The sequence below is a fragment of the Sporacetigenium sp. TC11 genome (genome assembly GCF_058146105.1).
Window position 1 is genome coordinate 230,686 of the sequence record NZ_JBYVNY010000002.1, and the last position, 115,343, is coordinate 346,028.

General features: G+C 29.2%; 116 protein-coding genes, 2 pseudogenes and 2 riboswitches (1 of these 120 running past the window's edge). Of the genes and pseudogenes, 94 read left to right on the plus strand and 24 right to left on the minus strand.

Features of this window, described 5'->3' with window-relative positions; genetic code table 11:
• The first annotated feature begins 237 nt into the window (after positions 1-237).
• The 4 genes from ACUSRV_RS04060 to ACUSRV_RS04075 all read left to right on the plus strand — a co-directional run bounded on the left by ACUSRV_RS04060 (position 238) and on the right by ACUSRV_RS04075 (position 3,812).
• Complete coding sequence (locus tag ACUSRV_RS04060; RefSeq protein WP_490140641.1) at positions 238-1,110, plus strand: methyltransferase domain-containing protein; 873 nt, start codon at positions 238-240, stop codon at positions 1,108-1,110.
• Between the two features lie 175 nt (positions 1,111-1,285).
• Positions 1,286-2,533, plus strand: a complete 1,248-nt coding sequence (gene hflX, locus ACUSRV_RS04065) for a GTPase HflX (RefSeq protein WP_490140642.1) — start codon at positions 1,286-1,288, stop codon at positions 2,531-2,533.
• Positions 2,534-2,599: 66 nt separating this feature from the next.
• Positions 2,600-3,277, plus strand: a complete 678-nt coding sequence (locus tag ACUSRV_RS04070; protein ID WP_490140643.1) for a DUF4397 domain-containing protein — start codon at positions 2,600-2,602, stop codon at positions 3,275-3,277.
• A gap of 244 nt (positions 3,278-3,521) precedes the next feature.
• Positions 3,522-3,812, plus strand: coding sequence for a GNAT family N-acetyltransferase (locus tag ACUSRV_RS04075; RefSeq protein WP_490140644.1), 291 nt, complete (start codon positions 3,522-3,524; stop codon positions 3,810-3,812).
• Between the two features lie 135 nt (positions 3,813-3,947).
• On the opposite strand, the gene ACUSRV_RS04080 is transcribed toward ACUSRV_RS04075, so the two are convergent.
• On the minus strand, positions 3,948-5,885 hold the full coding sequence (locus ACUSRV_RS04080; protein WP_490140645.1) for a Cache 3/Cache 2 fusion domain-containing protein: 1,938 nt from the start codon (positions 5,883-5,885) through the stop codon (positions 3,948-3,950).
• 740 nt (positions 5,886-6,625) lie between these two features.
• Here ACUSRV_RS04080 and ACUSRV_RS04085 point away from each other — a divergent pair.
• Entirely contained in the window at positions 6,626-8,188 is a 1,563-nt protein-coding gene (locus ACUSRV_RS04085) for a HutD family protein (protein ID WP_490140646.1), read from the plus strand.
• 174 nt (positions 8,189-8,362) lie between these two features.
• The gene (locus tag ACUSRV_RS04090; protein WP_490140647.1) at positions 8,363-9,802 is read left to right on the plus strand and encodes an MFS transporter; all 1,440 of its coding nucleotides are present in this window, start codon (positions 8,363-8,365) and stop codon (positions 9,800-9,802) included.
• 40 nt (positions 9,803-9,842) lie between these two features.
• Here the strand turns inward: ACUSRV_RS04090 and ACUSRV_RS04095 are convergent, their stop codons facing one another.
• A complete protein-coding gene (locus tag ACUSRV_RS04095) occupies positions 9,843-10,415 on the minus strand; it encodes a TetR/AcrR family transcriptional regulator (RefSeq protein ID WP_490140648.1) in 573 nt (190 codons plus the stop codon).
• A 125-nt stretch (positions 10,416-10,540) separates the two neighbouring features.
• Here ACUSRV_RS04095 and ACUSRV_RS04100 point away from each other — a divergent pair, with 125 nt between their 5' ends.
• The 24 genes from ACUSRV_RS04100 to eutM all read left to right on the plus strand — a co-directional run bounded on the left by ACUSRV_RS04100 (position 10,541) and on the right by eutM (position 32,680).
• On the plus strand, positions 10,541-11,248 hold the full coding sequence (locus ACUSRV_RS04100) for an ABC transporter ATP-binding protein (protein WP_490140649.1): 708 nt from the start codon (positions 10,541-10,543) through the stop codon (positions 11,246-11,248).
• A 1-nt stretch (position 11,249) separates the two neighbouring features.
• Positions 11,250-14,501, plus strand: a complete 3,252-nt coding sequence (locus tag ACUSRV_RS04105) for an ABC transporter permease (RefSeq protein ID WP_490140650.1) — start codon at positions 11,250-11,252, stop codon at positions 14,499-14,501.
• 127 nt (positions 14,502-14,628) lie between these two features.
• Complete coding sequence (locus ACUSRV_RS04110) at positions 14,629-15,807, plus strand: Card1-like endonuclease domain-containing protein (protein WP_490140651.1); 1,179 nt, start codon at positions 14,629-14,631, stop codon at positions 15,805-15,807.
• Positions 15,808-15,986: 179 nt separating this feature from the next.
• Positions 15,987-16,448 (plus strand): YbaK/EbsC family protein, encoded by a 462-nt coding sequence (locus ACUSRV_RS04115; protein ID WP_490140652.1) that lies wholly within the window; start codon positions 15,987-15,989, stop codon positions 16,446-16,448.
• Between the two features lie 399 nt (positions 16,449-16,847).
• Positions 16,848-17,927, plus strand: coding sequence for a hypothetical protein (locus tag ACUSRV_RS04120; protein WP_490140993.1), 1,080 nt, complete (start codon positions 16,848-16,850; stop codon positions 17,925-17,927).
• A gap of 1 nt (position 17,928) precedes the next feature.
• Positions 17,929-18,195, plus strand: a complete 267-nt coding sequence (locus ACUSRV_RS04125) for a hypothetical protein (RefSeq protein WP_490140653.1) — start codon at positions 17,929-17,931, stop codon at positions 18,193-18,195.
• Between the two features lie 29 nt (positions 18,196-18,224).
• On the plus strand, positions 18,225-18,521 hold the full coding sequence (locus ACUSRV_RS04130) for a BMC domain-containing protein (RefSeq protein ID WP_490140654.1): 297 nt from the start codon (positions 18,225-18,227) through the stop codon (positions 18,519-18,521).
• Positions 18,522-18,547: 26 nt separating this feature from the next.
• On the plus strand, positions 18,548-18,850 hold the full coding sequence (locus ACUSRV_RS04135) for a BMC domain-containing protein (RefSeq protein ID WP_490140655.1): 303 nt from the start codon (positions 18,548-18,550) through the stop codon (positions 18,848-18,850).
• Positions 18,851-18,896: 46 nt separating this feature from the next.
• Complete coding sequence (locus ACUSRV_RS04140; protein ID WP_490140656.1) at positions 18,897-20,387, plus strand: aldehyde dehydrogenase family protein; 1,491 nt, start codon at positions 18,897-18,899, stop codon at positions 20,385-20,387.
• A 44-nt stretch (positions 20,388-20,431) separates the two neighbouring features.
• Complete coding sequence (gene cutC / locus ACUSRV_RS04145) at positions 20,432-22,978, plus strand: choline trimethylamine-lyase (RefSeq protein ID WP_490140657.1); 2,547 nt, start codon at positions 20,432-20,434, stop codon at positions 22,976-22,978.
• Positions 22,979-23,090: 112 nt separating this feature from the next.
• Positions 23,091-24,041, plus strand: coding sequence for a choline TMA-lyase-activating enzyme (cutD, locus tag ACUSRV_RS04150; RefSeq protein ID WP_490140658.1), 951 nt, complete (start codon positions 23,091-23,093; stop codon positions 24,039-24,041).
• 41 nt (positions 24,042-24,082) lie between these two features.
• Positions 24,083-24,436 carry an ethanolamine utilization microcompartment protein EutS gene (gene eutS / locus ACUSRV_RS04155; protein WP_490140659.1) on the plus strand — a complete coding sequence of 118 codons (354 nt, stop codon included), beginning with the start codon at positions 24,083-24,085 and terminating at the stop codon, positions 24,434-24,436.
• The gene (locus ACUSRV_RS04160) at positions 24,433-24,879 is read left to right on the plus strand and encodes a EutP/PduV family microcompartment system protein (protein ID WP_490140660.1); all 447 of its coding nucleotides are present in this window, start codon (positions 24,433-24,435) and stop codon (positions 24,877-24,879) included. The genes eutS and ACUSRV_RS04160 overlap by 4 nt, the downstream gene beginning before the upstream one ends.
• A 12-nt stretch (positions 24,880-24,891) precedes the next feature.
• On the plus strand, positions 24,892-25,539 hold the full coding sequence (locus ACUSRV_RS04165; RefSeq protein WP_490140661.1) for a hypothetical protein: 648 nt from the start codon (positions 24,892-24,894) through the stop codon (positions 25,537-25,539).
• On the plus strand, positions 25,521-26,366 hold the full coding sequence (eutJ, locus tag ACUSRV_RS04170; RefSeq protein WP_490140662.1) for an ethanolamine utilization protein EutJ: 846 nt from the start codon (positions 25,521-25,523) through the stop codon (positions 26,364-26,366). Before ACUSRV_RS04165 ends, eutJ begins: the two co-directional genes overlap by 19 nt.
• Positions 26,367-26,379: 13 nt before the next feature.
• Entirely contained in the window at positions 26,380-26,685 is a 306-nt protein-coding gene (locus ACUSRV_RS04175) for a BMC domain-containing protein (RefSeq protein WP_490140663.1), read from the plus strand.
• Entirely contained in the window at positions 26,679-26,942 is a 264-nt protein-coding gene (locus tag ACUSRV_RS04180; RefSeq protein WP_490140664.1) for a EutN/CcmL family microcompartment protein, read from the plus strand. The genes ACUSRV_RS04175 and ACUSRV_RS04180 overlap by 7 nt, the downstream gene beginning before the upstream one ends.
• A gap of 17 nt (positions 26,943-26,959) precedes the next feature.
• Positions 26,960-28,288: a 4Fe-4S dicluster domain-containing protein gene (locus ACUSRV_RS04185; protein ID WP_490140665.1), complete on the plus strand. Its 1,329-nt coding sequence runs from the start codon at positions 26,960-26,962 to the stop codon at positions 28,286-28,288.
• Position 28,289: 1 nt separating this feature from the next.
• Complete coding sequence (locus ACUSRV_RS04190; RefSeq protein ID WP_490140666.1) at positions 28,290-28,838, plus strand: BMC domain-containing protein; 549 nt, start codon at positions 28,290-28,292, stop codon at positions 28,836-28,838.
• 60 nt (positions 28,839-28,898) lie between these two features.
• Positions 28,899-29,558, plus strand: a complete 660-nt coding sequence (locus ACUSRV_RS04195; protein WP_490140667.1) for a cupin domain-containing protein — start codon at positions 28,899-28,901, stop codon at positions 29,556-29,558.
• Between the two features lie 19 nt (positions 29,559-29,577).
• Positions 29,578-30,120: a BMC domain-containing protein gene (locus tag ACUSRV_RS04200; protein WP_490140668.1), complete on the plus strand. Its 543-nt coding sequence runs from the start codon at positions 29,578-29,580 to the stop codon at positions 30,118-30,120.
• A gap of 55 nt (positions 30,121-30,175) precedes the next feature.
• Complete coding sequence (locus ACUSRV_RS04205) at positions 30,176-31,702, plus strand: acetaldehyde dehydrogenase (acetylating) (protein WP_490140669.1); 1,527 nt, start codon at positions 30,176-30,178, stop codon at positions 31,700-31,702.
• A 1-nt stretch (position 31,703) separates the two neighbouring features.
• A complete protein-coding gene (locus ACUSRV_RS04210; protein WP_490140670.1) occupies positions 31,704-32,354 on the plus strand; it encodes a phosphate propanoyltransferase in 651 nt (216 codons plus the stop codon).
• 38 nt (positions 32,355-32,392) lie between these two features.
• Positions 32,393-32,680 (plus strand): ethanolamine utilization microcompartment protein EutM, encoded by a 288-nt coding sequence (gene eutM / locus ACUSRV_RS04215; RefSeq protein WP_490140671.1) that lies wholly within the window; start codon positions 32,393-32,395, stop codon positions 32,678-32,680.
• 41 nt (positions 32,681-32,721) lie between these two features.
• Here the strand turns inward: eutM and ACUSRV_RS04220 are convergent, their stop codons facing one another.
• Positions 32,722-33,501 carry a response regulator transcription factor gene (locus tag ACUSRV_RS04220; RefSeq protein WP_490140672.1) on the minus strand — a complete coding sequence of 260 codons (780 nt, stop codon included), beginning with the start codon at positions 33,499-33,501 and terminating at the stop codon, positions 32,722-32,724.
• Positions 33,502-33,506: 5 nt separating this feature from the next.
• Positions 33,507-34,697 (minus strand): histidine kinase, encoded by a 1,191-nt coding sequence (locus tag ACUSRV_RS04225; protein WP_490140673.1) that lies wholly within the window; start codon positions 34,695-34,697, stop codon positions 33,507-33,509.
• Between the two features lie 361 nt (positions 34,698-35,058).
• Between ACUSRV_RS04225 and ACUSRV_RS04230 the strand changes: the two genes are divergently transcribed.
• Positions 35,059-35,973 (plus strand): choline/ethanolamine kinase family protein, encoded by a 915-nt coding sequence (locus tag ACUSRV_RS04230; RefSeq protein WP_490140674.1) that lies wholly within the window; start codon positions 35,059-35,061, stop codon positions 35,971-35,973.
• A 129-nt stretch (positions 35,974-36,102) separates the two neighbouring features.
• Positions 36,103-36,957: a YitT family protein gene (locus tag ACUSRV_RS04235; RefSeq protein ID WP_490140675.1), complete on the plus strand. Its 855-nt coding sequence runs from the start codon at positions 36,103-36,105 to the stop codon at positions 36,955-36,957.
• Between the two features lie 53 nt (positions 36,958-37,010).
• On the opposite strand, the gene ACUSRV_RS04240 is transcribed toward ACUSRV_RS04235, so the two are convergent.
• On the minus strand, positions 37,011-37,430 hold the full coding sequence (locus tag ACUSRV_RS04240) for a protein-tyrosine phosphatase family protein (protein WP_490140676.1): 420 nt from the start codon (positions 37,428-37,430) through the stop codon (positions 37,011-37,013).
• Positions 37,431-37,566: 136 nt separating this feature from the next.
• Between ACUSRV_RS04240 and ACUSRV_RS04245 the strand changes: the two genes are divergently transcribed.
• Positions 37,567-38,298: a hypothetical protein gene (locus ACUSRV_RS04245; RefSeq protein WP_490140677.1), complete on the plus strand. Its 732-nt coding sequence runs from the start codon at positions 37,567-37,569 to the stop codon at positions 38,296-38,298.
• Positions 38,299-38,337: 39 nt separating this feature from the next.
• Here the strand turns inward: ACUSRV_RS04245 and rpsD are convergent, their stop codons facing one another.
• Positions 38,338-38,937: a 30S ribosomal protein S4 gene (gene rpsD, locus ACUSRV_RS04250; RefSeq protein ID WP_490140678.1), complete on the minus strand. Its 600-nt coding sequence runs from the start codon at positions 38,935-38,937 to the stop codon at positions 38,338-38,340.
• A gap of 190 nt (positions 38,938-39,127) precedes the next feature.
• The gene (locus ACUSRV_RS04255; RefSeq protein WP_490140679.1) at positions 39,128-40,726 is read right to left on the minus strand and encodes a peptide chain release factor 3; all 1,599 of its coding nucleotides are present in this window, start codon (positions 40,724-40,726) and stop codon (positions 39,128-39,130) included.
• 199 nt (positions 40,727-40,925) lie between these two features.
• Here ACUSRV_RS04255 and ACUSRV_RS04260 point away from each other — a divergent pair, with 199 nt between their 5' ends.
• From ACUSRV_RS04260 to ACUSRV_RS04290, 7 genes are all read left to right on the plus strand, one after another.
• Complete coding sequence (locus tag ACUSRV_RS04260) at positions 40,926-41,804, plus strand: FAD binding domain-containing protein (protein ID WP_490140680.1); 879 nt, start codon at positions 40,926-40,928, stop codon at positions 41,802-41,804.
• Positions 41,805-41,848: 44 nt separating this feature from the next.
• Positions 41,849-42,307, plus strand: coding sequence for a (2Fe-2S)-binding protein (locus tag ACUSRV_RS04265; RefSeq protein ID WP_490140681.1), 459 nt, complete (start codon positions 41,849-41,851; stop codon positions 42,305-42,307).
• Positions 42,307-44,451: a xanthine dehydrogenase family protein molybdopterin-binding subunit gene (locus ACUSRV_RS04270; RefSeq protein ID WP_490140682.1), complete on the plus strand. Its 2,145-nt coding sequence runs from the start codon at positions 42,307-42,309 to the stop codon at positions 44,449-44,451. Before ACUSRV_RS04265 ends, ACUSRV_RS04270 begins: the two co-directional genes overlap by 1 nt.
• Before the next feature lie 15 nt (positions 44,452-44,466).
• Positions 44,467-46,179: an adenine deaminase gene (gene ade, locus ACUSRV_RS04275; RefSeq protein ID WP_490140683.1), complete on the plus strand. Its 1,713-nt coding sequence runs from the start codon at positions 44,467-44,469 to the stop codon at positions 46,177-46,179.
• A gap of 123 nt (positions 46,180-46,302) precedes the next feature.
• Entirely contained in the window at positions 46,303-47,607 is a 1,305-nt protein-coding gene (locus ACUSRV_RS04280) for an NCS2 family permease (protein ID WP_490140684.1), read from the plus strand.
• A gap of 184 nt (positions 47,608-47,791) precedes the next feature.
• A complete protein-coding gene (locus ACUSRV_RS04285) occupies positions 47,792-48,361 on the plus strand; it encodes an LURP-one-related family protein (protein ID WP_490140685.1) in 570 nt (189 codons plus the stop codon).
• Positions 48,362-48,519: 158 nt separating this feature from the next.
• Entirely contained in the window at positions 48,520-48,957 is a 438-nt protein-coding gene (locus ACUSRV_RS04290; protein WP_490140686.1) for a hypothetical protein, read from the plus strand.
• Positions 48,958-49,005: 48 nt separating this feature from the next.
• Here the strand turns inward: ACUSRV_RS04290 and ACUSRV_RS04295 are convergent, their stop codons facing one another.
• Positions 49,006-49,647, minus strand: a complete 642-nt coding sequence (locus tag ACUSRV_RS04295) for a CAP domain-containing protein (protein ID WP_490140687.1) — start codon at positions 49,645-49,647, stop codon at positions 49,006-49,008.
• Positions 49,648-50,057: 410 nt separating this feature from the next.
• Here ACUSRV_RS04295 and ACUSRV_RS04300 point away from each other — a divergent pair, with 410 nt between their 5' ends.
• From ACUSRV_RS04300 to ACUSRV_RS04320, 5 genes are all read left to right on the plus strand, one after another.
• Positions 50,058-50,489, plus strand: coding sequence for a MarR family winged helix-turn-helix transcriptional regulator (locus tag ACUSRV_RS04300; RefSeq protein ID WP_490140688.1), 432 nt, complete (start codon positions 50,058-50,060; stop codon positions 50,487-50,489).
• A 129-nt stretch (positions 50,490-50,618) separates the two neighbouring features.
• Positions 50,619-50,972 carry a carboxymuconolactone decarboxylase family protein gene (locus ACUSRV_RS04305; RefSeq protein ID WP_490140689.1) on the plus strand — a complete coding sequence of 118 codons (354 nt, stop codon included), beginning with the start codon at positions 50,619-50,621 and terminating at the stop codon, positions 50,970-50,972.
• 75 nt (positions 50,973-51,047) lie between these two features.
• On the plus strand, positions 51,048-52,751 hold the full coding sequence (gene lpdA / locus ACUSRV_RS04310) for a dihydrolipoyl dehydrogenase (RefSeq protein WP_490140690.1): 1,704 nt from the start codon (positions 51,048-51,050) through the stop codon (positions 52,749-52,751).
• Positions 52,744-53,745 carry a lipoate--protein ligase gene (gene lplA / locus ACUSRV_RS04315; RefSeq protein WP_490140691.1) on the plus strand — a complete coding sequence of 334 codons (1,002 nt, stop codon included), beginning with the start codon at positions 52,744-52,746 and terminating at the stop codon, positions 53,743-53,745. Before lpdA ends, lplA begins: the two co-directional genes overlap by 8 nt.
• A 195-nt stretch (positions 53,746-53,940) precedes the next feature.
• Positions 53,941-54,888: an arginine deiminase family protein gene (locus ACUSRV_RS04320; RefSeq protein ID WP_490140692.1), complete on the plus strand. Its 948-nt coding sequence runs from the start codon at positions 53,941-53,943 to the stop codon at positions 54,886-54,888.
• Between the two features lie 40 nt (positions 54,889-54,928).
• Here the strand turns inward: ACUSRV_RS04320 and msrA are convergent.
• Positions 54,929-56,024: pseudogene (msrA, locus tag ACUSRV_RS04325) on the minus strand (peptide-methionine (S)-S-oxide reductase MsrA).
• Positions 56,025-56,174: 150 nt separating this feature from the next.
• Here msrA and ACUSRV_RS04330 point away from each other — a divergent pair.
• The 3 genes from ACUSRV_RS04330 (at position 56,175) to ACUSRV_RS04340 (ending at position 59,804) form a co-directional block, all read left to right on the plus strand.
• Positions 56,175-56,912, plus strand: a complete 738-nt coding sequence (locus tag ACUSRV_RS04330; RefSeq protein ID WP_490140693.1) for a hypothetical protein — start codon at positions 56,175-56,177, stop codon at positions 56,910-56,912.
• A 154-nt stretch (positions 56,913-57,066) separates the two neighbouring features.
• The gene (locus ACUSRV_RS04335) at positions 57,067-58,248 is read left to right on the plus strand and encodes a M20 metallopeptidase family protein (protein ID WP_490140694.1); all 1,182 of its coding nucleotides are present in this window, start codon (positions 57,067-57,069) and stop codon (positions 58,246-58,248) included.
• Between the two features lie 17 nt (positions 58,249-58,265).
• The gene (locus tag ACUSRV_RS04340; RefSeq protein ID WP_490140695.1) at positions 58,266-59,804 is read left to right on the plus strand and encodes an AbgT family transporter; all 1,539 of its coding nucleotides are present in this window, start codon (positions 58,266-58,268) and stop codon (positions 59,802-59,804) included.
• Between the two features lie 29 nt (positions 59,805-59,833).
• On the opposite strand, the pseudogene ACUSRV_RS04345 reads toward ACUSRV_RS04340, so the two are convergent.
• The 3 genes and pseudogenes from ACUSRV_RS04345 to ACUSRV_RS04355 all read right to left on the minus strand — a co-directional run.
• A pseudogene (locus ACUSRV_RS04345) lies at positions 59,834-61,129 on the minus strand (phytoene desaturase family protein); the annotation flags it as partial.
• A gap of 12 nt (positions 61,130-61,141) precedes the next feature.
• A complete protein-coding gene (locus tag ACUSRV_RS04350) occupies positions 61,142-61,321 on the minus strand; it encodes an FAD-dependent oxidoreductase (protein WP_490140696.1) in 180 nt (59 codons plus the stop codon).
• Positions 61,322-61,510: 189 nt separating this feature from the next.
• Positions 61,511-62,191: a YjjG family noncanonical pyrimidine nucleotidase gene (locus tag ACUSRV_RS04355; RefSeq protein WP_490140697.1), complete on the minus strand. Its 681-nt coding sequence runs from the start codon at positions 62,189-62,191 to the stop codon at positions 61,511-61,513.
• 225 nt (positions 62,192-62,416) lie between these two features.
• Between ACUSRV_RS04355 and ACUSRV_RS04360 the strand changes: the two genes are divergently transcribed.
• The 13 genes from ACUSRV_RS04360 (at position 62,417) to ACUSRV_RS04420 (ending at position 78,153) form a co-directional block, all read left to right on the plus strand.
• The gene (locus tag ACUSRV_RS04360; protein ID WP_490140698.1) at positions 62,417-63,838 is read left to right on the plus strand and encodes an amino acid permease; all 1,422 of its coding nucleotides are present in this window, start codon (positions 62,417-62,419) and stop codon (positions 63,836-63,838) included.
• Positions 63,839-63,956: 118 nt separating this feature from the next.
• Entirely contained in the window at positions 63,957-64,673 is a 717-nt protein-coding gene (locus ACUSRV_RS04365) for a DUF805 domain-containing protein (protein WP_490140699.1), read from the plus strand.
• Positions 64,674-64,737: 64 nt separating this feature from the next.
• The gene (locus tag ACUSRV_RS04370) at positions 64,738-66,651 is read left to right on the plus strand and encodes an ABC-F family ATP-binding cassette domain-containing protein (RefSeq protein WP_490140700.1); all 1,914 of its coding nucleotides are present in this window, start codon (positions 64,738-64,740) and stop codon (positions 66,649-66,651) included.
• Between the two features lie 124 nt (positions 66,652-66,775).
• On the plus strand, positions 66,776-67,819 hold the full coding sequence (cax, locus tag ACUSRV_RS04375) for a calcium/proton exchanger (protein WP_490140701.1): 1,044 nt from the start codon (positions 66,776-66,778) through the stop codon (positions 67,817-67,819).
• Positions 67,820-67,866: 47 nt separating this feature from the next.
• Positions 67,867-68,253, plus strand: a complete 387-nt coding sequence (locus tag ACUSRV_RS04380; protein ID WP_490140702.1) for a hypothetical protein — start codon at positions 67,867-67,869, stop codon at positions 68,251-68,253.
• A 356-nt stretch (positions 68,254-68,609) separates the two neighbouring features.
• On the plus strand, positions 68,610-68,828 hold the full coding sequence (locus ACUSRV_RS04385; protein ID WP_490140703.1) for a hypothetical protein: 219 nt from the start codon (positions 68,610-68,612) through the stop codon (positions 68,826-68,828).
• 225 nt (positions 68,829-69,053) lie between these two features.
• Complete coding sequence (locus ACUSRV_RS04390) at positions 69,054-69,848, plus strand: EAL domain-containing protein (RefSeq protein WP_490140704.1); 795 nt, start codon at positions 69,054-69,056, stop codon at positions 69,846-69,848.
• Positions 69,849-69,914: 66 nt separating this feature from the next.
• A riboswitch (cobalamin riboswitch) is annotated at positions 69,915-70,091 on the plus strand.
• A gap of 167 nt (positions 70,092-70,258) precedes the next feature.
• Entirely contained in the window at positions 70,259-71,122 is an 864-nt protein-coding gene (locus ACUSRV_RS04395) for an energy-coupling factor transporter transmembrane component T (protein ID WP_490140705.1), read from the plus strand.
• 1 nt (position 71,123) lies between these two features.
• Entirely contained in the window at positions 71,124-72,794 is a 1,671-nt protein-coding gene (locus ACUSRV_RS04400) for an ABC transporter ATP-binding protein (RefSeq protein ID WP_490140706.1), read from the plus strand.
• 11 nt (positions 72,795-72,805) lie between these two features.
• Positions 72,806-73,507, plus strand: a complete 702-nt coding sequence (locus ACUSRV_RS04405) for an ECF transporter S component (RefSeq protein ID WP_490140707.1) — start codon at positions 72,806-72,808, stop codon at positions 73,505-73,507.
• An 18-nt stretch (positions 73,508-73,525) separates the two neighbouring features.
• Complete coding sequence (locus ACUSRV_RS04410) at positions 73,526-76,363, plus strand: DUF4430 domain-containing protein (RefSeq protein ID WP_490140708.1); 2,838 nt, start codon at positions 73,526-73,528, stop codon at positions 76,361-76,363.
• 14 nt (positions 76,364-76,377) lie between these two features.
• Positions 76,378-77,049, plus strand: coding sequence for a DUF4430 domain-containing protein (locus ACUSRV_RS04415; protein WP_490140709.1), 672 nt, complete (start codon positions 76,378-76,380; stop codon positions 77,047-77,049).
• A gap of 138 nt (positions 77,050-77,187) precedes the next feature.
• Positions 77,188-78,153, plus strand: coding sequence for a D-aminoacyl-tRNA deacylase (locus tag ACUSRV_RS04420; protein WP_490140710.1), 966 nt, complete (start codon positions 77,188-77,190; stop codon positions 78,151-78,153).
• 56 nt (positions 78,154-78,209) lie between these two features.
• Here the strand turns inward: ACUSRV_RS04420 and ACUSRV_RS04425 are convergent, their stop codons facing one another.
• Both ACUSRV_RS04425 and ACUSRV_RS04430 read right to left on the minus strand, forming a co-directional pair.
• A complete protein-coding gene (locus ACUSRV_RS04425; protein WP_490140711.1) occupies positions 78,210-78,770 on the minus strand; it encodes a beta-class carbonic anhydrase in 561 nt (186 codons plus the stop codon).
• A 166-nt stretch (positions 78,771-78,936) separates the two neighbouring features.
• Positions 78,937-80,319: a peptide MFS transporter gene (locus tag ACUSRV_RS04430; protein ID WP_490140712.1), complete on the minus strand. Its 1,383-nt coding sequence runs from the start codon at positions 80,317-80,319 to the stop codon at positions 78,937-78,939.
• Between the two features lie 253 nt (positions 80,320-80,572).
• Here ACUSRV_RS04430 and ACUSRV_RS04435 point away from each other — a divergent pair, with 253 nt between their 5' ends.
• Positions 80,573-81,490 carry a S66 peptidase family protein gene (locus ACUSRV_RS04435; protein WP_490140713.1) on the plus strand — a complete coding sequence of 306 codons (918 nt, stop codon included), beginning with the start codon at positions 80,573-80,575 and terminating at the stop codon, positions 81,488-81,490.
• A 60-nt stretch (positions 81,491-81,550) separates the two neighbouring features.
• Here the strand turns inward: ACUSRV_RS04435 and ACUSRV_RS04440 are convergent, their stop codons facing one another.
• On the minus strand, positions 81,551-82,735 hold the full coding sequence (locus ACUSRV_RS04440; protein ID WP_490140714.1) for a M20 metallopeptidase family protein: 1,185 nt from the start codon (positions 82,733-82,735) through the stop codon (positions 81,551-81,553).
• A 146-nt stretch (positions 82,736-82,881) separates the two neighbouring features.
• On the opposite strand from ACUSRV_RS04440, the gene alr reads away from it, so the two are divergent.
• Positions 82,882-84,021: an alanine racemase gene (alr, locus tag ACUSRV_RS04445; protein ID WP_490140715.1), complete on the plus strand. Its 1,140-nt coding sequence runs from the start codon at positions 82,882-82,884 to the stop codon at positions 84,019-84,021.
• A gap of 61 nt (positions 84,022-84,082) precedes the next feature.
• Here the strand turns inward: alr and ACUSRV_RS04450 are convergent, their stop codons facing one another.
• Together ACUSRV_RS04450 and ACUSRV_RS04455 are read right to left on the minus strand one after the other, a co-directional pair.
• Positions 84,083-84,184 (minus strand): YvrJ family protein, encoded by a 102-nt coding sequence (locus ACUSRV_RS04450; RefSeq protein ID WP_490140994.1) that lies wholly within the window; start codon positions 84,182-84,184, stop codon positions 84,083-84,085.
• Positions 84,185-84,573: 389 nt separating this feature from the next.
• The gene (locus ACUSRV_RS04455) at positions 84,574-84,837 is read right to left on the minus strand and encodes a hypothetical protein (protein WP_490140716.1); all 264 of its coding nucleotides are present in this window, start codon (positions 84,835-84,837) and stop codon (positions 84,574-84,576) included.
• A 282-nt stretch (positions 84,838-85,119) separates the two neighbouring features.
• Here ACUSRV_RS04455 and ACUSRV_RS04460 point away from each other — a divergent pair, with 282 nt between their 5' ends.
• The 16 genes from ACUSRV_RS04460 to ACUSRV_RS04535 all read left to right on the plus strand — a co-directional run bounded on the left by ACUSRV_RS04460 (position 85,120) and on the right by ACUSRV_RS04535 (position 94,855).
• Complete coding sequence (locus tag ACUSRV_RS04460) at positions 85,120-85,491, plus strand: DnaD domain protein (protein ID WP_490140717.1); 372 nt, start codon at positions 85,120-85,122, stop codon at positions 85,489-85,491.
• The gene (locus ACUSRV_RS04465) at positions 85,415-86,161 is read left to right on the plus strand and encodes a DnaA ATPase domain-containing protein (protein WP_490140718.1); all 747 of its coding nucleotides are present in this window, start codon (positions 85,415-85,417) and stop codon (positions 86,159-86,161) included. Before ACUSRV_RS04460 ends, ACUSRV_RS04465 begins: the two co-directional genes overlap by 77 nt.
• 10 nt (positions 86,162-86,171) lie before the next feature.
• On the plus strand, positions 86,172-86,432 hold the full coding sequence (locus ACUSRV_RS04470) for a Mor transcription activator family protein (RefSeq protein WP_490140719.1): 261 nt from the start codon (positions 86,172-86,174) through the stop codon (positions 86,430-86,432).
• A gap of 135 nt (positions 86,433-86,567) precedes the next feature.
• Complete coding sequence (locus ACUSRV_RS04475; protein WP_490140720.1) at positions 86,568-87,146, plus strand: hypothetical protein; 579 nt, start codon at positions 86,568-86,570, stop codon at positions 87,144-87,146.
• Between the two features lie 176 nt (positions 87,147-87,322).
• Positions 87,323-88,099, plus strand: a complete 777-nt coding sequence (locus tag ACUSRV_RS04480; protein ID WP_490140721.1) for a hypothetical protein — start codon at positions 87,323-87,325, stop codon at positions 88,097-88,099.
• 77 nt (positions 88,100-88,176) lie between these two features.
• Entirely contained in the window at positions 88,177-89,235 is a 1,059-nt protein-coding gene (locus ACUSRV_RS04485) for an IS1595 family transposase (protein WP_490140722.1), read from the plus strand.
• A gap of 94 nt (positions 89,236-89,329) precedes the next feature.
• Positions 89,330-89,881 carry a hypothetical protein gene (locus ACUSRV_RS04490; RefSeq protein ID WP_490140723.1) on the plus strand — a complete coding sequence of 184 codons (552 nt, stop codon included), beginning with the start codon at positions 89,330-89,332 and terminating at the stop codon, positions 89,879-89,881.
• A 271-nt stretch (positions 89,882-90,152) separates the two neighbouring features.
• A complete protein-coding gene (locus ACUSRV_RS04495) occupies positions 90,153-90,566 on the plus strand; it encodes a hypothetical protein (protein ID WP_490140724.1) in 414 nt (137 codons plus the stop codon).
• Between the two features lie 521 nt (positions 90,567-91,087).
• The gene (locus ACUSRV_RS04500) at positions 91,088-91,345 is read left to right on the plus strand and encodes a hypothetical protein (RefSeq protein WP_490140725.1); all 258 of its coding nucleotides are present in this window, start codon (positions 91,088-91,090) and stop codon (positions 91,343-91,345) included.
• Between the two features lie 225 nt (positions 91,346-91,570).
• Complete coding sequence (locus ACUSRV_RS04505) at positions 91,571-92,002, plus strand: hypothetical protein (protein WP_490140726.1); 432 nt, start codon at positions 91,571-91,573, stop codon at positions 92,000-92,002.
• A 30-nt stretch (positions 92,003-92,032) separates the two neighbouring features.
• Entirely contained in the window at positions 92,033-92,173 is a 141-nt protein-coding gene (locus ACUSRV_RS04510) for a hypothetical protein (protein WP_490140727.1), read from the plus strand.
• 123 nt (positions 92,174-92,296) lie between these two features.
• Positions 92,297-92,590: a hypothetical protein gene (locus ACUSRV_RS04515; protein WP_490140728.1), complete on the plus strand. Its 294-nt coding sequence runs from the start codon at positions 92,297-92,299 to the stop codon at positions 92,588-92,590.
• A gap of 142 nt (positions 92,591-92,732) precedes the next feature.
• A complete protein-coding gene (locus tag ACUSRV_RS04520) occupies positions 92,733-92,966 on the plus strand; it encodes a PF20097 family protein (RefSeq protein ID WP_490140729.1) in 234 nt (77 codons plus the stop codon).
• An 81-nt stretch (positions 92,967-93,047) separates the two neighbouring features.
• Positions 93,048-93,200, plus strand: a complete 153-nt coding sequence (locus ACUSRV_RS04525) for a hypothetical protein (protein ID WP_490140730.1) — start codon at positions 93,048-93,050, stop codon at positions 93,198-93,200.
• A gap of 102 nt (positions 93,201-93,302) precedes the next feature.
• Positions 93,303-93,524, plus strand: coding sequence for a hypothetical protein (locus ACUSRV_RS04530; protein ID WP_490140731.1), 222 nt, complete (start codon positions 93,303-93,305; stop codon positions 93,522-93,524).
• Positions 93,525-93,667: 143 nt separating this feature from the next.
• The gene (locus tag ACUSRV_RS04535) at positions 93,668-94,855 is read left to right on the plus strand and encodes a DUF2812 domain-containing protein (protein ID WP_490140732.1); all 1,188 of its coding nucleotides are present in this window, start codon (positions 93,668-93,670) and stop codon (positions 94,853-94,855) included.
• A gap of 40 nt (positions 94,856-94,895) precedes the next feature.
• Here the strand turns inward: ACUSRV_RS04535 and ACUSRV_RS04540 are convergent, their stop codons facing one another.
• Genes ACUSRV_RS04540 through ACUSRV_RS04555 form a run of 4 tightly spaced genes read right to left on the minus strand, consistent with a single transcriptional unit; the run spans position 94,896 to position 98,202 of the window.
• Positions 94,896-95,756: a PhnE/PtxC family ABC transporter permease gene (locus ACUSRV_RS04540; RefSeq protein ID WP_490140733.1), complete on the minus strand. Its 861-nt coding sequence runs from the start codon at positions 95,754-95,756 to the stop codon at positions 94,896-94,898.
• Positions 95,753-96,553, minus strand: coding sequence for a PhnE/PtxC family ABC transporter permease (locus tag ACUSRV_RS04545; protein ID WP_490140734.1), 801 nt, complete (start codon positions 96,551-96,553; stop codon positions 95,753-95,755). The genes ACUSRV_RS04540 and ACUSRV_RS04545 overlap by 4 nt, the downstream gene beginning before the upstream one ends.
• Entirely contained in the window at positions 96,519-97,304 is a 786-nt protein-coding gene (locus ACUSRV_RS04550; RefSeq protein ID WP_490140735.1) for a phosphonate ABC transporter ATP-binding protein, read from the minus strand. The genes ACUSRV_RS04545 and ACUSRV_RS04550 overlap by 35 nt, the downstream gene beginning before the upstream one ends.
• A gap of 13 nt (positions 97,305-97,317) precedes the next feature.
• Positions 97,318-98,202 (minus strand): putative selenate ABC transporter substrate-binding protein, encoded by an 885-nt coding sequence (locus ACUSRV_RS04555; protein ID WP_490140736.1) that lies wholly within the window; start codon positions 98,200-98,202, stop codon positions 97,318-97,320.
• Between the two features lie 478 nt (positions 98,203-98,680).
• Between ACUSRV_RS04555 and ACUSRV_RS04560 the strand changes: the two genes are divergently transcribed.
• The 8 genes from ACUSRV_RS04560 (at position 98,681) to queC (ending at position 106,437) form a co-directional block, all read left to right on the plus strand.
• Complete coding sequence (locus tag ACUSRV_RS04560; RefSeq protein WP_490140737.1) at positions 98,681-99,820, plus strand: tetratricopeptide repeat protein; 1,140 nt, start codon at positions 98,681-98,683, stop codon at positions 99,818-99,820.
• Positions 99,821-99,970: 150 nt separating this feature from the next.
• A complete protein-coding gene (locus tag ACUSRV_RS04565) occupies positions 99,971-100,393 on the plus strand; it encodes an acyl-CoA thioesterase (RefSeq protein WP_490140738.1) in 423 nt (140 codons plus the stop codon).
• Positions 100,394-100,688: 295 nt separating this feature from the next.
• A riboswitch (cyclic di-GMP riboswitch) is annotated at positions 100,689-100,783 on the plus strand.
• A 48-nt stretch (positions 100,784-100,831) separates the two neighbouring features.
• Complete coding sequence (locus ACUSRV_RS04570; RefSeq protein ID WP_490140739.1) at positions 100,832-102,670, plus strand: SH3 domain-containing protein; 1,839 nt, start codon at positions 100,832-100,834, stop codon at positions 102,668-102,670.
• Positions 102,671-102,887: 217 nt separating this feature from the next.
• Positions 102,888-103,901, plus strand: a complete 1,014-nt coding sequence (locus ACUSRV_RS04575) for a 2-hydroxyacyl-CoA dehydratase family protein (protein WP_490140740.1) — start codon at positions 102,888-102,890, stop codon at positions 103,899-103,901.
• Entirely contained in the window at positions 103,889-104,653 is a 765-nt protein-coding gene (locus ACUSRV_RS04580; RefSeq protein ID WP_490140741.1) for an acyl-CoA dehydratase activase, read from the plus strand. The genes ACUSRV_RS04575 and ACUSRV_RS04580 overlap by 13 nt, the downstream gene beginning before the upstream one ends.
• Before the next feature lie 3 nt (positions 104,654-104,656).
• Positions 104,657-105,085 carry a 6-carboxytetrahydropterin synthase QueD gene (gene queD, locus ACUSRV_RS04585; RefSeq protein ID WP_490140742.1) on the plus strand — a complete coding sequence of 143 codons (429 nt, stop codon included), beginning with the start codon at positions 104,657-104,659 and terminating at the stop codon, positions 105,083-105,085.
• Position 105,086: 1 nt separating this feature from the next.
• A complete protein-coding gene (gene queE / locus ACUSRV_RS04590; protein ID WP_490140743.1) occupies positions 105,087-105,758 on the plus strand; it encodes a putative 7-carboxy-7-deazaguanine synthase QueE in 672 nt (223 codons plus the stop codon).
• Between the two features lies 1 nt (position 105,759).
• Complete coding sequence (gene queC, locus ACUSRV_RS04595; protein WP_490140744.1) at positions 105,760-106,437, plus strand: 7-cyano-7-deazaguanine synthase QueC; 678 nt, start codon at positions 105,760-105,762, stop codon at positions 106,435-106,437.
• A gap of 23 nt (positions 106,438-106,460) precedes the next feature.
• On the opposite strand, the gene ACUSRV_RS04600 is transcribed toward queC, so the two are convergent.
• Positions 106,461-107,441, minus strand: a complete 981-nt coding sequence (locus ACUSRV_RS04600) for a zinc dependent phospholipase C family protein (RefSeq protein WP_490140745.1) — start codon at positions 107,439-107,441, stop codon at positions 106,461-106,463.
• Between the two features lie 127 nt (positions 107,442-107,568).
• Here ACUSRV_RS04600 and ACUSRV_RS04605 point away from each other — a divergent pair, with 127 nt between their 5' ends.
• Positions 107,569-108,060: a hypothetical protein gene (locus ACUSRV_RS04605; protein ID WP_490140746.1), complete on the plus strand. Its 492-nt coding sequence runs from the start codon at positions 107,569-107,571 to the stop codon at positions 108,058-108,060.
• Positions 108,061-108,171: 111 nt separating this feature from the next.
• Here the strand turns inward: ACUSRV_RS04605 and pdaA are convergent, their stop codons facing one another.
• Together pdaA and ACUSRV_RS04615 are read right to left on the minus strand one after the other, a co-directional pair.
• Positions 108,172-109,044 carry a delta-lactam-biosynthetic de-N-acetylase gene (pdaA, locus tag ACUSRV_RS04610; protein ID WP_490140747.1) on the minus strand — a complete coding sequence of 291 codons (873 nt, stop codon included), beginning with the start codon at positions 109,042-109,044 and terminating at the stop codon, positions 108,172-108,174.
• Positions 109,045-109,153: 109 nt separating this feature from the next.
• Complete coding sequence (locus ACUSRV_RS04615; protein WP_490140748.1) at positions 109,154-109,462, minus strand: hypothetical protein; 309 nt, start codon at positions 109,460-109,462, stop codon at positions 109,154-109,156.
• 194 nt (positions 109,463-109,656) lie between these two features.
• On the opposite strand from ACUSRV_RS04615, the gene ACUSRV_RS04620 reads away from it, so the two are divergent.
• The 6 genes from ACUSRV_RS04620 to ACUSRV_RS04645 form a co-directional block, all read left to right on the plus strand.
• A complete protein-coding gene (locus ACUSRV_RS04620) occupies positions 109,657-110,448 on the plus strand; it encodes a DUF5677 domain-containing protein (RefSeq protein WP_490140749.1) in 792 nt (263 codons plus the stop codon).
• 195 nt (positions 110,449-110,643) lie between these two features.
• Entirely contained in the window at positions 110,644-111,540 is an 897-nt protein-coding gene (locus tag ACUSRV_RS04625) for a Rossmann-like and DUF2520 domain-containing protein (RefSeq protein WP_490140750.1), read from the plus strand.
• Positions 111,541-111,552: 12 nt separating this feature from the next.
• A complete protein-coding gene (gene panB, locus ACUSRV_RS04630; RefSeq protein WP_490140751.1) occupies positions 111,553-112,401 on the plus strand; it encodes a 3-methyl-2-oxobutanoate hydroxymethyltransferase in 849 nt (282 codons plus the stop codon).
• Positions 112,395-113,243: a pantoate--beta-alanine ligase gene (panC, locus tag ACUSRV_RS04635; RefSeq protein ID WP_490140752.1), complete on the plus strand. Its 849-nt coding sequence runs from the start codon at positions 112,395-112,397 to the stop codon at positions 113,241-113,243. Before panB ends, panC begins: the two co-directional genes overlap by 7 nt.
• Before the next feature lie 94 nt (positions 113,244-113,337).
• On the plus strand, positions 113,338-113,997 hold the full coding sequence (locus tag ACUSRV_RS04640) for a response regulator transcription factor (RefSeq protein ID WP_490140753.1): 660 nt from the start codon (positions 113,338-113,340) through the stop codon (positions 113,995-113,997).
• Positions 113,987-115,343, plus strand: partial view of a sensor histidine kinase gene (locus tag ACUSRV_RS04645; RefSeq protein WP_490140754.1) — the 5' portion only. It continues 68 nt past the right edge of the window; 1,357 of the gene's 1,425 nt are visible here — the first part of the coding sequence; the start codon lies at positions 113,987-113,989; its stop codon lies off the right edge, out of view. Before ACUSRV_RS04640 ends, ACUSRV_RS04645 begins: the two co-directional genes overlap by 11 nt.

Here is a 115,343-nt window from a genome sequence, read left to right on the forward strand (position 1 = left end):
AATGGATTTATATTATTTTCAATAATGTCAGCATTGTATGTAAGTGTAATTCTCATGTAAGTAAAATAGAAGGATAATATACTAACATGAATATTAATATGGAGGTAAAGCAAATGAATAGAGGTCCTGTTTATTTCATTAGATTAAGAGGATAGCGCACGGATTGTGGCTGTCCTAAATAAGATATAGTCATAATCCCGTGCTATTTGAACTTAAATAGTGAAAGGTGATTATGATATGAAAAAAATAGAAAAAGCAAAATTATTATTAGATAAAAATATAGAAGTATTTAAATGTCCTATTTGCAAAGGTGATATGAAAACAAATGATAAAAATAGTTTAGTATGTAATAATAATCACTGTTTTGATATTTCAAAAAAGGGCTATATAAATTTACTAAACAACAGTAATAACAAAATTTATGATAAAGGCTTATTTGAATCTAGAAACAAAATATATAACTTAAATCTTTATGATACACTGACTAGAGAAATAGGATATGTGACTAACGAATATACAATAAACAAAAGCAAAAATTATATATTAGATGCTGGTTGTGGAGAAGGTTACTATTTAAATCAAATATTCAAGAATAAAAATCTTAAAGACAACTGTGAGTTTGTTGGAATAGATATATCAAAAGAAGGGATAAACATTGCAACAAGAGAAGGAAATGATATAATTTGGTGTATTTCAGATTTATCAAACTTGCCATTTAAAGATGAAAAGTTTGATGTAATATTAAATATACTATCTCCAGCAAATTACAAGGAGTTTAACAGAGTTTTAAATAAAGATGGTGTAGTAATTAAAGTTATTCCAGAATCAGAATATCTAAAAGAAATAAGATGTGCAATAAAAGACGAAATAAAAAACAATAATTACTCTAATCAAAATGTTATTGATGTTTTCAAAGAACACTTAGAGATAGTATCTCAAAGAAAAGTTAGCTATAAATGGAGTATTGATAAGGCTAATTTAAAAGATTTAATAAAAATGACTCCATTGACATCAAGTTTAAGTGAAGAACAAATAGAACAATTAATAAAACATGATATATCTAATATAACTATAGATTTAAGAATTTTAGTAGGTAGATGTAAAAAATAGATACTATAAATAAAAATTGGAGGTGTTTGCTGTGAATATGAGAGGACCAGTTTATTACATTAGAATCAGAGAATAGCACACGGATTGTGGCTGTCTTAAGTATTTAATCAATAAAAAATAGTCATAATCCCGTGCTATTTAAATTTTAAATAGTAAATTAAAGGAGATTATGAACATGAAAAAAAGAGGAATTTTAGTAGGCATTAATATAAACAATAAAAGTGGTTTTGAAGAATCCATGGTTGAACTAGAAAACTTATGCTCGGCTTGTGAAATTACATCTGTAGGGGTAATAGTGCAAAATGCTAAAGAAGTTAATTCAAGACATTATATCGGAAGTGGAAAAATAGAAGAATTAATAAATTTGGTATCTGAACAAAATGCAGATATATTAGTTTTCAATAATGAATTATCTGGATCACAGTTAAAAAATATTGAAGAAAAAACAAATTGTACTGTTATAGATAGAACGGCTTTAATATTAGATATCTTTGCCCAAAGAGTAAAAACTAGAGAAGCTAAATTACAGGTTGAGGTAGCTAGACTTCAATACGAATTACCTAGATTAATAGGTTCAAATGAAAACCTTGGTCGTCAAAGTGGTGGATTTGGAACTAAGAATAGAGGGTCTGGAGAGAAAAAGTTAGAGCTTGACCGTAGAAAAATAGAAGATAAAATAACAGCTTTAAATAAAGAATTGGAATTACTAAAACAACAAAGATATACTCAAAGGAATAAGAGAAAGAAATCAAACATTCCAAACATAGCATTAGTAGGATATACAAATGCAGGTAAATCATCAATTATGAATGAGATGGTAGATAGATTTAAACATAGTGAAGATAAAAAGGTTTTTGAAAAAGATATGCTATTTGCAACATTAGAGACTTCTGTTAGAAATATAAAGTTGCCCAATAACAAATCTATCTTACTTTCAGATACAGTTGGATTTGTAAGTAATTTACCACATAATTTAGTCAAAGCATTTCGCTCTACATTAGAAGAAGTATGTGAAGCAGACTTATTAATTCATGTAGTGGATGTTTCAAATCCACATTTTGAAAATCATATTGATGTAACTAACGAAACTCTAAAACAAATAGGAGCAGACAATATACCTGTTATTTATGCTTATAACAAAATTGATTTAGTGAATTCATATTTACCTAATGATAAAGGGGTATATATATCAGCTAAGAAAAAAATAGGAATAGATGAATTAATAGATAGAATATGTTCAAAAGTATTTAATGATTATATTAATTGCAAGATACTAATTCCTTATACAGAAGGCAAATTAGTTTCTTATATAAGTCAAAGTGCAAATATAATAGATAGTGAATATGTAAATGAAGGTACTATCTTCAATATTGAATGTAGCAAAACGGATTACAACCAATATAAAAATTATGTAATATCATAATAAATTTTTAGGATATGCCATTAGAGTGGCAAAATTACTACTATAGAATATCTTAATATCAAGAAGATGTTTAAAGGTGGTGATTTTATTTATAAACGTCAATTAATATATGACCTCCCAGAGACTTGTCTAGATAATAGAGTTTCTATGGGTAGAACACTTAATGCCATACCTGAATCGGGTCCAATAGATATATATGTAAATGATATTCCTTTTATATTAGATATAGAATATAAAGAACTTACTACTTATCGTCCTGCGTTGATAGTTATAGGGGATGTAAAGTATTATTATACTGGTAATAGAGTTGACATCATACTAGAAATTAAAGATTTTCCTCTAATAGGAGGTCAATTAATGACTTTTGCATTTGTTGATTTTCCAAGTGGTTTTAGAATTTTGCCAATAATTGATGATATTAATGAAAAAGTTGCACCAGATGAAACAAAAGTTAGAATTTATAATTTAGATGCTTCAAATTTACTATTCACCTTAGGAGAACTATCGAGTACGCTACCTCCTGGAACTGGAACGGAATATGTTGATATAAATCCAGGTAGATATAAATTAGAAGTTAGCACAACTACCCAAAAATCTATAAACATAGATCTTAAACCAGGTAGAATATACACAATATATATTGTTGGAAGTATGAGTATAAAATCTCCAGGTTATTCCACAGGCAATATTCCTCAAATTATATTAGCCGTTGATGGCAATACTATATTAGATAAATGCGAATAGATTTTTTCTTTAAATAAATGAGCATGTTTTTCAATAAAAAAACACGCTCATTTTATTTTATGTAATCAAATTTTAGTATATAGTATTAAAGAGGGGAGATGATTTTATGGTTAGAAAATCTAACAATAATGATATATACTGTATTATGGAAATATGGAAAGATAGCACAATTAAAGCTCATAATTTTATAGAAATATAATATTGTGAGAAAAATTACAACGTAGTTAGAGATGTATACTTACCTATGGCAGAAACATTTATATATGAAGATAAAAATACAATTGTAGGATTTATTCGTATTATAAACAATGATTTAATAGGAGCTTTGTTTGTAGATAACACTATGCAAGGAAAAGGTATAGGGAGTAAATTAATTGATTTTGTAAAATGTAAATATAGCAATTTAGGTTTGGCTGTATATAAGAACAACATAAATGCAGTTAACTTTTATAAGAATAAAGGATTTATGATAGTTAAGGAACAAATAAATGAGGATTCTGGATTTGATGAATATATAATGAATTTATTTAGATAGATATTTTACAAGTATTAAATTTCATTGAAAAATAATATAATATTCATATGTACATCTGAAAGATTCAGTAAAACTATAATATATAAAAGACATAACCAATAATAAAATGATTATGCCTTTTATTGTTGTAGTAACCTATGTGTATATATCTGAAAACTCAGTTTGTATTTTTTCGATATTTGTTTTACAAATATAATCTTTATCATAATCGCCGTTATTTTCCCCGGAAATAACTTTAACAGGTAAATTAATTATAAATTCTGTCCCTTGGTTACAATTGCTTTTTACACTAATTTTTCCATCATGCATCTCAACTAAAGATTTAACTAAACATAGCCCTATACCGCTGCCCTCATGCCTCCTACTCATTAAAGAATCTGCTTGTTTAAATCTTTCGAAAATCTCAGCTTGCTTTTCTTCTGGAATTCCAATACCATTATCCTTTACGGAAATTATAATATGGTCTTCTTTATCATATAGATTAACTTCTATAGTGTCTCCTGGTTTTGTAAACTTAGTTGCATTAGAAATTAAATTAAGTATTATTCTCTCCATAGATTCTTCATCAAAAGCAATAATTTTTTCTTCTGTATCTGTATCGAAAACAATGGTTCTTGACATGCCTTGTACATATTCAGCAGTTGATAATGTAATATCTTCAACAACTTCTACAATATTATGATTTTTTAAACTTAGCTTTTTATATCCAGAATCAATTTTTGTTATATCCATTAAGTTATTTACAAGTCTTAGTAACCTATAACAATTTTGTTTCATAGTATTTGTGTAGCTATCGAGTTTTTTAGTATCATATATAATATCATTTTTGTTAATATATGAGGAGAATAGTTGAACTGTAGAAAATATAATATTTAAGGGAGTTCTTAATTCATGAGACATATTAGCAACAAATTCAGTTTTTAATATATCATATTGTACAATTTCTTCAACTAATCTACTATTTTCAGATATCATAGTATTAAAACTATTAGATAGTACTCCTATTTCATCATTTGTATTTATGTCTGAACGAATCGTTAAATCCCCTTTACCAGCTATCTCCATACATTTTTTTAATTTATTTATTGGATTAACAAATATACTTGACATAAAAAAAGCTAAAATTAAACCAAGAACAAGAGTAACAAATCCTGTAATTAATGTTGTATATAAAATTGATAATGAAGAAGATTTTAAATCATCATAATTAGCTGTAGAAACAATATACCAATCCCATGGTTCATAATAGCTATAAGCAGCTAGTTTATTAACTTCGTTAAATTTATATTCAATTAACCCATTTTTCTTTGAAATTATTTCTTTAGAAAAGTCATATTTTGCTAGATTTTTTCCTTTTATTTTAGGATGTAAAATCACATTTCCTTTTGAATCCATAATATATACATAACCAGTTTTTCCTATCGTAATATCACTTAATGTTTTCTCAAGATAGTTATTAAGATATTTATAGCCTAAAGCTATAGCTCCTATAACATTCCCATCTTTATCAAACAATGGTTTATATCTCGCTATATAAATTTCATCATTAAATGCTACTTTATCACTATATTCTTTTTTATTGATTATATGTTTGTAAATATTTGAATTACTAGTTATATATGTACCTACAGTTCTTTGATTATCTTTAAAAAGATTTGTAGATACTCTGACTAGTTTATTGTCATTTAAAACAAATATAGAAGCTACTGCACCTGTTGAATCTTTTATTTCGTCAACAAGTTTAGTATCTAAAGTTAATTTGTTTTTTCCTGCATATAAGGTTGGTAAATCAAAGCCTTCAACTTTGACTTTATGAGCATTATCTATTTTTAAATTTCCAAAACTATTTAATTGTTTCTCTGCAAAATATAAATCAGATAAAACTTTTTCGGAGAGTAAATCGTTTCTAACACTAACTGAGCTTACGATTAATTCTGTTATACGTTCGCTTTTTTCTGTAACTTCCTGAAAAACTGCATCATTGGATTTTCGTGCAACTAAATAGCCCAATAGACTTGTTGAGAAAATTATTAGTATTAGATAACTACAGAGCAATTTTAATCTGATACTCATATTTTAAATCACTCCCCCTTTATATTCTACAAGATTAGATATAAAAAAATGATTATTGTCAAAGATTAAATAAAATTCTTCAAATTCCTTCTTTTAAGCCCCTATTAAATTATAATATACAAATAAATTTTTGCTAAAAAGTAAACTTTTAAGTATGTAATAGGTATTACTAGAGCTATTAATTATGAAAATTTTATTAAGACTTTTAGAACGATTATTTTACTAGAGATATTGTGAATTCTAAGAATAGAGATGATAGGTTAGTTAATGAGCTATTTACTAATTCTAGTTTTAAGAAATCTATGGTCCATAATATAGCTGAGCATATTTATGCTTATAATATTATATCTAACATAAAAACCCCCCTTAAAAATGTTAATTGCAATGGTGATAACGTTTGCATTTTATAATATTATTATATATTAGTTTCTGTGTAGTTTTCAAGTTTTATTGTGTATTTATTGTATTTATTGTATTTATTTGTGGTTTGATGTATTTTTATAAACTGATTGCATCGATTTTGTTTGGATTGTGCAATTACATTGTTGTATTGTTGTTGGTTTTGCACTTTACCTTATTCGTAAAGCAATCTGTAATGCCTATTGTTAACGATACTCCACTAACACTAATGAAAGCTTTATAAAATAACTTTTTTATTTTATATAACACGAGTTTATTATATAGTATTAATATAAGATAATATATGAATAATAACTAACTAGCATGGATGGGGGATTAAAGTGAAAAAGGGTTATGTATATATAATTATAAGTGCGTTTTTGTTTAGTACAATGGAAATAGTATCAAAAGGTATAGCAAAGGACATTAATCCTATACAGCTAAATTTTATAAGGTTTCTTATAGGGGCTTTGATACTTCTACCTTCTGCTTTAAAGAATTTAAAAATTAGAGAAATATCATTAAATAAAGATGATTTTAAGTTTTTTATACTCACAGGATTTGTTGGAATAGCAATTAGTATGACATTTTTCCAGGTTTCTATTTTATATACAAAAGCTTCAACTGTTGCTATATTGTTTAGTTGTAATCCTATATTCGTTATACCACTTGCTCATTTTTTACTGAAAGAAAAGCTTTCAAAAGAAACTATAATGTCTTTGTGTGTAAGTATTGTAGGAATTTTATTTATAATGAATCCATTAAAAATATCTAGTGATATATATGGTATTTCATATGTAATAATAGCTGCTATGGCATTTGCATTATATAGTGTAATTGGCAAAAAAAGAAGTGCTAGATATGGCGCTGTTATACTAAGTAGCTTTAGTTTTCTGATGGGTAGTATTGAATTATTAATACTTATACTTTTGACTAAAATTGATTTCATATCAAATTGGACTTCAGGATTAGGTCTTAGTGTACTTAGTAATATACCAATTATATTGGGAATTACATATGAAAATATACTTGCTGTAGCTTACATGGGGATATTTGTAACTGGTCTTGGCTATTTATTTTATTTTATGGCTATGGAAGAAACATCAGCTTCTACAGCTTCATTGGTGTTTTTTATTAAGCCAGCTTTAGCGCCTATTTTAGCTTTTTTACTAATTAATGAAAATATAGCTCTTAATAGCATAGCTGGAATAATATTAATTATTTTGGGATCAAGTATAGTTTTTATATCTAATAACAAAAAATTAAAAATTATGGGGGATAATGTTATGGCTTATAGTATTGGGGTTACAAAAAAAGAAGAACAAAATACAAGTAACTGGTCAGGGGGGACTACAACCCAACTTGCTATATATCCAGATGATGCGGTATATAGTGAATGTAATTTTAAGTGGAGAATAAGTTCTGCTAAAGTGAATGTAGGTGAGTCTACGTTTACAAACCTTCCAGGAATATCAAGAGTTATCATGATTGTTGATGGTAAATTAAAATTAGAACACGAAGGACACCACAAAGTAGAATTAAATCCTTTTGAACAAGACAGTTTTAGTGGGGAATGGAATACTAAAAGCTATGGAAAAGTAACCGATTTTAATTTAATGATGAATTCTGAATGTGAAGGTAGTTTAGAATCAATTTTACTGGATGAAAAAGAATGTACAAATATAATCCTTGAAAATAACAAAGAAGGATTTGATAATATAAGTGATGCACTTTATTGTGTAAATGGAGAAGGACGTGTTTTAGTAAATAATAAGAAAATCAATGTTTTAAAAGGTGATTTTGTATTGGTAAATAGAAATTGTGATGACGAATCAACTTCTTTAGAGATTTTTAATGATAGTGATGAGCAACTTCAAATTATTAAAACAAATGTATATTATTAAAAAACAAGAGATATCAAATTGATATCTCTTGTTTTTTATTATAAGTATTTTATAGCTGTACCATATACTAAATATTAATTTTAAATACAACAATATTTAAAATTAATATTTAGTATTCTATTTTCTTGAGTTATATAATAAAATTGTTATAGTATGCTTTATAGGAGGGATATTATGTCAGAAGAAGATATATATAAAAGAAAATGGATAATATTATCTGTAGTAATTATAATGACCTTTATGGGATGCCTTGATAGCAGTATAGTAAATATAGCGCTGCCTACTATGTCAAAAAACCTTAATGTAAACATGGGTTCTATAGAGTGGGTAGTAACAAGTTATTTAGTAGTTATATCAGCCAGTATATTATTTTGGGGAAGACTAGGAGATATAATAGGAAAAACAAGAGTCTTTCAAACTGGTCTTGTAATCTTTACTATAGGATCATTACTTTGTGGATTGTCTACAAATATAACTTTCCTAATAATATCAAGATGTATACAGGCTATAGGAGCTGCTGGGTATATGGCTACAAACCAAGGAATAATAACACATGTATTTCCACCAAATGAAAGGGGAAGGGCCCTTGGAATAGTTGGAACATCTGTAGCACTAGGAACTTTGGTAGGACCTCCTCTTGGAGGATTTATAGTATCAATACTCAGTTGGAAATACATATTTCTAATTAATGTACCTATAGGAATTATAACTTTTTTCCTTGCAATAAAGGTAATGCCAAAGAATAAAGAAGTAAAGGAAGTAAAACTCGATATAATTGGAACAATATTGTTTGCTATATCAATAATATCATTTTTCTTCACATTTACCTATGGAGATCGTCTAGGATATAATAGTCCAATAATAATAACAACTCTAATAATTACGATAGTATCTATAATATATTTTATAAAACTTGAAAAGAAAATAGAAAATCCATTATTGGATTTATCTATATTTAAAAACTCATTGTTTTCTATAAGTATAATTTGTGCACTAATATCATTTTTAACTATTGGATCAAACAATATAATACAGCCGTTTTATCTTCAAGATGTATTAGGTCTTTCTCCTAATATTTCAGGATTATATATGATGATATATCCAGTAATATTAGCAGTAGTAGCGCCAGCAAGCGGATATCTATCGGATAAAATAGGATCAGAAATTCTTACCTTAGTAGGTCTTGTATTAACAATGGTGGGTATAGGCGGAATGGCAACTATTACAGAAAATACATCAGTAACATATTATATAGCCTTTGTAGCAATAATGTCTTTAGGTAATGGATTATTTCAATCTCCAAATAATTCATTAGTAATGTCAACTGTGTCTAAGGATAAACTAGGAATAGCTGGGAGTGTTAATGCATTAGTTAGAAATGTAGGTATAGTACTTGGAGTTTCACTAGCTACTACAATTTTGTACAATAGAATGAGTTCTAAAATGGCATTTCGAGTTGAAAATTATATACAAGGAAGAGACGATGTATTTATTTATGGAATGCATTATGTATATATAGTTTCACTTGCTATTTGTAGTGTAGGGGCTATAATAACTGCAATTAGACTTATAAAGAAAAAAAGATCTATAGAAACTGAATTAGAAAAAGGTTAAAAATAAAAGGCTGTTCTTTTTATATAAGAACAGCCTTTTATTAAATTAAACTAATATTAAAAGACTCAATAATTTGTTTAACTATTAAATCTGCTAAGTCGTCAGGGGGTATATCTTTGCCGTTTTTAATCCACTGACTTAAAATACTTATAAAAATACCAGATTGAAGGGAAATAAAATAATCCCAATGATTTTTAATCGCAATATTTTTAGGGCAAATGAGAGGTTCAAAAGCATCGACTATTTTAATAGCAGAAGAATTAATAATATCTAATTTATTAGCCTTTAGTAATAGTTCCATAATATCTGAATTTATATACCAAAACCTCAAAAGGGGCTTTATAAATAACGTTTTATCAGAAACATCATTTTCATTATAATAATCTACAATATATTTATATAAATTATCAAAAGTTTCATCACACTTCATTCTCAAAACATCGTCAATAGAATCGAAATTTCTATAAAAAGTAGTTCTACCAATTTTTGCTTTTTCAACTATTTCTGTAACTTTAATATTTTCATAATTTTTTTCATTCATAAGCTGTGCTAATGCTTCATAAATCCATTGGCTAGATTGAATTGAGCGCTTATCGTTTTTGATATGATACATATTAACACCTCCTGTTTCACATCTTTTTACATTATTGATTTATTATACTAAAAATTATATACTTACATAGTATATGATACAAGTGTATCGTAAAAATATAGATTGTGTCAATTGGAGGTGAAACTATGAACAAAAAATACATTGAATTTTCTGATGTGAAAAAGGTATATAAAATGGGGGAAGTAGAAATTAAGGCCCTTGATGGAGTTGATTTCTCAATAGATAAAGGAGAATTTGTTATAGTTGTAGGGGCTAGTGGTGCAGGTAAAAGTACAATACTTAATATACTAGGAGGAATGGATAGTCCAACTAGTGGTAGTGTATATGTAGACGGAAATAAAGTAAGTTCATACAACAAAAAACAATTAATTTCATATAGAAGAGATGATATTGGATTTGTATTTCAGTTTTATAACTTAGTACAAAATCTTACTGCCATTGAAAATATAGAACTAGCAACTCAAATATGTAAAGAGCCACTTAGTCCACAAGAAATAATAGAAGCAGTAGGGCTAGACAAAAGAAGAAACAATTTCCCTGCACAATTATCAGGTGGAGAGCAACAAAGGATAGCTATAGCTCGTGCACTTGCTAAAAATCCAAAGTTACTTTTATGCGATGAGCCAACTGGAGCACTTGATTACAACACAGGTAAAGCTATACTAAAACTTCTACAAGACACTAGTAGAAATATGAATATGACAACAGTAGTTATAACTCACAATATGGCAATAGCTCCAATGGGAGATAAAGTAATAACTGTTAAAAATGGTAAGGTAGATAAAATTATTAAAAACGACAACCCAATTCCTGTAGAAAGGATTGAGTGGTAATATGAAAAATATATTAATAAAGGATGCATTTGTAGAAATAAAAAAATCATTTGGAAGGTTTATGTCTATATTTGCAATTATTATTCTTGGAGTTGCTTTTTTCGCTGGAATAAAAATATCTGCACCAAATATGAATATAACTGCAGATAAATATTATGATGATTATAACCTAATGGACATAAATATTATGTCAACATTAGGACTTACAGATGACGATGTAGATGAGATATCAAAAATCTCAGGGGTAGATGGAATATATCCTACGTATTCCAAGGAAGTACTTCTTAGAAAAGATGGAACAGAGAGAGTTTTAAAGGTACATGGACTACCTTTAGATAAGTTAAATGGCAATGACAAAAACTATATGAATAGACCTAGACTTATTGAAGGAAGACTTCCACAAAAATCTGGAGAATGTGTTATAGAAAATTCAAAGTTAAAAAGCCTTGGTATATCCATAGGTTCAAAAATAAAGTTGTATTCAGGAACTGAGGATCCATTAAGTGATTCTATAAAAAACAGTGAATATACTGTAGTTGGATTGGTTGAAAGTCCATACTATGTATCACATGAAAAAGGAAGTAGTTCTATAGGTGATGGAAAGCTTAGTAGCTATATTATGATACCTGAAGAAGACTTCGCAATGGATGTATATACTGAGATTTATTTAACTGTAGATACTGCCAAAGGTCTTATGTCTTATGATGAAGAATACGAAGATAAGATAAAAGTAGTAGTGGATAAATTAGAAGACATGGGGCTTGATAGAGCAGATATAAGATATAAGGTCGTAATGACTGAGGCTAGGACTAAATTAGATGATGCAAAAAAAGAATATCAGAAAGAGAAAACAAAAGCTGAAAATGAGCTAAAAGATGCAGCAAATAAAATAGAAAAGTCAAAAATAACTTTGGCTAATGGTGAAAAAGAATTAAACCAAAAAGAAAAAGAGTTTTATAGCCAAATTGCTACATCAGAAAGCCAATTAAAAGCTGGTGAGCAAGAATTAATTAATGGTGAAAAAGAACTTAATACCCAGTATGAGGCTTTTTTACAAAATAAGAAAAATGCAGAAATTGAGTTTGCAAAAGCTGATGACCAAATAAAAAATGGTGAAACTCAACTAAAAGATCTTCAAGGGTTAATAGCTAATATAAAAGCTACTTTAGAAGATGAAAATACACCAAAGGATCAAATAGCAATATTAGAAACTCAATTAAAATCTTTACAAGAACAATACAATACTAGTAAATCTAAGCTAGAAGCATCTAAAATTGAGCTAGAAAATAACAAAACTGCATTAATACAAGGTGAAGCTAAGTTAGAAGCTAGTAAAAAAGAAATTGAAAAATCTAAAAAAGAATTAGAAGTTAATAAAAGGCAATTAGAGTCTGGGAAAATAGAAGCTATTGCTCAATTTAAAAAAGCGAGAGCAGATATAAAAGATGGTAAGGCTAAGTTACAAGATGGAATAAAGGAATATGAAGAAGGAAAAGCAAAGGCTGATAAAGAGTTTGCAAAGGCTGAGGTCAAAATAGACGATGCTGAAGAAAAGATAAAAGAAATAAAAGAGCCAAAGTGGTATGTTCTCGATAGAAATGCAAACTACGGTTTTGTAGATTATGGATCATCTGCTAAGAGTATAGATGCTATATCAAAGGTGTTCCCTATATTCTTCTTCCTAGTTGCAGCTTTAATATGTTTAACTACTATGACTAGAATGGTAGATGAACAAAGGGTAAATATAGGAACAATGAAGGCATTAGGGTATGGTGAAGGTTCTATAATGTTTAAGTATTTATTTTATGCTGCCACTGCAAGTATATTAGGTAGTATAGTTGGTGTATCTATAGGATTTACGCTATTCCCAACTATAATATTTGATGCATATACAAGTATGACATATAGCCTACCACCTCTTGTTAAGACATTTAATGTTGGGTATTTTGTTATGGCGACTTTGGTTGCTGTATTAACAACAACACTTGCTGTGTTTTTTGCTTGTCATAAGGAATTAAAAGAAGTTCCTGCAGCACTTATGAGACCTAAGGCGCCAAAAGAAGGTAAAAGAATATTACTTGAAAGAATTCCTTTTATTTGGAACAACTTGAACTTTATACAAAAGGTAACCTCAAGAAATATATTTAGATATAAAAAGCGTTTCTTAATGACTGTTATAGGTATTTCAGGTTGTACTGCATTACTTGTTACTGGATTTGGACTTAGAGATTCAATTAGTGCAATTGTTCAAAAACAATATGGTGAAGTATTTGTATACAATGGAATACTTAATTACAAGTCAGAAATTAGTTTTAATGAGGAAAACAAAGCAGTAAATAAAATATCTAAAGACGATAGAATTACTGACTACAAGAACATAAAAACAGTAAGTGTAGATGCTTTTAATAAAAATGTTAAGAAGTCAGTTACAGTATTTGTTCCAGAAAATCTTGACAACCTAAATGATTTTATAAGTTTAAAAAGCCGTACAAGTGGTGAAAAATTCAGCTTAAATGATGATGGTGTTATTGTAAACGAAAAATTAGCTAAGATGCTAGATGTTAAAATAGGAGATACAATATATTTAGATAACGAGGACGACGAAAAGTTTCCTGTTAAAATAAACGGCATTGTAGAAAACTACGTTGGCCAGTATGTATATATGACTCCAAAATACTATAAAAGCGTATATGATGAAGATATTAAATATAATCAAATGCTAATTAAGATAAAGGATACTTCATCTAAATCTGAAGATAAATTGGCTAAGGATTTAATGAAAATTAGCAATATAAGTGCTGTTAGTTTTAATACTAAGGCTAAGGGTAGCTTTGAAACTATGATATCTAACTTAAATCAAGTAATTTTACTTATAATAGTTTCTGCTGGTGCTCTTGCATTTGTAGTTTTATACAATCTAACTAATGTAAATATAAGTGAAAGAATTAGAGAGATAGCTACAATAAAGGTATTAGGTTTTTATGACAATGAAGTTTCTTCGTATGTATTTAGAGAAAACTTTATACTTACATTGATAGGTGCTTTAGCAGGATTAGGACTTGGAGTATTACTACACAGTTTTATTATGGTAACAGTAGAACCTGACAATATTATGTTTGGAAGAAATATAGAACTTATGAGTTTTGTATATTCTGCAATTCTTACTATTGTATTTGCTGTTATGGTAAATATATTTATGTATTATAAACTTAAAAAGATTCATATGGTAGAATCATTAAAATCTGTAGATTAATTATAGGCTCTGGACCCTTTGGGACCAGAGCTTTTCTATTAGTTATATATATAAATAAATTAGACGTAATGATATAATGAATTTGTAGAAATATGAAATGAAAAGACTTTTATAAAGGAGAATATAAATGAAGTCTACAACTATGATAAATCTTTTGGATGATTTTAATATGCATAATATTATTGCAATAAGGAAATTTCAACCTGAAAATATAATTTTTATATATGAAGATACAAAGGAAAATAACGAAATTTATAATGATATTAGAACATTTATATTAGAAAAAAATAAAACTACTAATATTAAAGGAGTATCTTTTAAAAAGTTCAATAATTTAGAAATTGAAGATTGGATAATTAACAATACAGAGAAAGAAACTATTATAAATATTTCTGGAGGAAATAAATTTAAAAGCTTATTGTTATACCAAATTGCTCAAAAATATAATTTAAAGACAATATTTGTAGATTTAGAATCAGAAAAAATGTATGAATTGGATAAGAATAATATAAAAGAATTAATTAAAGAAGAATTCATATTAAAAATAGACGGTTATATCGAGAGTAGGGGAGGAGAGATAATAACAGAATCTACTAGTATTTATAGTAATGAAAATATAAAAGAGATATTAGAATTTTTTATGGAAAATTATCAAATGTGGTGTAGCGTAAAGAAAATACTTAAAAATCAAGAACATGTAAAAAAGACAAATTATATGATGCCACAAGAAATTATCATTAGAACTAATAGTATAGACTTTAAGCAAAAAAATGATATTATGAAACTGATGTATAAATTAAAAGAATTAGAACACATAAATATGAAATGGATAAATAACCAAGAACTTTTTATTAAGTTTAAAGATAGTTATATTAAAAATTTCATTTTTACTACGGGTTCATGGTTAGAAGCAATAACTTATAAAGTTATAAAAGAAATAAGGGATATTAGTGATGTAAAGGCAGGAGTAATGTTTTTATGGGATAGGAATGTACATATAGTAAGAAATGAACTAGATGTATTAGCGAGTTTTGATGGATATTTATTGTGTATATCATGTAAGGATACAAATAGATATGATGAGAGCACATTAAATGAGTTACAAGTATATTCGGAACAGTTAGCAGGTAACAATGTAAAAAAATTATTAATATCAACTCAATTACCTTTAAAACATACAATTCTAGAAAGAGCAGATGAAATGAATATTAAAATAATAGTATTCGATGGAAATATAGAGAAGTTTAAAAATGAATTATATGTAACAATACAAAAACTTAGAAATGAGAATGTGGATTTGGCATAGACATATATTAAATTCAGAGATATTAATAAATTAATGTAAGAGATAAAGGAAATAAGGGGTGTATTATAAAATATATAATATATGGTAACAATCGTAAGATAATTTTAAGCAACAGACCTGGCTTTCAAGGTCGTTGGCGACATGAGCGTAGCGAATTTTTTAAAAAGGGGTTGATGCAAATGGCAGTAGAAGAAGTAAAGAGATATTTTAGTGAAAAACAAATAGATAGAGATATTATGTTTTTAGACGAAAGTAGTGCAACAGTTGCACTAGCAGCTAAAGCAATTGGAGTAAAAGAAGAACAAATTGCAAAAACTTTAGCATTTAACTTAAAAGGGGAAAGCATAGTGATAGTTACCTGTGGAACAGCAAAAATAGACAACAAAAAATTTAAAGAGCAGTTTGAATGTAAAGCAAAGATGATGTCTTTTGAAGAGACATTAGAAAAGACAAATCATCCTGTTGGAGGAGTATGTCCCTTTGGATTACCATCTGATGTTTTAATATATATAGATAAAAGCTTAGAAAACTTTGATGTTGTTTATCCTGCTGCAGGTGGAACAAATACAGCTGTTAAAGTTACACCTGATGAAATGGTTAATTGGACAGGCGCACAGTGGGTAGATGTATGTAAATTTTAAAAAATGGACCTTTTTTAGTTAAATATAACTAAAAAAGGTCCATTTTTTATTTCTCGAAAATTGTACAATATTACAAGAATATAACTATAATACAAAAAAATCAAAAAATTATGGAAATTATTCAGTAAAAAAGTTGGATTTATGCCATAGAAAAACAGACAATTCTGTTAATATTAATATAACATTAAAACCCCTGTAACGTAGTTGATGTTAATAGTATTTTGAAGGCATTAATGAAGTAAATGATCATATATAGTTGGATGTAAAAAATTCAGACTATTTTAAAATATGAAAAAATTATAAATAGATTTATAATATCTATTACCTTGAAATAGGTATTATAAATTTCATTTAAAACAAATTTAAAAATTAATGAAGGGGGTTTTGTTTTTGTCAGAAATGTCAACATCAACTAATGCAGCTGCAATAGCAGCAAAAAAGAAGTTATCATCTCAGTTTTTTAAGAAGGGGATTGCAATTGCACTATTTTCAGGAGTAGCCTATGGATTTTATTCAGCATTTTTAACATTAGGTATGACCAAGGGTGTCTGGGGGGATTGGTATGGTGCAAATACTGCAGGGTTATCAGCCTTTGTAATTACCTTTGTAATAGCTGCAATAGGAAGTGCAGTAAATGATACTTGTAGTGCTGTTTGGGCTATGGCATATGCAGGGTATAAAGGTAAGTTTGGAGATTTTTTTAGATGTATTAACACTACTCCAGGTCGTGTAATGATTGTAGCAGCTTTAATAGGAGGTCCTATTTCTAGTACTGCTTATGTTGTTGGACTTCAAATGGCTGGCTCAATTGTTATTCCTATTACAGCCTTATGTCCAGCTATTGGTGCTATCTTAGGAAAAGTTTTATTTAAACAAGAATTAAACAAGCGTATGATGTTAGGTATTGCTATTTGTGTTATTGCAAGCTTTATGATAGGTAGCACAAGTATTAGCGGAGATGCACAAGAAGGAGCATTTTTAGGAGTTTGTATAGCTTTTATTGCTGCTCTTGGTTGGGGATTTGAAGGTTGTGTAGCTGGTTATGGTACATCTATGATAGACTCAGAAATTGGTATTACTATTCGCCAGGCAACATCAGGTCTTTCAAATTTAATTATATTACTACCTATCTTTGGGCTTATAGCAGGGGATGTAGGTCTTTCAACTAGCCTTGCATTAAAAGCATTTACAAGTGGGCCTGCTATGATTTGGTTTGCTATAAGTGGTCTTTGTGCATTTGTTTCATATATGTTCTGGTATAAAGGAAATAGTATGTGTGGTGCTGCTTTAGGGATGGCTTGTAATGGAACATACTCATTCTGGGGACCATTTTGCTGTTGGTTAGTACTTGGAGTATTCTATGGAATAGAAGGTTGGTCAATACCACTTATAGCTTGGGTTGCTGCTGTACTTATGATGTTTGGTATATTAGTAATCTCAATGAATCCTTTAAACTTATTCAAAAAGGAGGAGAATTAATATGAAACCTCTTAACTATGCAATTTTAAAGCATTTTACAAAAGTTAAAGACGCTTGTGCACAAGACGTTATAGAAGAACTAAAAGGGGAATATGGAAATTTCAAAGCATTAAATAAAAAAGATGTAATTACTGCATTAATGACAGCTGAAGCTAATGGACTTCTTGAAGAATCTAGATTTATGATGACAGATACTGGTGAATTGTTAGTCTATTATCGTGCTCACGAGGAAGGGGCAGCTACAATTAACAAGTATATTAAGGATTAATTACCTCAAATAAGGAAGGGGGAAATTTGATGAGGTATTATGGAGAAGAAGCACTAGGTCTTGTTGAAACAGTAGGTATGGTTCCTGCAATTGAAGCAGCAGATAAAATGCTAAAGGCTGCTGATGTTGAACTAGTAGCTTATGAAAATATAGGTTCTACACTAGTTACTATTATGGTAAAGGGAGATGTTGCTGCAGTAAAGGTATCTGTAGAAGCAGGTTCAGCAGCAGCGGCGGCAATAGGTAAACTAACAGCACAAAATGTTATGCCAAGACCTATTAGACCTATTGGGGACATAGTATCTATATACGATATTGATAAATAAAAGTAATAAGAATAGAGGAGTTAGATATGAGCACATACAGAGCTTTAGGTTTAGTAGAAACCTTTGGAATAGTATTTGTTTTACAGGCTGCGGATGCAATGTGTAAGGCAGCAGATGTTGAATTAGTTGGTTTTGAAAACGTAGCTTCTGGATATATTTCTGTTTTGGTTCGTGGAGATGTAGGAGCATGTGAAGCGGCTGTGGAGGCAGGGATAAGAGCTGTAGAAGAAATGGGTAGTGAAGTTTATAGTTCTGTTGTTATTGCAAGTCCGCATCAAAACGTTGAAAAAATTATTTCTCGTTATTCAATGGAGACTTTAAATCCATAAAAATTACTATGAAAATATATTTAATACAAGAAAGGGAGAGAGGTAAATGAACATTATTGATAATGATTTGCTCTCCATCCAAGAGGCTAGAATTCTCATGGAAAATGCAAGTGAAGCACAAAAATCTCTATCAACTTTCTCCCAAGAAAAATTAGATGAGATAGTTGAGCGTATGGCAGAAGAAGTTGGAAAGCACTCTTGTGAACTTGCTATTATGTCCCGTGATGAAACTGATTATGGAAAATGGCAAGACAAATATATAAAAAATAGATTTGCCTGTGAATACATACCAAGCAGCTTAAGGGGAATGCGCTGTGTAGGTATTATTAAAGAAGATAAAGATAATAAAACAATGGATGTAGGAGTACCAGTAGGAGTAATTGTTGCACTAAGTCCTGCTACTAGTCCTGTTTCTACAACAATTTACAAAGCATTAATTGCCATTAAGTCAGGAAATGCAATTATTTTTTCACCACATCCTAGAGCTAAAAAGACAATAGGCAAAGTACTAGATATTATAATACGTGCTGCTGAAGGATATGGATTGCCAGTAGGAGCTATTTCATACTTACATACTGTAACACCATCTGGAACAATTGAGTTAATGAATCATAAAGAAACATCTCTCATTATGAATACTGGTGTACCAGCAATGCTTAAAGAAGCATATAAATCTGGAAATCCTGTAATTTATGGAGGTAATGGTAACGGCCCAGCATTTATTGAACGTAGCGCTGATATAAAGAAGGCAGTTAGAGATATTGTCTTTAGTAAGACATTTGATAATGGAATTGTATCAGCTGCAGAACAATCTATTGTAGTAGATAGCTGTATTGCAGCTGAGGTTAAACAAGAGATGAAAAAAAATGGTTCATATTTTATGACAGAAGAAGAGTCAAAAAAACTTGGCTTATTATTTTTTCAATTAGATGGAAGTATGGATTCTGAAATGGTAGGTAAATCTGCATTAGAACTTGCAAAAAGGGCAGGGTTTTCTGTTCCAAATGACACATTGTTATTAATTTCTGAACAGAAGTATGTTACTGAGAATAATCCTTATTCAAAGGAAAAGCTTGCTCCTGTTTTAGCTTATTACATAGAAGACGATTGGATGAATGCCTGTGAAAAGTGTATAGAGTTACTATTAAGTGAGAGAAACGGACACACCCTTGTTATTCACTCTAAAAATGAAGATGTCATTCGCCAATTTGCATTAAAAAAACCTGTAGGTAGAGTGCTTGTTAATACACCTGCTTCATTTGGTAGTATGGGGGTAACAACAAATTTATTTCCTGCATTAACTCTTGGAAGTGGGTCCGCTGGAAAAGGAATGACTTCTGATAATGTTTCACCTATGAATCTAATTTACATTCGTAAAGTTGGGTATGGTGTTAAAGATATTGAAGAAGTATCAAATATTACTTTGCCAGAAGAGAAACCATCTATGAGCTTGATGTCAAAATCCAACAATTACGATAAAGATGAAATTAAAGTTCTTCAATGTATTTTGGAAAAAATTATAAAGGAAATAAAATAATTAGATAAATGTACAAAAGATAAGAACGAATTGGGGGGAGCATTTTGGATATTCGTGAGTTTTCAAATAAATTTGCAGAAGCTACTAAAAATATGTCCGCACAAGAAAAAGCATCTTTAATGAAAATTTTTGAAGGTATTTCAAAGGAAATCATAAAAGATGATAATAAAGTACACCAAGACGTAAAACAAGATGTGAAACAAGAGGGAATTCCAAATGGAATGACTGAACGTCTAAAAAAGCTAAAAGAAACTTATTTAAAGTGGAAGCCTACTATAACAACATATCGTGCACGTGCTATTACTAAAATTGCCAAAGAAAATCCAGGTATGCCTAAAATTTTATTAAGAGCTAAATGTTTCCGTTATTGTTGTGAAACTGCACCTTTAGTAATTCAAGATGATGAATTAATTGTAGGAGCTCCTTGTGGTGCACCTCGTGCTGGTGCCTTTTCACCTGATATAGCATGGAGATGGATGGAACAAGAACTTGATACAATTGGCACTCGTCCTCAAGATCCATTTTATATTTCAGAAGAAGATAAGAAGTACATGCGTGAAGAACTTTTCCCATTTTGGAAAGGTAAATCTGTAGATGAATATTGTGAAGATCAATATCGGGAAGCTGGAGTTTGGGAGATTTCAGGTGAATCATTTGTTTCAGATTGTTCATATCATGCATTAAATGGTGGAGGAGACTCTAACCCTGGATACGATGTAATTTTAATGAAAAAAGGTATGATAGATATTCAAAATGAAGCAAAAGAACACTTATCTAAATTAACCTATGAAAATCCTGAAGATATTGAAAAAATTTATTTCTATAAATCTGTTATTGAAACTACTGAAGGAGTTATGATTTATGCTAAGAGATTGTCTGATTATGCTTTTGAATTAGCGCAAAAAGAGACAAATCCTAAGCGTAAAGCAGAACTACAAAAGATTTCTGAAGTAAACAAAAGAGTTCCTGCACATAAGCCTAGTAATTTCTGGGAAGCAATTCAAGCAGTTTGGACTGTAGAATCTTTATTAGTAGTTGAAGAAAATCAAACAGGTATGTCAATAGGACGTGTAGATCAATACATGTATCCGTTTTATAAAGCTGATATAGAAAGTGGTCGTATGTCTGAGTATGAAGCATTTGAGTTATCTGGTTGTATGTTAATAAAAATGTCAGAGCTGATGTGGGTTACTAGTGAAGGTGGTTCTAAATTCTTTGCAGGATATCAACCATTTGTTAATATGTGTGTTGGTGGTGTTACTCGTGAAGGCTTAGATGCTACAAATGATTTAACTTATTTATTAATGGATGCAGTTCGCCATGTTAAGATTTATCAACCATCTTTAGCTACACGTATTCATAGTAAGTCACCTAAAAAGTACTTAAAGAAAATAGTTGAGGTTATTCGTTCTGGTATGGGATTCCCAGCATGTCATTTTGATGATGCTCATATTAAAATGATGTTAGCCAAGGGAGTTTCTATAGAAGATGCTCGTGATTACTGTTTAATGGGTTGTGTTGAACCACAAAAATCTGGCCGTTTATATCAATGGACTTCAACAGCTTATACACAGTGGCCTATTTGTATTGAGTTAGTTTTAAACAATGGGACTCCACTATGGTACGGCAAGCAAGTTTGTCCTGATATGGGAGATTTAAATAGTTTTAAAACCTATGAGGACTTTGAAAACGCTGTCAAAGAACAAATTAAGTATATTACTCAGTTAAGTAGTGTAGCAACAGTTATATCTCAACGTGTTCATAAAGATTTAGCTCCAAAGCCATTAATGTCTATTATGTATGAAGGTTGTATGGAAAATGCCAAGGATGTTTCTTCTGGTGGAGCAATGTACAATTTTGGACCTGGAGTTGTATGGTCTGGTTTAGCTACATATGTAGATGCTATGGCTGCTATTAAAAAGCTTGTATATGATGAAAAGAAATATACATTAAGTCAGTTAAACGAGGCTTTAAAGGTTGATTTTGCTGGTTATGAACAAATGAGAAATGACTGCCTAAAAGCACCTAAGTACGGTAATGACGATGATTATGCGGATTTAATTGCTGCTGATTTAATTAACTTTACTGAAATGGAACATCGTAAGTACAAGACTTTATACTCTGTACTTAGCCATGGAACATTGTCTATTTCTAATAATACTCCTTTTGGTCAATTAACTGGTGCATCTGCTAATGGACGTAAAGCTTGGATGCCATTATCAGATGGAATAAGCCCTACACAAGGAGCAGACTTTAAAGGGCCTACTGCAATTATAAAATCTGTTTCTAAAATGTCTTGTGACAATATGAATATAGGTATGGTTCACAACTTTAAGCTTATGTCAGGTTTATTAGATACTCCAGAGGGAGAAGAAGGTATTATTACACTACTTCGTACTGCATGTATGCTTGGTAATGGGGAAATGCAGTTTAATTATTTAGACAATAACACATTACTAGAAGCACAAAAACATCCAGAACAGTATCGTGATTTAATAGTTCGTGTTGCAGGTTATAGTGCATTCTTTGTAGAGCTTTGCAAGGATGTTCAAGATGAGATAATAAGTAGAACTATGATTACTCATTTTTAATTAAGATAGATTGGGAAATTAAATGTAATTTATCCAGAAGCTAAGAACTTTAAAGCTTTTGGATAGACTACATATCTAAATATCCAAATGAATCAAATAGGAGACTAGGGATATGAGCAATAAGAGAGGGGCAATAATCGAAAGAAAGGCGTTTATATTTAATATACAAAAATACAATATGTATGATGGGCCAGGAGTAAGAACATTAGTATTCTTCAAAGGTTGTCCACTACGTTGTAAGTGGTGTTCTAATCCTGAAGGATTAGAGAAAAAATACCAAGTTATGTTTAAAAGTGGATCATGTACTGATTGCGGTGCTTGTGTATCTGTTTGTCCTGTTGGAATTCATACTATTACTAAGGAAAATAAACATGTAGTAAATAATAGTATTGATTGTCTAGGCTGCAATAAGTGTAAGAATGTTTGTACTGAAGCTGCACTATCAATTGTAGGAGAGGTAAAAACTATTTCTGAACTTTTGGAAATTATAGAAGAAGATAGAGATTTTTATGAAATTTCAGGAGGCGGTGTTACTTTAGGTGGTGGTGAAGTAACAATGCAGTCAGAATTTGCAGCCAACTTACTTATGGCTTGTAAACAAGAGGGAATAAATACAGCTATTGAAACATGTGGCTACTCAAAGCTTGAATCTATACTTAAGGTAGCTGAATTCACCGATTTATTTTTATATGATTTAAAACATATAGATTCAGAAAAACATTATCAACTAACAGGTGTTCGTAATGAAAGAATATTAGAAAACCTAAAAGAACTACTTCGTCGTAGGCATAATGTAAAAATAAGGATGCCTTTATTAAAAGGGGTAAATGATAGTCAAGATGAGATAAAAAGGGTAATTAATTTTTTAATGCCTTATCGTGATTACAAAAATTTTAAGGGAATAGACTTACTTCCTTATCACAAATTAGGTGTAAATAAGTATAAACAGTTAGGTATTAAATATCAAATAGATGGAGATCCAAAATTAAGCAATGAAGATTTGGATCTTATTGAAAGTTGGATTAAGGAATATGATTTTCCGGTTTCAGTTATAAAACATTAAAATATGTATACATATTGAAAATAGATTGAGAGGTAACTTTTATGAAGGCTGTTGGTGAAAAATCTATACAACGTGTCATAGAAGAATCAGTACCTGGAAAGCAGGTTACAATAGCTCATGTTATTGCATCTCCAATGCAAGATATATACGAACGCTTGGGAATAGATGACAAAGGAGCAATTGGAATTTTGACAATAACACCATATGAAACAGCTATTATTGCAGCTGATGTTGCAACAAAGGCGGCAGATGTTGAAATTGGTTTTTTAGATAGATTTACTGGATCTTTGATTATTACTGGGGATGTACAATCTGTTGAAACAGCACTTAGTGCAGTAAATGATACACTTAAAAATCTGCTAGATTTTACAGTAGCTCCTATTACGAGAACATGAGAAAGAAGAGAATAATGGTAATTGGACCTACAAAGTGCGGAAAGACTACCCTAGTCAATGTATTAAATGATTATAATGGTCCACTTAGAAAAACACAGGATATTATATATGGAAAAAACACTATAGATGTTCCAGGTTCATATATTGAAAATACATGGATGTACAAACATTTAATTGCACTTTCTCAAGATGCATCATATGTCTTAATATTAATAGATCAATCAAGACATGAAAATGTTTATTCTCCTGGATTTGCAAAGTCTTTTAATTGTCCTGTAATTGGAGTAATAACTAAAGCTGATTTAATGATAGAAAATGAGGAGTTATGTTATAAGCAGTTAAAGCAAATAGGTGCAGTAGAACCTTATTATAAAATAAGTGTTTTAAATGAAATAGGCATTAAAGAATTAAAAGAATACTTGTTTTCAAAACAAGAAAGGTAAAGGGGGATTAATATGAAGTTCATAACCGAAGAATATTTACGGGACTTATTTAGAAAAGAACCTTTTACTAATTATGAGATAAAAGATGGAGAAAGACTTACCCCAGGAGCACGTGAATTTTTACGAGATCGCGATATAAGTATGTTTGATCAAAGAAACCAGTGTAGGGAAAAAAAGACAATAAATAATTGGAAAAAGAAAAAGTTTCAAAGTAAGGTTAAATCAATAGAGGCAATATTTCTTACTACTGCACAAGAGCTTTTAAGTAGAGATGTTTTTTTAGCTCAAAGTGTTATAAATTTAGGTAAGGAATTTTCAAGTATTAAAAACACTGTAGAAGAAAGTAGTATTATAAAAAATCTTCAATTTAAAGAATGTACAGGAATAAAGGAAGCTAATTTATCTGATGATTTAGATGATTGTTTTGAAATTACAGAGTTTCACATACAATTGGAAAATGGTAGAGATATAATTATTTTGCATAGATTACGTTGTGCTCTTAGAGAACTAGAACCACTTATTTTAGAATTATTAGACAGTAATGATAGTGAAAGTGAATTTTGTAAACACACAATGGGTAAGGTTAATCAAAATATTAATATCCTGTCCCAAATAATTTGTTCTGTTCTGGGAGGTAAGAAATGTCAGAGAAGGTTTTAACATATGAATACTGTGATCAGCTTGTCAAAGACTTTGAAAAAGTAGTTAAACAGCCAATTGTAAGTAAATCTTCAGTTTACTATACTGGAGTAGATTTAGGTACAGCATGTGTTGTTTTAGCAGTTTTGGATGAAAATTATAAGCCAGTTGCAGGAACTTACAGATATGCTGATGTAGTTCGCGATGGAATGGTAGTGGATTATATTGGTGCAATAAAAATTGTTAGAGAGCTAAAAAAAGAACTTGAAGAAAAATTAAACACAGAATTAATTTATGCAGCTGCAGCAATACCACCAGGAACAGATACTTTGGATTCAGGAGCAGTTAAAAATGTAGTCCAAGCTGCTGGATTTGAAATAACAAATATTCTTGATGAACCTACAGCAGCTAATAAGGTTCTTAATATTCAAAATGGAGCAGTTGTAGATATAGGTGGTGGAACAACTGGAATTTCAATATTAAAGGATGGTAAGGTTGTTTATATTGCCGATGAGCCAACTGGAGGAACTCATTTTTCATTAGTTGTTTCTGGTTCATATAAAATGCCATTTAATGAAGCTGAATTATACAAAAGGGATTCCAAAAATCATAGAGAATTAATAACGGTATTAAAGCCTGTAGTTGAAAAAGTAGCATATATTATAAATCAACATATTAAAGATTATGATGTTGAACAGATATCTTTGGTAGGTGGAACTTGTTGCCTAACAGGTATTGAAGATATTATAGAAAAAAAGACAGGAATTTTTACTCATAAACCTAAAAATCCTATGTTTGTAACTCCTTTAGGAATAGCACTTAGCTGTACTCAAGAAATTATAGAATAGGGGATAAGTTATTATGGAATTTAGAATTATTAAATCTCCATCAAAAGGAACCATTGATATTCTTATGAAGCGATTAGGTACAGGGGTTAAGGATGATTTAAGTTGTATTGATGCAATAGGTTTGGTTCAAGGTAGAATGATAGATATGATTTGCGCAGCTGATATTGCAGAAAAGGCTGTTGGTGTTAATGTATCGGATATTAAGGGAAGTTGTCCACAAAACATGATAATGATAGCAATATTTGGGGACACGGCTTCTGTAGAGTCAGCTATTTCAGAGATAAAATGCAATTTTGATAAGGAGAAAAATGAATGTTAGCTGCAAAATTAATTGATAATGTATGGGCAACTAGAAAGGCAGATTCCCTAAATGGATTAAAGTTTATGTTAGCAGAAGTAATTGGAGGCAAGGATAGCGGTCAGAGATTAATAGTTATAGATATTATTGGTGCAGGTATTGGAGATAGAGTTATTGTATGTACGGGTTCAGCAGCTCGTAAAATGTTAGGTAATGATAATATTCCAGTTGATGCAGCTGTTGTAGGACTTATTGATGAAGATTGCAATTTTGGATAAATTCAGGGGGTATAATAATGAATCTTCTTGAGATGGTAAAAGAAGCCGGAATTGTTGGTGCAGGAGGAGCTGGATTTCCAACTCATGTAAAACTTGCATCAAAGGCTGAATACATACTTTTAAATGGAGCTGAATGTGAACCCCTATTAAGGGTAGACCAGCAGCTTATGGAGTTTTTTCCAGATGAAATTATAAAGGGCTTTGAATCAGCTGGAAAATTCGTTGGAGCAAATAAAGCAATTATAGGTATAAAAGGAAAGCATAAAAAAGTAGTTTCTATACTTCGAGATAGAATAAAAGAACTTCAAGTAGATGATTTTGTTGAAGTTAAAGAGTTACCAGATATATACCCAGCTGGTGATGAACAAGTATTAGTTTATGAACTAACAGGAAGAGTTGTTCCAGAAGTCGGTATACCAATTCAAGTTGGATGTGTAGTACTAAATTCAGAGACTGCATTAAATATATATTATGCATCTTATAATGAGTCAGTTACACAAAAGTATATAACAGTAGCAGGAGATGTTCCTAATAGTTTAACTGTAAAGGTTCCTGTAGGTACACCTATTATAGATGTATTAAAGTTAAGTGGTATAGATAATTTTGATAATTATTCAGTTATTGATGGAGGACCTATGATGGGGCCTGTTATGAATAACTTAGATGGATATATTACTAAAAAAAATAAGGGATTTGTAATCCTTAAAAAAGATCATCATTTAATAAGAAAGAAATCTATTACTTCAGATCAAGCTAGAAGAGTTAATAAATCTTCTTGTGAACAGTGTCGTATGTGTACGGATATGTGTCCTCGCTATCTTCTAGGCCATGAAGTACAACCTCACAAAATGATGAATGCACTAAACTATAAATTAGAAGATTTAGAGGGACAAAAAAGTTCACAGCTTTGTTGTCAGTGTAATTTATGTGAATTGTTTTCATGCCAGGCAGGACTTCATCCTAAGTTTGCAAATTTACATTTCAAAGATAAATTGGCAGAACAAAACATAAAATATACACCTAAAAAATCAGAATTTACAACTCGCAAAAGTAGAGAGTATAGATTGGTTCCAAGTAAACGTCTTGTAGCTAGATTGGGATTGTATAACTTTGATAGACCTGCCCCTATAAATGAAGTAGAATTAAAACCAGAATTTGTACATGTATCAACAAGACAACATGTAGGAGCACCTGCAATTCCAAATGTTTATGTTGGTGATTATGTTGAGGCAGGACAAAAAATAGGTGAAATTCCTGATGGAAGTTTGGGGGCCACTATACATACAAGTATTTCTGGAACTGTAGTTGAAGTTGAAAAGGATTTCATTGTAATAAAGGGGGATTAATATGGCAAATGCAATAGGGATGGTGGAATTTACAAGTATTGCACGTGGAATATATGCAGCAGACCAAATGGTAAAAGTTTCTGATGTTGAAATAGTTACAGCTGGTTCTACTTGCCCTGGAAAATACATTGCAATAGTTCATGGGGATGTTGCATCAGTTCAGGATTCAGTAAGTACTGGAGAGAGAGTAGCAGAAGAATATTTAGTTGATTCAATTATTATACCAAATGTTAGTCCTCAAGTATTCCCAGCAATTACAGGTTCTACAGCACCAGATAAAATTCAAGCATTAGGAATTATAGAGTCTTTTTCTCAAGCAACTATGATAATAGCTGCTGATGCAGTACTTAAAGCAGCAGAATTAGAGCCATTAGAACTGCGTTTAGGAAATGGGTTAGGGGGTAAATCATTTTTTACTTTCACTGGTGATGTTGCTGCAGTTCAAGCAGGAATTGAAGCAGGGATATATGTTGGAAAAGACAGTGGTTTTTTATTAAATACAGAGGTTATACCTTCACCATCTGATGTATTGATGACATCTTTACTTTAATATATAAGAACTTTTATACAAAAGAGATGTTTTAAATATTATAAGAAAGGATGTGAGAAAATGAAAAAGTTGATTTGTGCAAATGATGTTGAGACAGCTAAAAAGCAAGGGGAGAAAATAATCTATATAGACAATAATACAATTATTACACCTTCGGCAAAAGACATAGCTAGACTAGGGGGAATAGAATTTTCTACAGAAGAAAAACAAACTGAACCAACAAATACTCAGCCTACAAACTCTAGTGAAGATCAATTGGATAGCGAAATGATTTACAAGATACTAAAAGCTGTTATGGATAAAGGGCTTTTAAGTGGAATACTTGATTCAATTGCTAATCCAAAGCCATATACAGCTGAAACTGCTGGTAATGGACTTAAAGTAGTAAGAGGTAATTCTGTAAAGTTTGATGTATTTGATACTGGAAATCCAGATGCAAATGTACATTATCAAGAATTAATAAGTAAAGATGAATCTTCTATGAGTGCTGGATTTTTAACTATTGATAAGTCAAAGTTTGACTGGGAATTAACTTATGAAGAAATTGATTATGTAATTGAAGGTACTTTGACAATTACTATTGATGGTAAAACTTTAACAGCATATCCTGGTGATGTACTTTATGTTCCATCAGGCTCAAAGGTTACTTGGGGTTCTCCTGATAAAGCTAAGTTATTTTATGTTACATATCCAGCCAACTGGGCTGACTTAATAAGCTAAAGTTAGGGAGGACTAATTAATGCAAGCACTTGGGGCAATAGAAACAAGAGGACTTATTGCAGCTATAGAAAGTGCAGATGTTATGCTAAAAGCAGCAGATGTTAGTATATTAGAAAAGACATATGTTGGAGGTGGGATTGTATATATTGCTGTAACTGGTGATGTTGGTTCAGTTAAAGCAGCTGTAGAGGCAGGTGCAGAAGCAGTGAGAAGAATGGATGAAAAGCTATTGATTTCACAACATACAATTCCACGTCCACATATTGATCTAAATAGTATAATTAAAGCAACAAAGACTGAACCAGAATCAGTAATTGAAAATAATGTTTCTGTACAGGAAGATTTTAGTAATTCTTGCAATAGGTCATCTGTAGATGAAATGGTACTTGAATATGGATTAGAAAAATCTATGAAAATTATTAAAAGGCTTAAACTTTTAGAACTTAGAGCTTTAGCCTTTGAATATAATAACTTTGGAATATCAGAAAAACAAGTATCTAAGATAGGTAAAAAGTTATTAATTGAAGAGTTTATAAAGTATTACGAAAACAATAATTTGTAAAAAACATATATTAAAAAACCATAAAAACTATAAAAACTAGAATGGGGGGTTTTGATTGGGGAATATTGATCATGATTTACGTTCAGTACAAGAAGCAAGGGACCTTGCAAGATTAGGAAAGATTGCCACAAATCAACTTGCCGACTATACTGAAGAGCAAATTGATAAGATTCTATGTAATATGGTTAAAGTAGCAAAGGAAAATGCAGTTTCTTTGGCTAAAATGGCTGTAGAAGAAACTGGATTTGGAAAAATGGAAGACAAAACATACAAAAATCACATGGCTTCTGTAATACTTTATGATTCAATTAAAGATATGAAGACTATGGGGGTAATTAGGGAAGATGTTCATAACCAAGTTATAGACATTGCTGAACCTGTGGGATTGTTAATGGGTATTGTACCATCAACTAATCCAACATCAACTACTATTTTTAAAGCTATGATATCAATTAAATCACGTAATGGAATTGTATTTTCTCCACATCCATCAGCATTAAAATGTACACTTAAGGCTGTAAAATTAATGCATGATGCTGCAGTGGAAGCAGGAGCTCCTGAAAATATTATAAGCAGTATTTCTACACCAACTATACAAGGTACAAATGAATTAATGAAACATGAAGATATTGCTATGATTATTGCTACTGGAGGACCTGGAATGGTTAAGGCATCATATAGTGCAGGTAAACCTGCCTTAGGTGTTGGTGCTGGAAACTCCCCTGCTTATATTGAGAGAACTGCAAATATTGAAAAGGCAGTTAGCAATATTATGGCAAGTAAAACTTTTGACAATGGTACAATTTGTGCATCTGAGCAATCAATAATTGTTGAAGAATGCAACCGTAAAGAAGTTGTAGCTGAGCTTAAAAAGCAAGGCGGATACTTTATGACTGAAGAAGAAACTAAAAAAGTTTGCAAATTATTATTTAAGAATGGACACACAATGAATGCAAAATTTGTAGGTAGAACTCCACAGGTTATTGCAGAAGCTGCTGGAATTTCTATTCCAGAAGGAACTAAAGTTTTAATAGGAGAGCAACAAGGGGTTGGAGAACAATATCCATTATCCTACGAAAAACTTACAACAGTTCTTGCTTTTTATACAGTTAAAGATTGGCATGAAGCATGCGAACTTAGTATAAAATTACTTCAAAATGGCATAGGACACACTATGAGTCTTCATACTGAAGATAGAGATATGGTAATGAAGTTTGCCAAAAAGCCAGCATCTCGTATTTTAGTTAATACAGGTGGAGCTCAAGGTGGAACTGGAGCAAGTACTGGATTAATGCCTTCATTTACATTAGGTTGTGGTACTTGGGGAGGAAGTTCAGTTTCTGAAAATGTCAGTCCAATGCATTTAATAAATATAAAAAGAGTTGCATATGGATTAAAGGATTGTAATACATTAGCTTGTAGCGATTCATCCTTTAATTATCCTGAACTAAATATGAAAAGTGAAAAAAATTGTTTTGAAGGTAGCTCTCCTTTAAGTGGATTAAATATAGACCTTGGCGATAATGAAAAGCTTTTAAGTTTAGTTAATGAATTGGTAAAAGTTATGAAGGGAGCTAACTAAAATGGAAAATCATGAAGCTGTCTTAAAGCTTTTGATGGAAGCTATTCAAGCTAGTGTATCTTCAACAGAAAAAAAAGAAGATAGCAATGAAATTCCAGTAGGCGTTTCAAATCGTCATTTACACATTTCACAAGCAGATATGGACTGTTTATTTGGAGAAGGATACCAAATGACTAAAATGAAAGACTTATCGCAGCCTGGACAATATGCTTGTAAAGAAACATTAACAATATGTGGTCCAAAGGGTGCAATTGAAAAAGTTAGAATTCTTGGTCCTGTCCGCAGTAAAACTCAGGTAGAAGTACTAGCAGGGGATTCCTTTAAGCTTGGAATAGTATCTCCTATAAGATTATCAGGTGATTTGTATGGAACTCCTGGAATAACATTAGTTGGGCCAAAGGGTTCTGTTCAAATCAAAGAAGGTGTAGTTGTAGCACAAAGACATATTCACATGAGTTGTGAAGATGCACAAAGACTTGGAGTTAGTGACGGCCAGGTAGTATCAATCGAGGTTGTTGGAGATAGAGGTGGGATTTACAACAACGTTGCTATTCGAGCAAATGATACTTCTGTTTTGGAGTGTCATGTTGATACAGAAGAAGCAAATGCTATGAATATTAATTCATCAACAAAAATTAAAATAGTTAAATAAAATTAAAATAAAAAATAAAAATTTGGGAGGAATAGAAAATGAAATATGATGCATTAGGAATGATAGAAACAAAAGGTTTAGTTGGAGCTGTAGAAGCTGCAGATGCAATGGTTAAGGCTGCAAATGTTTACTTAGTTGGTAAAGAGCATGTTGGTGGAGGACTAGTAACTGTAATGGTAAGAGGTGATGTTGGTGCTGTTAAGGCTGCAACAGATGCTGGAGCTGCAGCTGCACAAAGAGTTGGAGAGTTAGTTTCAGTTCATGTTATACCACGTCCACATATGGAAGTTGAGACAATTTTACCTAAAATAAATAAGGCAGATTAAAATAAATTTTAATATAATAATAGAAGGGTAGATATTAATATCTACCCTTTGTTTATTTTTTGTTTTGATGTATGTACATATTTTCTATAAGCCTGAGGAGTCATATTCATTTGAGCGCAAAAAACCCTATTAAAATATGATGCATCTGAGAATCCACATTCTATTGAAATACGATAAGCAGGATAATTGGTTTTTTCTAGCAAATCACAAGCGTATTGTACTCTAAGATCAATTACATATTCTGAAAATGATATACCCATTTCCTTTTTAAAAGTGTGACTAAAATACTTAGGATTTACAAAAACTTGAGAGGACACCATTTCTAAAGTTAGCTTTTCCTTAAAATGTTCTTTTATATACTGTATTGATTCTTTCACAAATGAATTACGAGATCCTTTGTGTTCATTAATTTTTTTATTAATAAGTTCATGTGATATAATTTCAGATTTATCTTCAGATAGTAAAACTTTACGCAAAACTTGTTTAAATACAGTTGGTTTCACTGGTTTTAATATATACTCTAAAACCTTTAATGTTATTGCCTTTTGGGCATAGTGAAAATCAGATGATGCAGATAAAATAATTATAGATGTATGGGGAAGAAATTTTCTGATTTCTTCAATAGTACTCAATCCGTCTAACTCGGGAATTAGTATATCCATAATAATAATATCTGGTTTATATTCCTTGGCTAGCTTTATAGCTTGAATTCCGCTTTCACATGTTAATAACATATCTTCTTGAGTAATTTCATCTTCAATAACGGATTTTAGAAACTCTTGTTCAAGTATTTCATCTTCTACTATTAATATTATGCTCATTATAATCACCTCACAATAGGTGTAGACGGAATTGTTATATTTACAGTGCTTCCACTATAATCAGATTTTATAATTTTTAATCCGTATTCTTGTCCATACTGTTGTTTTAAACGTTTATCAGTGCTCCAAAATCCTAAACCTGATTTGTTTTCAGAATCTTGTATTTTTTGCAAAACATCTTTAGAAAAACCATTCCCATTGTCTATAATAGAGATTACTATATCCTTTTCTACTTCTTTAGCATAAATACATACTTTTCCACCATCACGCTTAGGGGTAATACCATGTATTATAGCATTTTCAAGTATAGGTTGAATTACCAGATTAGGTATCCTATAAGATTTAAGACTTTCAGGAACACTTATTTCGTATTCCAAACGATTTTTAAATCTTGATTTTTGTATATATAAATATTTTTCAATGTTGTCAATTTCAGCACCTAATGTATGTAGTTGATAGTCTTGTTTTAAATTATATCTAAGTAAATCAGAGAGACAATATATAAGTTCCTCAGTTGTATGAGAATTTTCAAAATATGCAACACGAGCAATACAGGTTAATGTATTAAATAAAAAATGAGGATTAACTACCAAAGACATATTTTTGGCTTCTAAGTCTATAATTTTTTTTTCTAACATTTCCTTTTCAATTGACAATCTTTCAATATCAGCACGTGAATTATTTGCCTTTTGACATAAATCAAGGGAAATATCCTTAGTAATTTGTTTACATAATTGTTCATGAATTTTAATTTTATTTGGGTCTACAGTATTTAATGAAGATATGGATTTGGCTACATCCTCTGGGTTATGAAATTTATTTTCCTTAAAGGAATTTATATCAATCATATATTTTTGATGTTCATTTTCCTTTATATATACCTGCAAACCACCTGCATAAGCTATTGTCTCATTATTTACTATAATAGGTAAAAGGATGTTTTCAAGGCCATGTTTACATATAAACTTATTTTCTTCATTAGAATTCAATCTAGATTTATAGTCATTGCATACTTGACTGACGTTTTCCCTACATACACTAGTACAAAAACTTGGAGAAGGAATAAATTCAAATAAAATATCCCCATTTATATCAATTAAAAATAAAGGTATATCTGATAACGATAAAATATTACTATATCTTGTATATAAATTTGATGTTGTTAACTCTTTGAGCATTTTTTTTATCTTACTCATGATTTTTGATACTCCCCTTATGACATAAAATTTATAACAAATAGAAAATCTATAATACATTACCCCTATTGTTATACATAAAAAATTCTATCTTTTACTCCTATAACCCATATAATTTATAATATCATAATTTATAGGATAATTAACTAGATATATTTAAGTTTGGATATTGTACAATGGTTTTTATATAGTAATTATGTAAGAAATTGTGATTTTTCCATTTTTTGTTTTGAAATAGTTATATTTAGTATTATGATAAAGATAATAAATTATAGTTATGTTATAATCTATTATACAAATTATTAATATAAAAAATAAACTTATAAAATAATATATTTAAATATGAATGGTGGAAAAAATTATGAAAATGGAAGAGTTAGTACAAGAAAAATTAAGGCTGGTTTTTAATGACAATAACATAGTTTTTGACAAATCTCGCTTTGCAGGCGGGCTTACTAATTACAACTATATTATGAATATAAAAAATACAGAATATGTTATTAGACAGCCAGGAGGCATGACAGACCTTATAATCAATAGAAAGAACGAAAAAGTTAATAACATAATTGTATCAGAGTTGGATTTAAACTCTAAATGTATTTACTTTGATGATATCAGTGGCATTAAAATTAGTGAGTATGTTAAAAACAGTAAAAATATTGCTCAAACTAATCCATGCTCTAAAGAAAACCTAAAAGCTGTTTCTAATATATTGAAAAAAGTTCATAATAGCTCAAAAATTTTCAATAATTCTTTTGATTGGAAAATAGAGCTAGAAAAATATGAACAGATTATCAAAGATTTAAATGGAAGTTTTTTTTCTGATTATGATGACCTAAAAAATAAGTTAATTATTTTTATGCAAAATAATATTGAAAATACAATTCTTGTTCCTTGTCATAATGACACAGTGCCAGAAAATTTTATTGTAGATAATAAAGGAAAAACTTATTTAATAGACTGGGAGTACTCAGGAATGAATGACCCAAGTTGGGATGTAGCTTCATATATTCTTGAATCAAAATTAAATGAAGAAGCAATTAAATACCTACTTATTGATTATTACGATGAGTTTCCTTCATATTCTGAAATAATGAAAATTAAATGTTATATGTTGGCTCAAGATTTACTTTGGATGGTATGGGCAATGATTAGACACTATAGTGGAGATGATTTCCTAGATTATTGTTGTCTTAGATACGAGAGATTTCAAAAAAATATAAATGAGATTATGTTATCGCCCCTTTATCCAATGGATGAAATGGTAAAAAATTAGGACTTAAATTAATTCAAAAATATACATTTAACATGTTTATGTTAAGTGTATATTTTTTTAGCTAATTTATTAAAATATTTTTTTAATATGCTAATATATATATTATATAACTAAATAAGGAGTGGTCGGATGAATAAACAAAAAAATATCGCGTTAAATATTAGTAGAGTTTTTTTTATGATGCTAGGCGCAGCACTTGCATCAATTGGACTTGAGATTTTTCTAATACCTAATAATGTAATAGATGGAGGAATCGTCGGAATTTCAATAATAACTAGTTATTTTACTAAACTTCCTCTTGGTTTATTTACATTTTTACTTAATATACCTTTTTTTATAATTGGGTATAAGCAAATAGGAAAAACATTTGCTATATCAACTCTATTTTCTGTAATATGTTTTTCAATAGGAGTATCCATACTACATCCAATTCCAGGGATAACTGAAGATATATTTTTAGCAACAGTTTTTGGAGGTATTATATTAGGAATAGGAGTAGGTCTTATAATACGTAATGGTGGATCTATAGATGGAACTGAAATTGTTGCAATAATGTTAGATAGAAAGTTACCATTTTCTATAGGTGAAATAGTAATGTTTTTTAATGTATTTATATTAGGTGGATCAGGTTTTGTTTTTGGATGGGATAGAGCTATGTATTCACTTATAGCATATTTTATAGCATATAAGGCTATAGATGTTACTGTTGAAGGGCTAGATGAATCAAAAGCTGTATTTGTAGTTTCAGATAAATACACTGACATAGCTTCTGCTATATCATCAAGACTTGGAAGAGGAGTAACTTTGCTTGATGGGCAAGGGGCCTATAAAGGTGAGTCTACAAAGGTAATTTATAGTGTTGTATCAAGACTAGAAATTGCTAAAATAAAATCTATAATACATGGATTTGATGATGATGCCTTGATAACAATAGGAAGTGTAGAAGCATCAGGTAAGAGATATGGAAAAAAAGCAATACATTAATACATAAATCAAACCACGATAGATACCGTGGTTTATTTTTATTTTAAGTATATTTAATATCTAGTAGTCTTAGGCAATAAAAATACTGCTGCTTCTATAGCAGAACTTATTAAACTTTCTCTATCAGGAGTGATATCTATATTTGCATCATATAAAACAGTTCTAACAAATTGAACTGCCTTTTCTTTTCTCTGACCTTCAGATATTTGGCCGGCTATATAAATTTGTTCTGAATATTTTACTGCTTGTTCTGCTGAAGAAATTATTAAATCTAAAACTTGTTTACTTTGTTTGTCTTTATTCATTGAATTATTTATGCTTTTGACCATAGATGCTAATTCATCTATGATATTTAGGATATCTTCTGTAGGAACTTGTCTTGATTTTAGAAATGACACTATTATAGGGGCTCCAACTAAAATAATCCCTACAGACAGTATGCTAATAAATAGAGTTACTAAATTACTATCCATTAAGTTCACCTCCTTTTATTATAATATTCAGGAAGGTTATATAAGGTACTAGTAGCTTGATTAAAATCTTTTATTGGGATTATTATTTAATTGGACGAATATGATATCTATATAAAAACAAATAAGGGGGACGAATATGGATATCAAAGAATACGATAAGTGGGTTGACTATGTAGAAAATAACGGGTTTAAGTTACTTGATATAATAATAGAAATGTTAAGAGACTATAATAGTTGGAATAGTAGATTAATGACATCAAGATGGGTGGCTAGATGGGGTAATCTAGACGCTAGTTTAGAAATCATGGAAGATACCTTAGAATCTCTAATGAAAGAATACAAAGCAAATGAATACTATAATTATGAAAGTTTTATAGAACAAAAAATATGGGCATTAAAAGATGCCTCAAGGCTATATTGGAAACTTTATAAAGATGATAAAAAAGCATTAGATTATATAAATGAAGCTTTAGAGCTTTTAGAAGAAGTTGATTTTTCTTTAGATTTTATTGTTAGGGGAAAGGTATATGAAACCAAGTGGCAAATTCTTTTGCAATTAGGTAGTGAAGATGAAGTTATAAAAGATATAGAGAATGTTATTACTAAGTACAAATATGCTGACTTATATAAAGAAAGTTATTTATATTATAGTTATTTCACCAAAGCTGAGATAGAAAAGAAAAAAGGCAATATAGAAAAAGGATTAGATTACTTAAAAGAGTCACTAAGTTATTTTCCTCTAGAACAAAGAAAAGATGGATTAGAAAAATTAGATATTATATGGGAAAATAGACACAATGATTACGAGAAATCATATGCTGAGATGACTAAATTAACACATTTTGAGGTGGCATGGGAATTAAAATAAAAAATGGCACATTAGGTATCTAATGTGCCATAATATCTTTTACATAAGTTTTGAATAAAATTCAACTACTAAATGGTCATCAATTTCAATCGGTACTTCATTTCTATCTGGATATCTTACTAGAGTCCCAGCAAAATTGTCTTTATCCTTGCTGAAATAAGGCAAAATGGAAGATAATTGTGAAATGAAGTTGTCCTTGAATATCTCAATATCTTTTGACTTTTTACTTAAAGAAATAATATCACCGATTCTTATTTCATAAGATGGTCTATCAACTTTTTTACCGTTTACTAGAATATGACCGTGAACTACCATTTGTCTTGCTTGTCTTATAGAAGACGCAATACCGAGTCTATAAACTAAGTTGTCTAATCTACACTCTAATCTTTTAATTAGAGCGTATCCTGTTTGGTCTTTATCGTTAATCGCCGATTGGACATATCTTTTAAATTGTTTTTCTAATACGCCGTAATAAGCTCTAAGTCTTTGTTTTTCAAGTAGTTGTTTTCCGTATGATGAAAGCTTTTTATCTCCTCTTGAAGTACCATTAGTCGCTCTGTTCATAGCTTTTGGGTGGCCGTATACATTTAACCCTAAGCTTCTAGATAATTTAAATCTAGGTTGTCTCATTGTTGCCATAATACTCATCTCCACTTTAAAAAAATTGCCGCGATAATTTAAAGCCGATACAAGTATATAATAGCATATTATAGAATTGATGTAAATGATAATTACTATCAAGAATAAAAATACTTTATATAGATAAAAAGCAAAGCAAAATAGCGTCTATAATAAAGATTCATCATAGACGTTATTTGTATAATTTATTTTATAAAGAAGTTTCTCTTAATTCTAAACCTTTATTTCTCTCAGTTAGATGTCTAATAGACCATTCATTTTGGAATAATAACACTGGACTTCCATTTTTATCTTCAACTAATACTGTATCCATTGTTATTGAAAAATTATCAGGCTTAAAAGTATCAGCTTCAATCCAACGTATATGACGGTAAGGTAGTTTTTGTATTGTCATATCAACTCCATATTCATTCTTTAGACGATATTCTAAAACTTCGAATTGAAGAACTCCAACTACTCCTACAATAAGCTCTTCCATACCATAATGAGGCTGTTTGTATACCTGTATAGCACCTTCTTCTGATAATTGTTGAAGTCCCTTTAAGAATTGTTTTCTCTTAAGAGAGTTCATTGTAGATACCCTTGCAAAATGCTCAGGAGCAAATTGTGGTATACCAGTGTATTCTAAATTTGATTGATTTTGAGATAATGTATCACCAATATTAAATATTCCAGGATCGTGTATACCTATAATATCACCAGGGTAAGCTGTATCTACTATAACACGGTCTTGTGCTACAAACTGTTGAGGTTGTGCAAGTTTAACCTTCTTATTTTTCTGTACATGGGTTACAGCCATACCTTTTTCGAATTTACCAGAGCAGATTCTTAAAAATGCAATTCTATCTCTATGAGCTTTATCCATATTTGCTTGAATTTTAAATATAAATCCTGAGAAGTTGTTTGACTCAGGGTCAATATCACCTAAATTACTGCTACGAGGTCTAGGAGGTGGTGTTATTTCTAGGAATGACTCTAAGAATGGTTCAACACCAAAGTTAGTAAGTGCACTTCCAAAGAATACAGGTGTTAATTCACCATTTAGTATTTCCTCTAAATCGAAACTATCTCCAGCAATATCCAAAAGTTCAATATCATTAAGTAGTTGCCCATGAAGAGCATCTCCTAATAAATCATTGAATTTTTCATCTGATATATCTCCAGTTGTAGATTTTGCAATGGCTTGTCCATGTTTACCATCACTAAATAGTTCAACTTGATTTTTATGACGGTTAAAAACGCCTTTGAAATCTTTACCAGAACCAATTGGCCAGTTTACTGGACAAGAGCGAATTCCTAGGACATTTTCAATATCTTCAAGTAGTTCAAATGGATCCTTTCCTTGACGGTCCATTTTATTAATGAAAGTAAAAATTGGTATTCCTCTCATTTTACAAACATGGAATAGTTTTTTTGTTTGATCCTCAACACCTTTAGCAGAGTCAATAACCATTACTGCACTGTCTGCTGCCATAAGAGTTCTATAAGTGTCTTCACTGAAATCTTGATGCCCTGGAGTATCAAGGATATTTATACAAAAGTTATTATATTCAAATTGAAGAACACTTGATGTAACAGATATACCTCTTTGCTTTTCAATTTCCATCCAGTCAGATACTGCATGCTTTTGAGATCTTCTTGATTTAACAGATCCTGCTGCATGAATAGCACCACCATATAATAGAAACTTTTCAGTTAATGTAGTTTTTCCTGCATCGGGATGGGAAATGATTGCAAAGGTTCTTCTTCTTTTAACCTCATCATTAAAACTTAAATTCTGTTCTGTCATTTTTATCACCCTTTATTTTAATTTTATAATTATTCAAATATAAAAAAAGCTCTAACCTTATTGATGTTATAACTTTATTGGGCAACTGTCAATATCTGAGCCAACTAAATATATCTAATAATGTAATAGACAAACTATAAAATTCATATTCTTAAATAAGAAAAAATTTTAAAATACCTTTTTACTGTGGAGGGGAAATATGATTAAAGAAGTATATAAAGCGAAAGACTTCGATGAAGTACTGAATATACTTGATGTTAAAAAATCAAGGGCAAAAGTAATAGCAGGTGGAACTGACTTAATTATTGATATTAGAAATAATAAATTTAACGAAGAAATTTTAATTGATATCAGCGACATAGAAAAACTTAAGATTATAAAAGACGAAGATAATACAATAAAAATAGGTGCATGTACAACACTTAACGACATTATAAACTCTGATAAAATTAGTAGCAATTTACATGGATTAAAAAATGCATCAAGCCTTGTAGGTTCCCCACAAATAAGAAGCAGAGCAACTATAGGTGGAAATATATGCAATGCTTCTCCAAGTGCTGATTTAATACCACCACTATTAGCTCTAGAGGCGATGGTATATATACAAAGTAAGAATAATGAAAGAAAAGCATACTTAAAAGATATACTGTTAGATAAAAATCATATTGATTTATCTGCAAATGAAATTTTAACATACATAGAATTTAAAAAACCAAAACAAAATCAAGTATTATCATTTTCAAAGCTGGGATTTAGAAAGGCACTATCCATAGCAAAAATATCAAGTAGTGTTTTGTTAGAAATAGAAGAAAACAAATTTAAAAGTGTAAATATAGCACTAGGTGCCTTAAGTAAAACTGGCATAAGAGAATATGAGGTTGAAAAGTATTTAACTGGAAAAACTGTTGAAGATGAGAATATAAACAAAGCATTAAATATATTACAAAAAAATGTAAGTGAGAACTTAAAAAATAGAAATAGTGGGGAATTTAAATCATATGCGGTTAGAGGGGTATTAAAAGAAGCTATATATGGGGGGATAGATTTATATAAAACTATTAATAAACAGAAAAATTAATTTATAGTTACTATAAAAAATTCGCTTCAAATAGGGGGATATTTATGAAAAATATAAGGCTAAATATAAATGACACTATATACAATGTTGATATAAAAGAAGGGGATAGGCTTATAGACGTACTTAGGGATAAGCTCAAACTAACTGGAACTAAGGAAGGTTGCGGTGAAGGTGAGTGTGGAGCCTGTTCTGTAATTATGGAGGGAGATTTAGTGAATTCTTGCTTAGTACTAGCATTTCAAGCAGAAAATAAAAAAATAACTACTATAGAAGGTGTAAAAGAAGAACATCTTAAAAAGGCATTTATTGATGTAGGAGCTGTTCAATGTGGATTTTGCACACCAGGTATGATACTAAGTGGAAAATCTATACTTGATAAAAATGCTTCTCCAAGTAAGGAAGAAATAAGAGAAGGAATATCGGGCAATTTATGTAGATGTACAGGATATAATAAGATTGTTGATGCTATACACTTAGCATCTAAGATAAGGGGAGAGAACTAATGGAAGTTGTAGGTAAAAATATAAAGAGAATAGATGCTCATGACAAAGTAAGTGGCAGAGCTATTTACCCCCAAGATATATATTTTGAAGATATGCTTTATGGAGAAACTCTAAGATCTAGTAAAGCACATGCCTATATAGATGTGGATATAAAAGACGCTAGTGAACTAGAAGGTGTTGTAAAAATATTTACAGCAAAAGATCTACCTTACAATCATCATGGTGTTGTATTTAAAGACCATGAAGTGTTTTGTGATAAAAAGGTTAGAAGAATAGGAGATGCTATAGCTTTTATTGTGGCAAACTCCAAAGAAGCTGCAAAAAATGCTATAAATCATATAAAAGTAAACTATGAAGAAATAGAAGGGGTATTTGATCCTATAAAAGCTATGGAAGATGATAGCCCTAAAGTACATGACAATAATAGTAATATAGTACATCATTTTAAACTTAGAAATGGCGATGTTGATAAAGCATTTGATGAATGTGATGTAGTAGTTGAAAACGAATATAAAGTTCCTCAAGTTGACCACGCGTTTTTGCAACCTGAAAGTGGAGTAGCAAAACTTGATGAAGAAGGTAATATAGTATTGTACACAGCGACTCAATATCCTCATTTCGACCAAATAGAAGTAGCAGAAGCACTTGAAATAGATAAAGATAAGGTAACGATAATAAACTGTGCAGTTGGAGGTGCATTTGGGGGAAGAGAAGATATTACAATGCAAATACATTTAGCTTTAGCAACTAAAATCTTAAAAAAGCCAGTCAAAACAATCTACTCTAGAGAAGAATCATTTGTAGCCCATTCTAAAAGACATTCAATGATTATGAAATACAAAACCGGAGCAACTAAAGATGGAAAACTAAAAGCATTGAAAGCTACTATAATAGGGGATACAGGTGCTTATGCATCTTGGGCGATAAACGTTTTAAGAAAATCAGGAGTACATGCAACTGGACCATATGAAGTAGAAAATGTTTGTGTAGATAGTTATGCAGTATATACAAACAATCCATTTAGCGGTGCTATGAGAGGATTTGGAGCAACACAGGTGCCAGTAGCCTATGAACAACAAATGGATATATTAGCAAAAAAATTAAATATGGATCCTATAGAATTTAGATTTAAAAATATATTCAAAGTAGGAAGCAAAACAGCTACAAATCAGATATTAAAAGAAAGTATTCCACTTGAAAAATGTATAAAAGAAGTTAGTAAACATATGAATTTTAGCAAAAAAGGAACAGGAATTGGAATAATGTTTTATGGAACTGGATATGGAAATGGATTCCCGGATGTTTCAAATGCAAATGTCAAAATAAATAAAGATGGAAAATTAGAAATATACGTTGGAGCAACTGAAGTTGGTCAAGGAGCAAAAACTATAATGAGCCAAATAGGAGCTGAGGTTTTAAATATTAAAGTTGAAGATGTAATATTTATAAATGAAGATACATCAATAACACCAGACTCTGGAACAGCTGCTGCAAGCCGCCAAACTTATAACACAGGAAATGCCATAAAAATAGCTTGTGAAAAATTAAGAGATGAAATAAGCAATGAATACGATATAAAAAATTGTGATTTAAAAGAAATTTATAAAAACATGGATAAATCACTTTTAAGTAAAGAGGGATCATTTACAGCATACACAACGACAATGGATGAAGAAACTGGAATTGGAAACCCATACTGGCCATATACATTTGGAGCATGTGGAATAGAAGTAGATGTAGATGAAGAAAGTGGAATAGTAAATATAGTAAAAGCAGTAGTAGCACAAGACGTAGGAAAAGCAATAAACCCTCATTTAATAGAAGGGCAAATAGATGGAGGATTCGCAATGGGTGTTGGGTATACTTTGATGGAAGATTTAAACGTTGTAAATGGAGAAATCAAAAACAATAAATTATCCAAATACCTTATACCAACATCATTAGATATAGTTGATTTTAAAAAGATAATAGTAGAAGATGAAGAAAGTTCCGCACCTTTTGGAGCAAAAGGAATAGGAGAGCCCGTTATGGTGTATGTAGCCCCAGCTATTTTAAACGCAATAGCAAGTGCAACTGGAGCTAGAATAAATGAATTACCTGCAACACCTAATAAAATACTCAAAGCAATAAAATCGTCTATATAAATTGGGGGCAAGAATATGAATACTAAAAAACTCATAGATTTAGCAATGAAAAATGAAAGTGCAGATTTAGTTTTTAAAAATGCTAAAATAGTCAATGTATTTTCCCATGAAATAATAAATGCAGATCTAGCAGTACATGATGGAATTATAGTCGGAATAGGGAATTATGATGGAGTTCAAAACATAGACCTAAAAGGCAAATTTATAGTCCCAGGACTTATAGACTCTCATGTTCATATTGAATCTTCAATGGTATCACCAATAGAATTCGCTAAAGCAATAGTACCAAGAGGAACAACTACAATAATAGCAGATCCGCATGAAATAGCAAACGTATGTGGGCTAGATGGTATAGATTATATGCTAAGGGCTAGTGAAAACTTACCATTAGATGTATACCTTATGTTGCCATCTTGTGTACCAGCAACAAATTTTGAAACATCTGGTGCAATATTAAAAGCAAATGATTTAGAAAAATTCATAAATAACCCTAGGGTATTAGGACTTGGAGAGATGATGAATTATCCAGGGGTTATATACAAAGATGAAGAAGTAATAGATAAAATTGACTTAGCTCATAGAAATAATAAATTCATAGATGGTCATGGACCAGAAATGAAAAATGAAGAACTAAATGCATATGTTATAAGTGGAGTAGGAACAGAACATGAGTGTTCAAATGTAGATGAAATGATAGAAAGACTTAGGCTTGGAATGTATATTATGATAAGAGAAGGCTCAGCAGCTAGAAATTTAGAAACTCTAGTAAGAGGAATAAACAATTTTAATTATCAAAGATGTTTATTCTGCACAGACGACAAACATCCGGAAGACATATTAAATAAAGGTCACATAGACCACAATATAAGGCTTTCAATAAAAAATGGGATAGACCCAATAAGTGCTATACAAATGGCAACTATAAACGCAGCTAATTGCTATAACCTAAAAAATATAGGCGCAATAGCTCCAGGATATTATGCCGATATATTAATAGTAGATGATTTAAAAAAATTTAATGTAGAAAAGGTTTATAAAAAAGGCATATTAGTTGGAGAAAATAAAAAGCCTTTATTTAAAGGGAATTATGTAGATAATTCTAAAGTTGTAGATACGATAAACATATTAGACATAAAAAAAGAAAACTTAAGTATAAAACTAAAAGACGATATAGTAAATGTCATAAGATTACTACCGCATAATTTGGTAACAGAAAAAGTAACTAGAAAAGTAGATTTAGAAAACAATGAGTTTAGATACAATGATAAACTTGATATACTAAAACTCGTCGTACTTGAAAGACATAAAAATACTAAAAATATAGGACTTGGATTAGTTGAAAACTTCAAACTTAAAAATGGTGCAATAGCATCAACAATAGCACATGACTCACATAATATAATAGCTGTTGGAGATAATGAAGAAGACATATTAAATGCTATAAAAGAAGTTGAAAATATTGGTGGAGGAATAGCTATTTCATCGCAAAATGAAATATTAGACAGCTTGCCACTTATAATTGGTGGACTTATGAGTGATAAAGATATAGAATATGTAAACTCAAAATTAAATCATATGCTAAGTATAGCATATGATAAATTAAATGTAAGTAAAGAAATTGATCCTTTCATGACACTATCATTCTTGGCACTTCCAGTAATACCTCAGATAAAGCTTACAGATAAAGGACTATTTGATGTAGTGAAATTTGATTTTATAGAACTATAAAAAATTAGTCAAATTTAAAATATTTAAAATATTCAGTTCATATAATGAAGTAAGCTAACTTAAATTATTCACTATATAGTTGCAATATAAGTATAGCAAAAAAATGAGAAGGGGTTTGTGTATATGGAGTTTTTAGAAAGAAGGTTTAAACTCAAGGAACACAATACTAATGTAAAAACTGAAGTATTAGCAGGAATTACAACATTTATGACGATGGCCTATATACTAGTTGTAAACTCTAATATTTTAGGTGATGCAGGAATGGATAAAGGTGCAGTATTTGCAGCTACTGCAATAGCAGCATTTATAGGAACTATGTGTATGGGATTAATGGCAAATTACCCAATAGCACTGGCACCTGGTATGGGACTAAATGCATTCTTTGCTTACTCCGTAGTTATAGCTCTAGGACACACCTGGCAATTTGCTTTATGCGCTGTATTCATCGAAGGTATAATATTTATATTACTAACAGTTACAAACGTCCGTGAAGAAATAATAAACTGTATACCTCCACTTTTAAAACATGCAGTTACAGCGGGTATAGGATTATTTATTGCATTTATAGGCCTTGTCAACACAGGAATAGTAACGCAAGGAGGAGCAATATTAACTCTTGGAAGTATGCATGCGCCTTTAGTATTACTTTCAGTAGTAGGCCTTATAGTAGCAGCAATACTTATGAGTAAAAACGTTAAAGGTGCATTTTTACTATCTATGATAATAACATCAGCTATGGGAATGGTTTTTGGATTAGTAGAACTTCCAAAAGCTATAGTATCAAACATTCCATCTTTAAAACCAATATTTTTACAAGCATTCGCAGTTGAATCATCTCAAATATTTAGCTTTGACATGCTTGTGATAGTATTCACATTCTTATTTGTTGATTTATTCGATACAGTAGGATGTTTGGTAGGGGTAGCATCAAAGGGAGGTCTTTTAAATGAAGATGGAACATTACCTCGCGCAAGAGAAGCTCTACTTGCAGATGCTATAGGAACAACAGCAGGAGCACTTCTTGGAACTTCTACAGTTACTTCTTATGTTGAAAGTTCAGCAGGAATAGCAGAAGGCGGAAGAACAGGTCTTACTGCAGTAACTACAGGATTTTTATTCTTAGCATCTTTATTCTTTGCACCAATATTTACATCGATACCTCCTCAAGCAACAGGGCCAGTTTTAATATTAGTAGGAGTATTAATGGCAAGTTCAGTACTTGAAATAAACTTTAAAGATCCAACAGATGCAATACCTGCATTCTTAACACTTATTATGATGCCACTTGCTTATAGCATAGCTGAAGGTATTATATTTGGTATAATATCTTATACTATACTTAAGCTTGTATGTGGGCAAAAAGAGAAAGTTAATATATCACTCATAATTTTAAGTATATTATTTATACTAAAATTTGTATTCCTATAAGTTAAATAAGTCTCCTTTGATATGAAATATATCAAAGGAGACTTCGCTATGTTATAACTAAAAAGATTCTCATAAAAATTATAAATAAATGGTTAATTAATATATCTTCATGGTATTATAATGATATATTTAATATTAGATGGAAATTATTTTAAATTATTATTATAAATGCGGAGGAATTATTATGGAATTACAACGTTATAGTTACGATTCTTATGTAATAAGAAGACAAGTTTTGAAATTAATTGGAGCAGCTTTTCATATATATAATCCAAATGAAGAATTAGTTTTTTATGTAAATCAAAAGGGATTCAAATTAAAGGAAGATATAAGAGTATTTACAGATGAAACTATGTCACAAGAAGTTATATCTATTAAATCCAGAAATATAATAGATATCTCTGCAACTTATGATGTTATTGATTCAAGTACCAATGAGAAAGTTGGAAGCTTAAGGAGAAAAGGGTTAAAGTCTATTTTAAAAGATGAATGGGTTGTTTTAGATGCTTATGATAATGAAATTGGAAATATAAAAGAAGATAACATTGGACTAGCTCTTTTAAGAAGATTTATAGGCATAATTCCTCAAAGCTTTGTAGGAAAAGTAAATGATAATAAGGCATTTACTCTAAAGCAAAATTTTAACCCATTTGTTCTTAAAATAAACCTTGATTTTTTAAATAATTCTCTAGATAAAAGACTTGGAATAGCAGCAAGTATTTTAATAAGTTCTATTGAAGGAAGACAAGGTTAATAAAAATAAGCTTTAGTATAGAATATAAAAAACGGCTATATTTTTTAAAAATATAGCCGTTTTTTATATTTAACTCTGGGAAAACTAAAATTATTATATCTAAAGAGGTGATAAACATTATAAAAAAATATAAGTATTTTATAATAGCTATATTAGTAATGTTTTTAATACCAATAACTACATCAGGATTTAATGCCAAATATGTAAATACATTAAATATGCAACAAGAAGATTACAGAACTTGTCTTGATAAATGGCTAAAACAAATGAGAGATGTAAAAAGTGAATATCCAATAGATGTAAGTCATCTAAAGACACAAACTGGAGAATATTTTTATAAAGCATTACAAGAACGAGAAAAAGCATTGAACCGCTATAATTGTAATGAAGAAATGATACCTAATGAATATATTGAAATTCATAATAGGGTGCTTAAAATTATAAACGAATACAAAGAAGGAATTAATATTATGGAGCAAGGTATTTTGGCGGGGAGCATGAGTACTGTTGAAGAAGGTGGACATAAAATATTCAATGCAAGTGATTTGTTAGATAAATTAGAAAATGATTTAATGTTAAAACAGCCTCCTTTTTAACAATATAAAAAACCATATAGCATATGCTATATGGTTTTTACATTTAAATTATCTACCTATGAACATTTGTGTCCAGTATAATCTACCATTTGAATCTTTAGCTATACCTACACCTATTTCAGTAAAGCTAGAATTTAAAATATTTTTTCTATGACCATCAGAATTCATCCAAGCAGTCATAACTTCTTGTGGACTTCTTTGACCCATGGCTATGTTTTCGCCTGCAGACCTATAAGTTATACCAAATTGTTTCATCATATCAAAGGGGGAACCGTAAGTTGGTGAATTATGGTCAAAATAACCTTTATTTATCATGTCTTGAGATTTTAAAGTAGCAATCTTAGCTAATTCAGTATTAAACTTAAGAGCACTTAGTCCTCTTGAAGTTCTTTCTTTATTTACAATGTTTAGAACTTCTTGTTGATAAGCGCTAAACTCACCAGCTGTTGGAGTTGTTGCTGTAGTTTCAGGCGTCGGTGTAGGAGCTGGTTCTTGTACTATAGTTGTGTTGTAGTTACTAAATATTTGATTGAAATATTGTTGGAAAGAAGTGTTATAAGTACCTATATTAGTTGTTATATAATATTTTGTTGTTGTATTAGTTAAAGCATCTGCATTATTTGCCATAGGAAGTGCTAGTAATAAACCTAACATAGAATATGCAAATATCTTTTTAGTTCTCTTTATCATAATTATATCCTCCATGTAATCGCCCTTAATTAGTAAATTATTTAACCCTATATGTTAAATTGAGTAATTTATAATTTGTTTTGATTTGTTACAATTTGTAACTTTTCTGTAATGTTATTGTAACTTTTTTGTAACTTTATTGCAACACATAATGTATATTTTTAAAACATGGAATATATTTACATATTAGTGAAATTTAGATATGACAATAGATATAGGCTTTTAGGTAAGACTTATATATTTTTTTATATATTATGAAAAATAATAAGTAAAGAATTAAATAGTAATATAGATACTATTAAGGTATAAATTAATGTACTAAAAATAAAAATATGTTATTATAGGTTAGTATTGTTATACATTTATACCTAGTTATATAGGATTCATATGTTATTTAGGAGGTATTAATAATGTTTCAACTTGATGATTGTATTGGATTTATAACAAATAAAGTTTCCAAAAAAATTGCGGATATTTTTAACGAAAAACTAAGTAAATATGGAATTACTAGAGTGCAGTGGATAGCTCTATATTTTTTAGGAAAACATGAATATATTAACCAAAGTGAGTTAGCTGATAAAATGGATATAAAAAAATCTACGATGGTAAGGCTAATCGACAGGATGGAAAAAGAGGGTTATGTTCAGCGTCAAAAAGATATAAATGATAGAAGAATTACATATATATGTCTAACTGAATTGGGAAAGAAACACAGAGAAGACTTATTGCCTTGTGGTGAAGATTTTAGTAATTTAATTGTTAGAAATATTTCTGAGGAGGAAATGGAAATCTTTAAAAAAGTACTAAATAGGTTAGTTGAAAATACAAAGTTTGATGAATAATTATATTTTTTTTAGAAAATTGTTGATTTATTAAATATTTAATGCTACAATTTTCACAAGGATAGTTGCAGTACTAATAGTTAGCATAGCAACTATTAGTACTGCAATAAATAAAAAGGAGGAATAAAAATGAAAAAAAATCCAAGAGAAATATTAGATGCATTCCTAGGGGGATTACAAGATTTAGGTCAAACTAACGGAGAGCAAGTAAACGCTTTCATGGGGTTGTTGGGGGCAGCATACAAACCTGGAAATCTTGATACAAAAGCTAAAGAATTAATAAGTGTAGCTATAGGTGTTTATAATCGTTGTGAATACTGCATAGTATTCCATGTATATAAAGCTTTAGAGTCAGGAGCTACTCGTGAAGAAATTTTAGAAGCTGCAATGGTATCAGTAGCTTTTGGCGGAGGGCCTGCAATGGCATACAGTGCAACATTATTAAAAGATTCAATTGATGAATTTGAAAAAGACTTTAAATAATACATATAGGTAGTGTAAATAAAAGGCAGACAATACTTGAACTGCCTTTTATTTACGTTAAATGGAGGTAATATTATGATTGAGCTAAAACTTGAAAAATTATCTGGAGAGAGCAAAAGTGGAAAAGTAGGTAAAATTAACGTAAAAATTGGAGATGAAATAAGAGAGGGTGATATATTAGTTCAAGTTGAATCTCAAAAAGGAAATATTTCTGTAAAATCTGATGTAAATGGTAAGGTCGAAGAAGTTTTAATAGATGAAGGACAAACTATTAAAATAGGAGATAGTTTATTTAAAGTAGAAGGGGTAAAAAGTGAACAATCTACTGAAAAAACAGCGGGCTTTGATTATTTTAATACTCTAATGAAACCTAAAAAAGAAGAAATAGATGTTGATATAACTATAATAGGGGCAGGGCCAGGAGGTTACGTTGCAGCAATTCATGCAGCAAAGCAAGGAAAGAAAGTTGTTGTAATTGAAAAAGAACATGTAGGTGGAACATGTTTAAATTATGGATGTATACCTACGAAAGCTCTTGTGCGTTCATCAGAGATTTATAAAAATATGATAGAGGCTGATAGCTTTGGTATTTCTGCTGAAAATATTTCTGTTAATATGGAAAAAGTTGTTAAGAGAAAAGATGATATTAAAAATCAACTAAAAGATGGAATAGAATATTTACTAGAAAAACACAATATAAAGAAGATTAATGGCATAGGTGAAATTATTAATGAAAATACTGTATTTGTGAAAACAAACAGAACAGAAACAACTATAAATACTAAAAATATAATAATTGCTACTGGGTCACAATCTTCAATTGTACCTATCAAAGGAATAGAGTCTAAGAATGTATTAACAAGTAAAGAAGCTTTAGATATGACAAATCTACCTAAGAGATTAGTAGTAGTAGGTGGAGGAGTTATAGGAATGGAGTTTGCTTTTATCTATTCAAGCTTTGGAGTTGAGGTTTTTGTTGTTGAATATGCAGATAAAATATTAGTTTCCTTAGACGATGATGTGTGTGATGAAATAAGTGAAATTGCAAAAACAAATGGCATTAAATTATATACTAATTCAAAAGTTGAAGCAATTGATGAAACTGAAAATGGAGAGTGTGTAGTTTCGTTTAGCCAAAGAGGGGAAAATAAATATATTTCATCTGATAAAGTATTAATTGCAGTTGGAAGACAACCATATTTTGAAGGATTAGGCATTGAAAAATTAGGTATTGAAATGAATGATAATAAAAAGGGTATTAAAGTTAATGAAAAAATGCAGACAAATATACCAAACATATATGCTATAGGTGATGTTACAAATATAATTCAATTAGCTCACGTTGCTTCTCATCAAGGAATTGTGGCTGTTGATAATATTTTAGAAAAAAATAAAATTATGGATTACTCAACAGTACCAAGTGCGATTTTTACTGAACCTGAAATAGCAGTGGTAGGAATTACAGAAAAAATTGCAAAAGAAAGAGGAATAGAAGTAGAAATAGGAAAATTTCCATTTGCAGCTAATGGGAAAGCTCTTACTTCAGGTGAAGCTAGAGGCTTTGTTAAAATTATAAAAGAAAAATTAACTGGAAAAATAATAGGTAGTACAATAATAGGACCTCATGCAACAGATTTACTTGCTTCGGTAACATTATGTATAAATAATGGACTTACTACGGAGCAAATAACAGAAACTATATTTGCACATCCTACAACTGCTGAATCAATACATGAAGCAGCTTTAACTGTAGAAGGCGGTGCAATACACTTTGCATAACAATACTATTTCAACTAGAATAATATGTTCATCATCATATAATCCATGGCATAATTTAGCTATTGAAGAATATCTTCTTAAAAAAGCAAAAAAAGGTGAAGTAATACTGTATTTATGGCAAAATGACAATACTATCGTAATAGGAAGAAATCAAAATCCATGGAAAGAATGTCAATGTAAAGAGTTTGAAGCAGATGGTGGGAAAATAGCTCGTAGATTATCTGGTGGAGGAACTGTTTTTCATGACGTTGGTAATCTTAATTTTACATTTGTTATGGACAAAAACCTATATGATTTAGAAAAACAGTTAAAAGTAATTCTAAAAGCAGTTAATAATTTAGGTATTAATGCTAAATTTTCAGGAAGAAATGATATATTAGTTGATGAAAGAAAATTTTCGGGAAATGCTTTTTATGAAGATGAGAGTTCATCATATCACCATGGGACTATACTTGTTAATGCAAATATGGATAAGTTAAGTAAGTACTTAAAAGTATCAAAAGAAAAAATTGCATCTAAAGGAATAGATTCTGTTCGATCAAGGGTAGTAAACCTAAAGAATATCAAACCTGATTTAACAATTGAAGTTTTAAAAGACAGTATTATAAGTAGTTTCGTTGAAATTTATGGTGGTTCATCAACAGTAGAATATATAAAAGAGAATGAATATACAATCCAAGATTTATTTAATAAATATTCTTCATGGGAGTGGAAATATGGAGAAACTCCCAAATTTGATATAAATTTTGTTAATAGATTTAAATGGGGAGAAATAGATCTTAATTTAAATCTAAAAAATGGTATAATTGATTCTTTAGTTATTTACTCCGATGCAATGAATAGTAAGTTGATTAAAGATATAGAGAATGAATTGATAAATATACCTTTTAAAATAAATTGTATTTGTGAAAAGTTAAATAATATTAGCTGCAAAGCTGATGAAAAAGATATAATTTTTCAAATAAAAGAATGGTTAAAAAGCAAAATAGTATAATATCGTTGTTGTATATACAATTAATTAAGCATTACATTTAATATGCTTAATCACAAACAAAAAACTACCTGTTAAAAACTAATAGGTGGTTTTTTTGTTTGTAATTTTTTTCTTTTTTTTAAATTACAATTTCATGTATGAATAGTAGATGGATAGATGGAAAAAATATAGTTGATTCAGTTAAGGAGTGATAATTTGGTATTTAATATAGATAATACTAATGAAAATAAAAAATATGGAACAGAAAGATTTGGAAGACTAAAGAGAGTTATGTTGCATCGTTGTGAGGAATCTATTAAGGTTATCACAAAAGAAAATAAAGAGATGTTTTTATTTGATACTGTTCCCGATGTAGATAGATTTCTTGAAGAACATAAAGAATATGAGGATATGCTTAAAGATTTAGGAGTTGAGGTAAACCTAATATCAGACAATGTTTATAGAAATAAAGATTTGATTAACCGCCTTCCAAATCTTACATATTTACATGATATAGGTGTAATTAGCTCCTATGGAAGTATAGTCTCAAAAATGTCATCAAGGGGAAGATGTCATGAAGAGATTGTAGTTAGAGAAGCTTTAGAAAATCTAGGAATAACGACATTATACGAGCCATTTGAAGGGGAATCCTTTGAAGGATGTTTGTTGTTGTCTCAAAGTACCGTTTTTGTAGCAGATACTGAAAGACACAGTAAGAAATCAATAGAAAAATTTATAAATTTTATACTCCAATATTTTGATGAGGTAATATATGCAAAGATTCCTCAGGAAAGAAGATTCATGCATCCGGATATGATTTTGAATAGAGTGACAGAAAATTTAATGGTTTATTATCCTAAAGCTTTTAAAAAGACTTATTTAGTAACTAAAATTACTAAAAAAGAAATTGACATAAAAAGGTTTATGAATAACAGAAATATTGAAATGATAGGCTTATCCAGTCATGAACAAAAAAACTGGGGATGCTCTTTTGTCCCTTTAGAGCCAGGTATAATTATAAATTATGATATATCTCTAAAACAAAAAACTATAAATCTCCTTGAAAGGGAAGGTATTAAGTTTAAACATTTTCATCCAGATGCTCTTTTAGCTGGTGGTGGAAGCTTAAGGTGTTTAACCATGAGGCTTTTGAGGGAATCATAAAAAATAGTACTCAAAAAAGGGCATTATATTTGCCCTTTTTTTATTTATCAAAAAGATGTTTATATTCACCATATCCTTCTTTTTCTAGCTTATCCTTTGGAATAAATCTCAAAGAAGCTGAGTTTATGCAATATCTCAAACCGCCTTGATCTACTGGTCCATCATTAAATACATGGCCTAAGTGAGAATCAGCATCAGTGCTTCGAACTTCTATTCTATGCATATCATGGCTAAAGTCAGCTTTTTCTTTTATAACCTTTCTATCTATAGGTTTTGTAAAAGAAGGCCAACCACACCCTGAATCAAATTTATCAATAGATGTGAACAAAGGTTTACCAGACACTACATCTACATATAATCCCTCTGCCATAAGACCCCAATAATCATTGTCAAAAGGAGGTTCTGTACCATTTTCTTGTGTAACTCTGTATTGAATAGGAGTTAATTTTGACTTTAATTCTTCCTTATTTTTTTCGTTTTTATGCATAAATATCATCTCCTTAAAAATTTTGAATTATCTAAATTTATATTTGATTTATACCCACTTAAACTTCGTTAAATCAAATATATTAATATACAATTAGTGTGTTATTTTTTTATTCGTTATCCCAAACTTCACTTATAAATCTCTCTCTTCCAGACCCTATTCTATACATTTTATAATGCATAGGGTTTTTCTTATAATAATCTTGATGGTATTCTTCTGCAGGGTAGAATGTTTCAGCTGGTAAAATTTCAGTAGCTATAGGTTCATCAAAACGACCACTACTTTCAAGTTCTTTCATAGATTTCAAAGCTTCTTTAAGCTGCTTTTCGTTGTGATAAAATATAGCTGTTTTATAAGAGCTACCCCTATCAGCAAATTGCCCATATATATCTGTTGGGTCAATTTGTCTCCAAAATATATTTAATAGTGTATCGTAACTTATAATTTCAGGATCAAATTCTATTTGTACTGCTTCGTAATGTCCTGTAGTATCGCTACATACTTCTTCATATGTTGGATTATCTGTATGTCCACCTGTATATCCTGATTTAACTTTTATTACACCTTCATAATCGCTGTATGGTTTTACCATGCACCAAAAACAACCTCCAGCAAAAGTAGCTAATTCATATTGTGGCAAAGGTATCATCTCCTATTAATTTTTAAATTATGTAAATATCTATTAGTATTTATACCCATTTATAGTAGTTTTCAAAACTATTATTCGTTCTAATATGTAAGTTGCAAAAATATATCTATATAAAGAAGTAAACAACTTTTCATAATAATAGGAGGGCTTATGGATAAGAAAGAACTTCAAGAATGGTCAGAGTATGTATTTGATAAATGGACACTGCCTAATTGTATTATAGATCATTATAGAAAAACACTAGATGATTGGAGAACAAAGCTTATTATAGCTAGGTTATTACATAAATCAAATAATCTTCAACCTGCTTTAGAATTAATAGAAAGTGTTTTAAATGAAAAAATTTATTATAAAGAAAATGATGAAGGGTATTTTGGAACGTATATAGAGTATATTGACAATACAGCATGGGCATATAAGGAATTAGGTATACTGTATTGGAAAATATATCAAGATGGAGAAAAAGGCCTTGGATATATAGAAGAAGCTTTGAAAATAGCAGAATCTATAGATAGTAAATTTGTGATTATTACAAGAGGAGACATTTTTAGAGATAAATTAGAACTATTAAAAGACTTAGGAAGAGAAGAAGATGCAATTTATGAAGCTAATAATATAATAAGTTTTATAGATATGAATATTAAGAATAGTTATTTATTTAATGCATATGAGTTTAAGGCCCAATGTGAAAAGGAAAAGGGAATATATGAAGATGCTTTATCATATCTAAATGTAGCATATGATATTTATTTTTATGATGAAAGTGAAGAACATACATTAAAAAATAGGTGTAGAGATATTTTAGAAAGAAAAGATATGAGTGATGAAAGAAAGTTTAATGAAATACAATGGATTTTGGAAATGCATGAGACATCTTGGGATATTTAAAATAAATTCAAAATTGCATAGTAAGAATTCAAATGACTCTTATTGAGTCATTTTTTTCATAAATGAGTAATATTTTATTTTACATATTAATAGAATTGTTAAAAGGTATTTATATATAAAAAATACTTTGTACTTAAAAAAAGGGGGGCTTGAAGTGTATACAGAACACATTAAACAATTATCAGAAAATTTCTACAACGATATGATAAGATTAAGACATGAGTTTCATATGCATCCAGAGCTTGGATTTAAAGAAACAAGAACATCAAAATTAATTGCAGAAGAACTAGAAAAGTTAGGAATAGAAGTTAAAACAAATGTGGCTAAAACAGGGGTAGTAGGCCTTATTAAGGGGAAACATCCTGGCAAAACAGTGCTTTTACGTGCAGACATGGATGCGTTAGAAGTAAATGAAGAAGCAGACATTCCTTTTAAGTCAAAAATACCAGGACTCATGCATGCTTGTGGACACGATGGACATAGTGCAGGACTTTTGGGAGCAGCTATGATTTTAAATGAAATGAAAGATGAAATTCATGGAAATATAAAGCTTATGTTTCAACCAGCAGAAGAAACTGAGGGTGGAGCGCAACCTATGATAGAAGAAGGTATTTTAGAAAATCCTAAGGTAGATGCAGCTTTTGGATGTCATTTGTGGGGAAGTATAAAAGAAGGTGAAATTCATGTGAAGCATGGGGCTATGATGGCGGCGCCAGACACCTTTAAATTTAGGGTTATTGGAAAAGGCGGTCATGCAGCAATGCCTCATTTATCTATAGATCCTGTTATGATTGCTGTTTATGCTATTAACAATATGCAATCTATAATAAGTAGAAGAATTAATCCACTAAGTCCTGCTGTAATATCATACTGCACAATACATGGTGGTGATACACATAATGTAATTCCAAACGAAGTAGAGGTAGTAGGTACTATTCGTACTTTTGATGACGATATAAGAAAGTGGATTCCAAAGACTATGGAAGAAATCTTAAAGGGGACTACGGAGTGCCAAGGTGCAAGTTACACTTATGAGTATATACAGCGTTACCCAGCTTTAATTAACGACAACAGGATGACTGATTTAGCAGCGAAATCTGTATCTAAAATAGTAGGAGAAGAAAATGTGTATGAATTAAAAGAACCTAATATGGGAGGAGAAGATTTTGCATACTTAGCACAAAGAGTTCCATCATCTTTCTTCTTTGTTGGAATTGCAAAAGATGAAAATAATCCTATATCTCATCATCATCCTAAGTTTGCATGGGACGATAAAAATGTTGCTACAGTAGCTCAAAGTCTTGCACAAGTTGCAATTGATTTTTTAAATAACTAAAAATAGGGGGGATGTAAATGAAAGTAAGGGGTAACAAGAAAAACTTTTTTAATAAGTTTTTAAATATAGTAGAAGTAGCTGGAAATAAGCTTCCAGATCCAGTTACTTTATTCCTTTTACTATGTTTAGGAATAGTCTTAATATCAGGGGCAGTTGCAAATTCTGGAATATCAGTAATACATCCACTAGATGGATCAGAAGTTAAAGCTATAAGTTTAATGGATAAAGAACAGCTTCAAGGAATACTAGGAAATATAGTAAATAACTTCCAAGGATTTCCGCCTTTGGGATTGGTTCTTGTAGTAATGCTAGGGGCAGGAGTTGCAGAGAAATCTGGGCTTATGCAAGCAGCAATGAAAAACTCTATTGTTAAAATGCCTAAAAGTTTAGTAACTCTTATGATTGTTTTAGCTGGTATTTTGGCTAATGCTGCTGGTGATGCAGGATTTATAGTACTTCCACCACTTGCAGGATTAGTATTCTTAGGAATAGGAAGACATCCTCTTATAGGGGTATTTGCAGCTTATGCAGGTGTTGCAGGTGGATTTGCAGCAAACTTTATGGTTAACATGGCAGACGTATTGGCAGCAAGCTTTACTATACCTGCTGCTCAAATGATTTATCCAGAGTATAATGGCACACCTGCAATGAATTTTTACTTTATATTTGTATCTACAATTTTCTTATCAGTTACAGCTATGTATGTAACAGAAAAAATTATAGCTCCCCGTTTTGGACAATATAGTGGAGAAATAGATAGTGAAGCACATTCAGAACTTAATAATTTAGAGAAAAAAGGGTTGAAGTTTTCAGGATATTCATTACTTTTGATTGTAGGTATTGTTGTAGGGTTATGCTTAGGAGAAAATCCATTTATGGCAGATCCGAAAACAGGATCTTTATTAGCTGCTGATGCACCGCTTATGAAAGGGCTAGTTCCAATAATTACTTTATTATTCTTAGTACCTGGATTAGTATATGGTAAAATAACAAAATCAATTAAAAATGACAAAGAAGCAGTATCAATTATGGGTAAATCCATGAGCGATATGGGTACTTATATAGTGTTGGCATTTGCAGCTGCTCAATTTCTTGCATTCTTCAAAGCCAGTAACCTAGGTGTAATAATGTCTATAAAAGGAGCTGAATTATTACAAGGTGCAGGAATAACAGGATATGGATTAATAATTGGATTTATTATATTATCTTCTTTTATAAATATATTTGTAGGAAGTGCTTCAGCGAAATGGGCTATTATGGCACCTGTATTTGTTCCTATGTTCTTACTTTTAGGATACGATCCAGCACTAACACAAATGGCATATCGTATAGGTGATTCTATTACAAATCCAATAAGTCCACTATTCCCATATTTTCCTATTCTTTTAGGATTTGCCAGAAAATACGATAAAGAAGCTGGAATGGGAACTATGATTGCAAATATGATTCCTTATTCAATTGCATTTGCTATAGTATGGATAATTCTTTTAGTTGTATTTATGGCATTTAATCTTCCTTTAGGTCCAGGCGCAGGAATTTATTTTAATATAAAATAACAATAAGGATGGTAAATTTTTTACCATCCTTAATTATCTTTTAAAATCTCTTCACTTACAATCTTACTAGAAAGTAATACTATAGATACTCCTGTCCCTGGGTGTACAGAACTTCCTACAAAATAGAGATTATCCACTACATCAGACTTAATGTGAGGTCTAAAATAGTTTGTTTGACTTAATGTAGGACTAATACCAAATGCTGTCCCGCCATAGGAATTAAAACGACTATGTAAATCATTTGGAGTTAGATAATTTTCATATATTATATTTTCTTCTATATCCTCTAATCCTTTTATATTTTTAAGTTGTCTAAATATACTTTGCCTTAAATCATTTATAGTACTTTTATCCCAGATAATATTTTCAAATAAAAGGTTAGGTACTCTAACCATAATATTTAGACATTCCTTATTATTTATTGCCATACTTTCATCCACTTTACTTGGACAGTAAATATACATTGGAGGGTTATATGGTATTTTTCCTTCAAAGGCATCTTCTACATTTTCTTTAAACTCATCTCCAATGTAAATGTTGTGTACTGATAAATTAGGATATTTTTTACTTAATCCAAGGTATATAATAAATGTTGAACATGTATATTCCATATTATTTAAATAGTCATCAGTATATTTACATTTACAATGATTATCTTTAATAAGTTCTTTCATTGCATATGGAAAATCAGCATTACAAACAATAATATCCCCATATTCAATTCCTTTATTAGTTCTTACACCAATAGTCTTATTTTCCTTAATTATAATTTCTTCTACATTAGTTTTTGTCTTTATAACTCCACCTAGTTCATATATTAGTTTTTCAAGAGCTTTTATATATGAATACATTCCTCCTTTAAGATGCCAAAGACCGTAGATTTGAGTTATTCCGGGAACTAAAGTGTAAATATTAGGTCCATTAAATGGAGAGATTCCAACATATAAACATTGAAAACATAAAAATTCGCGAAGGATTTCATTATCAATATATTTTGAAATATAATCGTAAGCTGTAGAAAAAGTATTTAGTTTCAAGGAATTAGATAAAGATTTAAAATCAAAATAATTACTAATATTGTTATTTGACTTTTGTAAAAAGTTTTCATATGCTATAGTGAATTTTTCGTATATATCAGCTAAAAGCTTGAAATACCCAATAGAATCCTTAATAGATATTGATTCTAAAAGATTAATCAATTCTGTAATATCAGTAGAAAAGTCAAAGTTACATCCCTTATCATTGAAAAGTCTATAGTTTGGATTAAGTTTTATAAACTCTAGATAATCTTTATAGTCTTTGCCAGCATATTCAAATATATCTTTATAATCTTTAGGTTACATTAAAATAGAGGCAGTTAAATCAAATTTAAAATCATCTGCTTGCAATAAATTAGTTTTCCCACCTATTTGATCTTCTTTTTCATAGATTTTAACTTTATATCCATGTTTGAGTAGTCTCACAGCAGTAGATAATCCACCAACACCTGAACCTATAATTATTACTTCCTTGATCAATTATATTCTACTCCTTTTATATTAAACTGATTTTATACTTTATAGTTTTTCTCAAAGAAATAAATTAATGTATATTCATGGATAAATGGAGAAGAAAAAATATCATTATATAAAAAACAAGATAAAAATAGAAGATATCAGCTGATATCTTCTTGTTCTTTTTGAGTAATGACATGAACATAGGAAATTTTATAAAATATTTTTTATATCTAATAAATTATGAACTTCGTAAGTTGGAATTATATTGGTTTTATTAATATTTTTATTAGGGTTATACCAGCAAGTATCTATACCTGCATTAATACCACCTTGTATATCAGATTTTAAACTATCTCCTATCATCAAAACAGAATTCTTATTTTTGTGACCTAAAATTTCTAAGGTATGTTCAAATATTTTAGAATCTGGTTTTGCAAATCCAATATCCTCTGAAATAACTATATGCTCAAAATGTTCTCTTATAGCTGACTTATCAAGTCTTCTATTTTGAACATCAGATAGTCCATTTGTAATTACACATAATCTATATTTCTTAGATAAATAAGATAATAACTCAATAGATCCATCAAATAAAAAAGCCCCTTCACCTAACAGATTTAAGTACATATCTCTAAATTCCTTAGGGTTAGAAGACAAACCTAACTCATTAAAAAATCTTCTAGGTCTTTCTAATTTTAGATCATCTGCAGATATAAGTCCTTTTTCAAGTTCTTGCCATATATTATCATTTATTTTTCTATATATACTTAAATTTTTATCATTGTAATCTATTTTACAATGACTCATTGTTTTTTCTAGGGCAAATTTTTCTGCTTTTTTAAAGTCAAATAATGTTTCATCAATATCAAGTAAAATAACTTCGTATTTCATATAATCATCTCCAAAATCTTAATTTTAAGTCATATTGCAACATAGATATTATAACATAGAATTTCTGTACACCAAACTTGTCTAAAAATATTGAAAAGTTAATTAAAATGGAAAATAAAATATATTTAAAATATTGTAAAAACTTCTTGAAAATTCCGTTTGATAAGAGTAGAATATATAAAAAAGATTGTTAAAAATATATTAAACAGGGGGAGAGAAGATAAAATGGATAATAAAGATACTGCTTTAAATGAAGAACTCCATAGGGGACTAGAAGAAAGACATATTCAGTTAATTGCACTAGGGGGTGCAATAGGGGTAGGATTGTTCTTAGGCTCAGCAAATGCTATCAAAACAGCTGGTCCGGCCATACTACTAGTATATATACTAAGTGGCATTGTAATGTTTTATATAATGCGCGCATTAGGTGAGTTAGCAGTTGCATATCCTGTTTCAGGATCATTTAGTGCATATGCAAATGAATTTATAGGACCGCTTGCTGGGTACTTAACAGGATGGACATATTGGTTTATGTGGATTGTAACATGTATGGCAGAAATTACTGCAGTAGGAGTATACGTTAAGTTTTGGATGCCAGATATTCCCCAGTGGATACCAGCTCTTGGTGCACTAATTATAATGACGTTAGTAAATTTAATTGCAGTAAAAGCATATGGAGAATTTGAGTTTTGGTTTGCACTAATCAAAGTTGTTACAATAATTGTAATGATAGTTCTTGGTATAGCGATAATAGCATTTGGACTTGGAAATGGAGGTAAACCAGTAGGTATCTCAAATCTTTGGTCGCATGGTGGATTCTTCCCAAAAGGTGGTCTAGGTCCTATAATGTCTGTTGTTATGGTAATGTTTGCTTATCTTGGAATGGAACTTATAGGAGTTACAGCAGGTGAAGCAAAAAATCCAGAAAAAACTATACCATCAGCTATTAATAAGGTTTTCTGGAGAATATTAGTATTCTACGTAGGTGCACTATTTGTAATAATGGCTATTTATCCATGGAATGAACTTGGAACAATAGGGAGTCCATTCGTTTTAACATTTAGTAAACTTGGAATTGGAGCAGCAGCAGGTATAATAAACTTTGTTGTATTAACTGCAGCATTATCATCATGTAACAGTGGGATTTTTAGTACAGGGCGTATGTTATACAACCTTTCTCTTCAAGGAAAAGCACCAAAGATGTTTGGAAAACTCAGCAGCAAGACACATGTTCCAGTAACTGCAATTTTAGTTTCTGCAGGATTTCTTCTCATAGGAGTTGTGCTTAACTATATTGTTCCAGGAAAAGTATTTACATATGTTACAAGTATAGCAACATTTGGAGCTATTTGGGTTTGGGGAATAATTTTAGTAGTACAAATGAACTTTAGAAAAAGACTTACTCCGAAACAAGTAGAAGAACTAAAGTTTCCAATGAAAGGATATCCTTATGTAAACTGGATTTGCTTAGCATTTTTAGCACTTGTAATAGTAGTAATGCTATTTAACCATGATACTTTAGTAGCTCTTTCAATAGCTCCAGTATGGTTTGGACTTTTGATTGCTTGTTATTATTCACTAGGACTTCATAAGATTAAGGAAACTAGTAATAAAGATATTAACGAAAATCAATTAACATTAGAATAAATTTAAGTCTTAAAGGGCAAATCGATTATAACTATTGATTTGCCCTTTTATAATAGTATTTTTTAGGAGGAGTTTTTTGTTATATATATAATAATTAAATAAGGAAGGTGAGATAAACATGAAATTAAAACTAAAACAGCTTTTTTCAGCTGATGGTAAAATTAATAGAGGTGAGTTTGCTTTAATTAATTTTACCTATGTCATTCTTGAAGGTATTAACTTTTTCTTAGTAAATAAAGGTTACTCTTATAATGTTATAACTTATCCTGTTTTCTTTTTAATGTATTACATAATTGCATGTGCTATTATAAAAAGATTTCACCAAATAGATAAGTCCGGATGGTACTTATTAGGATTATTAATACCAATATACAATATATATTTAGCTATATTATTGTTCTTCAAAAAAGAAGTACGCAAAGATAACTTAACAAAAGCAACTAAAAAGCCTAAAATCTGGAAGCTAGCATTATGTACTGTTACATTTATAGTTGTAGGGGTTATGGGTATGGTAGGTTATGAGAGTTATAAAGAAAATAAGGCAGTGAAAATTGTAAAAAATTCAAATATTGAACACAAATCAAAAACTACTGATGATGTTGTAGAAAGTTGGATGGAAGAAGCAAACCCTAATAAAATATATGGATGGAATGGAAAGAGAGTAAATAAAAATACATACTTTGTAACTTATGAATTTGACGATGATAACAATAATGAAAATGGAACTATTATAGTTGGAGGTTATGAAGTAAATATAGAAAATAAAACTGTAAAAAGTATTATGAATGATAAAAATCTTGAAAATAAGTATATTGAATTAGGATTTATAAACTAACTTAATACATTTCTGCTATAATATTAAAGAAACTATAAATATATTTTAGCAAGGTGAGGATAAAATGAATTTAATAACATTAGAAAATATAAGTAAAAACTATAGTGAAAAAAAACTATTAAACAATATATCTCTAGGAATAAATGATGGAGAAAAAATAGGGGTTATAGGAATAAACGGTACAGGTAAGTCTACACTTTTAAAAATAGTAGGCGAAATAGAACAACCTGATAGCGGAAACATAATAAAAAGAAACAATATTAGAATAGAGTATTTATCTCAAAATCCTGACTTCGATTTTGAGGCTACAGTTATACAACAGGTTTTTAAAGGTAACTCTGAAGAAATGAAAGTTTTAAGAGAGTATGAACATACTATTCAAAAAGTATTAAATGGAGATTCATCTTATAACGACCAACTTATTAAGTTACAAGAAAAAATGGATATTATGAATCTATGGGATTTAGAAAGTGAAGCTAAAACTGTATTGACTAAGCTTGATATAAATAACTTTGATGAGCAAGTAAAGTTTTTATCAGGAGGGCAAAGAAAGAGAATAGCCCTAGCATCAGCACTTATAACTCCATGTGAACTTCTTATATTAGACGAGCCTACAAACCACATGGATAGTGATTCTATTTCTTGGCTAGAGGAGTACCTAAACAAAAGAAAGGGTTCACTTTTAATGATTACCCATGATAGATACTTCTTAGATGTAGTAACAAATAGAATAATAGAAATAGACAAAGGAAACTTATATTCGTACGACGGAAACTACAGTGAGTTTATAGAAAAAAAGATTGAAAGAGAATCACTGGAGGAAGCTACTCAAAGAAAAAGAGAGAGCATGTACAAAAAAGAATTAGCTTGGATAAGAAGAGGAGCAAAAGCAAGAACTACAAAACAAAAGGCTAGAAAAGAGAGATTTGAAACATTAAAAGATGAAATGGTAGATATAAAAGATGAAAATCTTGAATTATCTGTTGTTGGATCTAGACTAGGTAACAAAATAATAGAGCTAGATCATATAAGTAAGTCATTTGACGACAACACTCTTATAAAAGACTTTACTTATACACTATTAAAAGAAGATAGAATAGGTATTGTGGGTCCTAATGGTGCTGGTAAATCTACTCTTATGAAAATTATAAGTGGAGAATTTATTCCTGATAGTGGAGAACTAGAAATAGGAGAAACAGTAAAAGTAGGATTCTTCTCACAAGAAAACTATCATATGGACGAAAATATGAGAGTAATTGAGTATGTTAAGGAAGTAGGAGAATACCTACCTTTAGCAAATGGAGAAAAAATTACAGCATCTAAAATGCTTGAGAGGTTTTTATTTACACCTGATTCTCAATATAGTCCAATTGGAAAACTATCTGGTGGTGAAAGAAGAAGATTGTATCTACTAAGAGTTTTAATGGGGTCACCTAATGTGCTTTTACTAGATGAACCTACTAACGATTTAGATACTACAACACTTACAATATTAGAAGACTTCTTAGATAATTTTAATGGCCCTGTTATAACTGTATCCCATGATAGGTATTTCCTAGATAGAATATGTAATAAGATATTTTCTTATAAAGGAAATGGAGAAATAAAAAGATACAGTGGAAACTATAGCGATTATCTACTAAAGTTGGAAATTGAAAAGCCAATACAAGAGGAAACTAAGAATAAGAAAGTTGAAGAAAAGAAACCAGAAAATAAAGAAAACACTAATAAAACCAAACTTAAATTCACTTATAACGAACAAAGGGAATTTGATGAAATAGATGAAGTTATAGAAAATCTTGAAAATAAGATATCAAACTTAGAAAAAGAAATAGAAAAGAATTCTATGGACTTTGTAAAACTTCAGGAACTTTTAGATGAAAAAGAAAAAACAGAGTCTCTATTAAATGAAAAATACGAAAGATGGACTTATTTAAATGAACTATCAGAAAAAATAGAAGAACAAAAAAATAAATAGATTAAAAAGAATCGTAGTGAAAATTACGATTCTTTTTTGTTATTGATGTAACTAAAGGGTTTTCTTTTATGGAAATATTTGACATAATATGTATAGATTAAAGAAAGTATGGAGGTTATAATCGATGAAAATATTAAAATTTATGCTAGTATTTATACCTATAAGTATAGTAGGTGAATTTATGCATTTTTCACCTACTATTATGTTTACATTAGCAGCTCTTTCAATATTGCCATTAGCGGGACTTATGGGAGAAGCTACGGAAGAAATTTCATTTTATTCTGGGTCCAAGATAGGTGGATTTCTTAATGCCACTTTTGGAAATGCCGCAGAACTTATAATATCATTTTTTGCCCTTAAAGAGGGACTGTTTGAAGTAGTTAAAGCTTCTATAGCAGGTTCAGTTATAGGAAACATATTATTAGTACTTGGAGCAAGTATGTTAGCAGGGGGACTTAAACATAAAACTCAAACATTTAATAAAAAGGTTGTAGAGGTATCTTCAAGTATGCTTTTATTTGCGGTAATAGGCCTTAGTATACCTGCAATATTCACTCACACAGTAAAACCAGAACTTTTAAATACAACTTATGAAGGATTAAGTATTATTGTTGCAGTAATTATGTTTGTAATATATATATTAAGTTTATATTTTTCTTTTTACACTCATAAGGATATATATTCTGTAGAACATGAAGAAGAAGGAAAAGCAAAATGGACATTAAGAAAAGCTATTGTAGTTTTGACCCTTGCAACAGCATTTATTGCATTAGAAAGTGAATTTTTAGTAGGTGCTGTAGAACCTATGACAGAGAGTTTAGGATTAAGCGAATTCTTTGTTGGGATAATATTGATTCCTATAATAGGAAATGCAGCTGAACATAGTACAGCAATTATTATGGCAATGAAAAATAAAATGGATGTTGCTATTGAAATTGCCATAGGATCGAGCTTACAGATAATATTATTTGTAGCGCCATTACTTGTATTTATAAGTTTATTATTTAAACCTATGAGCATTATATTTAACACGTTTGAATTAATATCACTTATAGTTTCAGTACTTATTGCAAATAGGGTAGCAAATGATGGAGAAAGTAATTGGCTTGAAGGGGTTCAATTGCTTGCGGTTTATATTATAATAGCAGTTTCATTTATTATATTATAGATATTGAAATTTATATCCAGATTCTAAAGGGGACTAAGGCGATTAATATGAAAGATATATTTACAATGATAGCAAGGGTTATTGCTGTTGCATTTTTTATATGCACTATAGCCATAATAATACTAGGTTTTAAAGATATAGATAGCACTTTTTTTGCAAAATTTTTAAAATTCTATATAGTATTAATATATTTATTTTTTATATATTCTATAATTGTATTATTTATAAATATTAAAGGACTAAAATGGAAGAAGACTAGCAAACTGTTATTTAGATGGTTTATTTGGTCAATAGGTCTTTGGATTTCAACTGTTATTCTCACTTATTTAACTAAAGGTGAATTAAGGCTAACAGATAAAATATTTAACTCTATAGTTATTGCATTTGGTAGTGTTTTTAGTGGATTAATATTTGGAATTAGCAATGATGATTAAATTAGACATACTGATAGTGAACAATTTTTATAAACTGTGAAATAAATTTAAGACAAAAAGGGTGCGTTTTTAGTTAAAAAACACACCCTTTTTTACGTGATTTCTATTGTGATTTTGGTTGAGGTTTTGAATGCGATTTTATACTTTGCACCTCAAAAGTAAACCTGTTAATCTTTATATACGGTCTTTTTCTATTAGGTTATGTTTTAAATTAATATTGAAATTCTAAAACGAATAAATAGATTTAATATAGTTGTATATGATGATATATTTAATATATAGTTTAATCAGTTGTTATTTCATAGTTGTATAGTATGGTAACATATTAGATTATTAAATAGCTTAGGGGGTACAAAATGGATATAAGAGATATATTAAGAATAATTTTTGCAATGCTATCACTTTATTTTTACAGCATTGCGTTTTTAGATATTAAAAAATCGAAAAAAGCAACTAAACCAGGTAAATTAGTCACGGATAAACTTATAAAAAAATACTCTAGAGCAATATGGTTGATTATTATAGGTGGTATCTTTCATTTAATTGCTATTTTGCTTTTGTATAAAGTAATTTAATTAATTGTAATTACATTTATTTCATAATATATACTTAATTTCAACACTATATTAAAACATAGCTTAAAAAATAAATGTATTATTTACAGAAGTTATTTATAAATTTTGTGTTATGTATTAAAATAGAATTAGGGGGTTTAATCTTATAAAATGTTTTGAAATGTCGAATTGAGGAATATATATACTGGCTAATAAATTGCATGTGTGTTGTGGAGGATTTTATAGATGGAAAGTAGTATGGACATTATAATATTAATATTAATAGAATTAGTAATAGCTTATTTTATATTCAGAAAAAGGATAATTGGAATGCTTAATATAAAAAAATTACTAGACAACAATCAATTGTATTGTGTATATCAACCTATAGTAGATTTAAAAACTGGAACTACTTATGGGTATGAAAGTTTATCAAGAACAAATAATAATAGGTATAAAAACATTAAGGAAGTAATAGATGATGTTTATAAGTTTAAATTCGTACAAAAATTCATTTTATTAGCAGTTCAAAATGCAGTAACCTCTTTTAAACAATTTGAAATAAAAGATAAAAATCTATTTATAAATATAGATCCTGTGTTTCTAAAACAAAATACAGATGAAGTATTTGATTTATTACAAAAAATAGAACCAGATATTAGAAAAAATATAGTTTTAGAACTAACGGAGAATGTTCGCATTGACGATATGAAAAAATTACATAATTCTTTTGAACAAATAAGACATTTTGGCGTAAAGCTTGCAATAGATGATTATGGATCAGGATATTCAAATAATAATTTACTTATATCTGTACCTTCTCACTTTATTAAAATAGACATGAACTTCATAAGAGATATAGATAAGAGTAGTAATAAAAAGGAACTTGTAAGAACAGTAGTTGAGTTTAGTAAGTTTATAGGGGCAAAAATTATATGTGAGGGTATAGAAACTAAGGAAGAGTTAGATGTATTGATAAATCTTGGAGCAGACTATGGGCAGGGATACTATCTAGGAAAACCAAGAGAAATACTTGCTTAATAAATAAAGTTTGTTGAAATTATACACTATATTTGATATAATTTTTATATAAGAAAATGTTTTAAACTAAATAAAATACATATAGGTTAATTAGTTTTATTAAAAGGAAATCAGGTGAAATTCCTGAACGGTCCCGCCGCTGTAAGAGAGGAGTTTTGCACTTATGCCACTGGAACAATCTGGGAAGGCGTGTAAAAGCTATGATACTCAAGTCAGAAGGCCTGCCTATGTTTTTAACACTTAACTCTGCGGAAGATACAGAGTGTGTTAGGTCTTGCCTTTAATTAGACATTATGCTTAGCCCATTAACTCTCGCAGTTAATGGGCTATTTTTATTGAGCAACGGATCTGCTTTTCAAGGTCGTTGGCGACATGAGTGAAGCGAATTTTATATTCAAGGGGGAATTTTATTGAAAAATGACGGAAGATTCGGAAACGTTCACATTATCACACCTATAGTATTATTTTTATCTATACTAATAATGGTTTTTTCAAATGATAATCCTGCTATACTTATTGCCGTATATACTTTATTAATATCTTTGTTTATATCTACAAAGAACACCAAAAAATTAAAAATGGGAATTTTATATTTTATACCTTTTGTAATTGTTATTACAATTATAAATGTCTTCTTTGTAAGCCAAGGGAAGACAATTTTATTTTATATAATGAGCAGAAAAATTACATTAGAATCTATTATATACTCAGTAACAATGGCTTTTAAGTTATTATCAATAACTTATATTTTTATGGCATTTGATTTTATGATAGATTCAGATAAAGCTGTATCTTATTTTTCTACTAAAATGCCAAAGTCGACTCTTATGCTTATGATAGGATTCAAACTTGTTCCAGATCTTAAAAAAAGGTTTAATAGCCTAAAAGATGTATATACAGTAAGAGGAGTGAACTTTGATAACAAGAGTTCTAAGGAAAAATCAAAAAGTTATGTACCTGTTTTTTCAATTTTACTAGATAATTCCTTAGAAAGTTCCTTTGAAATAAGTGAAGCTGCATATGTTAGAGGATTTTTAAGTAGTAATAGAAGTATTTATGAAAGGCAAAAATTCAATAAATTTGATTTTTTAATTATATTTTCGTCAGTAGTTCTCTTAATAACTTATTGTATAGGAATGTATTTAAACCGTATAGGTTTTAATGTATATGATGGAATTTATTTAACAAATATATTTAATTATGCAACTGCATCAATATTTGCAATTATAGTGTTTATAACAACTTCAATGATATTGTATGGGGAGGAGGATTAGATTGGCTTATATAGAAATTAAAGATTTAAGTTATAAGTATCCTCTAGAAGATAAACTAACTTTAGACAATATAAACCTTAAATTAAATAAAGGTGAGATAATGTTAGTTACAGGAAAATCAGGTTCAGGAAAATCAACTTTGGCAAAGGCTATAGTTGGAACTGTTCCGAGTTTTTATGGTGGGAGTATTAAAGGATATGTAAATATAGAAGGCGAAGATATAAATAAAATGTCTCATAGCCAAAGGGCTAAAGAAATAACCATGGTTTTTCAGCATCCTGAAAGACAGCTTATGATGAATAAGGTACATAGAGAAATAGCCTTTGGCCTAGAAAATATCGGCGTAGATGAAGGTGTTATAAAGAGAAGGGTATGGGAAGCTATGCAATTTGCAGATATACTGCATTTGGCAAATAGAAATATAAATACATTGTCTGGGGGAGAAAAACAAAAAGTTGCAATTGCATCTTCAATAGCATATATGCCAAAGTGCATAGTCTTAGATGAACCAACATCACAACTTGACCCTCCATCTGCAGAATCTATAGTTAACTTAGTAAGAAAAATAAACACAGAACTTGGAATGTCTATAGTTTTAATAGAACAAAGAGTAAATAAATGGTTTGATGTTGCAGACAAAATTGGATATATGGAAAATAATAAGCTTACAGTTTTTGAAAGTACAAATGAATTTTTTAATAAGTGCTCTGGAAATATGGTTGGGTTTATGCCAGATTATTTAAGGTTTTTTAAGAAAAATAATATAGATTATTTCCCAAAGGATTTTAAAAATGCTAGAGATTACCTAGAAGATGAATTCATAGATAATAAATCTAAATCTAGTGAAGAGTTATTATTTGCAAAAGATAAAATAAGCTCAGAAAACTATAGTTCAATTATTAATATAAAGAAGTTAAACGCTTACTATGATAGTCTGCAAGTTTTAGACAATGTAAATATTGATATTTTAAATGGTGAGTTTGTTTCTATAATGGGGGCCAATGGCTCAGGAAAAAGCACACTACTTAAAAGTATTATAGGACTTAAGGAATACAAAGGAAGCATTAAAATAAATTCAAAAGAAGTTAAGAAAACAAATAGAAAAGAGTTATCAAGATTAGTTGGATATGTTTCTCAAGATCCAAGTGAATATATTTCAAAGGATAGTGTATATGAAGAACTTAAGTTTACTATGGATAACTTCAACTCTTTTAATGAAGATATTATAAATAATACTTTGAAAGATCTCGATATTTATCATCTTAAAGATAAAAATCCAAGAGATTTAAGTGGTGGAGAAAAACAAAGACTGGCTATAGCTTCAATATTGGTTATGAATCCTAAGATATTGTTACTAGATGAGCCTACAAGAGGTCTCGATTTAGAAGTAAAGAATAAATTAGGCAAAGTACTTAAAAACCTAAATGAACAAGGCACGACTATTTTGATGATAACTCATGATGTTGAATTTTCATCTAATTATTGCAATAGATTTATACTTATGTTTAACAGGGAAATAGTTGCGGATGGGAATAGAGAAGAAGTGTTAAGTGATGGAATTTATTATAATACAACTTTAAATAAACTATTTAAGAATATAGATAATACTATATTTACTGAAGAAGAAGCTATGGACTTTATTAGTTGCAATTATATTAATTCTGTGGTTTAAAGGTGGATATTATGAAAAAATTATATGTTATTTTAACTGTTATAGTTATTTTAATTTTAATGGGAATTACATTAAATCAAAATATACAAAGTGGATTTGCACTTATATTTACACTAGGTGTATTTGCAATATTGTTTTTAAGTTATTTTTATTTTGAAAAAAGCTCTTTAGGAACTAAAGAAATAGGTATAATAGCTACTTTAAGTGCATTTTCAGCTGTTTCAAGGGTTATATTTGCATTAATACCAAATGTTCAACCAGTTACTTTCTTAGTCGCATTATCTGGGTATGTGTTTGGACCTTATCAAGGGTTTTTAATTGGAAGCTCAGCTGCATTTTTATCAAATATATTTTTGGGGCAAGGTCCATGGACTCCTTGGCAGATGTTTTCCTGGGGAATAATTGGTATGATATGCGGATTTTGGGGAAACAAGAATCAAGATGTAAGCCCTTTAAAGTTTGCAATAGCATGTTTTGCATTTGGTTTCATGTTTGATTGGATTATGAACTTTTGGAACCTAATTACATTTGTAAAACCTATAACTAAGGAAAGTATTATTGTAACTTATTTATCTAGCTTGACGTTTGATATTTTACATGGACTTGGTAACTTTACTTTTTCAATAATATTTTATGATATATTGAGGAAGGTTTTATTTAGATATAAAAGAAGGCTTGAGGTTACTTATATTCAAGAAGGGGATTTATTATAAAAATTGGAGGGAGAAAAAATGAAAAAAGACATTAAAAAAATCATTTTAAGTTTAATTATGGCACTAAGTATAGTACTATCTCAAATTGCTTACATACCTTTTAAAGTAAGTGCAGAAGGTAATGATTCTGTAAATGTGACTGTAAGAGTAGAAGGGTTAGATGGAACTATATTACAAAAGACTAGTGTTAATGTTACAAAGGAATCACCGGTAGTTTTAGATGCTATAGAAAAAGTTATTGGTAACAGAATTACTACATCGCCTTCACCATATGGTGGAGTTTTTATAGAAAGTATTGATGATATAGGAACAAAGCAATATCCAAATGGAGGCTGGATGTATCAAATAAATAATGACTCTAATGTAGTTGGAGTTGACAGTCAGCCAATAAAGGAAGGTAACAATATAGTTTTATATTTAGTTGAAGGTTGGGATAGTAAGTACTCTTACTTTGATAAAGAAGATGTTTCAGTAGAGGGAAATAAATCTGTGGAACTTACTTTAACTAGCCAAGGATATGATGAAAGTTGGAATACTGTATTAACTGGTGTTGAAAACGCAAATATAATAATAAATAATCAAAAGACAGATTTATTTACTGATAAGGATGGTAAGATAACTATTCCTGCTGATAAGTTCGAACAAAATGGCGATTACATAATAACTGCTGAGAAAAAAGAAAATGGGAAATATCAAGTATCAAGGCCATACAGTAAGATAAAAGTAACTGGAAAAGACACTCAAGGACCTATTATAGAAAACCCACAAGATGGTACAAATGTAACGGTAAGGGTAGAAGGTTTAGATAAAACTATACTACAAAAGACTAATGTCAATATTACAAAGGAATCACCAGTAGCTTTAGATGCTATAGAAAAAGTTCTTGGTAATAGAATTACAAAATCGCCTTCACCATATGGTGGAGTTTTTATAGAAAGTATTGATAATATAGGAACAAAGCAATATCCAAGTGGGGGTTGGATGTATCAAATAAATAACGACTCTAATGTAGTTGGAGTTGACAGTCAGCCAATAAAGGAAGGTAACAATATAGTTTTATATTTAGTTGAAGGTTGGGATAGTAAGTACTCATACTTTGATAGAGATGATGTTTTAGTAGAAGGAAATAAATCTGTAGAGCTTACTTTGATTAGCCAAGGATATGATGAAAGTTGGAATAGTGTATTATCTGGTGTTGAAAACGCAAATATAATAATAAATAATCAAAAGACAGATTTATTTACTGATAAGGATGGTAAGATAACTATTCCTGCACATAAGTTTGCACAAAATGGCGATTACATAATAACTGCTGAGAAAAAAGAAAATGGAAAATATATAATATCAAGACCATACAGTAAGATAACAGTAAATGGAAAAGATACTCAAGCACCTATTATAAATCCAAAATTAAAAGATACAACAGTTTATTCATCAAAATATACTTTAGATGTAACTACTACAGACAACGCAGATAAAAATATTGTTCCTAAAGTTAAATTAAATGGTAATGAAATAAATCCAGGTAATGATGGAAAGTATACAATAACGTTAAATGAAGGAATAAATACTATATCAATATATGCAAAAGATAGTTCAAATAATGAAAGTACAAAGACTATATCTATTACATATAAAAAACTATCAATTGAAAATTACAACTTATTAGAAGAAATGAACTTAACAGCAAAGCACATTAAAGGTAATAATCTTGACGAGTGGTCTGCAATAAGTTTAAATAAACTTGGAATAAAAGGTAGTAAAGAATATTTTGATTATATGGTAAATAACTTCAATAAGAATGTTCCAAAGAAGGGATTAGAGTATTATACTAACGTAGAACTTGAAAAGTTAATAATGTACCTTGCAAGCCAAGGATATACACCATATAATTTTAATGGCTATGATTTAGTAAAAGAATTGTTTAATAGAGATATAGATAAATTCGATGTAATGGATGTTATGTTTGGAATGTTTGTATATGACTATTGCAATATAAGTGATTCAAATTACAAAATAAAACTAAATGATCTTAAAAATGCACTGTTAGATAAATCCTTTACAGATAGTAATGGGAACTTAGGGTGGTCTTTATCTGGAAAAGCTCCTATAAAGCCTGATTTAGTTGGATTTGCAGTTTTAGCATTATCTAATTGGCAAGACGATTCTAGTATTAAAACAACAATAGACAAAGCAGTAAGTACTTTATCAAATGTGCAAACTGAAAGTGGTTGCTATTATGATGGTTTCTCAGGTGGAGAATCATCTGAAGCAGTAAGTGTTGCAATATTAGGATTAACTTCAGTTGGTATAGATCCTACAGATACTAAGTTTACAAAGAATGGAAATAGTTTAATAACAGCATTAATGTCATTTAAAGGAACTAACGGCCAGTACAAACATCTTCAAGATGGTGGAAACGACTATATGGCTACAGAAGAGGCACTTAGAGCTCTTATATCATTAAATGAGTTTTATAAGAATGGTAAATACAACTATTATGATAGTGATATAAATGTAAAAGAACTTGCTGTTTACGGCAAAGTTGATAATGATACAAAAGAAGAGCCAACTAAAAATACAGGAAATAAGCCAACAAATAATAACTCGGATAACAATAGTTCAAGTGATAATGCTTCATCAGAAGATGAAAATACTTCTACAGTAGTTAAAGATACAGAAGATCAACTTGAAAGTGCGGGGCTAATGAAAACTACAGCTGTAAATGAAAATAAAGATGTTAAAGATGCTTCAAAATCTAATAAATCTAAGCTGCCTATTACTTCAGGTATAATAACATTAGCAACAGGGGCTATTGCAGCAGGAGCTTATTTTATGTTTAGAAAAGATTTCTAATATGGGGTGTAATTATGAATAATAAAAAGAAGATACTAGTAATATTAATAGCTGTATTTCTATGTTCAGGAATGTTTTTTATTGCAGATATGATTAAATACTCAAGTAGTTCAAAGGTAGCTACAAAAATTGAAAGTGAAGTAAAAGACTCAAGTTCTGAAGAAAATAATCCAAGTGGAAGCAAAGAAACAGCTAATAATAGTGAAGATAAATCTACATCAGATAATACAAGTAATCAACAAGATAGTAAATCTGTAGAAAATAAAAATACTACAGAAGCTAAAGAAAAAACAGAGCCAACAAAACAAACTACTACACAACAAGAACCACAACAACAACCACAGCCTCAACCAAAAAGTTCTAAGGTTATTATACAAAATGGTATAACTGGATCAACTATACTATCTAAAAGCATAAATGCTAGTAATAAGTCAGTTGGAGAAGCAACCACTAGTGCATTAGATAGTAAAGGTGTTGATTATAAAGCAACAGGATTTGGACCAACAATGTACATTGCATCTATTGCTGGACTAAGTGAAAAAGCTGAAGGTCCAACTAGTGGATGGACATATTATGTACAAAAAGGTGGAAGCGGTTCATTTGTTAAACCAGGAGTAGGCTGCGGTAGCTATAAGTTACGAGACGGAGACGTTGTTTTATGGAAATACGTTAAAGAAGGAGCTTAAGAAAAAGCTGTATTGGTGTAAAAACCAATACAGCTTTTTAATTGAATAAAAGTAATATACAAATGGCTTGACTATTAGAAAATTTTAGTAAACAATAATAGTATGAAGATTTAGAATAATTTTAAAGGGGTTGAAAGAATGTTATTAGGGAAAAAGGCTGTATATTTCTTTTGTTATAATTTTGAAAATGACTCTGTTGCACCAAGGATCTTCGATAATTCTATAAAAACTTTTGATTTAAAGGAAACAGAAACTATTGTAGATGGATATCATGTTATGGAGTATAAAGACTCGAAAGGAAATTTGTTTAGCTATGTAAGAACTAACAAAGTAATTAGTCATGATTATGAATACTATTTACCTATTATGAATAAGTATTTTTCAGATTATGACTTTGGAGGGGTAATAAACTGGCATGGTGGAGCAAAGGCTCCAGATAAGGTATTATGCTTACATACTATAGGGGATGTTGAATCTGGATATTTTGGTGTAACAAACCCTATATATACAACTAATTTAGGTCATACATTAGAAAAGCATAGAGAAAAATTACAATTAGAAGATTTTAGAGTAACTATGGAAGCTACACATTGGTCTGGAATAATATCTAATGGTTCTCCAGATAAAATAGTAGAATACAAAGTTCCTTTAGTAGATGTTGAAATAGGAAGTACACCAGAAAGCTGGAGTAATGAAAAGGCTGTTAATGTTATTACGTTATCTTTAGTAGAGGTATTTAATAATAATAGAAAGTTTCCTACAGTATTATATGTTGGAGGAATTCATTTTGAAGACCCAATAACTAATGCAGTATTAGGACAAGAATATCCTGTATCTGCATCTCATATTCTTCCAAGTTCATGGGTTGTAAATGGTAAATACGATGAAGAAGATGGATATAAGAAGTTAGAAGCATGTATTAACTCTATTATAGGTGGAATTGATGGTATCGTGTATCAAGACAAACTAAAAGCTCCATATAGAGATCAATGTAAGCGTATAGGGGAGGTATTAAATGTACCTGTTTTTAAGCACAAACAACTTAACAATATTAAACAATCTCCAATTATAGGGTTATACGAAAATTGCGAAGAAAATTTATAAATAAAAGAAAGGCTGTATTGAAATAAGAAATCAATACAGCTAAATTTGAGCAAATTTTATTTATATCCATCTACAGCAACTTCTAATTCTCCAGTTTCTGGATCTATTATAAGCCCATGGACAAAAACATCCTTAGGCATTAGAGGATGATTTTTGATTATAGAAGTACTTTCTTTCACAGAATCATGTACACAACCAAAACCATGTAACCAATTCTTTAAATTAATTCCTGTATACTCAATAGTTGATATAGTTTCTCTTGTTACGCCTCTTTGTATAAATTGTTCAATCATAGTGTCTGGATTAATATTACTCATTCCACATCCGTGATGACCTATTACAAATACTTCCTCAGCTTTTAATTCATAAATTGCAACTAACAGACTTCTCATAATACTTCCAAATGGATGCGTAACAACTGCACCAGCATTTTTTATAATTTTCGCATCACCATTTTTAAGATTTAGAGCACTTGGAAGCATGGCTGTTAATCTAGTATCCATACATGAAAGTATTACAATTTTCTTATCTGGATATTTTGTTGTTCTATATTTTTCGTACTCTTTATTTTCTACGAATAACTTATTATGTAGTAATATTTCTTGAAGCTTATTCATATTTTAATCTCTCCTTAAATATGTTGTTCTAAATATACTACCATAAATACAACAATAATAAACTATTAATTTAAAATATTATAATTTTTACAAAAGTAAAAAGGATGTTCTTATTATAAGAACATCCTTTTATAAATATCATCTACTTGTTATCTGTGGCTATTGACTAATCGTCCACAACCATTAACTTTTGGAATATTGGGCTAAGCAAGCAAAGTAGAATTCCAGCACCCATTGTTATTGCAGTTACTAAACCGAATACTTGAAGAGCACCCCATGACTCAACATAGGCTGCAGACATACCTGCAATGTAGTTACCAAAACCTGTAGCAAACAGCCATACACCCATCATAATAGCAGCAATTTGCTTAGGAGCTAGTTTACTAACCATAGAAAGTCCAACTGGAGACAAGAACATTTCACCAACAGTATGAAGTGTATATGCACCTAATAACCAAAGTATATTAGCCTTAATTGCTGCATCAGGAGAACTTCCTCTTTCAAGTGCTGCACCAACCATTAATGCAAACCCAAGTCCAAGAATAATTAAACCATAACCCATTTTAGTTGCAGTAGGAATATCACCTTTAGGTCTTTTAGAAAGTTTAACAAACCACCATGCGAAAATTGGTCCAAGAGTAACACAAAGGAATGCGTTTATTGATTGGAACCAACTTGTTGGTACTTCAAATCCACCTACATTTCTGTTTATATAGTCATTAGTATATAAAGTTAAGCTTGAACCTGCTTGCTCAAATCCAGCCCAGAAAATTATAACAAAGAATGTAAGACCAAAAATTGCAGCAACCCTTCTTTTCTCTTCTTTTGTTAGAGGTTGCTTATCAATTTTAACTTCTTCAGTTTTTTCTTTTTTAATAGCTTGGTTATCATCGAATTTTCCAACATCTCCAAGAAGTTTGTTAGCAAATAACATGTAAAGAACTGATCCAATAAGCATACCTATACCAGCTGCAAGGAATCCGTATTTGTAACCATAACTAATAACTTCTGCACCTTTAGTAACTGCGAAAGTTTTTTCAGCAAGAGTACCACATACAAGTGGAGCAAAAAATGCACCAATATTAATAAATGTGTAGAATATTGAATATGCACCATCTTTTCTAGGGTCATTATTGTCATAGAAATCTCCTACAATAGATGTAATATTAGGTTTCCAAAATCCATTACCAATAATAATAAATATAAGAGCGATATAAACCATTGATTTAGCATTTGCAAGGAAAAGGAATATCAGACCAGCTGTTATCAATAAAGATCCGATAAAAAAGGTTTTTCTCTTTCCGAGAAACTTATCTGCTACGTAACCACCTAATAATGGAGCAAAGTAAGCAAACATAGTAAAGTTAGCATAAATTGTAGCTGCTGCTGCGTTATCAAGTCCTAATCCACCTTTTATAGCCTCTGTTGTAAGAAATAGTATAAGCAAGCCTCTCATGCCGTAATAGCTAAATCTTTCGCAGGTTTGCAGAGTTGAGACTAACCAGAACCCCATAGGATGACCTTGTTTCTTAATAGTCATATCTGACATTTAAAATTCCCCCTTATGCTTTTAATTTTGACAATATTTAAACAATATATTTTATAAAGTGTTTAAGTGAATTATAAAATATTCTTTTTAAATATTTCTATACAGTATATTTTGAAAAATAATATAATATGTTTATTTATTAATTATTATGTGTAAATAGTGTATTCTAAAAGTAGTAATATTTGATGAAAAAAAATAGTATTTTATAAAATAAATAATTTATAACTAAAATTTTTGATAAAGGGGGTAACTCATGGTATTTCCAAAGGGTTTACAAAAGGGGGACACTATAGGAATAATAGCACCTTCTAGCCCATTCGATAGAAATAAGATCCCTGGGGTAGTAAAAGCATTAAATGAATTAGGGTATAAAGTTAAGCTTGGTAGAAGTTGTTATTCAAACTATAAAGGATATTTAGCAGGTAGTGATGAACTAAGGGTGAAAGATATAGAAGATATGTTCTTAGACTGTGATGTGGATGTAATAATGTGTATGCGAGGTGGATATGGAACTCCTAGAATACTAGATATGATAGACTATAATGTTATAAGAAATAATCCTAAGGCTTTTGTAGGTTTTTCTGATATAACAGCATTACATATAGCATTTAACCAAAAATGTAACTTGGTAACTTTCCACGGTATAATGGCTCTAACGTCACCTAAATGGGATGATTTTACTTATAATTCTCTTTTAGATGCACTTAATATGAAGGAGTACTTAAACTTAAGAAATCCAAGAAATAATAAAGTACAAACATTTGTAGATGGAGTAGCAGAGGGTGAAATAATAGGTGGTAATTTAGCGTTACTTTGTGCCACTATAGGAACTGAATGTGAAATAGATGCAAGAGGAAAGATATTGTTTATAGAAGAAATAGGAGAACCTATATATAGAATAGATAGAATGCTTACACAATTAGGGTTAGCAGGTAAGTTTGACGATTGTTGCGGCATAATATTTGGAGATTTCAAAAATTGCAGTAAGCAAAATGATGATGATTTTGAATTAGAAGAAATATTAAAAGACAGAGTAGAAAAGTTCAACAAACCGTGTATATACAATTTAAAATCAGGTCATTGTATGCCTATGATAACAATACCTTTTGGAGTTAAATGTAGGTTAGATGCTACTAATAAAAAAGTAGAGCTTTATAAATCAATTTACTAAGTAATTAATAATAGCCACAAAATATAGTTTATATAAACCTATATTTTGTGGCTATTTATTTTAAACTTTACTCAAAGCAAATAAATTCATAACTTGCATAGCTACACCTATAGGCAAGCAATCCTCATCTATATCAAATTGACCAGTATGAAGAGGTGAGGTTATACCTTTATTTGTATTTTTGCAACCTAAATGGAAAAATGCACCCTTCGTATTTTCTAAGAAAAATGAAAAGTCCTCTGCTCCAAGGGATGGATGCTCCTTCACTAATACTTTATCATCTCCAAGGAGTATTTTTCCTTGTTCTTTTATTATATCAACAACGAAATTATCGTTAACTAAAGGGGAATATCCTATTTCTATTTTAACATTTCCAACTCCGCCAAATGATGATGATACGTCTTTTACTATTTCACATATTCGTTCTTTTGCAAATGAGCGAGTTTGTGGATCTAATGTTCTTAATGTGCCAGATATCTCAACTTTATCACAAATTATATTTTCCTTTATACCGCCTTTTATTATTCCAAGGGATAAAACTGCTGAATTTGTTGGAGCTATATTTCTACTTACTATAGTTTGTAGAGCTGTTATAACATGAGCACCTATAACTATTGCATCAACGCCATTTTCAGGATATGCACCATGGGCCTGTTTTCCATTTATAGTTATTTTTATAGTGTCAGTAGATGCATTTAAGGTATTGTATTTTACTTCTATATATCCAGTATCCACACTCGGCATAACATGAAGACCTAATATATAATCTACCTTAGGATCATCAAGACAACCATCTTCTATCATAAACTGGGCGCCACCAACTGTTTCTTCTGCTGGTTGGAACAATAACTTAACATTAACAGGAACTTGATCTTTTATAGAATTTAATATTTTGGCAACTCCAAGTAGTATAGCAGTATGGGCATCATGGCCACAAGCATGCATCTTTCCGATATGGATAGATTTATATGTACTTTCATTTTTTTCTTCAATAGGGAGAGCGTCTATATCAGCTCTTAAAGCTATTGTCTTGTTTGAAGCTGAGTTAAGGATGATACCCGTTATACCTGTATGATTTTCTGACTCGAAATACTCAATTCCTATTTCATCTAAGTATTTTTTGATTTTATCTCTAGTTATAAATTCTTCCATTCCAAGCTCTGGAGTTCTGTGTAAATCACGTCTAACTTCTATAAGCCAGTCTTTTATTTCATTTGATTTTTTATATATTAAAATTTTATCCATAAAAACACCCCATTTAGTTATTAATTTTATTAATAAACATAAATAATAATAATAATTATAAAACTTAGTTTATTTAAAATATAAAAGCAGTATATTATATAATATGTAAATATAGCTTATATATTAGTTATAATTGAGGTGTATATATGGATACATTGAGAAATACGTGGGTTGAAGTAAACCTAGATAATATAGCAAACAATATTAGAGAAGTAAGAAATAATCTTAAGGCTAATGCTAAAATAGGAGCAGTTTTAAAAGCAAATGCATATGGACATGGGGCTATAGAAGTTGCAAAAGTTATGATTGAAGAAAATGTTGATTATCTTTGCGTTGCATCATTAAATGAAGCACTTGAAATAAGAAAAATATATAAAGATATTCCTATTTTAGTTATGGGTTATATATCAAATGAAAATATTCATATAGCTATAAAAAATAATATAACTCTAACTATATTTAATATAGAACAAGGGATAAAGGTATCGAATATATCTACTGAATTATCTAAGGTTGGGAAAATTCATCTAAAAGTTGACACTGGATTTAATAGGCTTGGATTTAAGGCAGGAGAAGAACTTATAAATATAATAAAGCAAATTCATGACTTAAAAAACATAGATATAGAAGGAATATTTTCTCATTTAGCACTAAAAGATTTAGAAAGCGATTATAAGCAATTTAATTTGTTTACTAATACTATAGAACAAATTGAAAATGAAGGAATCAATATACCAATAAAACATATATGTGACAGTATTGGAGCAGTGTTATATCCAAACTATCATTTGGATATGGTTAGAATAGGCGCTAGTTTATATGGATACAATGGTAGAAAATCTTCTATGAACTTAAAACCAGTTCTAACGTTTAAGTCTAAGATATCATTTATTAAAGAAATAGAAAAAGGGGAAGGGGTAAGTTATGACTATACATTTGTAGCAAATCAAAAAATGAAAATTGCTACTATTTCTTGTGGATATGGAGATGGAATACCAAGAATTTTATCAAACAAAGGATATGTTACTATAAATAATCAAAGAGCTAAAATTATTGGAACAATATGCATGGACCAATGTATGGTAGATGTGACAAATATAAAAGATGTATTAGTAGATGATGAAGTAATATTTTATGGAGAAAATGGAATTAAACTTGCACAAGTTGCAAATTGGGCTAATACAAATAGAAATGAAATTTTAAGTTTAGTTTCAAGAAGAGTTCCGAGGGTTTATTATAAGGATAACAAAATAGTTAAGGTTTTGGATTATCTTGTTGAATATTAAAAAAATTTATATTTACCAACTACTCCCCCCACCTAACGTATCGTTCGGTAAGGGGAGTTTATCATTTAAAAGATGAAATATTGTTGGATAAATCATTAATATTATCACATAACACTTGAAGTTTTTGTTCTATTCGTACCAAAAGATACATTGATACAGCAATAGGAAACTAAAGTAGTTTTGAAAATTAATTTGGTAAATTGTTTATTAATATAGCGTGGTATACAGATAGTACCTTAGAACAATTAGTTAAAGCTCAAGTTTAGATAATCTTGATAGTGATGTAGTGTGAGAAAGAGTTAAGAATTATTGTTATGTTATAATATAATGTTGAAATTAAGTTACATTGAAAAAGAGGAGAATTAATTCTCCTCTTTTAACTTCATAGTATATAAAAATTATGGATTACTTAATATTAAACTTAATTAATAGCTGTATAATAGTGTATACACTTTAAATGCTATGATACAGCTATTTTTATTCTTTATTTATCGCACAATTGTCTAACAGATCAAAAAATTTAATATAGTCTGTTTTTACTATTCTAAAAATTTATTTTGTTTTATTAATTTTCCTATTGAGCATAATTTCTTCTGCTATTACTAATGTGACACTTATTATAGCTACTATTATACCTATTTTAACTGTGTAAGCTGAGACTAAAATTCCTGCAAATACAGCTGCTTTACCATTTAGCACACCGTTTCTTTGGTCTATATATTTCATATTATGAAACTTTTCATAATAATTTACTCCTAATCCATAAGCTATTAAAACAATCCCTATAATAACTCTTATAATCTCTATCATTTCCAAGTTTATTTCCCCCCTTTTAAATTAGGACTATACTAAATTATATTCATTAAATTAAGATTATGTGATAAATGTAGAAACTTAATTGTTAATATTATAACATACTTGTCATCTGTTGCTAAAATCCTTTAATAAAAAACCTAAGCAAGGTTCTTCTGTGTCCCAATATTATACAACTATTCATGAATAAACTATGTATTAAATATATCATAAATCAATTAAATCTATTTATACATTTCTAAATTTAAACTTTTATTTAAAACATAGCCTAAATTATAAACCCCTATGGATAGGGTATCTATAAAAAAAGAAAAAGAATTTGGTATAGATAGTTATGCACTACTATATGAACAAAATATAGGGCTTATAAATGGATTAGTTAGTGAATGGTTAATAGATATAAGTCAAAGAGTAGATATAAGACTTTTTAAAAGGGCAATAGAAATAGCTACAGATAAAGGAAAATGTAACAAAGGATATATATGTGGAATTTTGAAGCAATGGGAAGATAAGAATATAAGAAGTTACGAAGATTTAAAAGCTTATGAAGTAAGTGCTAAAAATAAGGGGGCTAATAGTTATGGAGAAGATTACATTTATCAAAAGCCAAGTAAAGAACAACTTGAAGAAGCAAGAAGATTACTTGAACAAGACTAAATATAAGTGTGAGAAGTGTAGGGACATGACATTTATATTGAATAAAGATATAGCAATTCCCTGTGAATGTAGGGAGTTAAGAATTGCCGAAAGTATATTAAAAAACAGTGGTATAAACGAAGAGTTTAGAAAAAAGACATTTGATAATTTTAATTATGGCGTTGAATTACAGTTAACAGAAGCTTTTTTAAAAGCAAAGAAATATTGTAGTAATTTTGAAGAAATAAAAGATACTAGAAGAAATTCAATAATATTTATGGGACAAGTAGGAAGTGGCAAAACACATTTATGTACTGCTATAGCAAATAAGCTTATGGAAAACTTTGTAGGAGTTGTTTATATGTCATATAGAGACATTATAACTAAACTTAAACAAAGTATTTTAGATGAAGAAAACTATAGTAGAGAATTAAATAGATACAAAGAAGCTAAGGTACTTTTAATAGATGATTTATTTAAAGGAAATATAACTAAAAGTGATATAAATATAGTCTTTGAGCTTATTAATTATAGATATCAAAAAAACAAGCCAACTATAGTGAATACTGAAAAGTTAATAGATGAACTTATAGAAATAGATGAAGCTATAGTTAGCAGAATAATTGAAATGAGCACAAAATACCTAGTAGAAATAAAGGGAAGGAAATTAAATTACAGGATTTATGGTTAATGGGGGGAGTATGTTAGATTATTTAACTGAGAATGATATACCAGATTCATTAAAGGATATAGCCGATGAAATAGGCATGGATAATTTTATTAAGTTGTGTAGGTTATGTAGCGGCTTTTGTATATACATCCCTACAGAAAATTCTCTTACAAAGCCGATTAGAAATAGGGTTATTAGGGAAAGTTTTGATGGAGGAAATTACAGGGAGCTTGCTAGAAAGTTTAATATTAGTGAGGTACAGGTAAGAAAAATAGTAGCTAAACTACTCTAGAACAAAGCCTGTCTAAGATACAGGCTTTGTTTTTTTATTTAAGATATAACATTAATAAAATTATAAATAAATTTGAAGTAAATGTAAAAAATACATATCAGAAAAAGTATTTTTAACATTTAGGAGATAAAAAATATGAAAAGAATAATATTAATATTTTGTATGGCAAGTATGTTTATTATGATTGGAGGATGCTCTAATAAACGCAATTTAGAGAATTCTATAAATAAACCCAATTTAGAGAATCCAACAGAAGATTCTTCTAAATTCAATTCAAAGGAATTGGTAGACATTTATACAACTGTATTTGATTCTTTTGTACCTAAAGAAGAAGCTATAAATATAAATAAGGCAGATTATCTCGCAATTGATATGAGGAGTAAATCTTTTGATAATATTTCACAAGAAGGTAAACAACAAATATTAGATTATTTTAAAAATAAGTATAATATAGAGGTTATGAATGAGTCGCTTAATACATTAGAAGAAAAAGGATTAGGAACTAAACAGGGTGCAGATGTAAGTTTGATAAAAGATGGCAAAAGAGGAATTCTCGTAGGAATACTTAATGAGAAAATTGTGTCTAAAACTGAAGTAGTTATTGAAGGATATTGGCACCTTACTCCAACAGCAGGAGCAGGTTTTAGGACTACAATCGTATTCAAAGATGGACAATGGAAATTACAAAAAAGAGAAGGGATGGGGGTGAGTTAATTATAATTGATTAAACTTTTATATATAGAGTAAATATTAAGGAGCTGAAAGGCTACCTGAAGGTACGCCTTTTTTTATCTATATGAACAATTTTATATAACATAGCCTAAAAAAGTTATTACGACAATAATAAATTGTAAATAATTATATATTATAGTACTTACGGAGGAAATAAGATGAAAAAAATTAGTGCATTACTAAGTTCACTTATTTTAATGACTGGTACAGGTTTTTTGGCATTACAGAATAACAATGGTCAAGATATAGATACCAAAAAAGAATTAAGTGTAAGTGTATCTACAACCGAACAAAAGGAAATTTCAATATTAAATAAGCCAATTAATGCAGATGAAGTAAAGGAAGAAAATGTATTCTTTTTTTTCAATTCAACTGCAACATTTGACCCAGGGCAACTTCGTTACACAATAGATGAAATGAATGAAAGTGATTTAGTTGATTCTATTGTTAAAGGTATTATTACTGATATCGATTATGTTAATATAGAGGATAATGCACAAACTATACTCACTGTTAATGTACTAGAATCATACAAAGGAAATACTGCAAAGGAAATTAAGGTATATGAAGATGGCGGATATATAAGATTAAAGGATATGCTAGGTGAATTTAAAGATAAAGGTTTGGATTTAGAAAAGAAGTTAACAAAAGAACAAATTGAGAATGGTCTTGTTGATAAGAAATTCTGTAATGCCCCTCATCCCCAAAAAGGACAGCAGGTAATATTGTATTTGACTAAAAATCCAAATAAACCTCCTCTTATGTTAGCTGATTCATATATGTCTCTAGGTTCAGTATATGGAAAATTTACTTTATATAAAAATACTGGGCAGTATGAAAGACCACCACGTGATGGTGTCGTTAATTTTGAGAAATCAATACCTGAAGATAAAATGGAGAAGAAACTTAAGAATAAATTTAAATGGCTATGTTAACTAATTTGGTTGTTAGTGTATTTATTTTTTAGTATAGGTTATAATATATGTATATTATAGGACTAGGAGGTATAAGTATGGGATTAGATAACACTTTAGAGAAACAAGTAAAAACTTTAAATACTTCTGAACTTGAGGAACTATTTAATCTTATAGGTTCTTTGCTTACTACAAATACTTATTCCTCCGAATTTAATAGAGAAATAAAAGAAATAAAGTTTTTCAAAGGTGAAATATGTCCTAGATGTAATAAAAGTCATATTATCAAATACGGTATAAGATACGATAGACAAAGATATAAATGTAAAACTTGTGGGAAGGTTTTTGATGAAAGAACATCTTCAGTTATTTCTAGCACAAAACTACCACTTGAAACATGGTTTAGATATATAAATTTATTAGTAAATAAGGCTACAATAAGAGAATGTGCAGAAGAATTACATATAAGCCTTAAGACATCATTCTTTATGCGTCATAGAATTTTAGATTGTTTGAATGTAATACTTGGTAAAGGCTATGTTAGTGGAGTTGTAGAAAGTGATGAAACATATTTTAGAGTATCATTTAAAGGTAATCATAGCAAAGGCAATAGATTTGTTCTACCTAGAAAACCCCATAAAAGAGGTGGTCAAAAACAAGGTAAAAGTTCAGGCAATAAATTAAGAGGAATATCTCATGAGAAGGTTTGTGTAGGAATATGCATTGATAGAAAAGGTGGCATAATCTCAAAAAAATTATGTACTGGTAGAGTTAAATTTTCTCACTTAAAGAATTTCTTCAATAATAAAATTGAAGAAGGCTCTACTCTTTGTGTAGACTCCCATCAATCGTATATAAAGATTCCGACAGTTTTTAATGTAAAACTCAAAAGAATAGATAGTGGTAAATATACTGATGGAATTTACCATATTCAACATGCCAATAGTTTTCATAGTCGCTTAAAAGGTTGGGTTAGAGATTTTAATGGAGTATCAACCAAATATCTTCAAAACTACCTTACTTGGTTTAGATGGTGTGAGATTACAAAGAAAGAAAAAGATATATCTAAAATGAAAGAGTTGTTTTTAGGGTTAGTTACTACTGAAAACTACTCCACTATCGAAACAATAAGAAATAGATATATTGAGTTAACTTAACAATAGTAAAACTAAATTGTATATAAATTGAATCTATAATATATATATGATAAAATTTGTTATACAAAACATCTATTTTAGTAGGGGGGATAAAATGTTGAAAAGATTATCTTTGATATTATTAGTATTTATTTTTTCAATAAGTTTAATAGGATGTAATAAAAATAAACTTATAATAAGTCCACAAAAGAATAATGAAAATGAATTCAATAATATGGGTGTAGACTATAAAATCAATAACCTATATAAATATGAGTACGATATTCAAGTTTATGCTAAAGAGTATAACTATGGGAAACTAAAAGATACATATGATTTAGTGCAAACTAAAACAAATAGTAAAGATTCAGAAGATGTCTTACCTATAAGTGTTTATGAAAAAAACAGAAATATAGATGTAGTTGCTGGTAATATTTCGTTAAATCTACCGCTAGATTTTTTTAATGATGATAAGAAAAATGGAATGGCTTTATCATTCATAAATTATGATAAAGAGATACAATTAAACAAAGAATTATCTATAGCAGTATTTGGTGTTGGAAAAAAAGGTGGAACTACTCAATCAGTAGATTTAGATGGAGATTTTAAATTAGGACATAATGAAAAAGATTTAGTTGTATATCTAAAAATTAATAAAATCAACTAAAAATAATGATAGAATACTTGTATTCTATCATTATTTTTTTACTTATCAACCAAATTATTTAACATAGCCATTTAAATAAATGGATATATTTCCTGCAAATAAGTGAATATACTACGCTATATTTATATATTACACAATAAAATAATGCTGTCTAAACCGAAGTGCCATTGGAATACTTATACAATAAATTTATTCGTTATCACATCATATTTAGTTCCAATATAATATATAGTAAATATAAAACATTTAACCTTAAGGAAGGTGTAATTTATTGTTTACTCAAATTAGAAGGAATGTATTTAAATCGTTATGTATTATTTTTACAATAATATTCTTAGTAACAGGGTGTTCATCGGCTTCGTCAGTTAATTTAAAAATTTACGGAGAGAGTGAAAATTGGAAAGTAAAACATGAACTTAAAGTTGATGGTATAGATTCTACTGAAGAAAAGAATCTATATATAGAAAATAAAAATAATGAAAAAAGAATAGATACTATTAACTTCGCATTATATAGAGATGGTGATTTAACTACAAAAGGAACAGGAATTCCTTTAGATAATAATAAATATATAAAAAGGTCTAAAAATATGGGAGCAGCTTCACCGTCAAAAGAATCTAAATATGTTATTGAAATAGAATGGGATGGTCAAAAAGAAACAATATCATTAAATAATACTAATTAGTTATGTGAAAACTGAAAACACAGAAAATAGAGTACTTTTAAGTGCTCGTTTTTGTGACTGTAGCTTTTAAATTAATATAGATTTTGTATATAACTCATACTCGCTTAAATCAATAAAATCATTCCAACTAATACCATATCCACCTACATCAACTACAACATTAAAAAATAAATCATTATCAGCAGCAGGATTTAGGACTACAATTGTATTTATAGATGGACAATGGAAGTTACAAAAAATAGACCCGATGGGGATTAGTTAGTTAGAATTGATTAAACTTATATAGAGAGAGTAAATACGAAGGAGCCGAAAGGCTCTATTTTAAATTATATAAATCAATATATACCCAATTTCAACATATATCCTATAAAGAACTACAGTATACATATACAACAGATAATACAGTACTAATAATTAACGTAACATAAAAGGTTGAATTAGTTATAAATTTAACTATTAGATATGATTATTATGTTAAAATAGACATAACAACAAATAGAATTCAAAGGGGGAGGGGCAAAATGGATATATATATATTTATGACAATGAGTATCATGCAGGTATCATTCGGTTTAGTATTATTTTTAATAGGGATTGTGTCTAGACTGTTTTCTATAAACGATAGCAAAAGAATTTTTTTAAATAAAGTAAAAGATCAAGGTTTATTAAATATTATTCTTGGTGTTATTGGAGGGGTAATCCAATACTTGAATACAGATTTAACTATAATATCAATGATTATATTTACAGTTGGAATTTTGTTTAGTTTATATATTTAATAATAAAATCCGTCCTACTTATTAAAAAAAGTAGTATGAAAAAAAGTAGTAAAATAATTGTGATAATAGGTGTAGTATTAATCTCAATTTTTATGTTCTTTAGGTGATGCTATTTCAGATAAGTTTAAAATAGGATTTAGAAAGTTTGATAAACCAATTACAATAGGGGAAGAATTTTTACTTTATGAATGTAATAATAAATCACACGGTGCAGAGAGAGTTTATATGACTATAAATAAAATAGAAAAAGATAAGGGATCATGTGTTGGTAATGACGATGTATCATGTACTGTTATGTATTTTGATTTAAGATATGAAGGGGATAAGCCACTTAATTTAATTGATGAAAGTAGAAGCTTTAGTGATTTATCTAGTTTCACAACTAGTTTATCCAGTGACAAATTAAAGGATGATGATTGGTCAGATGATTTTATTATAGAAGATGATATGAATTCAGATGTTATACATACCGAGTATACTAAGAAATTACCTAAAGTAATTAAATCTGGTACTACACTAAAAAATCTAACTCATCCTATAGCAATTATGGGTGTTAGGTATAGTGATATCCCAGTAGAGGATATAAATATACAAATTGAAACAAAACTTAAGATGCAACATAAAGGTAAAAATATAAGAGAAAATATAAATAAATAATCCTTCGATTTAGGAAAAGAAATTACTTTAATGGCTTTTTCAAGTAATAAGCAAGATACAACTAGTATTAATTTATCTTCTGATGAAGATATAAAAGATGGAATAAAGAGAAATAAGAAAGTTATATTGATAAAAGTAAAGATAGTTAAGTGTGATGAAAATAATAAATAGAAAATATATGATTGGCTACAATTGTAATTAGTTATATAAAATTGTAACAAAGATAGCATGATAACTTGGTACAACAAAAACTTTAATTTTAGAATATAAAAAAATAGTCAGGGGGATTGGTTTATGAATTCGCTTTCATCTACAAATAACTTTATAGATATTCTTTTACTCATAGTAATAATACTTTTTCAAATATTTTTATCAAAGAAAGAAAACAAAATACTAGGTTTAATATTACCTACAATTAGCTTTTTATTTTCATTATTGTATCTTATGCAGGCTACGACTTTCCTTATCGGCCTTGTGGCATTTTTATTTACAAATATATCAACAGTAATACTTTTATTAATTTACTTGACTTATCGTAAAAAAATTAATAAAAATAAAGCTATTAATAAAATAAATATCCAAGATTGAGAATAGTAGTTACTAAATAATCCATCTATGTTTATAAAATATAACAGTAGGCTAAGGAGTTTAAGGGATGCAAATTTTTAGTTGTATAGGTTACATAGTATTATAAATTATGAATTAGAATTATATAAAAGTAGGTGATTAAATGCAATGTCCATACTGTAAAAAAGAAATGGTTTCAGGTAAAATCGGCTGTCACAACCGTTCATTAGGAGTTTTGGAGTGGACTCCAGATGAAACAAAGTCAAAATTAAAGCATATATTAGGTTTAGAATCCGAGGTATTTGAAAGGAATTTTAAAGTTCAGGCCCATAAGTGCGAAATTTGCAGTAAGATAATAATTGATTTATTGGATGACTATAATAAAAACTCAAAGTAAATTAATAAGACTAAGTTAGTTCACAGTTGGATATGTGCAAGACATGGGTAGAATAAATAGTTATATAAGAAAGGAAGAACTATGTATATAGAAACTCAATGGGTTATATTATTTTGTATATTATTATTAATAACTTGCTTAATAGTTATGCCTATAGCTATAAAATATTTGATTAGAAGTGTTATACATTTGGCTGAATATTTTATTGAATATAATGAAACAGCTAAAAAATAGTATATTTTATCTTAAATAATGGGTGTAATTCTATACTCAAAATCACAAAACTACTATACTGTTTTTATAAACCACTACCAAATAGAATAGGGGGAATAATTTATGGAAAAAAATAATCTGATAAAACTCTATGGGCTTACTTTTATCGTTGGAATATTAATACTAATGAACTCTATGAATTTAGCTCAAACTGAAATTTTTAGTTATGTTGACGGTAGAGCTATAGATATAGAACAATCTATTATAAATTATAGATTGTCAGGTTCTATAGTAGCAATACTAGGAGGTTTAGGTATGATAAGGAATATAGATATTAAGTCGTAATTTTTATAAACTACGAATAAAAATAATTTAGAGCATAATGGTCATATATAGATGAATTTTAGTGTAAAGGTATCATATTTATATAACATATTGTTAATTTTGATAGTGTTTACGACTGTATCAGGGTGTGCATATATTAGGGGGTGGCTACAATAGGTAATTCAACTTATAAATTGCGTTTTGGCGAGTATTGGCGTATTGGAGAACAAGAAAGCTGGTTTGAAGATATGGCTTTACGGGGACTACACTTAGATGAGATAGGATTAATATTTGTTAGATTTGAAAAAGGTGAGCCCAAAAAAACAAGATATAGAATAGGTGTTTCATTAGATGAGGATATAGTACAAGAAGAAAAGCAACGATATACACAAAGGGGATGGGAATACGTTACAAATTATAGGAATTTTAATATATTTTCATCACCATATGAACTAAATGCACAAGAATTTTATACAGACCCTACCCAACAATCAGACACATTGAAGAAATTAAACAAAGAATTAGTATGGGCTGCATTTATAAGTATAATACCAATAATTATGATTATAGCTATTTATTATTTTGAGTGGTTTAATAATACAACTACTTTAGTTTTGATAGAGTCAAGAGATATTCAATCTGTTACGCTACATATATATTTACTATATTTATCATTTAAGTCAATAAAGTCAGCTGTATATATGACCACTTTGAGAAGAAATCTTGAAAAGGTAAAGCCAATTAATCACAATGCTCCATGGAGAAAGCAACGTGCACTAAATTATGGAGGAGCTGTATTATACCTGGTATTTCTTACTGCTATACTTATACCATCTATGTCAGATAATATGAAAACACTACCAGTTTACAGCGATGATTTGCCTATTGTAAGGCTATCAGATATAGAGAATGATCCAAATTTAGTTAGGCAAGAATCCTTAGATGGAGGTATTGATTGGGCTAACAATTATGAATATGGGTGGAGTATATTTGCACCAACACAATACACATCTTATGAAGAAGGCGTTGTTTCGGATAAGGTATGGCAAGATGGGAGTGGGGTATATTCCCCAAGTATGAATACAAGAGTGTATAAACTAAGATATCCATCTATGGCAGAAGATCTTATTTCTGATTTAGTTAAAAAATTTGATATTGAACCTCAAGATAAAAATTTAATTAAATTAAATAATAACGATTTTGATAACTTAACTGTTTATGAGTCAAAGGATTTCAAAGATGTATTTGCATCTAAGGGAAAAGGGGTAATCCATGTTAGGTATTTTGGTTATGCAAAAACTGATGCAATAATTGATAGCGTTTTACATAAGATTAATTTAATTTCACAATAAATAAAAGCCTATATCTTATTTAATAAGATATAGGCTTATTTTACTCAACTAATTTTCTAAATCCCTCTGACAATAAATCAGAAAGACCTACAAGAATCATATAACATATTAATATCAGAGTTATTTCAGTATAATTAAACCAACTCATAGCTAGCTTAAATTCTTGACCAAGGCCACCGGCACCTACAAAACCTACAACAATCGTTGTACGAATAATAACTTCCCATCTATACAATATAAAGGTAATAAATTTAGGCATTACCATTGGTATAATACCATAAATAAGAATTTGAGATGTAGAGGCACCAGAAGAAGATAAATTTCTAATAGGCCTTAAATCTAGATCTTCTATAACTTCAGCACATAACTTCCCAAGTATCCCAAAGTTATGAAGTGCTAAGGCTATAGCTCCAGGTAATATTCCAGGCTTAAATATAAATACTATAATCATTGCCCATATTAACTCAGGTACTGCCCTTGAAAATATATATAAAACACGGATTATTCCAAATAAAATCCTGCTATACCACTTCTTAGATAAAGTCATTGTACCGTTGGCAACATTTCTAGAAGCTGCAATTACAGTTAATATCATTCCTATAGTTGCAAAACCTATTGCCATAATACTCATAATTAAGGTATCGTAAGTGAGCTTTAGTGCAATTTGCCACATTTTCATGTCTTTAAATGCTGGGTTATCATTACCTAGTCCTAAAAGATTACTTAAGAATTTTTGTGTGTGGTATATATTTTTATCTGAAAATAAATCAGAGATATTTGCGTTTTCTACATTAAATATAAACATCCATGATGATATAATTAAAATTAATAACATAAATAAAGAAAATTTAACGAAATCAAATCTAACTGTTTTTTTTAATTCTTTTGCTACTTGCTTCATGCTACCAACCTCTTTCGAAGTAAATTGCTCCAAATATCAATCAATACAACTAAACCTATTAAAAAAAACATAAATGTCCAAACTTCATTATATTTTAAATCGTTTAAAGATAGGTTGATTTGATATCCTAAACCACCGAGTCCAACAAAACTCATAATTGTTGATGACCTGATAGCGCATTCAAATCTATACATAGTATAACTAATCATATTAGGTATAGCTATTGGTAAGTATCCGTAAAATAAAAGCTGTAATTTTGAGGCGCCACTAGATTTTAGGGCTTTTATTGGCTCATTTGAAACATCGTTAAGGATATCTGCAAATACACGTCCAAGTGCTCCACCGTAGGGTATAGCTAAAGCAAATATTGCAGCAAAAGGGGATAATCCAATTGAAGCTACAAATAACCATGCCCATACTAATTCATGTATAGCACGCATAAATCCTAGAACACCTCTAAATACTGTCATAAACAATGACTTAGAGTAATTACTAGACGATAATACTCCAGATGCTAAAATTCCAAATATAAGTGCTATAATAACTGCCAAAGACATACCAGCAACGGCATAAGACAGGGTTAACCATGTAGATTCTATGGCTAATTTGATTATATCTGAAGATAATTCAGGATTAAAAAAAGCTTTTACAATTTGAATTATTGTAGCTTTTCCACCAGAATGAACTAAATCTGGCCCCCAGTCTACAGAAAATAAACTAAAAACAAAAGCCAAAAACATCAATAAGGTTAAAATATTTCTTTTATGAAAGTTGAGGGATTGTTTCAAAGTTTTCATTTTGTCTCAACTCCTTTATGTTGTAGAGGTCATGTAAATCTTTATCAGTTATTTTATCTGTAGGGAGGTCAAAAAATATTTTTCCATCTTTTAATGCTATAATACGAGTAAAGTATTTCTTAGCGTATTCTACAGAGTGAAGACTTGCTATAAGTGTTTGATTTTCTTCTTTTACAAGATCAACTAACATTGACAATAGATCATGGGCACGTGCTGGGTCTAATGATGATACCGGCTCGTCAGCTAATATAACTTTTGGATTTTGAACTAAAAGTCGAGCAAGTGCAACCCTTTGTTGTTGACCTCCAGATAAATCAGATGTTTTATCGTATATTTTATCTAATAAACCAACTCTATCTAGTGATTTAATAGCTATATTCTTATCTTGTGGAAAAATTAATGATAGGGCAGACTTAAAAAATCCCCATTCATTTAATCTACCTGCTAAAACATTGTGAATTACAGGTAGAGGTCCTACTAAATCAAATTGTTGACGAATAATACCTAGTTTCTTAGATAACTCCTTATTATTATAACTTTTTGAAGGTATAGTATCTATTGTTAATTCTCCTTTATCGGGTTTTACAATATTAGCTAGAGTATTTAATAAAGTTGTTTTTCCTGCGCCGCTTGGCCCAATTAATGCAATTATTTCACCTTTTTTTATAGAAAAAGAAAGGGAAGATAAAGCCTCCATCTCCCCATAATTTTTTGATATTTTATTTAAATTAAACACTTCTTTATTTGACATATCTAATCACCTACTATTTAATCATTCCTAGTTCTTTAGCAACAGAACGGATTTTTTCATAGTTCTCATTTTTAGTTTCTATAAACTTATCTGATTGGAATACTTCCATTATTGTAGCGTTGTCTTTATTATTTAAAGAAAGTATAGCTTCTTTTATTTTATCTGTAGTACCTTCACCAAATTCTTTATCTATATTGTCGTTTACAGTCCAGTGATAGTCATAATAAGATGGTGTTACGTATGCAACTTTAACTTTATCTAAATCTACTTTTCCTTCATCAACAGCGCTTTTCCATACTGATTCATTTAAAACTCCTGCCTCAAAAGAACCAGATTCCACAAGTTTCCAAGTTTTATCATGTGAACCGGAGAAGTTTGGAGAACCATCAAAATCTTTTGTTGCATCAATTCCTTCTTGTGTTAAGAAATAACGTGGCATTAAGTGGCCAGAAGTAGAACTTTCACTACCAAATGTAAAGCTTAATCCTTTTAAGTCTTTTAATTCTTTAGCATCTATACCTTTTTGAGTTATAAAAACAGAGTGAAATTCTTGATCCATAGGTCTTTGAGCTATAGCTTGTGCATTAGGAACCAAATCTCTTGCTTGAACTCCTGTAAGACCACCGAACCAAGCTAAATGCATTTCTCCTCTTTCAAAAGCAGTTACTAATGCTGCATAATCACTAGAAGGAACAAATTCAACTGGCACTCCAACTTTTTCGTTAAGATATTTTTCAAGTTCATCAAAAGATTTGTTTAATTTTGATGCATCTTGATCAGGTATTGCACCTATTTTAAGTATTTTTTCTTCCTTAGGCTGTTCCGAAGTTTTTGAACTACAAGCAGTAAGTGATATTACCATTAATACTGCTAATAAAGCTGTAATTATTTTTTTCATAATTATCCTCCAATTATATAAAAATCCGTGTATATTTAATTTTATTGTATAGTATTTCTATAGGTATTGTAAAATTTCAAAAATCTATATCTATATACTTACATATAGAAAAAATCTATAATAAAAAGTATTAAAAACTAGAGTTATATACTAAATGTATAAAAAAATTACAATATAGTGTATAATATACAAGAAATATATCGAAAAGGAGGAGATTAAAATTAATAATATAAATATAAAAGATGATTTACTAAACATAAAGCCTAAGGCCTTAGATATTAAAAATTTTGAAAATCTTTCTTATGAAAATTCAAATATAGATAAATCACAAATTGATCTAAATACCTTTAATAAATTAAGTTTAACTAGTGATAACATAAATGAATTATTACAAGGCCTTGAAAAGATAGTTATAGAAAAGGGAAATAAAAAAGATGCAGTTATAGATTCCTATACTATATATAATAGCGCTTTAGATATGATAAAAAACAATGATATTACAAATTCAATAAGTGAACTTAACAAAGCTATAAAATTAAATCCAAAAGATACAGATATATTAAACTTACTAGGTATGTGTAACTTCTTACAATGTAACTTTGATAGATCTCTAGGTTATTTTTCAAAAAGCTTTGCTTATAAAAAAAGTGATATTGCAAGTAAATATATAGATATTATGAGTTCTATGGATTTTGACACTTTTCTTGAAAGATACAATCATGCTATAAGATTTATAAGGGAAGGTTTATATGAAGAAGGAACTCAAATATTTAAACACTTAACAGAGGAATACCCACAACTTATAGAGCCGTACATAGTCTTAGGACTTATTTGTATGGAAAGAAAAGATGAAATAATTGCAAGGAATTATTTTAATAAAGCTTTAACACTAGATAAAAGTAATGAAATTGTTATTAAGTTTATAGACAAAAGAGTATATAAAATAGATGAAAATATAGAAAAACCAGCTAAGAAAAATCCAAAGGACAAAAAACAAAAGAGCAGTAAAAATAAGAAAAAAAACAGTTTACCTGTAGCAGTAATTGCTCTTTTAACAGCAGGAATAATAGGTCAATCTATATATGGATACAATAAAATATCAAATTTAAATAATCAAGTTAGTACATTAAATACACAAGTTGGTAGTTATAAAGAAGATTTAATAAAATCAAAAGAAGAAAATTCTGAGCTTAAAGCTCAAATCGGAAGCATTAAACCTATAATTAAAAAAGAAGTTTTAATTGCAGATGAACATGCTCTTTATAAAAAAGCATTAGACGAAAAAGAAAGAGGCCTACGTAAAGATGCAATAAAAAGCTTTGAATATCTTGCAGAGTATGGAAAAGACAAGTTATATGTTTCAGAATCTATATATATATTAGGTAGCATTTATGAATCTAAAAAAGATTACGATACAGCTTTAAAATACTACAATAATTATGTAAATAGATATACAGCTAAAGATAACTACTACGATCACTCATTGTATAATATAGCTATGATATATAAAGCACAAGGTGATATAGCAAAATGTAGGGAAAAGTTAAATGAACTAATAAACCAGGTTCCAGATAGTATATACAATAATTCTACAACTAAAAAAATATTAAATAGTTAATTAAAAAGGAAAGCATTATTAAATGCTTTCCTTTTTTGTATAAATATATCTACATACTTTATTTTTCATCAAATTTAAAAGGGTTTTGTTATTACATAATGAATATATTATTATGTAAAAATATTGCAAGCATTTAAGGAGGAACCTAAGATGAAAACTTATACAATGTCAAAATTAGTGAAATCAGAAGATTTAAATCACCACGGAACTTTATTTGCAGGAAGAATGGCTGAATGGTTTATAGAAGGCGCATTTATAGCTGCTGCAAGCACATACAAAAATCCTGATAATATGGTTTGTTTAAAAATGCATGGACTTAAATTTACTTGTCCTGTAAACAAAGGAGAAATAATAACATTAGAGACTAAGGTTATTTATACAGGAAATACTAGTATGACTGTTTATGGTAAGGTTGTAAAAAACGGAGATATAGAAAAGGTTATAGTAGATGGTTTTACAACTTTTATATGTGTTGATGAAGATGGCAAAAAAATGCCTCACAATATAGTTCTACAAGAACCAGAAAATGAAGCAGAAGCAAAACTTAGAGAATATGCAAAAAACTTAAAATAAGTTGATACAAAAAAAGAAAGTATTATTGGTACTTTCTTTTTTTATATCAATTTACTGCAAATTTTGAGAAAGATCCCTGGCTTTCAAGGTCGTTGGCGACATTAGCGTAGCTAATCTTAGATTTTGTTAAATTTAAAAGGGTTTTGTTGTTATTTAATGAATATAATATTATGTAAATATATTGTAATTATTTACATAATATGTAGAAATTAGCATTAAAAAATATTATAATTAAATAAAATGGCATACTACGCAAATAAAGTTTGATTTTAGAGGGTAGTATAAAATATAAAAAATTCGATAAAGGCAAATCTAGGAAAACCTAGAGACGCAAAGCTACAGGGACTAATTTTATACTTATAAGTATAATTATGTCAGCCAGCTGCCGAAAGGAGCGGATTAATAAGCACTAACAATTTTAAAAAAAGGAGTGGTTTTTTGAAAAAGAAGATGCCAATAATTTTAACAACTCTAGCTGTACTTCCATTAGCAGCAATAGATGCTAATGCAGCACCTAATGTGGGTGTAGTTACAGCTTCTTCGTTAAATGTAAGAAGTGGACCGAGCACAAATGATAAAATTTTATTTAAATTAAAAAGGAATGATAATGTAAACATATTAGATAATTCAAATGGATGGTATAAAATAGAAGCCAAGTCTGGAAAAGTAGGATGGGTATCTGGGAAATATATAAATATAGGAAATGCACCTAATCAACAGGATAGTACAAGTACATTAAAAAAGGTAGTAAACATAGACGGATTAAACATGAGAAGTGGACCAAGTACTGCATTTAGGGTAAATAAGGTATTAAACAAGGGAATAGAGGTAGAAGTAGTATCAGAAAAAGATGGTTGGTCACAAGTCAAATATAATAATATGAGCGGACATGTAGCAAGTAGATTCTTAGATGATAAGACAGAGTCTAAACCAGTACAACCACCTAAAGAAGATATTGTACAAGATAATAATGAACAACCGGTTAAGAGTATAAAAAAGGTTGTGAATATAAATGATCTTAATATGAGAATGGGACCAAGTACTAGATATAAGGTAATAAGTGTATTAAATAAAGGTGTAGAAGTAGAAGTAATATCAGAAAAAGATGGATGGAGTAGTATAAAATATAATAACCAAACTGGTAGTGTAGCAAGTAGGTATCTAAATGCTACAAAAATTCCTGACAATACTCAAAAGCCAGATGAACCTAAGGTTCCTGATAATAATCAACCTATAATTACTGTACAAAAAACAGTAAATGTAGATGGGCTTAACATGAGAAGTGGGCCTAGTACTACATACAAAGTAGTTACGGTATTAAACAAGGGAACTAAGGTAGAGGTAATATCAGAAAAAGATGGATGGAGTAAAATAAAGTACAATAATCAAAATGGCAATGTAGCAAGCAGATATTTAAATGAAATAAAAATTCCAGATAATACTCAAAATCCAACACAGCCTGATGTTCCTAACACAGGGGATAATAATTATGGAAGTAATAATGGGACTGTTGAGGAAAAGGTTTTAAATTATACTTTAGAGGAACATTTAGCAAAACAAGTAGTACTAGATCAAGTAATACATTCAGCAAATGTTAGAAGTGCAATTACCCTTACTAGCTTTTCAAGAGCAGTTGAAGATGATATAAAATATTATCTAGATCCAGTTAATTTTGTAAAAACTCCAAATGGAATGTATCAATTTTTAAAGTTAAATAATTATAGAGAAATATCTGAAGAGAAGTTAAATAGCTATTTAAACAATTTAAAGTTTAACTCTAATCAAAAAAACATATTTGAAAACAAAGCTAAAGTATTTATAGATGCATCGAAAAAACATAATGTAGATGTTGTATATTTAATATCACACGCTATGTGGGAAACTGGATATGGAACTTCTCGTCTAGCACAGGGACAGACTTTATATTCATACAAAGGACAAACCCTTAGCCAACCTGCTGTTGTATATAATTTCTATGGAATAGGGGCTATAGACAAAAACGCAAACGTATATGGAGCAGAGGCTGCATACTGTAATGGATGGACAAATGTAGATGCAGCTATATATGGCGCTGCAGATTGGATATCAAAAAATTACGTTAATAGTTCAAAATATAATCAAAACACTTTATATAAAATGAGATGGAATTATGATGTAACTTGGCATAGGTATGCAACAGATGTAAACTGGGCAAATGGAATAGCAAATATTATGAACAATATATCTTATATGTATAATAATACAAATATAGTTTACGAAGTACCTAAATATAAATAATAAGAAAGTATTTAATAATTGAATATATACAAAGCATATGATAAAATAACTAAGTAATTAAATAAGACAGTTTATTTGTACCATCCTGTCTATAAACAAAACTAGGGCTATATATTACAATTATTGTAGTATATGCTTTTGTATTTTTTTGTTTATAAAGAGGCTGTTAGGCCTCTTTTTTATTGCGTTTTTGTATCCTAGACATTGAGGAGGCACTATGAAGAAAATAGGTATTACAACAACAGTTCCAATAGAAATTCTTATAGCAGCAGGATATACCCCTGTTGATTTAAATAATATATTTATTACGTCAGATGATTACTTTAGTTATATAGATATGGCTGAAAAAGATGGATTTCCTAAAAGTATGTGTGCTTGGATTAAAGCAAAATACGGAGTATGCATAAAACACAACATAGAAGATATTGTTGGTGTAGTTGAAGGAGATTGTTCTAATACAAAATCTCTTATGGAAGTACTTTCTTTAAATAATATAAATATACATCCTTTTTCATATCCAAATGATCACAAAAAAGAAAGTTTAAAAAAAGAAATGGATAAGTTTATGGATATCTTTAATGTAAGTATAGAAGAAGTAGAAAAAGTTAGATTAAAACTCAATAAAATAAGGAAATTAGCTAAAAAGATAGATGAGTTAACTTATATAGAAAATAAAGCCACTGGATTTGAAAATCATTTATATCAAGTTAGTTCAAGTGATTTTAATATTAATATAGATGAATTCGAGAAAGACCTTATAAATGCAATAAAGGATATAGAAAATAGAAAACCACAAAACCAAAAAATAAGACTTGGATATATAGGGGTTCCGCCTATGACAGGAGATATATACACTTTTGTAGAAAATTTTGATGCTAGATTTGTATACAATGAAGTTCAAAGAGAATTTGCTTTTTCTAGATATGAAAATAATAGTAGTATTTATGATCAATATTATGATTATACGTACCCTTATGATATAGATTTTAGAATGGATGAAATAAAAAAACAAATAGAAATAAGACAATTAGATGGGATAATACACTATACTCAAGCTTTTTGTCATAAAGCAATAGATGATATTATTTTCAAACAAAAGCTAAACGTTCCTCTATTAAATATAGAAGGTGATAAGTTAAATACATTAGATGCTAGAACTAAACTTAGAATTGAAGCATTTTTAGATATGTTAAAAGACAAAAAAGAAGGTGTAGACATATGCGTATTGTAGGAATAGATTTAGGAAGTAGAGAAGTAAAAATAGCTATTATGGAAGACTCATCTATAGTTCATAAGTTTAAAATAAGTACCGTATCCTTTTATAAAGAATATTGCCACTATGACAATAAGATAATAGTAGATTTAGATAAATTAAACATAAAAGATGTAGATGTATTTATATCTACTGGATATGGAAGAAATAATACAGATTTAAATAAATTTACTCCTATAAATGAAATAAAAGCACATGTATATGGAGCTGTTTATCAAAGTAAATTAAAGGACTTTATATTACTTGATATAGGTGGACAAGATGTCAAAGTAGTAAAAGTAGAAAATGGAATTACTACAGATCTTGAATTAAATGAAAAGTGTGCAGCGTCTTGCGGTAGATATCTAGAAAATATGGCTACATTACTAGAAATATCTTTAGAAGATATGAGTAAACACTACAAAGATCCAATACAGCTTAATTCAACTTGTGCTGTATTTTCTGAATCAGAACTCATAGGAAAAATAGCAGAAGGAGCTAGTTTGGATAGTCTATGTGCAGGAGTTAATTATTCCTTATATAAAAGATTAGAGCCGGTTTTAGGTAATTTTAAAAGTAGAAGATTAGTAATTAGCGGTGGAGTTGCTAAAAATCAGGCTATACAAAAATATTTAAATGAAAGATACGATGAAGTTATACCTTTAGATGATCCTCAATTTAATGGTGCTATAGGTTGTTGCTATTATGGATATCTAAAAAATAGGAGGTAAATTATGTATATATTAAAAGCAGAACACAGTTTTGACAGTGCTCATTTTTTAGCTAACTATAAAGGCAAATGTGGTCATATACATGGACATAGATGGAGAGTATTAGTAGAGGTTCAAGGCAGTGAGTTAGTAGATGGTGGACAACTAGATGGAATGGTTGTAGATTTTGGAGATCTTAAAAAAGATGTTAAAGAAATGGCTGATTATTACGACCATTCACTTATTATTCAAAAGGATACTTTAAGAAAAGAAACCTTAAATTGTTTATTAGAAGATGGATTTAGCGTTATAAATGTAGAATTCAGACCTACAGCTGAAAATTTCTCTTATCACTTTTATAAACACATGAGTAGTAAGGGGTATGATGTTAAAAGAGTTACAGTTTATGAAACTCCAAATAACAGTGCAACCTTTGAAAAAGGAGAAGTATAATATGAATAAATATAATGTAGTAGAAAAATTTGCTAGTATAAATGGAGAAGGAAAAAAGAGCGGACAACTAGCAGTTTTTATAAGATTAGCAGGATGTAACTTAAGATGTTCATATTGTGATACAATGTGGGCAAACACTGATGATGTAGAATATGAAGTTATGACTAGTGAAGAAATTTATAATTATATAAAAAAGACGGGCATTAACAATGTGACATTAACTGGTGGAGAACCTTTAATGCAAGATAATATAAAGGAATTATTGTTGTTTTTATCAAAGGACAAAAGTCTAGATGTAGAAATAGAAACAAATGGAAGTGTTGATATTAGAGATTTTCTAGATATATTACAGAACCCTCCAAGATTTACTATGGACTATAAATTGCCTGGTAGTAATATGGAATCTAACATGTATTTAGAAAATCTTAATAATTTAAGAATATTCGACACAGTTAAGTTTGTAGCTTCAAACTTAGAAGACCTGGATAAAGCCAAAGAAATAATAGAAAAATATGATTTAGCTAGTAAATGTAGTGTGTATATAAGTCCCGTATTTGGTAGCATAAATCCAGAAGAGATAGTTGAATTTATGAAAGACAATAAAATGAATAATATAAACTTACAAATTCAACTTCATAAAATAATATGGGATCCTCAAAAGAAAGGAGTATAGTATGAAAACTAATATAAACAATGAAAAAGCAGTAGTAGTTTTTAGTGGCGGGCAAGATAGTACAACTTGTTTATTTTGGGCAAAAGAAAGGTTCAAAGAAGTTATTGCTGTTTCTTTTGATTATAATCAAAAACATATACAAGAACTTCAATGTGCCAAGGATATTTGCAATAAACATAACATAGAACATCATATACTAGATATGTCTTTATTAAATCAACTATCTCCAAATTCTTTGACTAGAGTAGATATAAATGTTGATAAAACTCAAAAAGAAGGAGAACTTCCAAATAGCTTTGTAGACGGTAGAAATTTATTGTTTTTAACATTTGTAGCTGTATTTGCAAAACAGAGAAATATTAATCACATAATTACAGGGGTATCTCAAAGTGATTTCAGTGGTTATCCAGATTGTAGAGATGTATTTATTAAATCTACTAATGTAACATTGAATTTGGCAATGGATTATGAATTTGTTATACACACACCTCTTATGTTTATAGATAAATGCGAAACTTGGAAATTAGCTTATGACTTAGAAGTATTAGATATAGTTAAAAATGAAACATTAACATGTTACAATGGAGTAAAAGGAAATGGATGTGGAGATTGTCCTGCTTGTAGCTTAAGAAAAAATGGATATTTAGAATTTAAAAGAAAATATATTGAAAAAAAATAAAAGGACTGAGTCCTTTTATTTTTTTAACTAAATGTAAATTTACAATTTCTACCTGTATCATATGATATATCATTTACAAATTCTAATATCGTATTTATATTTCTATCGTTATTTATATAGGAAAATATAATCTCCATAAATTCAACTGCATTAGGTATAGATTTATTATATAAGTCTATAAAACTGTCGTTATATATCTGTTTAGTAAACGGGTCTTCCCAGGTGCTATTTGTATAGTTTAAAACATCGTAATCATATGCATACTTATTCTTATATATAATGCTACTAAATTGAATTTTTTCATTAAATATTTTTTCGAGATTTTTAACTACGCTTAATTTTATATTTGATGGATCATATAAAAATTTTCTTATTGATCTTGCAGAATTTAGGGCATGAGCTATCTCGTTTTTACTTATGTTATATGAAAAAGTTTCGGCTATGCTATACTTATACATATCAGATAATATATTAAAAGCATCAAAAGATATATCAAATACTGTATAATCTCTAAATTCTTTAATTGACATTTTTTTTATTATGTTAAGTAATTTCATATCTATATCTGTTTCTATATGTTTGTGCAAAACTTCAGACTTTGTATTTTTATATTTGTTTTTAAATTTAAATTCTACATTATAAACATAAGGGTGTAGATTTCTATCTAATATATAGTGAGTTGCAAAACCACACATATATGATATCATAGTATTCTTGAATTTTTCGCTACCATTTAAAGCTTTAAAGTTATCCATTTCTCTAGAAAATTCTAATAGGTTTTTAAAAAATTCATTTGTCTTTGTTGTATGTATAATAGAACTTATATTTTCTATACCTATTTGTTTAGTAAATGGCCATGCTTTATGATAAGAGAAAAAATTTGGGCCTTGTGCTCCAAACATATAAGTATCATAGTTTTCTTTTATTATATCTTTTAAATAAAACCTGTTTAAATATTTTAAGCAATCTTCTCCAAAGAGATAGTGTGATATAAGTCCAGGCATAAAATTCTCCTCATATAATTTATAGTATTAAGTTATACAATTTTTAAATCATATATACATGAAACAAGTCGTCTAAATAATATACTATACAAAAGCATAATTTTTAAATTCAGTAGGAGGATTATTTATGGAAGTAGATGCATTAGAAGTTAAAATGGACAAAAAACAAGCTATGAAAATAATAAATAATAAAATACCTTTAATGAGCAAAGTTGTTCAATTAAATAAAAGAATAAAAAATATAAAACTTCAATATATAGAATACAAGGTTATAACATATGAAATAATTCATAAACTAAACTTAAAAGAAAGAATCTTTAATAAATCTAATACTAAAGTAGATAATATAACTATGCTAATTAATACAAGTACAGGGTATTCATTTAATATAAATAATATACCCAATACAGTGAAAATTAATATAGAAAAAACTAATTTAAGAGAATCTAGTATAAACGAATCTCAAATTATAAATAGTATAAAAGATGAACTAATAAAGAATTTACACAAAAAAATAGACTGTGTGCAAAATATAAATCTAGTAGATATAAAAAGTATATATATACCTTTTTGGGTAGGTTTTTATGATGATAAAAATATCTTTATAGAGGCTGATTAAAATAAGTAAATTAATAAAATAAAAGTACCTATTAATAGGTACTTTTATTTTGCTAATTTTGAGCAACGGACCTGGTTTTCAAGGTCGTTGGCGACATGAGGGTTGCGAATTTTAATTATCTTTTGAATCTATAATGTTTTTCTTATCAATTTTTTCAACATTCGCTCCAGATAAATGATCTAAACTTTTAAGCGTATATCCTTGTTTTTTCCATTCTGTTATAACATCATCTAATACTTCACAATTTGTTTTAGAATTTGGATGTAATAATACTATAGCTCCTGGATGGGTACGAGTAAATATTTTGGTTTTTGCATATTCATGTGAAGGTTGATTGTCATTTAGCCAATCTACATAAGCAAAACTCCAAAAAATAGTTTTATATCCCAGTTTTTGAGTATATTTTAGGGATAATTCACTAAACTTACCCATAGGAGGTCTAAAATATTTAGGCATTTCTTTGCCTATAAGTTCTTTATAAGCATCGTCAACAGCTGTAAGTTCTTTAGAAAACTTTTCAAAGTCAGTAATAGTAGCCATTGAAGGGTGAGTTGTAGAATGGTTACATACTAAATGCCCTTCATCAACCATGCGTTTAACCAAATCGGGATTGGTTTTTATATAGCTTTTTACAACGAAAAATGCTGCTGGAACGTTATGCTTCTTTAATGTATCTAATAACTTTTCAGTATATCCATTTTCATATCCTGCATCAAATGTTAAATATATTACTTTTTCTTGTGGTTTACCTACATAATAGGTGCCGTATTTAGAGAAGAAAGAAGCCTCTGTATTTGGCGTTGGTTGTTCACCATCAGTTCTAGGTTTGAAATACCAACTATACTCCATAGTATCTACTCCTAGTTTAGTAATAGTAGAACCTAACAGAGTTTTAAAATTTTTACCTGTATTAGTTGTATTTAACAATACTCCTAAAATAAATAAAAAAGCAATTGAAATAAACAATCGATTTTTTTTGTTCATTTTTATCACCTCAAAAATAATAATTACTTATATTGTGTGTAATACTCTTAGAAATATTAATTTATATATAATCCAAAAAAAGACATAAAAAAAGAGAGTATAAACTCTCTTATGAATTTACAATTAATCTTGAAGATTGGATATTAAGCAATGTATAAAGCGGAGTATGTATATACTTATTTTGATTATATATTTTAGCATTATTATACAATCTAGGTGAAGTTTTTCTTTTAAGCATGTCCTCTTTTATTGGTTTATTATCTAAATATTCATGGCAGTGTTTTTCTTTAACAATTTTTAATTGAGAAGATGTATTAAAATTATAAGTTTTTTCTGTTAGGTATTCTTTTTCATAAAAGCTAGCTAAGTGAGCTATAAATATAGTACTTGTTATTATAAGTAAAGTTTTCTTAAACATATGATCCCCCCTGATGTATAGATTCTTTATATCTATATATAAATTTTACTACCAAATATAACAAAATTCTATAAAAACCGTAATACAATTTCGTGCACCTTTAGACAAAAAATACTATTTTACAATACTAAAATAAAAATACAAATTTTAGCACATACTACTTCTAAAATATACAATGAAAGGGAGATATATCAATGGAGTTACAAGAAGCTATAGAATCACTAGATAAGACTATAGATAAATTGATTAAAACATCAAAAGAATTTATAGATTCTAGTGCAGTGGCAGAAGGGTTATATGACTTAGCCATAAACGGTAAAGAAGAGATAGATGAGCTAGCTAGAGACTTTGAATATTTTGTATTGACTAAAAGTACTAAAACGCTTCAAGGTATAAAAGTACTAATAGAACTAAACTTACATGAAGATGTATTCGGTTTAGTTAGAAATATATATGAAAACTATTTAAATTGTAGATATTTAGATTATAATGTAGATAGGATAAGAGACTTTATACACAATCCTTATAATGTAGCTGAAAGATATATAAAAATTAATCCAGACGGTGAATACGTAGACTCTGATAACAATGTTTTAGGCCAGAGACTAAATCCTTCAAAGATGAGAATGGGAAAAGATAAAAAGTACTTTTTTAGTTATTATGACTTTCTTTGTAATTTCACCCATTGTAACTATGCAACTGTAGAGTGTTATTTAGGACCAAATCTGAAGTTTACCTGCGAAAAAAATAATTACGCACTTATAAGTAGGTTGTTTACAGTATTTACTTTCACAAAAATATTCAACATAGTTGTAGTTAGAACTACAAATATGTATAATAATTTAGTCTGTGAATCTATAAGTATCCAAAAACATATATTTAAAGTTGCACTTAAAATTTGTGAAGAAAATATAGAAGATAAAAAATATAAAATATTAAGAGATATGTTAGAACATATGAAGAATTCTTTAGATGAAGATATATAAATATATACAATATGAATAAGTGTATGATAAAATATATATGATGATGGTATCGTAAGAACTGTACATCTTGTGGCTAAGATCTATAAAAATTTTTAAATAGTCTGCTTTGAGCTTGTATGCCAGAGACAGGGAGGAATAAAACAAAGGATTACTATACCCTCTTTGCGTCTATTTTTAGGCACAAAGAGGTTTTTTATGCCCTTAATTAAGGTTTTTATCGAGGATGTGATAAAATTGAAACTTGGATTTATAGGTGCAGGTAAAGTAGGTAAGTCGTTGGGAATTTATTTTAAAAACAATGGATTTAATATTGCTGGTTATTATAGCAAATCTATAGAGTCTGCTAAAGAAGGAGCTAAGTTTACAGATTCTACAGTATATGATGATATTAGAAAATTAATAGATAATGTAGATATTTTATTTATAACTACAAATGATGATGAAATAAAAAATATAGTAGATATTTTATATTCAAATTCATTTATAAATAATAAAATAGCCTTACATACTAGCGGATCTTATTCATCTAATATATTAAGTCCTCTTAAGGAATTAGATTGTTTTGTATACTCAATGCATCCTTTGCAATCTTTTGCAGATATAGATAATTCAGTAAAGAATTTAAGAAATACTGTTTTTACTATAGAAGGATGTTTAGAAAAAATTCATGTTATTGAGTTAATTTTAAACAAAACAAATAATAATTACTTTAAGATAAATTCAGATGATAAACCTATATACCATGCAGGAGCCTGTGTTATATCTAATTATTTAGTTACTTTAATGGATTTTGGTATTTCACTCTTTGAATCTATTGGCATAAAAGAAAAAGAAGCACTAAATGCTTTGTATCCTCTTATAGATGGGACAATACAAAATATAAGAAATTTAGGCTGCAGTAAAGCCATAACAGGACCCATTTCAAGAGGAGATTACAAAACAATACAAACGCATTTAAATGCTATGGAAAGTAGTATTCCAAGCAAAGTAGACTTTTATAAAAATATGGCTCTTATGACATTGTTACTATCATCAAAAGAAAAGCTCTTAGACGAGCAAAAAATAAAAAATATAAAAAATATATTGGATTAGGAGATGGTAATAATGAATAAGAAGTTTACTGTTGCATCATTTAAACAAGCAAAGGAAAAAGGTGAAAAAATAACCATGCTTACAGCATACGATTACTCAATGGCAAAGTTAGTTGACGAAGCTGGAGTTGATAGCATATTAGTAGGGGATTCCTTAGGAATGGTTGTTTTAGGATACGAATCTACATTAGAAGTAACTGTAGATGATATAATACACCACTGTAAGGCTGTTTCAAGGGGAGCTAAGAAAGCACTTATAGTAGGGGATATGCCTTTTTTATCATATCATATAAATATAGAAGATTCAGTTAGAAATGCTGGAAGAATAATACAAGATGGTAATGCACATGCAGTAAAATTAGAAGGTGGAGTAGAGATAGTTGATATAGTTAAGGCTATAACTAAGGCACAAATACCCGTTATGGGACATCTAGGTTTAACTCCTCAATCAGTTAATATGTTTGGAGGGTTTAAAGTACAAGGCAAAAGTGAAGAACAAGCCATAAAAATAATAGATGATGCTATAGCACTTGAAGAAGCTGGAGCATTTGCTATAGTACTTGAAGCTATACCAGAAAAGTTAGCTAAGATTGTATCAGAAAAAGTTGGTATACCTACTATAGGTATAGGAGCTGGTAGTCATTGTGATGGACAAGTTTTAGTTATTCAAGATATGTTAGGCATGTTCTCAGATTTTACACCTAAATTTGCTAAAAAATATATTAATTTAAGAGAAGATATAATAAATGCTTCTAAAGATTATATAAATGAGGTTAAAGAAGCTAAGTTCCCATGTAAAGAACATACATTTTCTATAGATGAAGAGATAATAAATAGACTTTATGGAGAAGAAAAATGTTAGTAAAGACAATTGATGAAATTCAAAAACTTATAAAAGAAGCAAAAAAAGAAGGAAAAGAAAAAATAGGATTTGTTCCTACAATGGGATATTTACATGAAGGCCATTTGTCTCTTATAGAAAATGCAAAAAAAGAAAATGACTTAGTTATAGTTAGTGTATTTGTAAACCCAACACAATTTGGACCAAACGAGGACTTTGATAGTTATCCAAGAAATATTGATAGAGACTACGAAATATCAATAAAATCTGGGGCTGATATTGTTTTTGCACCAGAGACAAATGAAATTTATAAAGATAATGATTGTACATATGTTGAAGTAGATGGAGAACTTACTAATAAACTTTGTGGAGCATCTAGACCAGGACACTTTAGAGGTGTTACTACTATAGTTTGTAAATTATTTAATATAATAAAGCCTACTAATGCATATTTTGGACAAAAAGATGCTCAACAAGTGGCTGTAATAGAAAGAATGGTTGAAGATCTATATATTGATGTAAATATTATACCCTGTCCTATAGTTAGAGAAAAAGATGGACTTGCCTTAAGCTCTAGAAATGTGTATTTAAATGATAATGAGAGAAATCAAGCATTAATACTTTCAAAATCATTGTTTAAGGCTAAGGATATGTTTGTAAATGGATGTAGGGATGTAAGTATTTTAAAAGATTTTATAGAAAAAAACATAAAAAGTCAGCCTTTAGCAAATATAGATTATGTAGAAATACTAGATTCTAAGTCATTTAAAAATATAGATTTTATAAATAAGGATACTATAATAGCTGTAGCTGTAAGATTTGAAAAAACTAGATTAATAGACAATATATATTTAAAAGTTTAGTGTATAATAAAGACTGTTGATAATTTTATCAGCAGTCTTTATTTATTCACACAAATTCCATAAATGTTTGATAAAATAAGATAGAGGTGATAATATGAACAAAATTTTGGTAATTGAAGATGATATTGATATACAAGAACTAATAAAAGAATTTTTAGTAAGTCAAGAATATGAAGTAGATGTAGCAAGCGATGGTCTTGAAGGTATAAACATGTTTAACGAGAATGAATATAATTTAGTAATGCTAGATATAATGCTTCCTAATATAGATGGATATTCTCTTTGTAAGATGATTAGAGCCAAATCGGATGTACCTATTATTATGTTAACAGCATTAGACGATGAAAAAGATGAGGTTAAGGGATTTGAGTTAGGGGTTGACGATTATATTACAAAGCCATTTTCATTTAATATACTTATAAGAAGAGTTGAAGCTGTACTTAGAAGATATAACAAAGTAGATAACCTCAATATATTAAAATTTGAAGGAATACATATGGATATTGATGCCTATAAAGTGTATGTAGATGAAAATGAAATAGAGCTTACTACAAAAGAATTTGAGATATTAAAAATGTTACTTGAGAACATAGGAAAGGTTTTAAGTAGAGAGGTTATGTTAGACAAGTTATGGGGATATGAATACTACGGTGATGCAAGGGTTATAGATACACATATTAAAAACATAAGACAGAAAACGGGAATACAATATATAAAAACTGTTAAAGGAATAGGATATAAAATTGATAAGTAATTTAGTATATAAAATAAAAAATAATATAGCTTATAAAATATTTTTTATAACTAGCGCATTATTAGTGTCTATGGCCTTTATAATTTATACAACTATGTATATTGAATTACCTAATTATTATTATAGATATAAAGCAGAGAGTTTAGAAAAAGGGGTCAAGCAATTAGTAGGCAAAGTAGATACTTTAACATTTTTAGAATCAAAAGAGTTATTAGATGAATTTTGTGAAGAATATAATGTGCAACTTACTATTTACGATCTAGATGGAAACATATTGTATATACCTTTTAATGTTATCCAAATAGGAGGTATTTCATCACCGGCAACAACAGATGTATATAAAGAAAATCCAGATGAAAAATATATATATCTAGAAGCTTCACCTGTAAAATTTGAAGATATAGTAACGGTGTTTAAGGTTAATGCAACTTTGCAACCTATTGATGAAGCAGCTACTGTAATTTTAAGATTTGCACCTTATATAGGAGCTATTATTTTGTTAATGTGTATTATAAGTGGATATGTATATTCGAAAATAATATCAAAGCCACTTATACAATTAAATTTTGCAGCACAGAGAATGATTAAACTTGATTTTGATACGAAATGTAAAGTATATTCTCAAGATGAATTAGGCCAGCTTTCAAATAGCCTTAATGAACTTTCATTTAACTTACAAAACACTATGAATGAATTAACACAAGCAAATAAAAAACTAAGAAATGATATAGAAAGAGAAAGAGAGCTAGAAGAACAAAGAAAAATATTTGTAGCCACTATATCCCATGAATTAAAAACACCTATAACCGCTGTAAAAGGGCAACTTGAAGGTATGATACACAACATAGGATCTTATAAAGATAGAGATAGATACTTAAAAAGATCTTTTGATATTATGGAGCATATGGAAAAGTTAGTTTATGAAATGATGGAAATATATAAACTAGAGAACTCAGAATTTAAACCCAATATACAAAATATGAATATATCAAATATGGTATACGATATATCCAAAAGCTTTGAATACTTTTTAATATCTAAAGATCTTACTATAGTAAATAAAATACAAGATAATTTATATATAAAGGGTGACCAACAACTTATTAGAAAAGCAATATCAAATGTAGTTAGTAATGCTGTGAAATACTCAAAAGAGAAAGAAAAGGTAATTATCAGATTGTATGAAAGAGAAAACAAAGTAGTATTAGAAGTTTTAAATACTGGAGCATCTATAGAAGAAGAAAAACTAACTAAGGTTTTTGAACCTTTTTATAGATTAGAGAAGTCAAGAAATAGAAACACAGGAGGAAGCGGGTTAGGTCTTTATATAGTTAAGAAAATATTAG

Bases quoted from the DNA above. Each gene is read 5' to 3' on its own strand.
- hflX (WP_490140642.1), top strand. From the start codon at position 1,286: ATGAAAAAAAGAGGAATTTTAGTAGGCATTAATATAAACAATAAAAGT.
- ACUSRV_RS04210 (WP_490140670.1), top strand. From the start codon at position 31,704: ATGGAAAATCATGAAGCTGTCTTAAAGCTTTTGATGGAAGCTATTCAA.
- alr (WP_490140715.1), top strand. From the start codon at position 82,882: ATGGATACATTGAGAAATACGTGGGTTGAAGTAAACCTAGATAATATA.
- ACUSRV_RS04460 (WP_490140717.1), top strand. From the start codon at position 85,120: ATGGATAGGGTATCTATAAAAAAAGAAAAAGAATTTGGTATAGATAGT.
- eutS (WP_490140659.1), top strand. From the start codon at position 24,083: ATGAAGGCTGTTGGTGAAAAATCTATACAACGTGTCATAGAAGAATCA.
- eutJ (WP_490140662.1), top strand. From the start codon at position 25,521: ATGTCAGAGAAGGTTTTAACATATGAATACTGTGATCAGCTTGTCAAA.
- ACUSRV_RS04080 (WP_490140645.1), bottom strand. From the start codon at position 5,885: ATGAGTATCAGATTAAAATTGCTCTGTAGTTATCTAATACTAATAATT.
- ACUSRV_RS04225 (WP_490140673.1), bottom strand. From the start codon at position 34,697: ATGAGTAAGATAAAAAAAATGCTCAAAGAGTTAACAACATCAAATTTA.
- queC (WP_490140744.1), top strand. From the start codon at position 105,760: ATGAAAACTAATATAAACAATGAAAAAGCAGTAGTAGTTTTTAGTGGC.
- ACUSRV_RS04280 (WP_490140684.1), top strand. From the start codon at position 46,303: ATGGAGTTTTTAGAAAGAAGGTTTAAACTCAAGGAACACAATACTAAT.
- ACUSRV_RS04540 (WP_490140733.1), bottom strand. From the start codon at position 95,756: ATGAAGCAAGTAGCAAAAGAATTAAAAAAAACAGTTAGATTTGATTTC.
- lpdA (WP_490140690.1), top strand. From the start codon at position 51,048: ATGATTGAGCTAAAACTTGAAAAATTATCTGGAGAGAGCAAAAGTGGA.
- ACUSRV_RS04100 (WP_490140649.1), top strand. From the start codon at position 10,541: ATGAACAAAAAATACATTGAATTTTCTGATGTGAAAAAGGTATATAAA.
- ACUSRV_RS04515 (WP_490140728.1), top strand. From the start codon at position 92,297: ATGAATTCGCTTTCATCTACAAATAACTTTATAGATATTCTTTTACTC.
- ACUSRV_RS04365 (WP_490140699.1), top strand. From the start codon at position 63,957: ATGAAATTAAAACTAAAACAGCTTTTTTCAGCTGATGGTAAAATTAAT.
- ACUSRV_RS04480 (WP_490140721.1), top strand. From the start codon at position 87,323: ATGAAAAAAATTAGTGCATTACTAAGTTCACTTATTTTAATGACTGGT.
- ACUSRV_RS04175 (WP_490140663.1), top strand. From the start codon at position 26,380: ATGGAATTTAGAATTATTAAATCTCCATCAAAAGGAACCATTGATATT.
- ACUSRV_RS04105 (WP_490140650.1), top strand. From the start codon at position 11,250: ATGAAAAATATATTAATAAAGGATGCATTTGTAGAAATAAAAAAATCA.
- ACUSRV_RS04180 (WP_490140664.1), top strand. From the start codon at position 26,679: ATGTTAGCTGCAAAATTAATTGATAATGTATGGGCAACTAGAAAGGCA.
- ACUSRV_RS04340 (WP_490140695.1), top strand. From the start codon at position 58,266: ATGAAAGTAAGGGGTAACAAGAAAAACTTTTTTAATAAGTTTTTAAAT.
- ACUSRV_RS04115 (WP_490140652.1), top strand. From the start codon at position 15,987: ATGGCAGTAGAAGAAGTAAAGAGATATTTTAGTGAAAAACAAATAGAT.
- ACUSRV_RS04360 (WP_490140698.1), top strand. From the start codon at position 62,417: ATGGATAATAAAGATACTGCTTTAAATGAAGAACTCCATAGGGGACTA.
- ACUSRV_RS04260 (WP_490140680.1), top strand. From the start codon at position 40,926: ATGATTAAAGAAGTATATAAAGCGAAAGACTTCGATGAAGTACTGAAT.
- ACUSRV_RS04415 (WP_490140709.1), top strand. From the start codon at position 76,378: ATGAATAATAAAAAGAAGATACTAGTAATATTAATAGCTGTATTTCTA.
- ACUSRV_RS04390 (WP_490140704.1), top strand. From the start codon at position 69,054: ATGGAAAGTAGTATGGACATTATAATATTAATATTAATAGAATTAGTA.
- ACUSRV_RS04505 (WP_490140726.1), top strand. From the start codon at position 91,571: ATGACTATAAATAAAATAGAAAAAGATAAGGGATCATGTGTTGGTAAT.
- ACUSRV_RS04195 (WP_490140667.1), top strand. From the start codon at position 28,899: ATGAAAAAGTTGATTTGTGCAAATGATGTTGAGACAGCTAAAAAGCAA.
- ACUSRV_RS04470 (WP_490140719.1), top strand. From the start codon at position 86,172: ATGTTAGATTATTTAACTGAGAATGATATACCAGATTCATTAAAGGAT.
- eutM (WP_490140671.1), top strand. From the start codon at position 32,393: ATGAAATATGATGCATTAGGAATGATAGAAACAAAAGGTTTAGTTGGA.
- ACUSRV_RS04575 (WP_490140740.1), top strand. From the start codon at position 102,888: ATGAAGAAAATAGGTATTACAACAACAGTTCCAATAGAAATTCTTATA.
- ACUSRV_RS04465 (WP_490140718.1), top strand. From the start codon at position 85,415: ATGGAGAAGATTACATTTATCAAAAGCCAAGTAAAGAACAACTTGAAG.
- ACUSRV_RS04435 (WP_490140713.1), top strand. From the start codon at position 80,573: ATGGTATTTCCAAAGGGTTTACAAAAGGGGGACACTATAGGAATAATA.
- queD (WP_490140742.1), top strand. From the start codon at position 104,657: ATGTATATATTAAAAGCAGAACACAGTTTTGACAGTGCTCATTTTTTA.
- ACUSRV_RS04165 (WP_490140661.1), top strand. From the start codon at position 24,892: ATGAAGTTCATAACCGAAGAATATTTACGGGACTTATTTAGAAAAGAA.
- cax (WP_490140701.1), top strand. From the start codon at position 66,776: ATGAAAATATTAAAATTTATGCTAGTATTTATACCTATAAGTATAGTA.
- ACUSRV_RS04625 (WP_490140750.1), top strand. From the start codon at position 110,644: ATGCCCTTAATTAAGGTTTTTATCGAGGATGTGATAAAATTGAAACTT.
- ACUSRV_RS04355 (WP_490140697.1), bottom strand. From the start codon at position 62,191: ATGAAATACGAAGTTATTTTACTTGATATTGATGAAACATTATTTGAC.
- ACUSRV_RS04200 (WP_490140668.1), top strand. From the start codon at position 29,578: ATGCAAGCACTTGGGGCAATAGAAACAAGAGGACTTATTGCAGCTATA.
- ACUSRV_RS04090 (WP_490140647.1), top strand. From the start codon at position 8,363: ATGTCAGAAGAAGATATATATAAAAGAAAATGGATAATATTATCTGTA.
- ACUSRV_RS04545 (WP_490140734.1), bottom strand. From the start codon at position 96,553: ATGAAAACTTTGAAACAATCCCTCAACTTTCATAAAAGAAATATTTTA.
- ACUSRV_RS04095 (WP_490140648.1), bottom strand. From the start codon at position 10,415: ATGTATCATATCAAAAACGATAAGCGCTCAATTCAATCTAGCCAATGG.
- ACUSRV_RS04190 (WP_490140666.1), top strand. From the start codon at position 28,290: ATGGCAAATGCAATAGGGATGGTGGAATTTACAAGTATTGCACGTGGA.
- ACUSRV_RS04070 (WP_490140643.1), top strand. From the start codon at position 2,600: ATGTTTAAAGGTGGTGATTTTATTTATAAACGTCAATTAATATATGAC.
- ACUSRV_RS04525 (WP_490140730.1), top strand. From the start codon at position 93,048: ATGTATATAGAAACTCAATGGGTTATATTATTTTGTATATTATTATTA.
- ACUSRV_RS04300 (WP_490140688.1), top strand. From the start codon at position 50,058: ATGTTTCAACTTGATGATTGTATTGGATTTATAACAAATAAAGTTTCC.
- ACUSRV_RS04555 (WP_490140736.1), bottom strand. From the start codon at position 98,202: ATGAAAAAAATAATTACAGCTTTATTAGCAGTATTAATGGTAATATCA.
- ACUSRV_RS04110 (WP_490140651.1), top strand. From the start codon at position 14,629: ATGAAGTCTACAACTATGATAAATCTTTTGGATGATTTTAATATGCAT.
- ACUSRV_RS04220 (WP_490140672.1), bottom strand. From the start codon at position 33,501: ATGAGCATAATATTAATAGTAGAAGATGAAATACTTGAACAAGAGTTT.
- ACUSRV_RS04510 (WP_490140727.1), top strand. From the start codon at position 92,033: ATGGCTTTTTCAAGTAATAAGCAAGATACAACTAGTATTAATTTATCT.
- ACUSRV_RS04490 (WP_490140723.1), top strand. From the start codon at position 89,330: ATGTTGAAAAGATTATCTTTGATATTATTAGTATTTATTTTTTCAATA.
- ACUSRV_RS04425 (WP_490140711.1), bottom strand. From the start codon at position 78,770: ATGAATAAGCTTCAAGAAATATTACTACATAATAAGTTATTCGTAGAA.
- ACUSRV_RS04245 (WP_490140677.1), top strand. From the start codon at position 37,567: ATGGATATCAAAGAATACGATAAGTGGGTTGACTATGTAGAAAATAAC.
- ade (WP_490140683.1), top strand. From the start codon at position 44,467: ATGAATACTAAAAAACTCATAGATTTAGCAATGAAAAATGAAAGTGCA.
- ACUSRV_RS04120 (WP_490140993.1), top strand. From the start codon at position 16,848: ATGTCAACATCAACTAATGCAGCTGCAATAGCAGCAAAAAAGAAGTTA.
- ACUSRV_RS04440 (WP_490140714.1), bottom strand. From the start codon at position 82,735: ATGGATAAAATTTTAATATATAAAAAATCAAATGAAATAAAAGACTGG.
- ACUSRV_RS04140 (WP_490140656.1), top strand. From the start codon at position 18,897: ATGAACATTATTGATAATGATTTGCTCTCCATCCAAGAGGCTAGAATT.
- ACUSRV_RS04605 (WP_490140746.1), top strand. From the start codon at position 107,569: ATGGAAGTAGATGCATTAGAAGTTAAAATGGACAAAAAACAAGCTATG.
- ACUSRV_RS04565 (WP_490140738.1), top strand. From the start codon at position 99,971: ATGAAAACTTATACAATGTCAAAATTAGTGAAATCAGAAGATTTAAAT.
- ACUSRV_RS04475 (WP_490140720.1), top strand. From the start codon at position 86,568: ATGAAAAGAATAATATTAATATTTTGTATGGCAAGTATGTTTATTATG.
- ACUSRV_RS04530 (WP_490140731.1), top strand. From the start codon at position 93,303: ATGGAAAAAAATAATCTGATAAAACTCTATGGGCTTACTTTTATCGTT.
- queE (WP_490140743.1), top strand. From the start codon at position 105,087: ATGAATAAATATAATGTAGTAGAAAAATTTGCTAGTATAAATGGAGAA.
- ACUSRV_RS04290 (WP_490140686.1), top strand. From the start codon at position 48,520: ATGTTTTTAATACCAATAACTACATCAGGATTTAATGCCAAATATGTA.
- pdaA (WP_490140747.1), bottom strand. From the start codon at position 109,044: ATGAACAAAAAAAATCGATTGTTTATTTCAATTGCTTTTTTATTTATT.
- ACUSRV_RS04075 (WP_490140644.1), top strand. From the start codon at position 3,522: ATGGCAGAAACATTTATATATGAAGATAAAAATACAATTGTAGGATTT.
- ACUSRV_RS04265 (WP_490140681.1), top strand. From the start codon at position 41,849: ATGAAAAATATAAGGCTAAATATAAATGACACTATATACAATGTTGAT.
- ACUSRV_RS04160 (WP_490140660.1), top strand. From the start codon at position 24,433: ATGAGAAAGAAGAGAATAATGGTAATTGGACCTACAAAGTGCGGAAAG.
- ACUSRV_RS04135 (WP_490140655.1), top strand. From the start codon at position 18,548: ATGAGCACATACAGAGCTTTAGGTTTAGTAGAAACCTTTGGAATAGTA.
- rpsD (WP_490140678.1), bottom strand. From the start codon at position 38,937: ATGGCAACAATGAGACAACCTAGATTTAAATTATCTAGAAGCTTAGGG.
- panB (WP_490140751.1), top strand. From the start codon at position 111,553: ATGAATAAGAAGTTTACTGTTGCATCATTTAAACAAGCAAAGGAAAAA.
- ACUSRV_RS04185 (WP_490140665.1), top strand. From the start codon at position 26,960: ATGAATCTTCTTGAGATGGTAAAAGAAGCCGGAATTGTTGGTGCAGGA.
- ACUSRV_RS04295 (WP_490140687.1), bottom strand. From the start codon at position 49,647: ATGATAAAGAGAACTAAAAAGATATTTGCATATTCTATGTTAGGTTTA.
- ACUSRV_RS04485 (WP_490140722.1), top strand. From the start codon at position 88,177: ATGGGATTAGATAACACTTTAGAGAAACAAGTAAAAACTTTAAATACT.
- ACUSRV_RS04405 (WP_490140707.1), top strand. From the start codon at position 72,806: ATGAAAAAATTATATGTTATTTTAACTGTTATAGTTATTTTAATTTTA.
- panC (WP_490140752.1), top strand. From the start codon at position 112,395: ATGTTAGTAAAGACAATTGATGAAATTCAAAAACTTATAAAAGAAGCA.
- ACUSRV_RS04410 (WP_490140708.1), top strand. From the start codon at position 73,526: ATGAAAAAAGACATTAAAAAAATCATTTTAAGTTTAATTATGGCACTA.
- ACUSRV_RS04130 (WP_490140654.1), top strand. From the start codon at position 18,225: ATGAGGTATTATGGAGAAGAAGCACTAGGTCTTGTTGAAACAGTAGGT.
- ACUSRV_RS04520 (WP_490140729.1), top strand. From the start codon at position 92,733: ATGCAATGTCCATACTGTAAAAAAGAAATGGTTTCAGGTAAAATCGGC.
- ACUSRV_RS04580 (WP_490140741.1), top strand. From the start codon at position 103,889: ATGCGTATTGTAGGAATAGATTTAGGAAGTAGAGAAGTAAAAATAGCT.
- ACUSRV_RS04380 (WP_490140702.1), top strand. From the start codon at position 67,867: ATGAAAGATATATTTACAATGATAGCAAGGGTTATTGCTGTTGCATTT.
- ACUSRV_RS04615 (WP_490140748.1), bottom strand. From the start codon at position 109,462: ATGTTTAAGAAAACTTTACTTATAATAACAAGTACTATATTTATAGCT.
- ACUSRV_RS04230 (WP_490140674.1), top strand. From the start codon at position 35,059: ATGAAAATGGAAGAGTTAGTACAAGAAAAATTAAGGCTGGTTTTTAAT.
- ACUSRV_RS04060 (WP_490140641.1), top strand. From the start codon at position 238: ATGAAAAAAATAGAAAAAGCAAAATTATTATTAGATAAAAATATAGAA.
- ACUSRV_RS04600 (WP_490140745.1), bottom strand. From the start codon at position 107,441: ATGCCTGGACTTATATCACACTATCTCTTTGGAGAAGATTGCTTAAAA.
- ACUSRV_RS04255 (WP_490140679.1), bottom strand. From the start codon at position 40,726: ATGACAGAACAGAATTTAAGTTTTAATGATGAGGTTAAAAGAAGAAGA.
- ACUSRV_RS04305 (WP_490140689.1), top strand. From the start codon at position 50,619: ATGAAAAAAAATCCAAGAGAAATATTAGATGCATTCCTAGGGGGATTA.
- ACUSRV_RS04370 (WP_490140700.1), top strand. From the start codon at position 64,738: ATGAATTTAATAACATTAGAAAATATAAGTAAAAACTATAGTGAAAAA.
- ACUSRV_RS04285 (WP_490140685.1), top strand. From the start codon at position 47,792: ATGGAATTACAACGTTATAGTTACGATTCTTATGTAATAAGAAGACAA.
- ACUSRV_RS04620 (WP_490140749.1), top strand. From the start codon at position 109,657: ATGGAGTTACAAGAAGCTATAGAATCACTAGATAAGACTATAGATAAA.
- cutD (WP_490140658.1), top strand. From the start codon at position 23,091: ATGAGCAATAAGAGAGGGGCAATAATCGAAAGAAAGGCGTTTATATTT.
- ACUSRV_RS04240 (WP_490140676.1), bottom strand. From the start codon at position 37,430: ATGGATAGTAATTTAGTAACTCTATTTATTAGCATACTGTCTGTAGGG.
- ACUSRV_RS04640 (WP_490140753.1), top strand. From the start codon at position 113,338: ATGAACAAAATTTTGGTAATTGAAGATGATATTGATATACAAGAACTA.
- ACUSRV_RS04235 (WP_490140675.1), top strand. From the start codon at position 36,103: ATGAATAAACAAAAAAATATCGCGTTAAATATTAGTAGAGTTTTTTTT.
- ACUSRV_RS04550 (WP_490140735.1), bottom strand. From the start codon at position 97,304: ATGTCAAATAAAGAAGTGTTTAATTTAAATAAAATATCAAAAAATTAT.
- ACUSRV_RS04385 (WP_490140703.1), top strand. From the start codon at position 68,610: ATGGATATAAGAGATATATTAAGAATAATTTTTGCAATGCTATCACTT.
- ACUSRV_RS04270 (WP_490140682.1), top strand. From the start codon at position 42,307: ATGGAAGTTGTAGGTAAAAATATAAAGAGAATAGATGCTCATGACAAA.
- ACUSRV_RS04330 (WP_490140693.1), top strand. From the start codon at position 56,175: ATGGATAAGAAAGAACTTCAAGAATGGTCAGAGTATGTATTTGATAAA.
- ACUSRV_RS04420 (WP_490140710.1), top strand. From the start codon at position 77,188: ATGTTATTAGGGAAAAAGGCTGTATATTTCTTTTGTTATAATTTTGAA.
- ACUSRV_RS04500 (WP_490140725.1), top strand. From the start codon at position 91,088: ATGGATATATATATATTTATGACAATGAGTATCATGCAGGTATCATTC.
- ACUSRV_RS04560 (WP_490140737.1), top strand. From the start codon at position 98,681: ATGATAAAAAACAATGATATTACAAATTCAATAAGTGAACTTAACAAA.
- ACUSRV_RS04125 (WP_490140653.1), top strand. From the start codon at position 17,929: ATGAAACCTCTTAACTATGCAATTTTAAAGCATTTTACAAAAGTTAAA.
- ACUSRV_RS04430 (WP_490140712.1), bottom strand. From the start codon at position 80,319: ATGTCAGATATGACTATTAAGAAACAAGGTCATCCTATGGGGTTCTGG.